Origin of the sequence: Paractinoplanes tereljensis, from assembly GCF_016862435.1 — a bacterium.
Classification (GTDB): domain Bacteria; phylum Actinomycetota; class Actinomycetes; order Mycobacteriales; family Micromonosporaceae; genus Actinoplanes; species Actinoplanes tereljensis.
This window is the reverse complement of record NZ_BOMY01000033.1, coordinates 227,033-338,725: the sequence shown is the minus strand read 5'-3', so window position 1 is coordinate 338,725 and position 111,693 is coordinate 227,033. Positions and strand designations below refer to the sequence as shown.

The window sequence follows — 111,693 nt, the reverse complement described above, 5'->3', positions numbered from 1 at the left end:
CGCTGCACACGGCCGAGGACCGCGACCGTTTCATGGGGCTGATCGCGAAACTGATCGACCTCGACCGCCGGCTGCACGTCGTGGCGACGGTGCGCTCCGAATATGTCGGCTGCTTCCAGCAAGGGCCGGGGTCGCCGCTGTTCACCGTGCCGTTCATGGTGAATGCCATGACCACGCGGCAGCTTCGGCAGGTCGTCACCGAACCTTCCGAGCAGACCGACACGACGTTCGACGACGGCCTCGTCGACGACATCCTCGCCGAGGTCGGCACCGGCGACGCGCTTCCGCTGCTGAGCTATTTCCTCAGCGACCTCTACGACCGGCGCGGCCCCGACCATCACATCAGCCGGGCCGGCTATCAGGCCGCGGGCGCGGTCAACGGCATCATCACCCGCCGGGCGAACACCGCCGTCACCAACTCCGGGCGTGCCCGGCACGAATGCCTCGACGCGCTCCTCGCGTTCGTGTCGCTCAGCGGCTCGGAACCGACCCGGCAGACCGTCCACGCCGGCGACCTGGACGACGGCAGCCTGGCCGTGGTCCACGCGTTCGTGGAGCAACGCCTCATCACCAGCGACACCCGGGACGGCACGGTGGTGTTCGCGCTCGGTCACGAGGCACTGCTTCGGCAGTGGCCCGAACTTCGCGACCACATCGACAGCCACGCCGGGCAGCTGCGGCGGATCACCGAGGTGACCACGCTGGCCGGCGCGTGGGAGGCCGCCGCGCACGACCTGGAGTATCTGGTCGAGGGACGCCGCCTCGACGATCTGCGCCAGTTGGCCGAGATCGCCGCGTTGCCGTCGCTCGCTCGCCGGTTCCTCGACGCCGCGCTCGCCCACGACGACGCCAACCGCCGGCGAAAGGCCGATCTGATCGCCCGGCAGGCCATGTTCGCGCTCAGCTCCGACCGGCCGCTCGCGCTGGCCATGGCATACGCGGCATATACCGAGCTAAGCCCGACCCCGCTGGCGGCGCATGCGCTCGGACTCGCTGTCCCGTACGTCAAGACTCCGATCTGGACGGCCCTGACCCCTATGACATCCGTGGCGGTCGCGCCCGACGGACGGATCGCCGCCGGTTTCGAGGACGCGTCGGTCCGGGTCTGGAACCCCGACGGCCGGCTGGCATACATCCTCACGGGCCACACCGACCAGGTCGCGTCGGTGGCATTCGCGCCCGACGGACGCCTCGCCACCGGCTCCGACGACAACACGGTCCGCGTCTGGGCTCCCGGTGGTCGGCTGCTGAATGTCCTCAGCGACTCCTTCGGCATGATCCGTTCGGTGGCATTCGCACCCGACGGCCGTCTCGCCGCCGGTTCGATCGACCGTCTGGTCCGGATCTGGAACCCAGACCTGCAGCTGCTGCACGTTCTACACGACATTGACGACGGTGTCACGTCGGTGGCATTCGCGCCGGACGGACGGCTCGCCGCCGGCTCCGCCAACACCGGCCCCTCCCACGCGAAGGTCATGATCTGGAGTCGCGACGGGGAACAGCTGCACGTCTTCACCGGCTTCGGGAGCACCGTGACCTCGGTCGCGTTCGCGGCCGACGGACGCCTGGCCGCAAGCGTCTGGCACGGTTCGTTCGTCATCTGGAGCCCCGACGGGCAGCTGTCGCGGACCCGCGATCACGCCTGTGCGTTCACGTCGGTGGCGTTCGCGCCCGACGGACGCCTCGCCACTGGCAGCAACACCCGGCCGGCCAGAATCTGGAGCGTCGACGGGCAACTCCTGCACATCCTCTCCAACCGCACCGGGCCGATCCAGTCGGTGGCGTTCACGGCCGACCAGCGCCTAATCACCGCTTCGGACGACCGGACGATCAGAATCTGGGACCCCGAGGCTCAGCAGGTACAGCTCCTGGCCGGACACCCACCGCTGCACGAGGAGCCCGCAGCAGCCGGGCAGATCCAGGTCATCGAGTGCGCCTTCCCGGTGACGTCGGTGGCGTTCGCGGCCGACGGGCGGCTCGCCACCGGCTCGGTGGACGAGGTGGTCCGGATCTGGGACCCCGACGGGCGACTGCTGCGCACCCTCGTCGGCCACGCCGGGCCGATCCGGTCGGTGGCGTTCGCGCCCGACGGACGCCTCGCCACCGCTTCCGACGACAAGACGGTCCGGATCTGGAACCCCGACGGCCACCTGCTGCACACCCTGGCCGGCGGGGTCGACCCGGTGGCGGCGGTGGCGTTTTCGGCCGGCGGGCTCCTCGCCGCCGGCTCCGACGACGGAACGGTCCGCATCTGGGATCGGGACGGGCAGCCACGGCACGAACTCACTGGACACACCGAGCCGATCGGGTCGGTGGCGTTCGCGCCCGACGGACGATTGGCCGCTTCCTCCGACGACGGGACGGTCCGCATCTGGGATCGGGACGGGCAACCGCAGCACACCCCGAACGGCCAATTTCTGTCGGTGGCTTTCGCCGCCGACGGGCGCCTCGCCACGGGCTCGAGCGACCGGACAGCCCAGATCTGGAGCCGCGATGGGCAACCGCTGCACGAACTTACCGACCACACCGGCCCGGTCACGTCCGTGGCGTTCGCGCCCGACGGACGCCTCGCCACCGGTTCCTGGGACAGAGAGGTGCGGATCTGGGGCCTCGACGGGCAGCTACAACAGACCCTCACCGACCACACCGGGCTGGTCCGGTCGATGGCCTTCGCGCCCGACGGACGCCTCGCCACCGGCTCTCCCGACCGACACGTGTTCATCTACCGCACACCCACCAGCGAAGATGCCCTGCTGGACCTGGCCCGGTCGAGTCTTACCGTGACGCTCACACCGCAACAGCGGGACGAGTTGGCGCTCAGTTAGCCTCTGGCCCGGGCGAAGCGCACATGGCCGAACGGGATCGACTTGTAGGCCAGGGTGATGCCGGCCGCGGCCAGAGCCGGGGCGAACAGCCACACCCAGAACGGGCCGGTCTCGCCGACCGCCGGCACGATCACCGCCTGCACCGCGACGATCAGGACCAGCACGGCCGCGACGGTATATGTGCGGGCCGGGTAACGCCGCACCACCGGCCGCCGGGAAACGGTGTAGACGCCCGGGTTGCGCTCGATCCACTGCTCGGCGACCGCCGCCGGGACACCGCGCACGAACAGGTCACCACCGCGGATCGGCGCGGGCGTCGCGCCGGCCGTCTCCGGAATGGACAGCCGGGGCACCACCTCGGCCGGAACCAGCAGGTTCACCCGTTCCGCAGTTGTCATTCCGCCGCCTCTCCGGGATCTTCGGCGAGCGGAATTTACTGCACTCGATCATGCCGAGTCCACACCGATCCCACGCCGGCTCAGCACTCCCAGGCGGTCGGCCGCGTACCCCACCATCCAGTGCGGCGCGAGCCGGTACATCCGGACGTCCTCGCCCCAGCTAAGCGGCGAACTGTCGTAGTAATTGGTCCAGTGTTCGAGGGTCTCCTTCCAGTCGTCGTCGACCGGGAAGATCTGCTCGGCCCACCCGTGCGAGAAGACGGCAAACTCCTCGCCATCGATGTGCGCGACGCTGACCGCCGGCCGCCGCTCGATGTGCCGCGCCTTGGCCGCCGACCCGGCGGTGCTGAAGGTCCAGGTGCCGTGCAGGAAGTGCCCGTCGAGCGCACTGATCCGCGGTTCCCCGGTCGCGGTCACGGTAGCGACGCTGAGCACTTTCATGCCGACCAGAACCCCGGCGAGGTCCTCCGCGGTGAGCGTCCGCCCCGCGTGCACGATGTTCCTGAGATGCCCGGTAGCGCCCGCGTGCGACCGATCAAGCAGCCCCTGCAGCGCGGCGATCTCTTCAGCGGTCTCCAGCATGGCCCCAACGTAGCCCTGCCCCCACCCCCGGTCACCGCCCCGCGTTCCACCCGATCGCCCAACGCACACCCTCACGAGCCGACCGGTCGCCGGTCACGAGGAAACCCTGGCAATGCGGTACCTGGAGGGACTGCGCCCAAGCACTCCCGTGGCATTCGGTCCCGGTCGCCGGAACTCACCTTCCGCGCGCCCGTCACGGGCGCTCCCGGCCCAAGACCCAGCCCGCCGGAGCTCGCCCCGCCGATCAGGACGAGCGCCAGCCTGCCCGGTTGCGCGAGAGGCGCGGCACGCGCCGGTGTTGCACGCTGGTCGCGTGGTGGCGGCGGTCGGGGGGAATTGCGGTTGTCGACCGCGTCGCCCGTACCGGCAAAAGGGTTTGATCTAGATCCAGCGGTTGCCCAGCCACATGCGCTGGGACCAGCCCTCGTAGGTGATCACCTGGCCTACGAAGATGGGGTGGAAGTAGAAGAAGCAGATGGCTATCGCGGCCATGTACAGGCCGGCGGCCGCGATGCCCAGGGTTCGGCGGTCGGAGCCGGGTGGGCCGCTCATGATGGCGCCCAGCACGTACGTCACGGCCAGGATCAGGAACGGCAGTGCGGGCAGGGCGTAGAACGAGAACATCGTGCGGCCGTCCTTGACCGCGTAGTAGAACCACGGGAGCAGGCCGCCCGCGACCGGGATCAGGATCGCCCAGGCCCGCCAGTCGCGCCGGGCGATGCCGAACCAGACCAGGGCCACCAGGGCCGGCAGGAACGACCACCACAGCAACGGCGTGCCCAGCAGCAGGATCTGCCGGGCGCAACTCGGCGCGCCGCAACCGGTGGCGCCGGGCCAGTAGAAGTTGACCGGGCGGCCCAGCAGCAACCACTGCCACGGCCAGGACTGGGAGCCGTGCGGGGAGGTCAGTCCGCTGTGGAACTCGTAGGCCTTCTGGTGGTAATGGGCCAGGTTGAGCAGGGCGCCCAGGATCGGCGGCTCGCTCAGGCCGCTGTCCTGGCGGTAGTGCCGGAACCAGCCGGTGTTGGTGACGAACCAGCCGGTCCAGGTGGCCAGGTAGAACACCAGGGTCAGGGCGACGCTCAGCGCACCCCAGGCCAGGTCGTCGATCTGGAAGCGAGCCGGCTGGCCGGCCGAGCGGCGGGCCTGCACCCGCCAGAGCACGGCCAGCGCGCCGAAGAACGGCAGGAAGAACAGGCCGCTCCACTTCACCCCGCAGGCCAGGCCGAACAGCGCGCCGGCGGTCAGCAGCCACCACGGGATGATCCGGGCGGTGCGGCCGTCCTCCAGGTTGCGCAACAGGCGGCGCCGGTAGTGGTCCCGGTCGAGGACCAGTGCGGCGAAGCTGAGCAGCACGAACAGGCCGAGGAAGATGTCCAGCAGGGAGGTGCGGGACAGCACCAGCTGGAAGCCGTCCAGGGTCAGCAGCAGGCCGGCCGTGCCGGCCAGCAGGACCGAGCGGAACAGCCGGTACGCGACCCGGATCAGCACCAGCACCATCAGGGTGCCGGCCACCGCGACCGGGAAACGCCAGCCCAGCTCGTTGTTGCCGAACGCCTTCTCGCCGAGCGCGATCAGCCACTTGCCGAGCGGCGGGTGCACCACGTAGGCGGGGCCGTTGGTGCGCTCGTCCCACTCGACGCCGTGCTGGAGCATGTCCCACGCGTCGGTCGGGTAGTAGACCTCGTCGAAGACATAGCCCTTGGCGCTGGTCAGGCCCTGGAAGCGGAGGATCCCGGCGATCACCGTGACCACCGCGGTGACCAGCCACGAGTACGGGTCGAGCCAGTTCTCCAAGGTCGCCAGCCGGCGCCGCACGATGCCGGGAACGCCGGGCACGCCGGGAGTGGTCGCCGGGGCGGGCGGGACGTCGACTTTGACAGCCGTCGCTGTGGTCACGCGGGAATGATAAGGGCCGCTCCCACCCAGCGGGAACGGCCCTCGTCTATCGGACACGAGATCTATCGGACACTAGGCAGGCAGGGCCCAGTCGCGGACCTCGGGCATGTCCTCCAGGTTCTCCACCACGAACTGCTCGTGGCGGGCCAGCTGGGATTCACACCAGGACTTCAGGTCGGCGGCGCCGCGCGGCAGGCGCTTGGCGTTGTTGATGGCGTCCATCACCAGGTGGTAACGCGACGTCTTGTTGCGGACCGTCATGTCGAACGGGGTGGTCGTGGTGCCCTGCTCGATGAAGCCACGCACCCGGAACCGGTCGGCGTCGGGCCGGCCGTGCACCAGCTGGTGGATGGCGCCCGGGTAGCCGTGGAAGGCGAACACCACGTCGACCGTGTCGGTGAACAGCTCGGTGAACTGGACGTCCGACATGCCGTGCGGGTGGTCCTTCGGGCGCGGCAGCGTCATCAGGTTGACGACGTTGACCACCCGGACCTTGAAGTTGGGCAGCCGCTCCTTGAGGATCTGCGCGGCTGCCACCGTCTCCATGGTGACCACGTCGCCGGCGCTGGCCAGGACGATGTCGGGGTCGGTCTCGCCGTCGTCGGTGCCGGCCCAGTCCCAGATGCCGGCGCCGCGCTCGCAGTGCGCGATCGCCTCGTCCATCGACAGGTATTGCAGCTGGGGCTGCTTGTCGATGACGATCAGGTTGACGTACGAACGCGACCGGAAGCAGTGGTCGGCCACCGACAGCAGCGTGTTGGCGTCCGGCGGCAGGTAGACCCGGGCGACGTTGCCGCGCTGGTTGAGCACGACCTGCAACAGGCCGGGACCCTGGTGGCTGAAGCCGTTGTGGTCGTTACGCCACGCGGTGCTGGTCAGCAGGATGTTGAGGCTTGGCACCTTGGCCCGCCAGGGCAGGTGCGCGGCTTCCTGCAGCCACTTGCCGTGCTGCACCGTCTGGGACGCGCTGACCATGGCGAACGCCTCGTAGGTGGCGAACAGGCCGTGCCGCCCGGTCAGGTTGTAGCCCTCGAGCCAGCCGTGACAGTTGTGCTCGCTGAGCACCTCCATCACCCGGCCGTTCGGGCCCAGCTTGACGTCGTCGGCGGTGGTGCGCTCCATGAACGCCCGGTCGGAGACCTCGAACACCGCGCCGAGGCGGTTGCTGTTGGTCTCGTCGGGGCAGAACAGCCGGAACCGGTCGGGGCTCGACGTGTAGATGTCGCGCATCAGCTCGCCGAGCTTGCGGGTCGACTCGGCCCGCTGGGTGCCGGGCTTCGTGACGTCGATGCCGTACTTACGGAAGTCGGGCATGTCGAGGTCGCGGGTGAGCACGCCGCCGTTGGCGTGCGGGGTGGCGCTCATCCGCAGGTTGCCCTCCGGCGACTGGTCCTTGACCAGGGCGGACGGCGCGCCGGTGGCGTCGAAGAGCTCCTCCGGACGGTACGACTTGAGCCACTTCTCCAGCAGCTTGAGGTGTTCCGGGTTTTCCCGGACGCCGGACAGTGGCACCTGGTGGGAGCGCCACGTGCCCTCGACCACGATCCCGTCGACCTCGTGCGGGCCGGTCCAGCCCTTCGGGGACCGCAGCACGATCACCGGCCAGGCGACCGACTTGTCGCCGGACTTCTTGGCCTTGATCGCTCCGTACGCCTCGGCCAACGCCTGGGCGAACCGGACGTGCATGCCGGGCAGGTCGTCGCCGGTGACCTCGATGACCTGGTAGCCGTGCCCCTGCAGGAGCTGGCGCACCTGCTCGGGCTCCTTACGGCCGAGCACCGTCGGTCCGGAGATCTTGCCGTCGTTGAGGTGCAGGATCGGCAGTACCGCGCCGTCCCGCTCCGGGTTGATGAACGAGATGCCCTTCCACGAGCCCTCGAGCGGCCCGGTCTCGGCCTCGCCGTCGCCGACCACGGCGATCGCGAGCAGGTCGGGGTTGTCCATGACAGCACCGAACGCGTGCACCAGGACGTAGCCGAGCTCGCCACCCTCGTGGATGGAACCGGGCGTGGTCACCGACACGTGGCTGGGAATGCCGCCGGGGCTGGAGAACTGGCGGAACAGCCGGAGGATGCCGCCCTCGTCCTGGGTGATGTTGGGGAAGTGCTCGGTGTAGGTGCCCTCGAGGTAGCCGGCCGCCACCAGCGCCGGACCGCCGTGACCGGGGCCGGCCAGGTAGATGGCCTCCTGCCCGGTGTGCTTGATCAGGCGGTTCACGTGCGCGTAGATGAACGACAGGCCGGGGCTGGTGCCCCAGTGTCCAAGCAGGCGCGGTTTGATGTGGTCCGCACTCAGCGGCTCGCGCAGCAGCGGGTTGGCCTTCAGATAGATCTGACCGATCGTCAGATAGTTGTTGGCCCGCCACCACGCGTCCAGCCGGTCCAGGTCTTCCTGGCTCGGCTCGCCCAGGGTGCGGACAAGATCGGCACTGACCGTCGTCACGGTGATTCCTTTCGCGGATCTTCGTCTACGAAAAACCTACGTGGTCTCGGAACCGCTTCCGTAGGGTCTTATGGCCCTGGAGTGACTTTCCGGCGACGCTGAACCGCAGCCGTCCTTGATCCGTTCCCCAAGACGTGCAGCCCGATGCCCCACTCCCCACACGCTCCCGGATTCGTAGCTTCTTCGCCCTGTTTTCCCGCCCGGCGGCCAACCGAACATTGACCGTACTGGCGGGTTTGTTGCTTTTTGTCGCGTTGGTGTTTCCGAACATCCTGTCCCGGCTCACCCCGATCGGTCTGCTCCGCATCCCGGTCGAGGGCGCGTTCCTGATCGCCCTGCTCCTGGTCCCGGCCAAGGCCCGCCGGGTGGTCGGCATCGTCGTCGGTGTCCTGCTCGGCTGGCTGGTCATCGAGAAGTGCCTGGACATGGGCTTCTTCTCGGAGCTGAACCGGCCGTTCGACCCGGTGCTGGACTGGGTGCTGTTCGACGACGCGTACAGCTTCGTGGTCGATTCCTACGGCCGGATCGCCGCGCTCGGCGCGGTCGCCGCCATCGTGCTGCTGGTCGCCGGGATCATGGCGCTGACCACCTGGGCGACGCTGCGGATCGGCCGGCTGATCGGCGCCTACCCGCGCCGCTCGCTGTACGCGGCCGGCGGCATGGCGGTGGCCTGGGCGGCCACCTTCGCGCTCGGCGCGTCGTTCACCGGCTCGGTGCCGATCGCCGCGCGCAGCAGCGCCACCTACGCCTGGGACCGCGCCCACCAGGCCAAGGCCGGCTTCGCCGACTCGGCCAACTTCATGAAAGAGATCAAGAGCGACGCGTACGCGAACGTGCCGGCCGACCAGATGCTCACCGCCCTCAAGGGCAAGGACGTCATCTTCACCTTCGTGGAGAGCTACGGGCGCAGCGCCGTCGAGCACCCGGCCCTGGCCCCGCTTGTCGACCCGGTGCTGGACGCCGGCACCAAGCAACTGGCCGCGGCCGGCTTCGGCGCGGAGTCCGGCTGGCTCACCTCGCCGACCTTCGGCGGCGGCAGCTGGCTGGCCCACTCGACGTTCGAGTCCGGCGTCTGGATCAACAACGAGCAGCGGTACCGCAACCTGGTCTCCAGCAACCGGCTCACCCTGACCAAGGCGTTCAAGAACGCCGGGGCCCGCACGGTGAGCATCATGCCGGGCGCCACCCGGGCCTGGCCGGAGGGCAAGTTCTACGGGTACGACACGGTCTGGGACTCGCGCAATCTCGGCTATCAGGGCCCGAAGTTCTCCTGGGCGCCGATGCCCGACCAGTACACGCTGAAGCAGTTCAACACGATCGAGTACAAGAAGGCCGGCCGGGCGCCGCTGATGGTGGAGATGCCGCTGGTGTCCAGCCACACCCCGTGGGCGCCGATCCCCAGCTACATCGACGACTGGGACTCGATCGGGGACGGCACCATCTACGCCTCGATGGTCGCCGACGGCAAGAAGCCGAAGGCGCTGTGGGCCAATCCGCGCGACGTCCGGCCGGAATACGGCAAGTCGGTGGTCTACTCGGTGACGTCCCTGGTGAACTGGGTTACCAAGTACGGGGACGACAACCTCGTGCTGGTCTTCCTCGGCGACCACCAGCCGTCGCCGATCGCCTCCGGGGCGGGAGCCAGCCACGACGTGCCGATCTCGATCGTGACCAAGGACAAGGCGGTCCTGGAGAGGATCACCGATTGGCAGTGGGTGGACGGCCTGCGACCGCAGGGGGACACGCCGGTGTGGCCGATGAGCGCGTTCCGGGACAAGTTCTTCACGGCGTTCGGGCCGAAGGCGGCGGCGTCCTGAAGGTCTACCTGGACTGCGACACCGGGGTCGACGACGCGCTGGCCCTGGCGTTCCTCCTCGGCTCGCCCGATGTCGAGCTTCTCGGCATCGGGACGGTCAACGGCAACACGTCGGCGGTACAGGCGGCGCGGAACACGCTGGGTCTCCTCGACCTGGCCGGCATTTCCGGAATTCCCGTCGCGGTCGGCGAGGGCGCCTACCGCGGCGGGGCCGTCGGCGTGCACGGCGGGAACGGGGTCGGCGGCGTGGCTCTGCCCGCCGGCGGCGAACCTGACCCGCGCACGTCGGTGGCCCTCCTCCGGGATCTGGTCCGCGACAATCCCGGCGAGATCCACGTCGTCGCCACCGGCCCCTGCACCAACCTGGCGAAAGTGCCCGATCTGGATGTCGCTTCGGTCACCGTGATGGGCGGAGCCGTGCGCACGCCCGGCAACGTCACCCCGCGCGCCGAGGCCAACTTCCGCGACGACCCGCAGTCGGCGGCGACCGTGCTGGCCGCGCCGTGGCCGGTCACCCTGGTCCCGCTGGACGTGACCATGCGGCACCGCTGGACCGTGGCCGACCAGGCGGCACTGCGGGCCGGCGGCACCCCGCTGCACGAGACCCTGGCCGACATGCTGCCGGTCTATTTCGAGTCCTACGAGCCGCGGCTCGGCGTACGGGAGATTCCGCTGCATGATCCGCTGGCCGCGGCCGTCGCGGTGGGTGCGCTGACGCCCTCGGACGCCCCGCAGCTGCCGCTGCGGGTCGATCTGGAGGGCGCGGTCCGCGAGGATCCTTCCGCTGCCTCTTCGGTACGGGTAGTGCTGGCGCTCAGCGAACCCGGAGCACCGGTCATCCTCGACCGGATCCTCGGATTCCGCAGCCGACCCCTCCCGTGACGACCTGATCATTGGTAGCGTCGCGCCATGCCGACGGATTCCGGAGTTGATCGCGCTCGCCTCGCCTCCCTCGCCGCGCGCGAGCGGGCGACCTACACCGAGCGCCACCCCCGTTCGGCGGCCGCCTACGGCCGGGCCGACCACCTGTTCGGCCGGGTCCCGATGACCTGGATGAACAAGAACGCCGCCGGTTTCCCGGTCTACGTCGACCGGGCCCGCGGCGCCCGGCTCACCGACATCGACGGCCACGAGTACATCGACTTCTGCCTGGGCGACACCGGCGCGATGGCCGGCCACTCCCCCGCGCCGGTGGTCGAGGCGGTCACCCGGCGGCTCGGCACCCTGGGCGGGGCCACCACGATGCTGCCGACCGAGGACGCGGCCATTGTCGGCGCCGAGCTGGCCGGCCGCTTCGGCCTGCCGTACTGGAGTTTCGCGCTGACCGCGACCGACGCCAACCGGTGGGCGATCCGCCTGCTGCGGGCGGTTTCCGGCCGACCGAAGATCCTGGTGAACAGCTACTGCTACCACGGCTCGGTGGACGAGTCGCTGATCGTCGTCGGCCCCGACGGCCACGGCGTCTCCCGCGAGGGCAACGTCGGCGCACCTACCGACGTGACCGGGACCAGCCGGGTCGCCGAGTTCAACGACCTGGCCGGCCTGGAACGCGAGCTGGCGCACGGTGACGTGGCCGCCGTGCTGATGGAACCGGCGCTGACCAACATCGGCATCGTCCTGCCCGAGCCCGGCTACCTGACCGGCGTCCGGGAGCTGACCCGTCGCTACGGCACCTACCTGATCAACGACGAGACCCACACGTTCTCGGCCGGGCCCGGCGGCGCCACCGCCGCGTGGGGCCTCGAACCGGACGTGCTGACCATCGGCAAGGCCATCGCGGGCGGCATCCCGATCGGGGCGTACGGCCTGTCGGCCGCGCTCGCCGACGCGCTGACCGGCCGGGCCGACCTGGACCTGGTCGACATGGGCGGGGTGGGCGGCACGCTGGCCGGCAACCCGGTCTCGATGGCCGCCGCCCGGGCCACCCTGGAGCAGGTGCTGACCCCGGCCGCCTTCGAGGGGATGCTGGCGACCGCGACGGCGTTCGCCGACGGTGTGCAGAAGCTGATCGACGGGTACGCCCTGCCGTGGTCGGTCGCCCAGCTCGGCGCCCGGGTCGAATACCGGTTCGCCAGCCCGGCCCCGCGCAACGGCACCGAGTCGGCCGCGTCGGCCGACGCCGAGCTGGAGGACTTCCTGCACGTCTACCTGGCCAACCGGGGCATCCTGCTGACCCCGTTCCACAACATGGCCCTGATGTCCCCGGAGACCACCCTCGCCGACGTGCACCGCCATCACGAAATCTTCGGCGCCGCCCTCGCGGAGCTGCATGCCTAGTATTGACACGTGCAGAAATTAGCGGCGGCCGAGAACGTGCTGCGCACGGCGTTGCACCGGTCCCCGCTGCTCGACAACCGGCCGTACGAGATCTTCGGTCAGGGCTCGCGGGTCAACAACACCTACCTCGACCCGGCCAGCGACATCGACCTCGTCCTGATGCTCGAGGCGCCGACCGCCGACTACGGCTGGGCGGAATTCCGCGACGACGTGGTGGCCACCCTGGCCGAGTCGTACACCGTGCGGATGGGCCGCCGCTGCGTCAACGTCGACGACCCCGGCTCGCAGTTCGGGGAGATGGTCGACATCCTGGTCGCCACGCAGCACCAGGAGGGCGTCTTCTTCCTCGACCAGGAGGGCCGCCCGATCGTCAACTTCCCGAAGCAGCACCGCCGCAACGGCGACGACAAGGACCGGCGCACCGGCGGCCGGTTCAAGCAGGTCGTCCGGGAGACCAAACGCCGGCGCCTCCCGGTCCTCCCCGAAGCCCCGTCCTACCTGCTCGAATGCCTCCTCTACAACGTCCCCGACGAGGTCTACCGGACGGCCACGCCCGGCGACGCGCTGGCCTGGCTGCACCGGTTCCAGCACGAAGATCCAGGCGGGTTCGCCGCGCTGCCCTGCCAGAACGGCATCAACCGGCTCTTCGGCAGCGGCCCCGATCAATGGGACGCCGGCGAGGCTGCGAGAATCGTCGACGTTCTCCGCCAGCTCTGAACCCCGGGACGGTAACCGCAGCATGACGTGGACGGCCGCGCAGACGACCGCGGTGCTCGCACCGGTCATCGCGATCCTCGGCGCCGCCCTCGTCGCGCTGCTCACCTACGGCCTGAACCGGCGCACCGCCCGCCGGGAACGCCGGGCCCGGGCCTTCGGTGAGGCGCTGAGCGTCGTCGAGGAGTACGCCGAGATGCCCTATCGCATCCGCCGGCGGCCCGGCACGGAGGACGGCCGCCACGAGCTCACCGAAGAGGTCAGCCGGATCTACTCGCGGCTCGCCTTCCACCAGGCCCTGCTGGACATCGAGGCGCCGGCCGTCGCGGCCGCCTACCGGCGGCTGACCAACGAGGCCAAGGCCGAGGTCGGCGAGCAGATGAAGGCGGCCTGGCAGAAGCCGCTGCGCACCACCGACGCGGAGATGAACCTCGAGGAGCACTACGACCGTACGCGGGTGGACCGCGCCCGGGACCGCTGCGTGGCGACCATGCGAGCAGCCCTCGACCAGGGGCGCTTCGCCGCGGCACCGTAATCCCGGCCGGCTTCGTCTTCCTCGCGCTGGCGTTCAACGTCCTCGGCGCCGGTTCCTACCTCTACCGGCTCGGCCGCCGGCAGATCCAGCCGCACCTGGTCACCTGGGCGCTGTGGGCACTGGCCCCGTTCGTCGCGTTCTTCGCCCAGCTCAGCGACGACATCGGCCCGCAGTCGCTGATCACCCTCGCCACCGGCACCAGCCCCCTCGCCATCGTGGTGGTCCTGCTGGTGCGCCGGCAGGGCGCGTGGGGCGTGTCGGCCTTCGACCTGTTCTGCGGGGCGCTGTCGGTGGCCGGCCTCGTTGCCTGGGCCGTGACCCAGCGCGCCTCCTACGCGGTGCTGCTGGCGATCGCGGCCGACGCCCTGGCCTCCGTGCCGACCTTCCGGAAGGCCTGGCGCAACCCGGCCAGCGAGTCCTGGCTCAACTTCGGCTGCCTCACGTTCAGCGCCCTGATCACCCTGGCCACCATCACCACCTGGTCGCTGTCGCGCTACGCGTTCGCCGCCTACCTGGCCGTCCTCGGCCTGAGCATGAGCGCGGTCATCCTGCTACGGAACCGCCGGGTTTCGGCAGGTCGGCAAGAGTGACGATGCGGGTGGACGGGTCCTCCACGAGCTCCTCCCAGATCCCACGGAACACGGCGACCAACTGACCGCCCGGGTCGGTGATGAGCACCTCGCCCCAGCTCCGCAGGTCGCTGGGATCGCCGCCGTACTCCTGCAACTGCAACACGATCGCCGACTGGTCGATGATGATGAACTTGAACGGAAACCGGTGTCGCGTCACGCGCAGCGACACCCTGCTTCCACGCCTCTGGCGCAGGTCGATGATGTCGTGGCAATGCTTCACCAGGCTGGGTGTGCGGGCGCGGCTCAGCGACGACGCAGGCTCGGCGACCTGAATGATCCGCTTGTAGGAGATCGGCGACTCCGACTGCTCCAGGAGTTCGCGAAAAACATCGAAGGCACTGCTCTGGTACGACTGGTCCATCGCGTCGTCGGGCCACTGCCCGTCCTCCAGAAGCAGGTCGAGGATGCGCAACTCCTCTTTCGTGCTCAACATGAGCTGAACGGTGCGGTCGCCCTCGATGGTCTTCACGGAGTTCAGCTCGCTCAGCAGCATTGTGTCGACCTTCATGCCGATGCTACCCACCATCGCGGCCATCTCGTGGCCGAGTGAGGTGATCCGGGCGTCGGTGCCGTCGGCCAGCGCTTGAGACCGGGCAATCTCGCCTCTGATCGTGTCGACGATGTCCCGATCGGCCTGCAGCCGGCTTTCGACGATCGCGGCCAGCCCGGCCAGCATGGTGACGACCAGGAGGCAAACGCCCAGTGCGGCGGCCGCCGCCATCCGGAGTTTGGAATCGACCAACTCCTGAACCGCGGCCCCGAGAACGGCCGCGATCAACGCGCCGCACACCGCGAACAGAACCCGCCGATGCCGCGCTACCCACGCCATGGGCTGGAGTGTTTCACGGTAAGCGAAGATTTCGATACAGCGCGTGGGGCTTGCTGCCAGGCTGGAGACGTGACCGAGCTGCTCGTGGTGATCGTGGCCGCGTTGGTGGTGATCGCCGGGGCCAAGGAGGCCGGGCCACGGCTGGGGGTGGCGGCGCCGCTCGTGCTGGTCGTGATCGGGGTCGCGGCGAGCTTCCTGCCGGTCTTCGGGACGGTCGACATCGAGCCCGAGTGGATCCTCGAAGGGGTCCTGCCGCCGCTGCTCTACTCGTCGGCGGTGTCGATGCCGGCGATGAACTTCCGGCGCGAGTTCGGGGCGATCAGCGGACTGTCGGTGCTGCTGGTGGTCGGCAGCGCGCTCCTGCTCGGGGTGTTCTTCATGCTCGTCGTACCGGACATCGGGTTTGCCTGGGGGGTGGCCCTCGGCGCCATCGTCAGCCCGACCGACGCGGTGGCCACCTCGATCGTCAAGCAGATGTCGGTGTCCAAGCGGGTGGTGGCGCTGCTCGACGGGGAGAGCCTGCTCAACGACGCGACCGCGCTGGTCATGCTGCGGGTGGCGACCGCGGCGGTGTTCTCGTTCTGGGGTGCGCTCGGGTCGTTCGGGTACTCGATGGCGGTGGCCCTGGTCGTCGGCGGGTTCGTCGGCTGGCTCAACCTCGCGGTCCGCCAGCGCGTCACCGACCCGACCGTCAACACCGTCATCTCGTTCGCGGTGCCGTTCCTCGCCTCGGTCCCGGCCGGTCTGCTCGGCGCGTCCGGGCTGGTCGCGGCGGTCGTCGCCGGGCTGGTCACCGGGATCCGGGCGCCCCGCGAGCTGTCCGCGCAGAACCGGCTGTCCGACTCGCAGAACTGGCGCACCGTCGAGCTGGTCCTCGAGGGCGCGGTGTTCCTGACCATGGGCGTACAGATCAAGCAGATCGTGACCAGCGTCGAGCGCGACCATTCCGGGGTGGCCACCGCCGTACTCATCGCGGCCTGCGCCTTTGCCCTTACCGTCCTGGTCCGGGCGGCCTACGTGGTGCCGTTGCTGGTGATCCTCGTCCGCCGGGCCCGACACGGCGTGACCATGCAGCAACACCTGCAGGAAATGCAGGACCGGATGAGTACGCCGGAGGGCAAACAGGAGACGTTCGCCCAGATGAACCGGCGCAAGCGGAAGGCGTCGGAACGCGAACTCAACTACTTCACCAGTCGCATCCGGCAGGGCCTCGCCAACATCGACTACTTCGTCCGCGAGCCGCTCGGCTGGCGCGAGGGCGTCGCGGTGGTGTGGGCCGGCATGCGCGGCGCGGTCACCGTGGCCGCCGCGCAGACCCTGCCCGAGGACACCCCGCAGCGTTCGATGCTGGTGCTGATCGCCTACGCGGTGGCGGTGATGTCGCTGGTCGTGCAGGGCGGCACGATCGGCCCGCTGCTGCGCCGGATCACCCCGCAGCCCGATCCGGCGTCGGCCGAGGCCGAGGCGCACGCCGAATGGAACCGGATCATGGAGCTGATGCGGACCAGCGGCGAGGGCTTCTCGCAGCCACCGCCGGTAGCGACCGCCGAGGGCTTCCGGGCCGCGAAGGAGTACCGGCTGGCGATCCTGGCCGAGCAGCGGAAGGTGCTGCTGGACGCCCGCGACCACGGCACCTTCGACGCCGACCTGCTGGCCAACGCCCTGGCCAACCTGGACGCGTCGCAGATCGCCCTGGAGATGCGCGGCAAGTTCACCGACGGGTGAGCTACTTTCTGGCCAGGACGAGCCGGCAGCGGTTGACCGCGGGCAGGTCGACGTCGGTCACGGTGAAGCCGGCCGCGGCCAGCTCGTCCCGGACGGGTTCGATCCGCATGGTGCGGTAATACATGACGAACGGCGGCCGCCAGACCGCGTTGCGCACCCGCATGGCCGTGTCGAAGCCGAGCAGCGCCCAGTGCGCGACCGAGGTGACCGGCGCCGGCTCCCCGATCGGAAACGCGAACAGCCCACCCGGCCGCAACGCCCGATAGACCCCCGCGAACAGCCCGGGCCGTTCCGCCGGCAGAAAATGCCCAAGAGCCCCGAACGAAACCGCAAGATCAAAACCTGTGACAAACGGCAGCGAGCGTACGTCGGCCCGCACCCAGGTGGCATCCGGGTGAGTGTCGCGCGCCCGGCCGATCATGCCGGCACTGAAGTCGACCCCGGTGATCAGCCCGTCGCACAGCGGCCGCAGCGCCCGCATCCCCGCCCCGGTCCCGGTGCACACGTCGAGCCCCGTTTGGAACGGCCCGTGACCTGCGAGAGCGTCGACGGTAGCGGTGAGGATGCTGTCCGGCGTACGGAATGGGGTGTGATCGAATTTCGGTGCCAGCCGGTCATAGCCGCCCTCGACCGAGGACAGCGCCTGCACAGCCAGTTCGCGAAGGGTGGGTCCGTCAGCCGAGAACACCGGCCGAGACTACCCGCCGTTCCACCGCATACACGGCAACCGGCTGCTCATGCCCCGGAACGACGGTGTCGAACTGGTGGGTGAGCCCGAGCTTCGCCATCACCCGCCCCGACCGCACGTTGTCCAGGTGCCGAATGCTGACCACGCGTTCCAGCCCGCACTCGGCAAACCCGAACTCCAGCGCGGCCGTCGCCGCCTCGGTGGCATATCCCTGCCCCCAGGCGTGCCGGGCCAGCCGCCACCCGATCTCCACGGCGGGCAGCACCTCCGGCAGGAAGGCCGGCACGGAGAGCCCGGCCCACCCGATCATCTCGCCGCTCTCCCGCACCTCCACGGCGAACAGCCCGAACCCCCGCTCCTCCCAGTCCCGGACCATCTTCCGCAGCCCGTTCGCACTGCGCTCCCGGGACGCCACCGAGCCATCCATGATGTACCGCATGACCTCCGGGTCCGCGTTCATGGCGGCGAGCGGTTCCAGGTCCTCGTCCCGCCAGCCCCGAAGCACCAGCCGTTCCGTCTCCACAGTCACCATGCCCCGATTATCGAGGCACCGCCTGCCCGGGCCAGGCGACGGGGTCGACGGCAAGCCACGGCGCGGCGGCCAGCGCGGTGGGCGTCAGGCCGGCGAACTCCTGCACCTCACGGTGCATGTGGGCCTGATCCGCATAGCCACCGAAGGCGGCGGCACCGGCCGAGGTGTGGCCCGCGGCGAGCAGGTGGGCGGCGCGATCGAACCGCACCAGTCGGGCAACACGCTTGGGGTTGACGCCCAGCTGGGCCCGGAAACGGGACCACAGCCGCTTGCGGCTCCAGCCGACCTCGGCCGCCAAGGTCTCCACCCGGAGCTGCCCGTGGCCGGCCCGGATCCGGCGCCAGACCTGGGCGACTTCCGGGTCGACCGGGCGGTGCGCGCTCAGCCGCCGGCCGAGAAGGCCGGCCACGATCGTGAACCGCTCCTCCCAGGACGGGTTGGCGCGCAGCCTCTCCTCGATCCGGTCAGCGTCCCGGCCCCAGACCTGCGCCAGGGTCGCCGAGGTGCCGCTCACCTCGGCCAGTTCCGGCGCGGCCGCCGGGTCCAGCCGAATCTGCAGGCACTCGGCCTGGTGGCAGGTGGTCCGCAGACCGCCGGGCAGCAGCCCGGCAACGAAACTGCCACGTTCGCTGCGTCCCTCGGCCGTCCACACGCCCGGGCCGCTCTCGCTGAGGTCGATGAACACGGTGATCAACGGGTACGCCACCATCGTGATCTCGGTGACCGGGGTGCCCGGACGCTGGCGGAATCCAGCCATGCTGATCCCCGGTTGCCGAGCCGCCGGCCGAGGCACCGCGACATCCACCCAGCCCATCACCACACGACGAGCTTAGGTCCGCTGCGCGACGAACCCCAGCAACAGCTTCGCCGTCTGCTCAGGCGCTTCGAAGATCGGCACGTGCCCGACATCGGGCAACAGTTCGAGGCGCGCACCCGCCACCTCCACGTAGCGGTGCGCCAGCGACGGCTCATACCGGGGATCGGCGGCGCCGAAGATCACGAGTACCGGAACGTCGAGGACGGCCAGTCGCTCGGGCGCGCTGCGCTCCGCGAGGTATTTCGTGTTCTGCCGGATGAACTCCCGCATTCTCCGGTAACTCAAGCCGCGCATCTCGTCGAGCACGTCGCCCGGGATGGTCACCGGCCGGGCGCACATCGAGTTGATTCCCCGCTGCATCATCGCGTCGGTTCGCAGTGGCCACACCAGTGGACCGAGCGGCGGCGCCATCAGCGCACGCAGCAGCAGCGGTGGCCGGCGAACCGCATCGAGACCGGGCCCGGCACTGATCAGCGTCAGCGACCCGACCAGGTCGGGCCGCTGTTCGGCGAGCGCGATGCCGGCCCAGCCACCACTGGAATGCCCGGCTATCGCGACGCCCCGGAGACCGAGTTCGTCCAGAACCGCCGCCACCCGGCTCGCCTGCGCCGGTACGCCGTAGGACGTCTTGAACGAAAGTCGTCGCCCCCGATCATCGTCAGCCGGCCGGCGGGAAGAGCCTGATCCAGTCCGTGACCATGCTGCCGGTTCCGGTCTCGCAGCGCAGGCGGCAGATCTTGTCCGGGACCGGCAGGATGATGAAGAACCCGAGCTCGTCGGCCGTGAAGATGGTCGACTCGCCGTCGACGTCGTCGAGAACGATCTGCCCCGGTCCGGGTGGGACGATCTGGCCCAGGGCCCGGTCGTCCTGGATCTCGAGCTCCACCGACAGCGGCGCGGCGGTGAACACCAGGGTCCGGGGTTCGTTGCCCTTCGTCCGGTGCGCCGCGGCCGGTGCGAGCAGCGAGTCGAAGGTGAGTGATGCCCGGTTCAGCTCGTGGTCGATGGTCCGCCAGCTGTACGCGCCGCGGCCGAACTCAGCCACCCGGTCGATGAGCGGGTCAACGCTGCGGATCGCCTCGGCCAGGTCGGCCATCAGGGCGTCGTCGTCTCGCCATGGGTGGTTCATCATCGATCACCATTCGTCGTGGACGGAACTGGGCCGCGGGAGATCCCGGGCAGGTGGCGGCGGATCGGCTCGGTCCGCCGCAGCCGCTCCAACGCGCGGGCCCGGGTGGGGCCGATGCTTCCGATCGGGATACCGGTTCGGGCGCTGATGTCGGCGTAGGTCAGCGGCGGGTCGTGCGCGAGCAGTTGCAGAAGCAACCGCTGCTTCAACGGCAGTTCGGCGAATCCCGCCAGCAGGGCGTCTCGCCGTTCGCTGCGGATCAGTTGTTCGTCGGGGTTCTCGTGGGTCGCGTCGCTCAACAGTTTCGTGTCGGCCGGATCGTGCGGAACAGTGCGTCGCCGTGCGGCCATCAGGCGAAATCCTTCCCGGCGGGCGGTGGTGGCCAGCCACGACGGCAGGCTGTCCGGCTCACGGATCTCGGCGATGTGCTCGACGAGACGCAGCCACACGGCCTGCGCGACATCCTCGGCCTCGGCGGTGGACAGCCGAAGCCGGAAGCAGACACCGGTCAGCAACGGGGAATATCGGTGTACCAGTTCATCCCAGGCATGGTGATCACCACACCGCGCCTCGCGCACCAGACTGCCGATGGACGCGTTGCCCGTGCCGAGGGCAGTTGGATCCATGAGGGTGACTCCTTCCGTCAGCACTCCTCGCACTCGTCGCCGCACCCATGGACGTGGCAGCGAGCCTGATCCGGGTACAGCACCGGCCCCACGCCGGGTATCCGCTGTGCTCGCGCGAACTCGAGCAGGGTGTGGGCCGCCTGCCGGCCGCTCTCGTCGGTGCCGCTGGCCCGGGCCGCGATCAACCCGGCGACGATCGGGGTGGAGAAGCAGGTGCCGCCCCACTCCGCCAGCCCGGTGAAGTCCGCCTGCGCCCCGGGTGGGTCAAGGTAGGTGTAGTGCCCCTGAGTCAGCGCGTTGACCAGGCCTTCCCCCTGGGCGTAGACGTCGACCCACCGCCCGTAGTTGCTGAAGTCGGCGCGCTGCTGTCCGTCGGCGGTGAGGGCACCGACGCCGATCACCCAGGAACAGGCGGCCGGGAACTCCGGCGTCTGGCTGGCGTCGTTCGCGGCCGGCGCCAGGAAGGCGAGCCCTTTGATGTGCTGAATCTGCGTCTCGTAGAGCTCGTCGAAACACAGCGGGCTGCGCTGATCGATGGTTTCGGTCGCGAAGGTCAGCACCATGACGTCGGGCCGGTGGTTCAGCGCCTGGGAGATCTGCAGGCTCAGGTCGGACGTGAACGCGGCACCGTGCGTGGCCAGGGTGGGGCCGCCGGCGATGATGGAGAGCGAGCCTTCGACGAAGACAGTGGCGTGTGGAGCGATCGCTCGCAGGGTGCCCGCGACGAAGGTGCCGTGCCCGCCGTAATGCGCGATGTTCCCGTTGCTGATCAGCTTGTCGGGATCGCCGTAAACGCCGCCCGACAACCAAGGGTGCTGCGCATAGTCTGGGGCGAGGCCGGTGTCGACGACGCTGACCACGACACCCCTGCCGCTGAAGGCATCCCCGCCCGCGGCGATCGGCGGAACCGGTTCGGCGTTGACGACGGGAAGGGGCTCGTATGCGGGACAGGGGTGACTGGCGAGCACCGCGAGGTAGTCCAGGTCGGTCATGCGATGACCCAACTGCTCGTTCAAGGCCAGGACCACGTCCGGGGCCGGTCCGTCGGCCCGGTCCAGGGTCAGCAGGGCCAGGCCGGGGAACACCCGGATCGGGGATCGCCGGTGCTCCTCGTCGGCGCCGTGGGAACTGTCGTCCACATCGCGGCGGCGGGCCCGCAGCGCCTCCAAAACCTCGTCGACGTTCTCTTCCCGAACGAGGATGCTGCGCTTGCGATACATGAACCGAGGGCTTCGTCCTGACCCCGGCACGGGCGGGGGAAAGGCCGCAGCGCCGGTCGACCGCACTATGTGGTCGACCTCCGCGGCAAGCCCTGGCATCGAGCGTCTCATCTGAACCTCCGTCAGCGTCCCCGCCGTGGCGGGGTACGGGCCGCAACGTACGCACCTAGGAATAGGAGCAGCGAATGTCCGGCGCTGATACGGCTGATTTTTTGATAGCTGACAGTGATCGACTGCTCGCCATGGCGCTGGCCCGCCCGCACGAGGCGCTGGCCCAGGCCGAGGCCTGGCTTGCCGTCCGGCCGTCCGCGCTCCGCGCGGCGGTGGCCCACCAGGCCATCGGAGTCGTCCACCGCGATTTTGGCAACCTCGACGAAGCAATCCGACACTTGCGAACCGCTCTGCGCCTGGCCCGTCGCGCGGACGACCCGGCGCGAGCCGCCGACATCCAGGCCAGCCTCGGTGTCGCCCTGGTCATGGCCGGCCGAACCCGGCATGGCTTGCGAACACTCGACACGGTTATCCGGGCCGGCCTGGCCGACGGCCTCGGCCGCGCCGCCATCGGGCGCCTGCTGATCCGCCGGGTGTGGGTGTTGTGGTCGATCGGCCGCTACCCGGAGGCGCTGATCGACGCCGACCGAGCCGTCATGCTGCTACGCGGCACCGATCCGGTCTGGGAGGCCCGGGCGTACGACCATCGCGCCACCACGCAGCTCGCCCGCGGCGCGATCGACCGGGCGGACCGCGACTACGCCCACTCCGAGGTGCTGTTCCACCGGATCGGACAACGTCTGGAGTACGCCGACACGCGCCGGGCCCGCGCGGCCATAGCGTTCGCCCGAGGCGATCTGCCGACCGCGCTCGCGATGCTGGACGATGCCCGGCAGATTGTCGACGACCTCAAGGTGTTCGAGCCGGAACTACATCTGACCAGGTGCACGGCCTTGCTGGCGGCCGGGCTGGCCCGGGAGGCGGCCGAGGAGATCGAGGCCGCCGTCGAGCGCAGCCGCCGGCAGGGCGGATCAGCGACCCGGCGGGCGGAGCTGCTGACCGCGGCATCGACCGCGGCACTGGCTGTCGGTGACTACGAGACGGCCACGAGCCGGGCGGACGAGGCGTTGCGCCTGCTGCGCCGCCAGGCCCGGCCACAGTGGGCCGGTCGCGCGGAACTGGCGCTGCTGACCGCCCGGCACTCCGCCGGCAGTCAACCCGGCGACCTGCTCCGGCGAGCCCGCCGGCTGGCCGGACGTCTGGAACGGACCCAGCTGCCCGCGGCCGAGGCCCATTTCCTGGCCGGGCAGCTCGCCCTGCACGCCGGCCAGATCGCCGAGACCCACCGGCACCTCGCCGCCCCCGCCGCCGGGCGCGGCGGCGACCTCCAGCGACAGGTCCTGCGCTGGCATGCCCGCGCCCTCCTCGCACTCTCGCACCGCGACAGCCGGACCATGCTTGTCGCCTGCCGCCGGGGGCTGGCGTTGATCGACCAGTACCTGGGGACCCTGGGCGCAACGGAACTGCGGGCCCAGGCCACCACGCACGGGGCCGAGCTCGCCAGCCTCGCGCTGCGACACGCCATTCGCCGGGCGGACCCCTGGCAGGTTCTGCGCTGGAGCGAACGGTGGCGAGCCGTCGCGCTGGCCGTGCCACCCGCTCGCCGCCGGACCGACCCGCTCCTCGCCGCCGACCTGACGGCGCTGCGGCACCTGGCCGGCCGGCTCGACTCGGCCTCCGCACCCGGACAGATCCCGGCGGCGGCGCAGGCCGAGCGGCGGCGGCTGGAGGCCGCGGTACGGCGACGGGTGCTGCACACCTCGGCCGTGGCCCAGCCCCGCCCGCTCACCGGTCGCGCGTCCACCATCGGCCGGGACCTCGACCAGGTGCAACTGATCGAGCTGATCGACCTCGACGAGCAGTTGTACTGCCTGGTCGTCCGGCACGGGCGAGCGGAACTGGTCGAGGTCGGGCCCACCGCCGCCGCCGAGCGGGCCCTGGCCCACACCCTCTTCTCGCTCCGGCGGGCCGCCAGCCTCACGGGCACCACCGATCTGGAACAGGTCGGCGCCCGCTTGGAACGGGTCCTGCTCGGCTCGAGCACCTCGGTGCTCGAGCACGACCCGGTGGTCATCGTCCCGACCGGCCGGCTGCACGCGATCCCCTGGGCGATGCTGCCCTCGCTCCGCGACCGCGACATCACCGTCGCCCCCTCCGCGAGTACCTACGTGCGGGCCCGGGCCACCGTCCCGGCGAGCGAGCGGGTCGTCCTGGTCGGCGGCCCGAACCTGTCGACCGGTGCCGACGAGGTACTCGCTCTGGCCCAGCGATACCCGGACGCCATCGTGCTGACCGACGGCGAGGCCACGGTCGAACGCGTGCTCGGCGCGGCCGACGGTGCCGGGCTCGTCCACATCGCGGCGCACGGAACCTTTCGCGCCGACAGCCCCCTGTTCTCGGCCCTGGAGCTCGACGACGGCCCGCTGACCGTCTACGACCTGGAGAGGCTCCACCGAGCCCCGTACCACGTCGTGTTGTCGAGTTGCGACTCCGCGGTGGGCGCGCCGTCCGGAGCCGACGAACTGCTCGGCATCGTCACGGCCCTGATCTCGCTCGGCTCCGCCGGAGTACTGGCCAGCGTGGTCCGGGTCGACGACCCCAGCACCGTGCCCCTCATGGTCGACCTGCACCATCACCTGCGGCAGGGAGCCGGCCTCTCCCAGGCGCACCTGCTGGCCCGCCAGGCCGCCCGCCCCGACCCCGCCCGCCGGATCACCGCCGACTCCTTCATCCCACTCGGCGCCTGAACCCCGGTGGCCTGCGGTTACGTCGCGGCGCTCGCCGGGCGGGCTATGCGTGGATTAAGCGCCGAATAGGTGCGGGCCGGTCAGCTGCTTCCGTCAGAACCGGATCCATCAGGGGGAATGCACGATGGCTACTACCACGACCGCGAACGCCGAAGACGCGGACATCAAGCTGCTCTACGTCGCCGCCCAGGGCACCGACTTCACCGTCGAGGTGCTGGACCTGGCCACGCCGTTCGACGTCATCGCCGATGTCGAGATCGGCGAGAACCTGAACGAGAACGTCAAGGAGCACTCGATCCGGGTGTCGATCGTCAACCTCAGCTCCGCCGCCCGGATCGACCTCAACAGTGTGACGGCGCCGCTCACGCCGCAGAACAACACGCCGCGGCGGGAGCGTCTACGGGTACCGTTCGGCGCGCTCGCCAACGCCGACCCCGGTGACGTCATCCAGGCGATCGGCACCTACAAGGTGACCGCGGGAGTGAACACCGACGTCTCCACCGCGTTCAGCGCGACCTTCACCGTTGGTGGCTGACCACGATGAATCACGCCGGCTGGGGCATCCGCCCCGGCCGGCGCAGCCGTTCGTAGAGGTCGGTCGTCTCGGCGGCCGGCCGTACCCGCAGGTCGGACCACAGCGTGGTGACCAGCTCCTGATAGTGCAGCAGGGCCAGATGGCGCAGGCCGGTCACCGCATAGCTCAGCATCAGCGCCCGGTGGGCGCCCTCGTTGCACGGGTCCTCGGACAGGATCCGCCGGGCCAGGGCCGCCGCGGCGCCGTGCTCGCCACGCCCGGTGTGCAGCAGAAGCAGGCGGCTCTGCGCTTCGAGGGCGACAGCACGTAAGGCCGCACGCCGGGGCGCGGCCCATTCCGCGTACGGCCGGTCGGCGAGAAACTCCCCGCGTAACAACAACCCAGCCGCCTCGTACTGGCGCAACGCCTCGGCGGCATCGCCGCCGCCGTCCGCCCGCCGGCCGGCCCGGCAGCACCGCTCGAACTCGTCGGCGTCGGTCCACACCTCGGCGGCGGGAGCGATCCGGTATCCCTCGCCCCGCCGCTCGATCACCGGCTCGGCCGACGCCTCCCGCAGCGTTTTACGCGCCCCGGCCAGCACCACGTGCAGCCGGTTACGCCCGGCGGCCGGCCGGGCCCGCGGCCAGAAGGTGTCGATGAGTACATCCCGCGGGACCGCGGCCTCCCGGTGCAGCAGCAGGTAGAGGACCAGGTCCCGGCCGTGCCGGCTGGGCGTTTCGACCAGCCGGCCGTTGACGATCACCTGGACATCACCGAGCAGGTACGCCCGTATCCGAATCCCATGCATAGTGGGAAGACCCCGTCGCGTCTCCACCTGATACAGATCGGGAGCGCGGCCAGGTGGCGCCATGCACGACGATCTCCTGCGCCATGCCCTTCAGCCGCGCGTGCAGGATCGTGGTGGAACCGTCCGCCCAGGTGTCGAGGATGCGTTCCCCGCCGCACCGGGCGGCCTGCGGTCCCACGTACACCGTGTTCGGGCCGGCCAGGTCGCACAGCCGGGACGCCACCGTCACCGCCCGTCCCCACACCCCGAATGTCGCGGATTGCCACGACGGGCTGACCAGCACCTCGCCACACTCGACACCGACGTGCGCCGGCAGGCTCAACGGCGCGTTCCCGCCGACGCGCACCACCATCAGGCCGGCTTGCACCGCGTGTTCCACCTCCTCGCCGGCCGCGGTCCGGGCCGACGCCGGGCCCAGGCCGAAGACCGCCATGAACCCGTCGCCCAAGACCTGCTGGATCATCCCCCCGTACTCGGTGACCAGCAGCGCGAGTTCGTCCAGCACCGGTGCCACCCGCTCGTAGACCGTCTCCGGCGGCGCCGATTCGACCAGAGCGGTAAAGCCGCTCAGGTCAACGAAGAGCACGGCCACGTGCCGCCGTTCCAGTCCGGTTCGGTCGCGAGTCAGCATCAACCCTTGCATTGGTCCCCCTCACCCCGAGTTACAGGCGAGGGAGTCCAAGGATCTGCCTGCTGATACACCCCGGCGGAAGGTCTGACCGAAGGACGGAGATTAGTTCACGGCCGGTGGTTCGACCGTGCTCACCGCGACGGCGGTGCCCGACGGCACCGAGGTGCCCGGGGCCACCGCCTGGCGGGTGACCAGGGACGAGTCGGGGGCGTCGTCCGGGACCAGCAGGGTCACGTTGCTCTGGCTGGCTGTTTCGCGGGCCTCGCCCAGCGTCTGGTTGCGCAGTTCCGGCACGGTCTGCTGGTTCTGGCGCTCGGCCTCCTCCAGCAGTTCCCGCACCCGGATGCTGGTCCACAGGTAGTAGAGCAGGAACCCGGCCAGCACTCCGATGATCAGCAGGGACAGGCCGACCGCGCCGGCATAGGAGGTGCCGCCCAGCGGCGCGTGCAGTGCGTGCGCCAGCGAGCGCATCGCCGGGACGGCCTTGCCCAGGTTGACCAGGCCCAGGCCGATGACGATGGTGGTCAGCCAGTCCGAGACCTTGATCAGGTTGGAGTTGGTCAGGTAGAAGGTGCTGGCCGTCGAGTTCTCGGCCAGGCGGGCCCGGGGCAGCCCGAACATGAAGCCCAGCGCCGCGCCGACCGCGGCCGCCGCCACGAACAGCAGGAACGCGGTGACCCCGGCGCCGCCGTCGCGGGTGCTCACCGACAGCAGCACCGCCACGATGATCATGCCGAGCAGCATGCTGATCGCGATGACCAGCACGCCGCGCTGGATCTTGTCGCCGGCACCGCGTTCGCGGCCGGGGGAAAAGAGATCTCGGAAGCCCACCGAGTCATTATCCTCGATGGCTCAACAGCACCGGACGCAGCCGGTCCAGCACCGCCGGGTCCTCGATGGTGGACGGCACCGGCTCGTCGGCGCCGTCGGCGATACCGCGCATGGTGCGGCGCAGGATCTTGCCGGAGCGGGTCTTCGGCAGCGCCGAGACCACGTCCACCCGGCGCAACGACGCCACCGGGCCGATCTGCGCCCGTACCATCGCGACCAGCTCTTCCTCCAGGCCGATCGGGTCGACCTGGGCGCCGGACTTCAGCACCACGAAGCCGCGTGGCAGCTGGCCCTTGAGCGGGTCGGCCACCCCGATCACCGCGCATTCGGCCACCGCCGGATGCCCGGCCAGGACCTCCTCCATGGCGCCGGTCGACAGCCGGTGCCCGGCCACGTTGATCACGTCGTCGGTGCGGCCCATCACGTACAGGTAGCCGTCGGCGTCGAACCGCCCGCCGTCACCGGTCAGGTAGTTGCCCGGATAGGCCGACAGATAGGAACTGACGTAGCGGGCGTCGTCGCCCCACAGCGTGGGCAGGCAGCCCGGCGGCAGCGGCAGTTCCAGGAGGATCGTGCCGTCCTCGCCCGGGGCCGCATCGGAACCGGACGGCGACACCACCCGGACCCGGTAACCGGGCATCGGCACCGACGGGGACCCTGGCTTGGTCGGCAGCACCTCGATGCCGCGCGGGCTGGCCGCGATCGGCCAGCCGGTCTCGGTCTGCCACCAGTTGTCGATCACCGGAACACCCAGCAGAGAGCCGGCCCATTCGTACGTCTGCGGGTCGAGTCTTTCTCCGGCCAGGAACAGCAGTCGCAGGCCGGGCAGGTCGCGCCGCAAAAGGCCGGACGGATCCTCCTTCTTGATCGCCCGGATCGCGGTGGGCGCGGTGAACATCGTGGTCACCCGATGCTGGGCGGCGACCCGCCAGAACGCTCCGGCATCCGGGGTGCCGACCGGTTTCCCCTCGTACAGGACGGTGGTGGCGCCGGTGAGCAACGGCCCGTACACGATGTAGGAATGACCCACCACCCAGCCGACGTCGGACGCCGCCCAGAAGAAATCGCCGGGCCCGGTCTTGAAGATCTTCTCCATCGACCAGCGCAACGCGACCGCGTGCCCGCCGTTGTCCCGGACCACGCCCTTCGGTTTTCCGGTCGTCCCGGAGGTGTAGAGGATGTAGAGCGGGTCGGTGGCCGCGACCGGCACGCAGTCGGCCGGTTCCGCGCCGTCGATTGCCGCACCCCAGCTGACGTCGCGCCCTTCCCGGAGACGCCCGGGATGCTGCGGGCGCTGGAAGATCACGCACTGTGCAGGCTGGTGAGACGCCAGCTCGAGGGCGGCGTCGAGCATCGGCAGGTAGGGCACCACCCGGCCGGCCTCGACCCCGCACGACGCGGCGATCACCACGGTCGGCCGGGCGTCGTCGATGCGGGCCGCGAGTTCCTTCGCGCCGAAACCGCCGAACACCACCGAATGCACCGCGCCGAGCCGGGCGCAGGCCAGCATCGCCACCACGGTCTCCGGGATCATCGCCATGTAGATCACCACCCGGTCACCCCGGGCGACTCCCAACCGGCGCAGTGCGCCGGCAAAAACAGCGACTTCGTCGCGCAGACCCCGATAGGTGTACGTCGTGAGCACTCCCGTCACCGGACTGTCGTGCACCAGGGCGGGCTGCTCGCCGCGCCCCGCGTCGACGTGCCGGTCGAGGGCGTTGTGGCAGGTGTTGAGCTCGGCACCGGGGAACCACCGGTACAGCGGGGCGGCACTGTCGTCGAGGATCCGGCCGGGTGGTGTCACCCAGTCGATCAGGCCGGAGGCATCCCGCCAGAAGCCCTCGGGATCAGTCACGCTCCGCTCGTACGCCCGCCGATAGTCGCCCATGCGCCCCAGTCAACACCCGCGTCCCGGCCGGATCTCCGACCACGCCGGAACGCGCGCCGAACGGTACGGCATCTGCGCCGAAACGGCCTGGTCAACCTGGCGATAAGCTGGCAAAACTGGGAAATCACTCCGTAGCCTGACATCATGGGTCTCTTCGGAAAACGGGCGCTGGACCAGCCGGTTGCGACACGGCACGTTCCCCGTGACATCGAGGCACTGGAAGAGTTCGTGGCGAACCTCGAGAGCGCCACCGACGAAGCCAGCACCTGGCGAATCTTCGCGTCCACCTACGTCGAGTTCTACGACATGGAGTACGGCGCGGCCTGGATTGTCGAGAACGGTGTGCCGCGCGTCGAATACGAAGTGGGCCGCATCGTCAGCTCGATGACCGGCACCGCCGGCGCGGCCGCCCTGGTCCAGCAGGCGATCCGCACCCGCGAGGCCGCCTACGCCGACAGCGCCGGCAACGACTCGCGGATGGCCGCCGCGATGCGCGGTGGCGCGATCGCCGCCATCGCCCTGCCGATCGTCCGGCGCGGCACCGTCACCGCCGTCCTGGAGCTCTACGGCCGCACCCCGAGCGCCCTGGACAGCGCCCTGATCAGCAAGTGGGGCGCGATCATGCGGGTCGCCGAGCAGGCCCGGCAGGCCGCGCTCGCCTCGTTCCTGACCCGGCAGATCGCCGACGACCGGCTCGCCGTCACCACCGTGGTCAGCGCCCTCGGCCACACCAATGACTCGTCCCGGGCGTTGAAATCCGCCCTGGACGCCGTCCGCACCGCGTTCGGCTGGGCCTACGGCTCGTACTGGGAGATCGACGACAGCGAGAACGTCCTCAAGTTCAAGGTCGAATCCGGTTCGGCCGGCGACGAGTTCCGCAAGGTGACCCTGGCCGCCACCTTCGCCGAGGGCGTCGGCCTGTCCGGCCGCGCCTGGCGGGCCAAGGACCTGGTCTTCGTCCGCAACATCGGAGACCTGACCGACTGCGTACGCGCACCGGCCGCCACCCGCGCCGGGGTCCGCTCCGGGGTGTGTTTCCCGATCGTCAGCATGGACCGGATCGTCGGCACGATGGACTTCTTCACCACCGAGTTCATCGACCTCAGCGACTCGCGGGCGGACGCGCTGCGCAACGTGCAGCAGCTGGTCTCGCAGCGCCTGGACATCGTCCGCGGCGCCGAGATCTCCGCCGTCAACGCCCGCAACCTGCTCGACACCGTGTCCCGGCTGCGCGAGGCCACCAACGACGCCACCCGGGTCGCCGACGACGCGGTCAGCCGCGCCTCCGACATGACCGGCGACGTGACCGCGCTCGGCGAGGCCTCCAACGCGATCGGCGACGTCATCAAGGTGATCACCTCGATCGCCGACCAGACCAACCTGCTGGCCCTGAACGCCACCATCGAGGCGGCCCGGGCCGGCGAGATCGGCAAGGGCTTCGCGGTCGTCGCCGGCGAGGTCAAGGAACTGGCCCGGGAGACCGCCGAGGCCACCAAGCGGGTCTCCGAGCAGATCGCCGCCCTGCAAGCCAGCGCCGAATCGGTGGCCGGCGGTATCCGCACCACCAGCGAGACCATCGGTCAGCTGGACGCGGTGCAGGCCCGGATCGGCGAAGTGCTCGAAGAGCAGGCCACCATGGCCCACGCCTTCGAGCACTGACGCTCTGCTTTACCCACTCAGTAACGGAACCGCGACACCAGGCTCTGCAGCTGACCGGCCGTGACGGCCAGCTCGTCGGCGGCCTGCCGGGTGTCACCCACGGCACCCGACGTACGGCGGGTCGCGTCCGAGACCGTACCGATCGTCTCGGCGATGTTGCCGGCACCCGCCGCCGCCTCGGAAAGCGTACGGTTCATCTCCTGCGTCGTTGCCGTTTGTTCTTCCACCGCCGAGGCGATGGCCAGCTGGATGCCGTTGATCCGCTCGATGATCGCGGAGATCTCGCCGATCGCGGCGACCGCGCCGTCGGTGTCGGTCTGGATCGTCGACACCCGCCGCGAGATGTCCTCGGTGGCCTTCGCGGTCTCCTGCGCGAGGTCCTTGACCTCACCGGCGACCACCGCGAAGCCCTTGCCGGACTCCCCGGCCCGAGCGGCCTCGATCGTCGCGTTCAACGCCAGCAGGTTGGTCTGCTCGGCGATCGCGGTGATCGTCTTGACCACGGTCGCGATCTCGGCCGACGACTCCCCGAGCCGCCCCACGATCGCGTTGGTCTGCGCGGCCACCGCGACGGCCTGCACGGCTACCTCGGACGCCTCGCTGGTGGAGACGCTGATGTCCCGGATCGCCGAGCCCATCTCCTCCGAGCCGGCCGACACCACCTGCAGGTTGTTGGAGACCACATCGGCCGCCGAGGCCACCGAGCCGGCCTGCGCCGACGCCTCGGACGCGGCCGCGTCGACCTCACCGGACACCGCGGTCAGCTGGGCGGCCGCCGAGTTGAGCGTGCCGGCGTTGCCGACCAGCTGAATGACGTCCTCGCGCAGCCGGGAGATCCCTCGGTCCAGTGCCGCGGCCATCCTGCCCAGCTCGTCGTCGCTGGTCACCCCGGAGGTGCGGGTGAGGTCGCCGTCGGCCAGCCCCTCGGCCAGATGCGACACCCCCTGCACCGCACCGCGCACCCGGCCGGCCACCCGGAACCCGACCAGGAGGCTCAGCACCACGCCGACCGCGAGCATGCCGGACACCACCCAGGTCGCCTTGTCGGCGTCCGCTTCGGCGTCCGCGATGCTCGCCTCGGAGAGCGAGGTGGCCCGTTCCTGCAGCGTGGTCTCGTCGGTGACCAGGGCGCCGTAGAGGCCGTTGTACTCCTCCAGCACGGTGGAGAGCTGGGCGGCGGTGAACTTGCTGCGGTCGGTCGCGATGAAGGTGAGGAAGGCATCCCAGTCGGTCTTGGCCTTGGCCACCGCGGTGACGCCCGCGCTGTCGTCCGACAGGCTCGACGCCAGGCTGGTCAGGGCGTCGTCGACGGCCGCCTTGTTGGCGGCCTGCGACTTCTTGATCGTGTCGGCCAGGCTGGGGTACAGCGCCAGCGCCGACTGGTTACCCGAGTACGACTCGATGTTCTTGGCGAACGAGGCCGCCGCGGCCTCGACCGCGATGGTCCGGCGCTGCGCCGCCGCGGCATTGTCGTTCTGCCGGTTCAGCGTCACGATGCCCACGACGCCGACGATCAGACCACAGATCGTCCCGATCAGAACGGCCGTACCGATCTTGGTACGCAGCGACCGGTTGTCGAACCCACTAAGCAGTCCCATTCCTGGCCCTCTCGTGATCGCACGTCGCGTAGTAAAGATCGGCACCGCCGTCCCCCACGATGAGCGCGAAGAGCGAGATTTCCTGATTCGGCCGCAGTCGACGCCTTAGATCCGACGTTCCGCTACCGCCTGCTTCGCCGCTTTCGCTTACCCGCGGTGGCCGCCCGCACCCCTCGCAAGGCGTCCTAGGAGGCTAGGTTCCATCCGGACCGGCCCGGCCACTCGCGGCGAATCGCCGCGAGGCGAGCGGAACCCCCGGTACGGTCGCGATCATGGGCGCGGCCACCGAAACCGCCACCGAACGGCTCCCCCGCCGTACCGGTGGCACCCGCAACCACCTGGCACACCACCTCACCGAGGACGAGTTGCGCGACCTCCTGCGCGACGGCACCCCCACCGACGTGGCCGACGTACTCCTGGCGCTCCCCGAGGCGAACCGCCGGGCCCTGGCCCCCGCGGTCCGCAGCGCCGACACCCTCACCGCGCTGATCGCCGGCGCCGCCTGCCTGCCCAGCGCCGACGCCATCGTGTCGTGGTTACGCTCGCGCCGCTTCGAGCAGACACCGTCCGCCGACACCCTCACCGACCTGATCCGGGTGCTGACCGCCCCCGGCCGCCCCCACCTGGCCTCGGTGGCCGCGGTGCTGGCCGACCGCATGCGCCCGCGCCCGGCCTGGCCCGGCGAATGGCCGATAGCCGCAGCCATCCTGCAAGCCACCGGCACACCCCCGCCGCCCAAGGAGGCGGTGGTCCGCGCCTGGGTCCGCGGCCACGCGGGAGACCCGGACACCCTCGCCGACCGCCTGGCCGCCGACCCGTGGCTGCCACACCTGCTCCCACACCTGTTCCACACCCCCGGCCTGGACGCCACCTGGCCACCCGCGCTGGCCAGGTTGTCCGCGACCGGCCACGTGGACCGGGCCCAGCTGATCCGCCTGACCCTGCAACGCCTGCGCACCGGCGGAAGCCCCGCGGCCCTGCGCCCCGCCATGACAACCCACGAACTGCTGACCCCAACCCCCATCGAAATCACAAAACACCGCAAGGAGTACGCGGCCCTCCTGGACGGCCCACACGCGGCGCTGGCCCAGCAGGCACTGCAGACGCGCCCCACCCGAACCCGGCCGGCCGCCAAGCAGCCCAGCCCACCCGAGCCCGAGTCCGCGCCGGTCCAGCGCCCGTCCGCCAGGACCCAGAAGCCAGCCCCAAGCCGAACCGAACCCAAGAAGCTGGTTTCTCCCCGAGCCGAAACCACGGCGGGCGCGCGCCCCGCGGCCAAAGCCCAGCGGCCATCGCGAACCAAGCCCACCTCACCCCAGGCTGAAATCGCGCCCACACCGCAGCTCTCTCCCAAAACCAGGAAGCCTGGCCCAGGCCGGGCAAAGACCGCGCCGAAGATCCGGCGGACCACGCCAGGTTCGGCCGCCCGTCCCCAGCCAGCCGAGCCGAGCCCGAAACCCGCCGCCGAGCCGCAGCTGGCCAAGCCGAGCCCAGCCAAGAACCAGGGACACGCCGGGCCTCAGGCGGCTGAACCGAGCCCGGTCAAAGGCCAGATGCCGGCCGCCGAGCCGCAGACAGCTGAGCCAAGCCCGGTCAAAGGCCAGGAGCCCGCATCCGCGCCTCAGCCAACCGGACCAAGCCCGGCCGAGAGCCAGGGGCCCGGTCCGGAGTACGTCGAGGCTAAGCAGCCGCCGACGATGGCCGCCGGTGGGCCGGAGGCCGACAAGCCGGACTCGGTCCTCGTTGAAGCCGTGCGCGAGGACGACGCCGGGGCCTCGGGGCCCGTTCGGCAGCCCGTCGCGCCGCTGTTTCCGGCGGCGCCGGTTTCGCAGCCGGCGGACGGGATGCCGCCGCCGATCGCGACGGTCGCCGAGCTGGTGGCTGAGCTCGCCATCCGGCTCCCGCAACCGCTGGAAACGGTCAGCCTGGAACGGATCCTCGCCGCGGTGATCACGCTCGCACAATCCGACCGGGAGGAACTCGCCGCCGCCCTGGTTCCGCTCGCCGATTCGGCGCCGGCACCGTTCGACGCGCTGCTCGGGTCGCTGGTCTGGCCGGGCCGGTTCGCCGACCGGCCGGTGCCCGCCGCGGCACCGCCGGCCGCCATGGTGCCGGGCCGGATCCGCGAGGTGGCCCGGCAACTGGCCACCGTCGCCCCGCCCGCGCTGCTGGCCACGCCCGCGACGACGGACGGGCTGGTCAGCCCGGTACGGGTGCTGTTCCGGCTGATCGCCGCCGAGCGCGACGGCTGGCAGCCCGGTCCCTACGACCTGGCCCAGACCCTGCTGCGCCTGCCCGCCGCCGTGGACCCCACCGTGCAGCGGGCGGCCGACCGCCTGCACTCGCCGGCCGGCCTCCAGTTCGCGACCTGGTTGCGCGCCAGCGGCCTCCCACCAATCACAGCGACGGTCACCACCACGGCGGCCAACAACGACCATTCAGCAACTGCGGCCGGCCAGCCACAAACCCTGCCAACTGCCAACGGCCGGCAAGCCGCCAAGGCCGGCCACTCACAAACAGCGCCAGCAGCCGGCGTCCCATCGGCAACCGCGGCTGGTGAGGCACCGGCCGGCGTGAGTGTCGGCAGTGGGCGGCGGCTGGCGACCTTTGTAGCGCCGCAGGCGCCGACTCTGCCGCACGACGCGCAGCCGGAACCCACGCCGACCGGCGTGCCGCCGCGCCTGCACGATCCCGCGCCCTCGGCGACCGTGGACAGCATCATTCGCGACCTGCTGGCGCCGCCCGGCCTCGGCGGCGCGCCCACGCCGGAGATGCGGTGCTGGCCGGCGGTTCTTCCCCGCCATCGCGAGGTGATCGCCGCCCACTGCGTCCCGCATCTCGCGGACGCGCACGATGGACTGGATGCCGCCGAGACGCTGCTCGGCCTGGCCAAGGCCGCCGGCCCGTTCGGCCCGGCGATGGCACTTGCACTGGCCCATGGTCTGGTTTCCCCGGACGAGCGGCTGCGCAAGACCGCCGTCGAAGCGGTCCTGCATCTGGCCGCCGGCACCGGCCTCGATTCCGGGCTGCTCGGACGCGAGCTGCGCGCTCTGCTCACGGCCACAGCCACAGCCACAGCCACGGACGGAGCTGCCGCGAGCGGCACGACCGGAATCGTCGCGAGCGGCGGCATCAACGACGGGAACACCGTTTGGCGGGCTGCGGACAGCCTTCGGCAGATCGGCGTTGGGCGCGCCTGGCATGTCGTTTGGGCGGTGGCCTATGCCCTGGTGCCGGCGCTGCTGCGAGGGCGACCGGTGTCCGGCGGCGTGCCGGAGATGCTGGCCGTGGCGGCGGAGGCGGCGGAGGCCGTCGGGGCCCGCGCCGATCTGCCCGATGTGGTGGTGGCCGCCGCTGAGCCGGGCCGGTCGGAGTTGGCCGTCGAAGCTGGGCGGCTCGCCCGGATCATCCGCTGAAGCGCCTGCTGGGGCGGTCGGCGGTGGCCAGATACATTCCGTCCCGGATATGACGAGTGCGTTGACCGGCGGGGCATTCCTTTCCATTCTTGGCGGCATGGAAAGGAGGGCGGAAATGCCTGACACAACTCAGGTCGGCGACGAGAGCCGGCTTGCCGAGATGGATACTGATCTGCCCCAGCCGCCCGATCACGAGGACGAGGTCACCGAGTCCGGTCAGCCTGAGCCGGAGGAGGTGTCCGATGCGGTTCTCGATCAGTGACTATTCGATCAGCCCGAAGGGCAAGGGCTGGAAGAACGGGTGGCCGGAGGATCGGTCGCGGGACATGGTGCGGGTCAAGGCGGATCGGTCCGGCACCAAGGTCAACGTGCACAAGCGGATCGCGGCGCTGGTGGACATGCTGCTCGACGAGACCGAGCGGCGTGGGTACCGGCTCGACCCGAAGCGGTGCGGTGGGTACGTGAATCGGCCGATCAAGAACACCCAGAAGGCCAGCAACCATTCCTGGGGATTGGCCATCGACCTCAACTGGGACAAGAACCCGGAACGGTTCGACGGGGTTCTGCGCACCAATCTTTCGCCGTGGGTCGTGCCGTTGTGGAACCGTTTCGGGTTCGCGTGGGGCGGCAATTACAGCGGCAAGCACAAGGACCCGATGCACTTCGAGTTCATGGGTTCGCCGGACGACGCCGAGGACATGCTGTCCAAGGCCCGCCGCGACCTCGGCCACACCAAGCCGGGCACGCTGGAGAAGTACACGGTCAAGGCCGGCGACACGCTGTCCACGATCGCCCGGCGGCTGAACATCCCGGGTGGCTGGCAGGCGCTATACCAGCTCAACAAGGACGCCATCGGACCGGACCCGGACCTGATCCCGGTCGGCTTGGTGCTGCGGCTTCCGTGACCGCGGGCCGCAGCCCCCGGCGGACCGCAACCCGGTGAGCGCGACGCTCCGGCGCCGCGCTCACCGGCGAGCAAACGGGCGGAACTCCCCCAGCGAACCCGCCATCCGCGCAGCCGTAACAGTGAGCAAGGGCTTCTCCAGCATCCCGAGCGCGCTCATCTTCGCGGTCATCGGGTGCTCTCCCAGCCGTACGGCATAAGCACCGCGACCCACCCGGATGCCGGACAGATTCATCGGAAGGGCGCCGCGCAGCAGGCGTCCCGCCTGCGCGCCATGCGCCAGGAAGGACCACGACGGGACCTTGAGCCTGGTCCCGAAGGGCAGGCGCAGCCGCCCGTTACCGACCGTGGCGTGCATGACCTCGGCGCCCTCGTCGCGGACCGTCACCGACGTGCCGGTGCCGCCGAACGACAGATCGGCCTCCATCAGCCATTTCGGCAGCGCCCAGAAGTCCTGCCCGGCCTCCCGGGTGAACGCCCCGGTCACCGGCAACTCGACGATGTGCAGCCCGGGCCGGCCGCCGGGCCCGCGCACGAGCAGCGCGACGCCGACCTCGTCGTAGCTCTTCAGCGCCCATTCGGGGTAGTGGATGAACATCAGCAGGGTGATCGCCCGGCCGAAGAGCGTGATCGGCTTCAGCGGCACGTCCTTGAGGACCTGGCGCGCGCCGGCCGCGGGGGCGGTGAAGACCGCCGCGGTGATCCGGGCATCGGTGATCGTCACCGGCAGGGTGACCGTTTCGCCCTGAATGGACCAGGTTCCCGCACCGATGCGCTCCGCCATCGGGTGAACGTACCGCGCGACGACTACACCGGACAACGGGCAGGGTGGCCCCTTGACGCCGAGTGGGACAGCATCGATGTTGGCGGTTGGGATCGACGACGAGGTGGTCCATGACGACGGTCGGTGTGTTGCGGGAGACGGCGGGGCGCGAGCGGCGGGTGGCGCTCACCCCGGACGGGGTCGCCCGCCTGCGAAAACAGGAGATCTCGGCGCTTGTCGAGACGGGCGCGGGCGCCCGCGCCTGGTTCGAGGACATCGGTTATCACGGCGCCGGCGCCGTGGTGGGCGACCGCGACCGGGTGTACGCCGAGAGCGACGTCCTGCTGTGCCTGCATCCGCCGGACGACGTGGCCGCGTGCCGCCCGGGTCAGCTGCTGATCGGCCTGCTCAACCCCCTCGGAAACGTGGAGTTGATGCAGCAACTGGCCACCGCCGGGGTGACCGCGATCAGCCTCGACCTGCTCCCCCGCACGCTGAGCCGGGCCCAGGCGATGGACGCGCTGACCTCGCAGGCCAACGTGGCCGGCTACAAGGCCGCGCTGCTGGCGGCGGAGGCATACTCGGGCTTCTTCCCGATGCTGATGACCGCGGCCGGCACCACCCGGCCGGCCCAGGTCCTGGTGCTGGGGGCCGGCGTCGCCGGCCTGCAGGCGATCGCCACCGCCCGGCGGCTGGGCGCGCTGGTCACCGGCTACGACGTCCGCGAGGCGGCCCGCGCCGACATCGCGTCCACCGGCGCCACGGTTCTCGGCGGCCCGGGCCCGGCCAAGGACGGCGACGGCGGGTACGCCCGGGAGCTCACCGAGGACGAGCAGATCGCCCAGCAGTCGGCGCTCGACGAGGCGATCCCCCGGTTCGACGTGATCATCACGACGGCGCAGGTTCCGGGCGGGCCGGCACCCCGGCTGGTGTCCGAAAACGCCCTCTCCAAGATGCGGCCCGGCTCGGTCGTCATCGACCTCGCGTCGACCGTGGACGGCGGCAACGTCGAGGGATCAATTCCGGACACCCGGACGGTCACCGACGCCGGCGTCACGATCATCGGGGCGGCCGGGCTCGCCTCCACCGTGCCGGGGGCGGCTTCCACGGCGTACGCCCGGAATGCCCTTGCCCTTCTCACCCACCTGATGCCCCGCGGCGAGGTCGTCCTCGACCTCGACGACGAGATCCAGGCGGCCGTCGTGGTCACCCACGGTGGTCGCGTGGTCAACGCGCGGGTGCGCGACCGGAAGGAGATCCGCTCGTGAGTCCGCTGCTGCTGGCCGACCTCACCGTGTTCACCCTGGCCCTGCTGGTCGGCTTCGAGGTGATCAGCAAGGTGCCGGCCACCCTGCACACGCCGCTGATGTCCGGCGCGAACGCGATCCACGGAGTGGTGCTGGTGGGAGTGATGCTGCTGGCCGCCACCACCACCGACGTTTCCGGATATATCCTGCTTGCCGTGGCGGCCTTCTTTGCCGCGATGAACGTGACCGGCGGTTACGTGGTCACCGATCGGATGCTCGCGATGTTCCGGAGCCGTCGATGAACACCGCCATCCACCTGGTCTATCTCGCCTGCGCGGTGTCGTTCGTGATCGGCCTGCACCTGATGAACGCGCCCGCGACGGCTCGGCGGGGCAACCAGATCTCGGCGGCCGGCATGGCCGTCGCCATCTTCACCACCGTCGTCGTGCTGGTCCGCGACCACACCGTGACCACCGGAGCGGTGATCGCCCTGGTCCTCGGCGCGGCCGCCGGCGGACTGGCCGGCCTGATCGCCGCCCGGCGGGTGCAGATGACCGCGATGCCCCAGCTGGTGAGCCTGTTCAACGCGGTCGGTGGCGGCGCGGCGGCCCTGATCGCGCTCGGCGACCGGGTTGTCTCCAACCAGGCCGCGGTGACCGGCGTCCTCGACGTGGCGATCGGTGGGGTGACCTTCACCGGTTCGCTGGTGGCCGCGGGCAAGCTGGCCGGCCGCATCCCCGGCCGCCCGATCACGGTCCCGTTCGGCCGGCCGATCTCGGCGGCGCTCACGCTCGTGGCGGCGGCGCTCGGCGTGTGGTTCGTGGCCGGCGACGCGAACTCCTGGCTGCTCGGCGGCGTCACGGTCGCCGCCCTCGCCGTCGGTGTGCTGCTCACCCTGCCGATCGGCGGCGCCGACATGCCCGTCGTGATCTCCCTGCTCAACGCGTTCACCGGCACCGCCGTCGCGATGGCCGGCTTCGTCCTGGACAGCACCCCGCTGATCATCGCGGGCGGCCTGGTCGGCGCGGCCGGCGCGATCCTCACCAAGCTGATGGCCGACGCCATGAACCGCCCGATCATCGCGATCATGGCGGGTGGTTACGGCACCGGCGACGCCGTCGCGGTCACCGGTGGTTCCGGTTCCGCGGCGGTACGGGAGATCACCGCCGATGACGCGGCCATCCAACTGGCGTACGCCGGAAAGGTGGTGATCGTCCCCGGTTACGGCCTGGCCGCCGCCCAGGCCCAGCACGAGGCGGTCGCCCTGGCCGAGGCGCTGACCGAGCGCGGCGTCGAGGTCACCTACGCCATCCACCCGGTCGCCGGCCGGATGCCCGGGCACATGAACGTGCTGCTGGCCGAGGCGAACGCCCCCTACCAGCAGCTCAAGGACCTGGAGGAGAGCAACCCCGAGTTCGCCCGCACCGACGTGGCCCTGATCATCGGCGCCAACGACGTCACCAACCCGGCCGCCCGCCGCCCCGGCAACCCGGTCTCCGGCATGCCGATCCTCGACGTCGACAAGGCGCGCAGCGTGATCGTGCTGAAGCGGTCGCTCGGGCACGGTTACGCCGGCATCGACAACGAGCTGTACGCGGATCCGCGCACAGCGATGCTGTTCGCGGACGCCAAAGCCGGCCTGGCCGCCCTGCTGAGCGGCCTGCACGCGTACGCCTCCTGACCCCCGACTCAACCCTCGACTCATCGATTTCAGTCACTTGACACCTAGTGATCAACTTGGAACGCTCGGTGCTGAGAACGCTAACGGGGCTGGAATCGTGGGAGAGCCGACACCGTGCAGAGTCCGCGCATCACGAGTCTCCTGTCCACTTTGTCCGCCGAGGCCCTGGCGGATTTCTGGGCCGGAACGACCACGCCGCTGATCGAGCCGGCCCCCGGCGGCGACGTCCTGGTCACGTTCCTGTGGCAGGGCGAGGCCACCAGCACCCGGGCGTACTGGGGTTACGAGATCCCCCTGGCCCGGGTGCCGGGCACCGACCTGTGGCACGGTTCCCGGACGATGTCCCCGCGGGTTCGCACGATCTACTGCCTGACCCACGACGGCGCCGAGACCTCACCACCGGACGAGTCCGGCACCGGCCCGTCCCACGTCGACCTGGCCAACCCGCTCCGGCTCTACTTCCCGGCCGACCCCGCCGACCCCGACGACCGGGACGGCTGGCTGTCCGTTCTCGAACTCCCCGACGCCCCGCCCGAGCCGTGGACCGCCCCGCGCGCCGGGGTTCCGGCCGGCGAGCTGACCGACGTGGTCCTGCCCGGCGCCGCACTTGGCGGCCCCCGCCCGGTCACCGTCTACCGCCCGGCCGGCACCCCCGCCGAGGGCCTGCCGGTCCTTGTCGTCTTCGACGGTTACCTGGCCCAGCACGTGCTGCGCATCCCGACGATCCTCGACAACCTGATCGCCGAGGGCCGCATCCCGCCGACGGTGGCGCTGTTCGTGGGCAGCTTCGAGAAAACCCGCTCGGACGACCTCTCACCGACCCGCCCGATCCACGAGTTCGTCGAGCACGAGCTGGTGCCGTGGGCGCGCACCCAGCTGGGCGCCGGCCACGAGCGCCGGGCCAACGTGATCGCCGGGGTGTCCCGGGGCGGCCTGGCCGCCGCCTACGTCGGGTTGTGCGCGCACGAGATGTTCGGCGCGGTGATCGCCCAGTCCGGGAGCTTCTGGTGGCCGGAACCGGCACACGGCGAACCGGGCTGGCTGACCCGCCAGATCACCCGCTATCCCCGAGCCGACGTGCGCTTCTACCTGGACGTAGGAACGTGGGAGACGACCGCCGGCCCGGGCGGCGCCCCCGACCAGGTGACCGTCGTCCGGCAGATGCGCGACGCGCTGCGCGGCCACGGTTACCCGGTGGACTACACCGAATACGAGGGCGGCCACGACTACGTGAACTGGCGGCGCACCTTCGCCGATGGACTTCTGGCGCTGCATCGCTAGAGTGCCCGACGATGATCGAGACGCTTGAGTTGACGAAGGCGTACGGCAAGACCCGCGCGGTCGACGGCCTGTCCTTCACCGCGCAGACCGGCCGGGTCACCGGCTTCCTCGGCCTCAACGGTTCCGGCAAGACCACCACGCTGCGGATGCTGCTGGGTCTGACCCGGCCGACCTCCGGCGTGGCCCTGATCGACGGCAAGCCGTACACCGAGTTGAAGCAGCCGCTACGCCAGATCGGCGCCGTACTGGAACAGGGCATCACCCACCCCGGCCAGAGCGGCCGAGCCCACCTGCTCGGCCAGGCGATGCTGGCCGGCGCGAGCCGCACCCGCGTCGGCGAACTGCTGGACCAGGTAGGCCTGACCGACGCCGGAAGCCTGCGCACCGGCGACTACTCGCTGGGCATGCGCCAGCGCCTGGCGGTAGCGACCGCCCTGCTCGGCGAACCACCGGTGCTGATCCTCGACGAGCCGGCCAACGGCCTCGACCCCGAGGGCATAGCGTGGCTGCGCGGCCTGCTGCGCGAACACGCGGCGGCCGGCGGCACCGTGCTCATCTCCAGCCACCTGCTCGCCGAACTGGCCCAGCTGATCGACGACGTAGTGATCATCGCCGGCGGAAAGTTGCGCCACGCCGGCCCGCTGCAGGACCTCTACGGCTCAGCGAGCGGCCGGCTGCGGGTGCGCGGCGCCGACCCCGTGCGCCTGTGGCGAGCCTTCGAGGAGGCCGGCGCCAAGGTGACCACCGACGAGGAGATCCTCGAGGTGGACGGCCTGTCCCCCGAGGACGCCGGCGAGATCGCCTTCGCCGAGGGCGTCCCCCTCTACGAGCTGAGCACCGACACCCCGAACCTGGAACAGATCTTCCTGACCCTGGCGGCCACCTGATGCAAACCTTGATCCGCAGCGAGCTGTACCGCATGGCCACGATCCGCTCAAGCTGGGTTTCATTGGCGCTATACGGCGCGGTAGCGGCGTCCTTCGGCATTCTGGAGCCCACGTTCTGGGCCCTGTTCGCCGGCCTGGGAGCCTTCGGCATTGCCGCCCTGACGGTGGCCCAGCATTACCAGCACCGCACGGTGGCCCTGCTCTATCTGGCCCGCCCAAACCGCCTGGCTGTGCTGTTTGCCCAGGTCCTGACCACAGTCCTGGTAGCCGAGGTATTCGCCTTCCTGACCGGCCTCCCGGTCCTGTTGAAAGGCGAACACCAGCCTTTCAACGACACCCTGACCGTCGTACCCGTAATGGCCATCTTCGGCGCGGCCATGGCCGCAATAGTCCGCCGAGCCTCCTGGCTGTTGTTCGGCTTCGCCGTCTGGTTCGTCATTGTCGAGGGCATAATCGGCAAAATGGAATGGCAGTTGCCGATTTCCGCCTATTTGGACGCAGCCTCAGGCGACGCTTTCAGCCTGGAGATTTTCGCAGTCTGGGCGGTAGCCGCCCTAGGCACAGCAGTCCTAACCCTAAACCGAGACCTGAGCGGCGATTAGCGGTTTCCTAACGCTTTCCTTCAAATACGCGCACCGAAAAGTCCCGTGCCGCTCAGTCCCGCCAGGCGACACTCACCCTCCGCGCGCCCGCCCCGGGCGGGCCCGACCCCAACGCTTTCCCCCTGCCGCGCCGCACCCTTTCTCACTCGCCGCCCGCCCGCCGCCCGCCGCCCGCCGCGGCCCGCCGCCGCTCGGCCGCCGGCCGCCGCTCGGCCGCCCGGCCGCCTCCGAGTCGCGGTCAGCGCGGTCAGCACGGTCAGCACGGTCAGCACGGTCAGCACGGTCAGCACGGTCAGCACGGTCAGCACGGTCAGCGCGGTCAGCGCGGTCAGCGCGCCTCCCTGCCGCGACTCCCGCCGAGCCTCTGCCACCGCCGGGCACTGGGAGCACCAACGATCTGCCGACGGAGACGCACATGCACGCGCCGAACGGCCTGCGCCTTTATGTCGAGATCTTGGTAACTTGCATCAATAAACGGGAGCCTAAGTCGCCAAGATCTGGCCTTCTCGGCCCGTCGGGCCATTAACAAAGCACGCATATCGCTGCTTTTCGGCACGCAATTCCACAATGTGGCGGTCAGATTCAGGTGGTGGGATCGAAACCGCGATGCGGGACGCCAGTCCATCCTCCGGGAGGCTCTGGCAGCAATACGGGAGGCCGACGCGCAGACAACGAAGCTAAGCGTCGCGGAGACGCGCTTTCTGCACCTTACCCATCGCATTACGCGGCAGCTCGGCGACCATCCGGACCGCGCGGGGCCGTTTGTGCGCAGCGAGCCGCGAGGCGACGAACGCGATCAGGTCAGCCTCGGCGACCGGGTCAGCCACCACGAACGCGGTGATGCGTTCCCCAAGGTCAGAGTCGGGCAGGCCGATCACCGCAGCCTCCCGAACGGCCGGGTGCAACAACAGGGCGTCCTCGACCTCGCCGGCGCCGACCCGATAGCCGCCGGTCTTGATCAGATCGGTCGAGGCCCGCCCGACAATCCGGTGCCAGCCATCGGCGCCGATGGTGGCCACATCCCCGGTGGTGTACCAGCCGTCAACCAGAGGCGCCGGCACGATCAATCCGCCAGGCAAAGACCCGCCAGGCAGCATGCCGTCCCTCGACGAGCCCGGCGCAACCGAACCGCCAGGCAATGAGCCGCCAGGCAGCAAGCCGCCAGGCAGCAAGCCGCCCCTCGACGAGCCCGGCGCAACCGAGCCGCCGGGCAATGAGCCGTCGCTTGACGAGGCCGGCGCAACCGAGCCGCCGGGCAATGAGCCGCCAGGCAGCAAGCCGTCGGTCGACGGCGCCGGCGCGACCGAGCCGCCGGGCCGGGAGCCGTCAGTCCGGGTGGGCGCAGGGCCGCGCAGGTAACCGTCGAACATGGTGGCGCCGCGGATCTGCAGTTGCCCGATGGTGCTGCCGTCGGCGGGAATCGGGGCACCCTTCTCGTCGACCAGCCGGGATTCGATGCCGGTCAGCGGCAGGCCCACCTGCCCGGGGCGGCGTTCGCCGGCGGCCCGGGCGCTGACGGTGATCAGGGTTTCCGTCATGCCATACCGCTCAACCGGCGCCTGCCCGGTCAGCGCGAGCAGGTCGTGGAAGACCGGGCTGGGCAGCGGCGCGCTGCCGGAGACCAGCAGCCGGGCCGGGGCCAGCGCCCGGGCCGCCGCCGGCTGCGCCGCGACCCGGGACCAGACGGTGGGCACGCCGAAATAGATGGTTCCGCTGCTTTGGGCGTACGCCTCGGGAGCAGGCCGCCCCGTGTGCGTGAGCCGGCCGCCGATCCGCAGCGGTCCGAGGGCACCGAGGACCAGCCCGTGCACGTGATAAAGCGGCAACCCGTGTACCAGGCGGTCGGCGGCCGTCCAGTCCCAGGCCTCGGCGAGCGCGTCCAGGTCGGCGGCGATCGCGGCCCGCGAGATGACCACGCCTTTCGGCTTGCCGGTGGTGCCGCTGGTGTAAAGGACCAGCCCAGCCTGAGACGGAGGCGGTGCGGCGGGAATCGTGGTCTCCCGGTCTGACCGGCTGATCGGGATCGCCCCGGCGCCCGCCGAATCGGAGAGCAGCAGCGCGGCACCTGAGTCGGTGAGGATGTGCTGCCGTTCAAGGGTGCCCGCGTCCGGCGGGATAGGAACGATCGGCACCCCGGCGAGCAGCGCCCCGGCAACGGCCGCGATCGTCGACGCGTCCGGCACGGCGTCGATCGCCACGATCGGCGCCCCAGCGATGTCCCGGGCAATGGACGCGGCCCAGCCGAGCAGGTCGTGCCGCGAGTACCGGCCGGACGGCGTGACCAGGGCGTCGCCGAGATCGGCGGAATCGAGCAAGGCGGTCAGCAGCATCCCCGCATCCTGGCACGCGCAGATCGAGGCTCAGCTCAGCCCACCCGCTCACACGCGCCGCGAAATTCAAGCCACCCCCCATCCGCTCGCACAGACCGCGCAGCTCAGGCCACCCCCATCCACTCGCACAGGCCGCGCAATTCACGCCACCCGCATCCGTTCGCACAGGCCGCGCAGTTCGGAGCCGCCTGCCTGCCGCTGCGCGCGTTCGAGCAGGGAACGTGTGGTCTCCTGGACGACTGCGGAGGTGTGCACGTGCTGGGGTGCGATGCGTTCCGCGGTGAGCAGGAAGCGAATCGCCTCCCGGTCCTTGCGCAACCGGGCCAGCGCGCGCCCGGTGTCGGCGTAGTAGAAGACCTGCCGGAAGCCGGCCGGGATGGCGGCCAGGTCGGTCCCGCGGGCGGTTTCGGCGGCCCGGCCGGGGTCGTCGCCGTCGACCTCGATGCCGATCCGCCAGATGCCGACGTTGGTGGGTCCGAAGTACAGGCCCAGAGTCGTGGTCTCGCCGGTGCGCGCGGCGAGGTCGGTGGCCTCGGCCGTCCAGGCTCGACTGTCGTCGGAGCTGCGGCTCGAATGCGCGCAGAGCAACTGCAGCGAGCCGAGGACCTCGTCACCGCCGGAGTGTCCACGCAACTCGTCGATCGCCCGAGACGCCAGGGCGACCGCGCGGTCGAAGGAACCGCAGCAGTTGGCAGCTCCGGCGCGCGCGTACTCGGCGTACCCCCGGAGGATCGGATCGTCGGCGGCGGAGGCCGCGTCCCGGCAGCGTTCGGCCCCCAGCCAGGCGTCGGCCGGATGGCCGAGGTTGCGCAGCAACGAGGACGCGATGAAGGTGGCGCTGACCAGCATCCGCAGCGCCGCCTGCCGGTCGGGGCCGGCTGCCGCCGCCGCGTGCAGGCCGCGCAGCAGGTCGGCGGACAGTCGCGCCGCGCCCGCGTAGTCGCAGGCCTGCCGCAGCTCGTCGGCCAGCGCGAGGGTGCGGGCCAGCTCGGCGATCGGTGGCGCGGCGACCGACGGCGGCTCAGCCGGGTCTATGTCGATCAGGGCCTGCCGGATGCCGTGCACCGCGGCGTGCGCGGCCAGGGCGGCCCGGTCGGCGGCCGGCACCAGGGTCCCGGCCAGTTCGGCCGGGGAGCATTCGAGGGCGGCCGCGATGTCGGCCAGCATGAACCGGTTGTCCGCCGCCTGCCGCCCGCGTTCGATCCGGCTCCAGGTGGCGTGCGAGATGCCGGCCCGGCTGGCCGCGTGCCGAATACTCCAGCCACGGAGCATCCGGCGGGTCTGGATGCGTTCACCGATCGTCGGGTCGGCAGTGGGTCGTGGGGTCATGTCCGGACCGTATCCGCGGCGCCGGGACTCAGTGGTCCTTGCCTGTACCGGCGGCGATCCCGTCCAACTCGTCGAGGGCGTCGGCGGGCAGCTTCAGATCGGCGGCGGCGATGTTGGCGCGCAGGTGGGCGATCTTCGAGGTGCCGGGGATGAGCAGGATGTTGGGCGAGGCCTGCAGCAGCCAGGCGAGCGCCACCGCGTTCGGCGTCGTGTCCAGCCGCGCGGCGACCGCGTCGAGCGTGCCGGACTGCAGCGGGTTGAAGCCACCCAGCGGCCAGAACGGAACGTACGTGATGTCCTGCTCGCGGAGCGACTCGATCAGCGTCTCGTCGCCGCGGTGCGCCACGTTGTACCAGTTCTGCACGGTGACGACCGGCGCGATCGCGCGTGCCTCGGCCACCTGTCCGGCGTCGACGACGCTGAGCCCGAGGTGCCGGATCAGGCCCTGCTCCCGCAGCTCGGCAAGGGCACCGAACTTGTCGGCGATCGACCCGGGCACCGGCGTGTGCCCGTCGCTGCCGCCACCGACCCGCAGGTTGACCACATCGAGGGTGTCGACGCCGAGATTGCGCAGGTTGTCGTGCACTTGCGCGACCAACTGCTCCGGTTCGCGGGCGTGCAGCCAGGCACCCTGCTCGTCCCGGACCGCGCCGACCTTCGTGACAATCAAGAGATCTTCGGCGTACGGATAAAGAGCCTCCCGGATCAGCTGGTTGGTGATGTGCGGCCCGTAGAAGTCGGCCGTGTCGATGTGGTTGACACCCAGCTCGACGGCCGTGCGCAGCACGGCGATCGCCTCGGCCCGGTCCTTCGGCGGCCCGAACACCCCCGGCCCTGCCAGTTGCATCGCGCCGTAGCCCATCCGGTTCACCGTGCTCATGTTCTTCTCGGTCATGCATCAAGCTTGGTGCGGCCGCCCAGATTTAGGCAGTAGAGCGTCGATCCTGGGGGCGGCAGGACCAGGATCGCCACCGGTGCCGATCCTGGGAGCGACAGGGCCAGGATCGCCGCTCGGCGCCGGGCTAGCGTGGCAGTCATGAGCGACAACCCGATCGGCGAGTTCCTCCGGGCCAGGAGGGCCCTGGTGCGACCCGAGGAGGCCGGGGTCCGGGTCACCGGGGTGCGCCGGGTCGCCGGCCTGCGCCGCGAGGAGGTGGCCATGCTCGCCGGCATCAGCGGCGACTATTACCTGCGCCTCGAGCAGGGCCGCGACCGCAACCCGTCGCTGCCGGTCCTCGAGTCGGTGGCCCGGGTGCTGCAGCTCGACGAGGCCGCCACCGACTACCTGATCGGCCTGGCCGCCCCGAAGCCCCGCCGGGCCCGCCGCCCCCGCCGGGAAAGTGTGCCCACCGGCATCCGGCAGCTCCTCGACGTGATCGGCCTGCCGGCGTTCGTCGAGGGCCGCTACTTCGACGTGCTCGCCGCCAACACCCTGGCCACCGCCCTGTCGCCCAACGTGCAGCCCGGCCGCAACCGGATGCTCGCGGTCTTCCTCGACCCGCAGGAACGCGCCCTCTACCCCGACTGGGACGCCGACACCGCCGTGCTTGTCGCCGGCTTCCGCGAGTCGGTGGGGACCGACACCGACGACCCCCGCTTCGTCCAGCTGGTCGGCGAGCTCTCGCTGGCCAGCGAGCAGTTCCGGCAGCTGTGGGCACGGCACGACGTGCAGCACCGGGTGGGCCGGCCGACCCGCCTCGATCACCCTCAGGTCGGCGAGCTCACCCTGCGCCGGGAAAAGCTGGCCGTCGGCGGCACGGCCGGTCAGACGCTGGTGGTCTACCACGCCGAACCGGGCACCAGCAGCGCCGAGAAACTCACTCTGCTGGCCGCCGCGGCGCCTCTAAAGCGGGTGTCCGCGGAGCCGATGAATACGGCGTAGTCATAGTCAGACCACCGGCTCCCCCCATCCCCGGGCCGGCGGCCGGAACGGAGAACCGTGGAGCACGTCGTCATCACCCCCGGAAACACGGCGTGACCTGGCTCTGGGCCGGCGTCGCGGTGGTGCTGGCCGTTGCCGCGTACCTCATCGGTGCCCGCCGCCAGCGCGGCCGCGACCTGCGAGCCTTCCAGGCCGAGATCGCCGCCCTTGCTCCGGTCGGCACGCTCACCCTCGACAACCTGCACGAACAGCTCAGCGGCCTGGGCGGGCTGCTGCACGAACGGCAGGCCGAGGTCGAGCAGATGCGTGCCGACCGCGAGGAGCAGATCCGCACGGCCGAGCAGGAGCAGCGCCAGGTCAACGGCCGGCTGCGCCGCCGCGCCAAGGAGGCTATCGACGACACCGGCGCCGTGATCGGCGAGCGTCTGCGTGACGTCGTCGAGCAGGTCGGCGCGGCCCGCCAGGCCGCCAACGCCACCCACGAGCGGGTGTCGGTGACCAGCGCCGCCGCGGCCACCATGGTGCGCCGGGCCCGCAGCGCCGACGAGGCCGCGACCGCCCTCAACGAGAGCCTGCACCAGGTCGCCGGCATCGCCAGCGTGATCAGCGAGATAGCCTCGCAGACCCGGATGCTCGCCCTGAACGCCACCATCGAGGCCGCCCGGGCCGGTGCGGCCGGCAAGGGCTTCGCCGTGGTCGCCGGCGAGGTGAAGAACCTGGCCAACACCACCGCCGACTCCACCGACAAGATCGCCGCGACGATCGCCACGCTGGAGTCCGACGTGGCCCAGATGGGCGGCACCCTGGCCGCGATCGTCCAGGACGTCGGCGAGATCGAGCAGGCGATGGGCCTGCTCGACGGCATCGCCGACGACCAGCACCAGATCGTCGAACGCCTGAACACCACGGTCGACGCCACCATGCACCAGATCCAGGACCTCTCCGAGGTGGCCGAACGCCTGGAACGCCGCCGCGCCGACCGCCTTTCCGCCAGCGGCGAGGTGCGCCTGCGGGTGCCGTCCCGCGCGGAGCCGGTAGTGGGCCGCCTGACCGACGTGAGCACCGGCGGCCTCGGCTGCACGGTCCCGGCCCGCACCCCCATCTCGGTGGGCGACGCGATCGGGGTAACGACGGAGCTCAACGGCGTCCCGGTGACCATGTCGGTCCGGGTGGTCCGCCGCCGCGAGGTGGGCGAGGAGATCGAGCTGGGCATGGAAGCAACAGAGGTAGGCCCCGACGTCCAGCGCCAGATCGAGATCTACATCAACCGAACCTTCGAAAACGCATAGCCAGACCCTGCGCCAAGGCACGCATGAACCCAGGTCAGCGCCGGCACGCCTGGCCGTCGGCTCACCGCCGACGCACACATAGCTCCCGGCCAAGCGCCGAGAGGCGCGGAGCCCTCGGCTCAGCATCGCCGCACGCGGAGCCGCTCGGCACAGCATCGCCGCACGCGGAGCCGCTCGGCACAGCGCTGCGGCACGCGGAGCCGCTCGGCTCAGCGCTGCGGCACGCGGAGCCGCTCGGCTCCGCGCCGCCGCATGCGGTGCTCACTAGGCGCCGAGGCAGACGAAGCCGGTGCCGGCGGCCGCGTCGGCCAGCGCCTCCGCAGGCGCGCGGCCGGCCGCCAGGGCCTGGTGAAAGCCGATCATGGCGTCGGTGGCCGCCTCGTCCGCCACCCGCCCGACGCTCGCCACGACGGTGGCGGTCCCGGCGGCGAGCAGCGCCGACGCCATCCCGCACGTCTCGTCACCCGGGCGCACCTCGGTCAGCCCGAGTTCGCAGCTGGCCAGCACGACGAGCCCCGGCGCCCGCCGCAGCCGAGCCAGGTCGTAGCCGAGCAGCGGCCCACCGGCCAGGTCGAGCGCCGAGAACAGTGGATTCTCCACCTCGTGCCGCCCATGCGCGGCAAGGTGCGCGAGCCCCGCCCCGTCCAGCGCGGCGAGCACCGCCGCCGGCGTGGCCGCGTCCCCGGCCAGCGTCTCCGCCCCCGCCCGAATCCCAGCGATCGCGGCGATCTCCTCCGCCCCACGCGAGATCTCCGGCCCCGCCACCAGAACGGTCCGCCCCGCCCGCCTTTCCGCAGCCCGCTTCTCCTCGTCGGCGGTCCGATCCCCAAGCTCCGCCACCCGCTCCGTCCTGCCTGCGATCCGATCCAGCGGCTCCGCCAACCGCTCCGTCCTGCCCGCGATCCGATCCAGCGGCTCCGCCATCCCCACCCGATAGCCAGCCGCCCGCCCCAACGCCTCCGCCATCCGACTCTCCCCGCCGGCGGCCTGGTCCCGCGCCCTGGGCGGCTGTGCCAGCTTGGCGGCCGAGCGGTCTCGGGCCGCGAGCCAGGCCGTGGCCGAGGGCGCCACCGTCACCGCTCTCCCCCGGCACGCCGGGAGCATCGCCCACGGCGCCGTCATCAGCAGCCCCGTAGGCACCACCACGAGCGCCCGGTCCCCGATCAGCCCGAGCAGCGGATCCAGCAGCGCCGCCTGCATCGCGGCGGCGTCACGCCGGGTGGCGGCGGCGACGGCCGCGGCGAGCCGCGCCGGCATCGCCCGCCCGGCCCCTGTGTCAAGGTCGGCCCGAAGCCGAACAACGGCTTCCTCGGCGGCCGCCATCGACCCCAGGCTGATCAGGGCAACAGCTGAGCGGTCAACCACCAGCGCGTGCAGGGTCGCACCCCCACCGATGTACGACACCAGCACCGTCTCGCCCAAAACACCCCGCACCGCCGCAAGCGAGGCAACGGTCGTCCCGCCCTCGGCTCCCCGCACCGACCAGGCGCTCTCCCGGATCCGCCGCTGAAGCCCGTCGGCCCGCCCGCGCAGCCCGACCACCGGTTGCCCCGCGATCTCGGCGGCCCGGATCGCCTGCCGGGTCTGCCGCAGGTCCTCCAGCGCGGACGCGACTTCCGGGTCGTCCGGCGGCCGAACCGGCGGAAGCCGCAGCGCCTGCGCCCGCACCCGCTCCGACCACCGGAAGACCACCCCCGGCCGCCCGTCCCGCACAGCCCCCGCGAGCCCGGCCCGCGCGAGGTCCCGCCCATGAACCGAGGCCCCGGTCTGCAGATCGAGCGACCCGAACCGCCCCCGATACCGGTGCAGCGTCGCCATCCCGGCCGCGAGTTCCCGCGAGGCCGCCCCCGGCCGCCCGGCCGCCGCCTCCACTTCGGCTCGGGCCAGCCGCCACAGCAGCCGGGTGTCGAGCCGGTCAAGCCGCCCCGGCACCCCGGCCCCCGCCACCATCCGCCCCGCTGCCCGCGGCCTCTCCGCCACCGTCGCCCGAGCCGCCACCAGCATCGCAACAAGCGCGTCCTCAGCCAGCCCAAGCCGCAGAAGCTTCCACGAAAGCCGCCGAGCCCGCCCCGCAACCTCCCGCGCGCCAACCCCCGACCCCGCAACGCCCATCCCGACAACCTGCCGCCCGGCCGTCTCCGACCCGACAACATCCGGCCCGACAACCTGCCGCCCGGCGGCCTCAGGCCCGGCCGTCGCCAGCCCGGCAACGTCCGGTCCGGCAACGTCCGGTCCGGCAACGTCCGGTCCGGCAACCTGCCGCCCGGCCGTCTCACGCCCGGCCGTCGCCAGCCCGACAACATCCATCCCCGCAACGTCCGGCCCCGCAACCTGCCGCCCGGCAACGCCCGGCCCGGCAACGCCCGGCCCGGCAACATCCGGCCCGGCAACATCCGGCCCGGCAATCTGCCGCCCGGCGGCCTCACGCCCGGCCGTCGCCAGCCCGGCAACGCCCGGCCCGGCAACCTGCCGGTCGGCAGATTTCGGCCCGGCGGGCTGCCGTCCATCGGCTTCGGGCGGAGTACCTCCCGGGGGCCGTGCGAACGGCCCTCGGCGGGGCTTTGGTGCCGCCGGTCCATTCACACTGGTCAGCGTAAAGTCTAAAGGTGAGGTTGACGTTGAGGCTCCGGAGACCCCTTGTTTGAGGTCGACCACCAAGCCGCCTGCAGTGGCTCTGAGCTGGGGGTTCTTGGGATTTGAGGGTCTAGCTGCGGTTGAGGTTGAGGCTGCTGGGCGGAGGGTGGCCAGGCTTGCTCGCAACGAGAGCAGGTCGGCCAAGGCTGCTCGGCGGCGGTTGCCTCGGCGGGTGAAATCGGCTCGGGCCTGGGCCGCCCAATCGGCGGCGGCGGACGGGTGGCCGGCCAGCAGGGCCGCCTCGGCTCGGGCCTGCAAGGCGTCTGCTCGGGTGTGGTCCTGGCCGTTTGCGGTGGCCTGGTCTACCGCCGTCGCCAGCTCGCGGTCGGCCTCGCCGAACAGTCCGGCCGCGATCAGCGCACGCGCCGTCTCCACCGCCAGGTTGGAGAGACGCGCCGGGAGCAGGTGCTCGTAGTCGGGGCGGACCGCGGCGAAGGTGCCCAACGCTGCCGGCAGGTCGCCTGCCACCACCTCCAGGTAGCCCAGGTTCATCCGGACCATCGCGGTTACCGCGGTGAAGTCGTGTCGCAGGGAGATCCGGGCGGCTCGGTTCAGGTCCTCCCGGGCCGCGCCCACCCGGCCGCCGTCCAGGTGCAGTAACGCTCGGTTGTTCAGGGCCTTCACCAGGTCGATCGGCTCGGCCAGGCCGGTGATCGCTAGGGTGAACTGCGGCAGGGCCAGGTCGTTGCGGCCGTTGCGGCGCAGCAGTACCGCCCGCTGGGCGTGCAGCAACGCCTGGCCGGCCGGGGGCAGTAGGCGTTCGGCCTCATCGAGAAGGCGTAGGCCCAGGTCTACCCGGCCGCGCTCGGCCTCGGCCCAGGCGAGGCTGATCAGCAGGCGGCCGCGTACCTCCGCCTCACAACCATCGGCCAGCCGGACGGCCGCACGCAGCTTGCGCACCGCCAGCGCCGGGCGCCCTTCCAGGTTGGCCGCGTGGCCGGCGGCGAACAATCGCTCGGCTCGGGCGGGCAGGCCGGGCGGCACGGTCAGAGAAGGAGCGATGGCGTCACCACCCTTGGCGTGCCGTGGATGACCAGCTGGGCCAGACCGTGCGGGACCTCGTCGAGTACGAAGCGGCCGGTCTCGTCGGCGGTTACCGTGCGCGGCGGGGCGGGGGACGGCAGGCGTAGTTCGACGGAGAGGGCGGCGCCGGGTGCCAGCCAGCCGTCCAGTCGGACCAGGCCGTCGGGGCGTTCCAGGACGGTGATCATCACGGTTCGGCTGGCCGCGTCGAAGGTGATGGTGCGGGCCTGTTCGCCGGCTCGGGCGGCGGGGGCCACCTCCTCGGCCAGCCGGGCCACCTCGTCCTCGAGGTCGGTGAGGGCCAGCGCGAACAGCACACGCTCGTCCAGGTCGGCCGGCGGCGGGTCGTAGCGCCCGATCCGGCGAAGGATGTCCCGGTCGAGGTCGTCCAGCGGATCGGTCATGGCGTCCCCCGAGCCGGAAGGACAACGCGGGCGGTCATGACGTCCCCCGAGCCGGAAGGACAACGCGGGCGGTCATGACGTCGCCCAGGCGGGGTCGGCGGTCAGGGCCGCTCGGAGTTTGGCCAGGCAGCGGGAGCGGGTGGGGCCGATGCTGCCGTGTGGCATGCCGAACGCTTCGGCTATCACCGTGTAGTCGGGGCGGTCCACCTGGGCCACTATGCGCAGCAGGTCTCGGCAGCGCTGGGACAGGTGCTCGAAGTGGCGCCACAGGACCCGGTCTCGTTCGTCGGCCATCAGGCGTTCGTCCGGTGGTGGGTCGGGGTCGGGGACGGTCTGCACGGCGGTGCCGCCGTCGGGGAGGTCGCGGCGGGAGCGCTGCTGGCGGTGCCAGGCCTCGCGGCGGGTGGTGGTGATCAGCCAGGCGGTTACGGCGCGTGGAGTGCGGATCTCGTGCAGCCGGCGCATCAGCTCGAGCCAGGACGTCTGCACCACGTCGGCGGCGTCCTCGGTGGCCAGGCCCTGGCCTCGGGCTACCCGCCACAGCACCGGATCGAGCGCCCGGACGAGCTCGCGCAGTGCCTCCCGGTCACCGTCGCGAGCCCGTTCGAGCAGGGTGCCCAGCTGGGCGTCAGACCACATGCGGCCGGGCCAGGTCGCCCGCGTACGCGGCTGCGGAGAACGACGTGCCGCTCCACCGCGCCCATCGGTCCTGCGGCATCGTGCTGAGCACCTCGACGCCGTCCCGGTAGCGGTCGACCCAGTCGCCGTAGTTGCTGAACGTGGCGTGGTAGCGGGCGAAGCCGGCGCCGACCGCGGTGACCATGGGAAACGCCGCCGGGAAGATCTTCTCGTCGGTGTGGTCGTTGCCGGCCGAGGCGACCAGCGCGACCCCGCGGTCGGCCAGCAGCTGCAGCGGCTCCGCCATGTCGATGAGCGCTTGTTCGTCGCTGTGGTCCCCCGGTTCGCGGCCGAACGCCATGCAGACCACGTCGAGCGGGTTACCGGCGTCGACATACCGGACCAGCCAGTGCAGGGCGCTGGTGACGAACGACTCGCGGACCTTGCCGTCCTCGCTCATCACCTTGACCGACAGGATGCGGGCGCTGGGCGCGGCGGCCCGGACGATCCCGGCGATGAAGGTGGCGTGCCCGGCCTCCCCGGTGTCGCCGTGCGGGATATCCCGGCCATGAGGAATGTCCCGACCGTGCGGAATGTCCACGGCGTGGGGAATGTCCCGGCCGTGCCGCTGGGCGATCGACCCGAGCTCGTCGAGCGGCGATTCCCAGTCCGCCGCAAGGAGGAACGGGTCATCTGACGAGGAAGGGAACCAGGAATGAGGCTGGACCCCGCTGTCGAGCAACGCCACCACCGGGCGCCGCAGATTGGCCGGCAGCGGCTCCCAGGGCAGCGCCTCGTGCGCGGCGGCAGCGGCCGAGGCCGGCTCGAAGCTGTGCGGGATGTCCCGGCCGGCCAGGTTGAGGAAGCGGGTGCCGGCCAGCGCCACCGGATCGCGGCGTACCTCGAGGTCGACGCCGGCCGCTTCGAGGGTGCTCACCACCAGGTCGGCGGTTACGCCGTCGTCGACCACCGGCACGATCATGCGAGGGCCGGCGGCCCGGCTCGGCGCGCCGAGCGGACGGCCCAGGCCGGCCTTCTCGAGTATGTCGTTGAGCCGCTCGACCTCAGAGGGGTCAGCCGTGCCGAGCGTCAGGGTGTCTTCACTGTAAAAATTGGTGCGCATGGTCCGCCTCCAGGCGTGGGCGTTTGCGTCGGTCACCGTTGAGGTGGCCGAGCGAGGGCGCGCAGATACCCATCGTGTCGAGACTGGAGTTAGAACACCTTCACCCGAACGGTCACGCGTCGGGGAACACCTGGTCCACCATCGTCAGCAGGGTGGCGGTGAGGAGCTTGTGGACCTGGGCCCGGGTGAGATCGCCGCGCTGCAGCCACTCCCGGGCCGTCGAGGTGGCCAGGCCGACGTAGGAGCGGGCCATCGCGTGCTGGGCGCCGCCGTGCACCGGTAGACCGACGGCAGTGAGCACCTGGTCGGCGGCGACGTCGATGGCGTCGGCGATGACCCGGTCCACGTCGGCGTCGCCGGCCATCCCGCCGGCCGTGATCGCACCCAGCCACGAGGTGGAGTGCCGGGACACCACGTCGAGGAACCAGGACACGATCGAATCGGCGCGGGTGGGCAGGTCGCCCGGCGGCACCAGGGTCAGCGCGGACGCGGGGACGGTCAGCATCACCCGGATGACGTCCAGGTACAGCTCTTTCTTCGTACCGAAATAGTGGTTGACCAGGCCGCGGGCGACGCCCGCGCCGCGGGCCACGTCGCCGGTCGAGACGTCGGCGTAGCCGCGCTCGCCGAACAGGCGGACGGCGACCAGAAGAATCTGCTCCCGCCGGGCGTCCGGCTCCAGCCGGCGGCGCTGGCCCACGTCGACACTCACGAAGTGGACCTTACGGCACGGCGCTTGTTGACACAGTGCCAACAAGCCGAGAGAGTGAGGCATGCCGACTCCCGGACTGGACGGGTACACCCCGTCGTGGCACAAGCCGGAGCACGACGACCTCGCCGAGCTCGCGCGCGACTTCTTCACCAAGGAGGTGCTGCCGCACGCCGATCGGCTCGAGCGGCAGGGTCACCCCGACCGTGAGCACTATCGACGAGCCGGCGAGCTCGGCCTGCTCGGCCTGTCGGTCCCGGAGGAGTACGGCGGTGGCGGCGGCGACTTCACCCACGAGGCGGTGCTCCTGCACGAGCAGCAGCACGTCGGCGAGGGCAGCCTCGGCCTGGCCGTGCACAGCGGCATCGTCAACGGCTATATCGCCGAGTACGGCACCGACGAGCAGAAGCGGCGCTGGCTGCCCGGCCTGACCAGCGGTGACCTGATCGGCGCGATCGCGATGACCGAGCCGGGCGGCGGCTCCGACCTGCAGGCGCTGCGCACCAAGGCGGTCCGCGACGGCGACGACTACGTGGTCACCGGGTCGAAGACGTTCATCACCAACGGCGGGCTGGCCGACCTCGTCATCCTGGCCGTGAAGACCGACACCAGTCAGGGCGCGGCCGGCATCAGCCTGCTGGTCTGCGAGGTCAGCGGCGACCCGCCGGGGTTCCGGCGCGGCCGGCTGCTGGAGAAGATCGGCCTGCACTCCAACGACACCGCCGAGCTGTTCTTCGACGACTTCCGGGTGCCGGCCGGCAACCTGCTCGGTGCCGAGGGTGGCGGCTTCTTCCAGATGATGGCCCAGCTCCCCCAGGAACGCCTGGTCATCGGGGTCGGCGCGGTCGCCGCCATGCAGCGGGCGGTCGAGCTCGCGGTGGCGTACGCGAAGGAGCGCACCGCCTTCGGCAAGACCGTCTTCGCCCACCAGAACACCCGGATGGTGCTGGCCGACTGCGCCACCCGCACCCGGGCATCGCGGATCTTCCTGGACGACTGCATCGTCCGGCACGCCCGTGGTGAGCTCGACGTGCCGACCGCCGCGATGGCGAAGCTGTGGCTCACCGAGGGGCAGTGCGAGGTGGTCGACCGCTGCCTGCAGGTCTTCGGTGGATACGGCTACACCACCGAATACCCGATCGCCAAGATGTACGCCGACGCGCGCGTCCAGAAGATCTACGGCGGCACCAATGAGATCATGAAGGAGCTGATCGCGCGTGTCCTCTGAAGCTTTCGTCTACGACGCCGTACGGACCCCGCGCGGCCGGGGCAAGGCGAACGGCTCGCTGCACGGCACCAAGCCGATCACCCTGGTCACCGGCCTGATCGACGCGCTGCGAAAGCGAAATCCAGCCCTCGACGTAAACAGCATCGACGACCTGATCCTGGGCATCGTCACCCCGGTCGGCGAGCAGGGCGGTGACCTCCCCCGCGCCGCCGCACTGCTGGCCGGCCTGCCCGAGACCACCGCCGGCGTGCAGCTCAACCGCTTCTGCGGCTCCGGCCTGGAAGCTGTCAACCAGGCCGCCGCCCGCATCCGCTCCGGCTGGGAGCACCTGATCCTGGCCGGCGGCGTCGAGTCGATGTCACGCAACCCGATGGGCTCGGACGGCGGCGCCTGGTTCCTCGATCCGGAGACCAACCTCGAAACCGGGTTCGTGCCGCAGGGCATCAGCGCCGACCTGATCGCCACCGTCGAGGGCTTCAGCCGCGACGACGTCGACGGCTACGCGCTGCGCTCGCAGGAACGGGCGGCCAAGGCCATCGCCAGCGGCCATTTCGAAAATTCCATCATCCCGGTACGGGACCCGAACGGCCTGACTGTTCTGGGTAAAGACGAGCACCCGCGCCCGGACACGACCCGTGAGGGCCTCGGCAAGCTCAAGGCATCGTTCGCGAGCATCGGCGAGGCGGCCGGGTTCGACGCGGTGGCGCTGCAGAAATACCACTGGATCGAGAAGATCAACCACGTCCACCACGCGGGTAATTCGTCCGGAATTGTGGACGGTGCGGCCTTGGTGGCGATCGGCAGTAAAGAAGCGGGCGACAAATCCGGCCTGAAACCCCGTGCCCGAATTGTCTCGGCGGCGGTGACGGGAGCGGACCCGACGATCATGCTGACTGGCCCGATCCCGGCTACCCAAAAGGCGCTTAAAGCCGCAAATCTGGAAGCAAAAGACATCGACCTCTTCGAGATCAACGAAGCCTTCGCCGCCGTCGTCCTCAAGTACGAACGGGACCTCGGCATCGACCCCGAGAAGGTCAACGTCAACGGCGGCGCGATCGCCCTCGGCCACCCGCTCGGCGCCACCGGCGCCATGCTGCTCGGCACCGTCCTGGACGAGCTGGAACGGCGTGACCAGCGCCGGGCCGTGATCACCCTGTGCATCGGCGGCGGCATGGGCGTCGCCACCGTGATCGAGAGGCTTTCATGATCCGCTACGAGCGCGCGGCGGACGGGATCGTCACCCTCACCATCGACGACCCGGACCAGACCGCGAACACCATGAACCTGGCGTACGCGGCCGCGATGACCGCCGCCGTGGACCACCTCGAGGCCGAGCGGGAGGACGTCACCGGGGTCATCGTGACCAGCGCGAAGACCACCTTCTTCGCCGGCGGCGACCTGCCGATGATGAGCCAGGTGACCTCGGACGACGTCCCTGCGCTCTTCGAGCTCCTCGGGACCATCAAGCGCGATTTCCGGCGCCTCGAGACGTACGGGCGGCCGGTCGTCGCCGCGATCAACGGCGCCGCGCTGGGCGGTGGGCTGGAAGTCGCCCTCGCCTGCCATCATCGGATCGCTCTCGATGTCTCGGGCACCCGGCTGGGCTTTCCCGAGGTAACACTGGGCCTGCTACCCGGCGCGGGCGGTGTCACGCGTACGGTCCGCATGTTGGGTCTTGGTCCGGCTCTTATGGTTTGGCTGTTGACCGGCCGGCGTTACAAGCCGGCCGACGCGCGGGACAACGGCCTGGTCGACCAGATCGCGACAAGCGAGAGCGAGCTGCTCACCCTGGCCCGCGAATGGATCATCACCCACCCGGACGCGGCCCAGCCCTGGGACCGGCCCGGCTACCGGATGCCCGGCGGCACGCCGTCGAGTCCGAAGCTGGCCGCGCAGCTGCCGGCCTTCCCGGCGACGCTGCGCAAGCAGCTCAAGGGCAACCGGATGCCGGCCCCCGAGGCGATCCTGGAGACCGCGGTCGAGGGCGCCCAGGTCGACTTCGAGACCGCCCAGCTGATCGAGACCCGGCGGCTGATCAGCCTCCTCACCGGGCAGATCGCCAAGAACATGATGGGTGCACTTTTCTTCGACCTGCGCGCGGTCAACGGCGGCCTGGCCCGGCCCCGGGTCGAGGTGCTGCCGGCCACCAAGGTCGCGGTCCTCGGCGCCGGCATGATGGGCGCCGGCATCGCGGCGACCTGCGCCCGCGCGGGCCTGCCGGTCGTGGTCAAGGACGTCACGCCTGAGCTGGCCGCGCGGGCCGCCGGTCCGGGGATCGTGACCACCGCCGACGTCAACGACCTGCGCGGCTGCGACGTCGTGATCGAGGCGGTCTTCGAGGACCCGGCGCTGAAGGCGGCGGTGTTCGCCGAGGTCGAGCCGGTCCTCGCGCCCGGCGCACTGCTCGCCTCGAACACCTCCACGCTGCCGATCACCGGGCTGGCCGGGACGGTGTCGCGGCCCGCCGACTTCATCGGCATGCACTTCTTCTCCCCGGTCGGCAAGATGCCGCTGCTGGAGATCGTGGTCGGCGACCAGACCCGGGACGAGGCGGTGGCGCGCGCGTTCGACCTCGGCCGGCGGATCGGCAAGACGCCGATCGTGGTCAACGACGGCCGCGGCTTCTTCACCAGCCGGGTCATCGGCCGGTTCATCGACGAGGCGATCGGCATGCTCGCCGAAGGCGTGCCGGCGCCGTCCATCGAGCAGGCCGCGTTGCAGGCCGGCTATCCGACCGGGCCGCTCGCGCTGGCCGACGAGGTCAGCCTCGCCCTGGTGCAGCGCATCCGGCGGCAGTTCGAGGCGGCCGCCGGCGACCAGTTCGTCCGGTTGCCCTCGCACGAACTGGTCGACGATCTGGTCGACAACCACGATCGGCCCGGCCGGGCCGCCGGTCGCGGCTTCTACGCGTACGCCGAGGGAAAGCGCACCGGCCTCTGGGACGGCCTCGCCCGGCTGGCCACCGCGTCCGGTCGCGCCGTTCCGTTCGACGACCTGCGCGACCGGTTCCTGTTCGCCGAGGCTCTCGACGCGCGGCGCTGCCTGGCCGAGGGTGTGCTGCGCACCGAGGAGGACGGCAACGTGGGTTCGATCCTCGGCATCGGCTACCCGGCCTGGACCGGCGGGGTGCTGCGGTTCGCCCACCAGCACGCCGACTTCGAGGGCCGGGCAACTGAGCTGGCCAAGCTCTACGGCGACCGGTTCATCGCATGAGCGGCCCACTCGCCGGGGTCCGGGTCGTCGAGCTCGCCGGGCTCGCCCCCGCACCCTTCGGCTGCATGATCCTCGCCGACCTGGGCGCCGACGTCGTCCTGGTCGACCGGCCCGGCGGCAACGGCATCGCGCCCCCGCCCGGCCCGCTGCAACGCGGCCGCCGCTCGGTCGTCCTCGACCTGAAAACCTCCGACGGCGCGTCCTCCCTGCGGCAACTGATCGCCCGCGCCGACGTGTTCGTCGAGGGCTTCCGCCCCGGGGTCGCCGAGAGGCTCGGCTTCGGCCCTTCGGAAACCGACAAGATCAATCCCAGGCTGGTGTACGCCCGGATGACCGGCTGGGGACAGGACGGCCCGCTCGCTCCACGGGCCGGTCACGACATCGACTACATCGCGCTGTCCGGTGCGCTCGAGCCGATCGGCCGGGCCGGGGAACGGCCGCACGCGCCGCTCAACCTGGTCGGCGACTTCGCCGGCGGCGGCATGCTGATGGCCCTCGGCATCCTCGCCGCCCTGCTCGAACGGGAACGCTCCGGACTCGGGCAGGTCGTCGACGCCGCCATGGTCGACGGGTCGGCGCTGCTCATGACGTTCATCCACGGCATGAACGCGGCCGGGATGTGGCCGTTCCCGCGCGGCGAGAACATGCTCGACGGCGGGGCGCCCTTCTACGACACGTACCGGACGTCGGATGACCGTTTTGTGGCGGTCGGCGCGCTGGAACCGGCGTTCTACGCGGCGCTGCTGGCCGGGCTGGGGCTGTCCGGGGCCCCGCTCCCCCAGCAACACGACCGTTCCGGGTGGCCGGAGCTGCGGCGGGTCTTTGCCGAGCGCTTCGCCACCCGTACCCGGGATGAATGGTCTGAAGTTTTTGCCGGCAGCGACGCCTGCGTCGCGCCGGTTTTGTCCCCCTATGAGGCGCCGGACCACCCGCACAACCGGGCCCGCGACGCGTTCGTCGAGGTCGGTGGGATCGTGCAGCCGGCCCCGGCCCCCCGGTTCGGCCGCACCCCGCCGCCGACACCCGCCCCGGTCTCCGCCTCGACCGTCGACGAGGTGCTCGCCACCTGGTAAATGCTCAGACCGGCAGCACGGCGACCGATGCTGCCGGGCATGGAACCGTCCGTCCTGCGAAAGCGGCGCACCCTGGAGGCCGCCGCCTTCGTGGCACGAGGTGTCGGCCTGGTCTGCACCCTGATCTTCGTGCTGGGTGCGCTGGGCCCGGCCAGTCAGCACGTCCCGCCGACCCTGCGCACCTCGTGCATCCTCGGCCTCTTCCTGATGGCCTGCGGAAACGTACTCGCCGCGATCAACTACCGGCGCCCGGACGGCCCCCGCTACTCCACCTACAGCGTCATCCAGGTGGGCGTCGACACCAGCACGGTGATGGGCATCGTGGTGTGGGCGCAGGGCTACAACGAGCAGACCGCCTGGCCGCTTCTGATCATCGCGATCGTGGTCGGCGCCTACCGGCACCGGCTCGCCGGGTCGCTGGTCGTGTGGGCGGTCACCTCGGCCGGCTTCGCCGCGTCGATGGGCCTGATCCCCCAGCCCAGCCTCCGGCACGGCGAACTGCCCACCGCGGTCATCATCGGGCTCATCGTGGCGGTGCTCTCCGGCATCCAGGGCGAGGCGTTCGCCCGGCAGGTCAAGGAACTCGACCTGGCCCGCCAGGCCATGCAGCACCAGGCGCACCACGACCACCTCACCGGCCTGCCCAACCGCGACCAGGTCGACCAGTACGCCGAGACGCAACGCGGCCGCTCGCTGGCCGTGCTGGTGCTCGATCTCAACGGCTTCAAAGAGGTCAACGACACCCGCGGCCACGCGGTCGGCGACCGGCTGCTGCAAGAGATCGGGCACCGGCTCTCCGGCGGGCTGCGCGAGGGTGACCTGGCCGGCCGGATCGGCGGCGACGAGTTCATCGTGCTGATGCCCGGCGCCGACGAGCACACCGCCGGCGAACTGGCCGCCCGCCTCCGCGAGGAGATCCGCCGCCCGGTGGAGATCGACGGCGCGCCGGTGGCCGTCGGCACCAGCATCGGCATCGCCTGCCGTCCGGCCGGCTCGGCCCGCTCGCTGGACGACCTCACCCGCGAGGCCGACACCGCGATGTACGAGGACAAGGCGTACGCCCGGCGCTGATCTTGATTTGTTGCTTTGCGGTTGCCGACCTAAGGTGAGCTGGCTCACCACCCGATCCTGCTGGCATCGACGACCGCGAAGAAGCGGCCTGACCAGCAGAGGAAGAGTTCACATGCGGAGACTGCACAACATCGGTGTCGCCAAGCGTCTCGGGCTCATCGTCACCATCGGCGCAGTTCTCCTGGCCGCGCTGGCCGGCATCAACCTTTACAGCCAGAACAAGGTCGCCACCCAGAGCCGTACGATCACCGGCCTCGATGCCGGCCTCGCCGCGCTGCACCACCTGGACACCCGGCAGAGCGAGCTGAAGGTCGACGCCTACCGCTCGCTGCTCGGCCAGGACGTCACCCAGGACGTGGTCGACGACGTGCAGTCGTCGGTCGAGGCGCAGGACGCGGTCGCCGCCGCCGGCCTCTCCCCTTCATTGCAGGCCGAATTCACCAAGATCCGCCCCGACTTCGTCGACTTCAGCGCCTTCATCACCGACTTCACGGCCGCGGCCAAAACCGACCGGGCCGCCGCCGTGAAGAACATCGCCGAGATCGCCGAGCGCAACCACGTCACCGACGACGAGCTGGGTGCCCTGACCGACGCCACCACCGCGGCGGCCGAGCAGGAGCAGAAGGACATGGACTCCACCGTCACCTTCTCCCGCAACCTCGCCCTGCTGGTCGCCGGCCTCGGCCTGCTGCTCATGATCGGCCTGGCCATCCCGCTGGTCCGCTCCATCCTCAAGCCGGTCCGCCGCCTCGGCGTGGTCATCGACGCCCTGGCCGCCGGTGACCTCACCGTCCGCAGCGAGATCACCAGCCGTGACGAGCTGGGCACCATGGCCGCCAATCTCGACCAGTCCCTGGACAAGCTGCGCGGCTCGATGAGCACCATCGCCGCCGACGCCGACATGCTGGCCAGCGCCTCCTCCGAACTGTCGGCCGTGGCCGGCACCATCGCCGAGAGCTCCAGCGCCACCAACACCCAGACCGCGTCGGCCGCCGCCGAGGCCGAGGAGATCTCCCGCAACGTGCAGTCGGTCGCCGCCGGCTCGGAGGAGATGGGCCTGGCCATCCGCGAGATCTCCCGCAACACCAGCGAGTCCGCCCAGATCGCCGCGACCGCGGTGAGCGAGGCCGCCCGCGCCACCGAAACCGTCCGCCAGCTGGGCGAATCCTCCGCCGAGATCGGCAACGTCATCAAGCTCATCACGTCGATCGCCGAGCAGACCAACCTGCTCGCCCTGAACGCCACCATCGAGGCCGCCCGCGCCGGTGAGGCCGGAAAGGGCTTCGCCGTGGTGGCCAGCGAGGTCAAGGACCTGGCCCAGGAGACCGCGAAGGCCACCGAGGACATCGGCGCCCGGGTAGCCGCCATCCAGCAGGACACCGGCGGCGCGGTCGAGGTCATCTCGCGCATCTCCGAGGTCATCGCCCAGATCAACGACTTCCAGACCACGATCGCCTCGGCGGTCGAGGAGCAGACGGCGACGACGGGCGAGATGAGCCGCAGCATCGGCGAGGTCTCCAGCGGTTCCAGCCGCATCGCCACCAACATCTCCGACGTCGCGACGGCCGCGGCCATGTCGGCCGAGGGCGTGGAGCAGACCCGCCAGGCGTCCACCGAGGTGGCCCGCACGGCCGAGGACCTGCGTGGCTTGGTGGCCGCTTTCAAGTACTGACTTACTCACCCCCCCCCGCGGCGGCGCCGCACCAGCCACGGACGGCCGGTGCGGCGCCGCCTTTTTGCCGCGTGCCGTACCGCTTCTCGCACGGCAACGGCTTCTTCGACTCCCCCTCGGTTGACTGCTCCCGCTGTTCAGTTCTGCTGAGAACGCATCTGTTCCCACGCACTGTTCGCGTGGTTCAGGATCTCCTGATACTGCGCTCTGTAGGCCTCGACCATTTCCTGGCTGATCTGTCCGGCGAGGCCGGCCTTGTCATAGCCGATGCGATCGCGCAGCGCGTAGAGCCTGTTCAGTGTGGCCTGATTGCCGATCCATGCCTGGCGATATCCGAACCAGCCGGTCCACGCGGCCGCCACGGTGGCCACCCCGGCAGCGGCCAAGGAGGCCATGGCGAGCCAGCGCGACGTGTAGATCTGGTTCACACCGATCAGGAACGTGGTCAGGGCGGCCAGGGACGCGGTCAGGGAGGTCTGGATCAGCGATCCCCGCCGAAAGAATCGCTTCGACTCGGAAAACTGGCCGATCAGTTGCCTGATCCGCTCTTCGACATACGACAGGGCATCAGCGCTGCTCGTCACCGACGGATCCCGTCGCGTCGATGTACGCCCGGATCAACCTTTCTAGGTGCGCAAGGTTCGGGCCTTCACGGAAGAGCCTAACTCTATTTACCCATTCCAATACAACTTCCGTGCTCGGAATTGTCGGTTCGGCTAGATCTGACTCACCACCGATGAGCGTAACCAGGAATCCGATGATAGTCAGCCGGCGATTCAGGTTACCCCGCAACAGCAGAACTCCCAGCCAACTGACGGCATCGACATATCCGTCCAAGGCGCCGAGGAAGTTCACCAACATGAACCGGTACGCGGTCGAGTCGAGTCGAGGATCGTTGGCGTCCACATCGTCCGCACCGAATTGGGTCTCGGCCTCTCCAAGGTAGTCGTAAGGTGAAATGGCGAGGAAATCGACGTACCTGGTCGTAGATCTCGCCAGTGTCAGCGACAGCGACGGGGGCTGGCCCAGATAGGCTCTCCGGCCGTCCGGTGACAACGAGCGATCGGCAAGAACAGTCTCGTCGAAGTAGACCCGGAGTATCGCATCGCGGACGTACCCGGCATAACCGATCGCTTCCGAGTCTGCGAACTTGAGCAGGTTGGCGAGGCCGTCGAATTCCGGAAGATTATCGAAGGCCCAGGCGAAGTATCCTAGCAGCGGATCCCGTCCGGACGTGTCTATTCTCATGGCTTCACCCGCACAGCCGGTTGCCCAAAAGGCGCCACCAGATCGACGCACTCCACGACGAAAGGACTCCCCAATCGGCGCGGGACACCAAACTCCTTGAGATGAGAGACGGTGTCTCCGAAAAGGCTGTAGGAATTCCGCAACTCCTCGAAGTCGAACCCGCTGGCGGGATCACCCGAGATGGTGAGGACGTATCCCGGCGTATTCCCGTACAGCGCGAAGCTCTGGGCGATCGACCACTCATGGCTACAGGACACAAACGGGCTCTCGTGCCTTGTCTGCTGCAGGTAGAGGAGCTTGTTCTCCAAGAAGCCACGTGCTCCGACTTCCCCGCTCCGAGTCCGCGAAACGAGCCCACCAAGCATCAGCAGCAACTGCTCGGTCAAAATGCCCGGATCATGACCAAAATTCGTGCGAAGCGATGGCGCCGAGACCGTCATCTGGCCGAACCAGGATTTCTGGCCCCGGTAAACCCTGAAGGAGAAACCAGTCACGTTGCCTCCGATCCCGCTACTGAGATGCAGTGTGAATCGAAACCTGTCCCGACCGTCGCATGCCGTCCTCGATCCGACTTGACGGCTGCGGCGGTCTCGCAGCCAAGCAGTGCAGGGGTTGCGGTCGGCGTCGAAGAGCACCCACTTCGACTCACCCACTTGATCAGTTGTTTGTTCATTGCCGGAACGGGTGGGTATGAGGTGGCCATGTTTGAGGGATTTGTGGATGAGCGGGTCGACGTCGGCGAGGTTGAGCTGCGGGTTCGTCACGGCGGCGACGGGCCGCCGGTGCTGCTGATCCACGGGCATCCGCGCACCGGCGCCACCTGGCACCGGGTCGCGCCGCGGCTGGTCGCCGACGGGTTCACCGTGATCTGCCCGGACATGCGGGGCTACGGCAGCTCCGGCAAGGCCACGATCCGGGCGGATCACGCGCAGCAGTCCAAGCGAGCCGTCGCCGCGGACATGCGGCGCCTGATGGAGACCCTCGGGCATCCGATCTTCGCGGCCGCCGGGCACGACCGCGGCTGCTACGTGGCGCTGCGGCTCGCCCTCGACCATCCGGACGCGGTGAATCGCCTGGTCGTGATGGACGGGGTGCCGATCAGCGAGGCCCTGGCGCGCTGCGACGCCAAGTTCGCCCACGACTGGTACCACTGGTTCTTCTTCGCCCAGCCGGACAAGCCCGAACGCGCCATCCTCGCCGACCCGGACGCCTGGTACGGCGGTGACCCGGACGCCATGGGCCGAGAGAACTACGAGGAACGCCGGGCCGCCGTCCAAGACCCGGCCACGGTCCGGGCGATGCTGGAGGACTACCGGGCCGGCCTCGGCATCGACCGCGAACACGAGGAGGACGACCGTCTCGCCGGCCGGCTCGTCGAGTGCCCGACGTTGTACCTGTGGTCACTCCGCGACGACATGGAGGACCTCTACGGCGACCCGCTAGCGGTCTGGCAGCCATGGGCGAAGGACATCCGCGGCGTACCCATCGACTCCGGCCACCACATGGCCGAGGAAAACCCGGAAGCGTTGGTGCGCGCCCTGCGTGGTTTTCTCGGGGGATGAAACTACAGGGCAGCCTGCTTGTCATCGCCGGGCCACCCGGAGCCGGGAAGTCGACCGTTGGCTCCATCGTTTCTTCGCGCCTCTCACCGAGCGTCCTGATCCGCGGAGACGCCTTCTTCCGATTCCTGGACCAGGGTGCGCAGGAGCCGTGGCGGCCGGAGGCGAAGGGTCAGAACCAGACGGTCATCCGCGCTTCGGGTGCGGCAGCTGGACAGTTCGCGCGGGGAGGATACGAGGCCGTCTTCGACGGAGTCATGGGGCCATGGTTCCTGCCGACCTTCCTCGAGGCGACCGGACTGGACGAGTTGCACTACGCCGTCCTGCTGCCCTCGGTGGAACGCTGCCGGGACCGGCCCGAACGGGACCACGGCAATGAGCGCCCCATGCCAGGATGTCCGTCATGCGCGTCGATCAGTTCGTCGAATCGCTCCGGGTGGACGGCCGTGGCCTGGCCGAGGCGGCCGACCAGGCCGGCCTCGACGCGGTCGTGCCGACCTGCCCCGACTGGCAGATCAGAGACCTCCTGCGGCACACCGGCGGCGTCCACCGGTGGGCGGCCGCGCACGTGACGCAGGAGCGCGTCAAGCCCTTCACGGCCGACGAGGAGGAGCAGTTCTTCGCCGCCCCGGACGACGACGCTCTGCTCGACTGGTTCCGGCACGGGCACCAGGCCCTGGTCGGCGTCCTGTCCGCGGCCGAACCGACGGTCGACTGCTGGACCTTCCTGCCGGGCGCCGGGTCGCCGCTGGAGTTCTGGGCCCGCCGGCAGGCCCACGAGACCGCCGTCCACCGCGCCGACGCCGAAGCCGCGCTCGGCCGGCTCCCGCAATGGGACCCACGGTTCGCGGCCGACGGCATCAACGAGCTGCTCCGCGGCTTCTTCGCCCGCCGGCCGCAGCGGCTCGCCACCGACCCGCCGGTCAGCATCGCCCTGTGCGCCACCGACGCCGAGGCCGCCTGGACGATCTACCTGGGGCCGGACGGGCTGCGCGTGGTGGACGCCGACGGCCCCGCGACGTTGCATCTCGCCGGGACCGCCTCGCGTCTTTACCTGCTGCTGTGGAATCGCACCGGAACTGAAGGCCTCGACGCTCACGGCGATGTGCCGGTCTGGGATGCCTGGTGCAGTAAAGCCGCCGTCACTTGGAACTGACCAGTCGTCGGCGATTGGTGCGGCTCTAATTGCACGTTCAACGCTATGCCTTGATCGGGTCTGGATTTGCCGGGTCGGTGGCCCTGCTCGCTGAAGGCGCCGTTCTCGTGGCGCGGCCATGCGAGAATGCCCTCGTGGGAGTGCCCAATTGGCTCGGCAGGCTGCCCTTACCGGCCGCCACAGTGGCGAGCGCCCTCACGGGCTGGGACAAGGAGCCCACCGTCTTCCAGTGGGCGATGCTTGCGACCGTGATCCTCACGATCGGCTGGTCTGCCGCAGGGCGACGGTCGGAAAGCTCGACCCACCCACGCTTTAAAAAAATCCTCCAGGGCGCGTCATTAGAGCATGTCCTCAGTGCGAGGCAAATGCCTTTGCCGGCATACCACCCGGCAAGGTGCTGAAAGGCTTCGTCCTGACCGCCGTGCCTTGAAGATCTAGAGAAATTTCATGCGGCCCGAACAGGCCTGACCGACGGGCGTCGTCCGTTCGGTGGTCGCCGCGGTTGATCCGGTGGGGCACTGTGGACGTCATGCCCGACTCGAGGATTTTCATCTCGCACACCGGCAAGGACCGGGCATGGGCGGAGTGGGCGCGCTGGCACCTGGAGACGGCCGGCTACCCGACCGTGCTCGACAGCGTCGACTGGCCGGCGGGCACCAACTTCATCCAGGCCATGGATCAGGCGCTGCACCGGGACAACCCGATGCTGGTGCTGCTGTCGACGGCCTACCTCGACCCCGACCGCTACACCACCGACGAGTGGACCACCCGGCTCGCCCAGCGCCGCAAGGACCCGGACGCGAAACTGATCCCCATGCGCATCGACGGGGTGAATCTGCATGGCGGGTTGTGGTCGCCGATCATCGTGCCGGACGTCTTCGACCTGCCCCCGGACACCGCCGCCACGGTTCTGCTCGACACCGTCCGGCAAGTGCTCGCACCGGCCCCGCCCGGCAGCCTGTCCGCGGTGCCGCCGGCCTACCCCGGCAGCATTCCGGCGGCTGCGGGTGGAGGGCCGCGTCCGCCGGGGTCATTGCCGCCGGTGTGGAACCTGGCCCGCCGCAACCTCGGCTTCACCGGCCGGGACGGCATGCTCAATCGGCTGCACGACGCCCTGACCGCCGGTGACCGGGTCGCGGTGCAGGCCCTGCACGGGATGGGCGGGGTCGGGAAAACCCAGCTCGCCCTGGAGTACGGCCACCGGTTCGCCGGCGAGTACGACCTCATCTGGTGGATCCCGGCCGAGCAACCCGACCTGATCGGGGAGTATTTCGCTGCCCTCGCCCGCAAACTGCAGCTGGTGCCGGCGGGGACGGTCACGCCAGCCGCGGTCGAGGCGTTACGGGATCATCTGCGCCGGGCCAGGCGGTGGCTGCTGGTCTTCGACAACGCCGAAGACCGCGACCAGCTCAACCTCTGGCTTGCCGACGGGCCCGGCCACACCCTGATCACCAGCCGTGACCCGAACTGGGCCGGTGTCGCGCGGCCGATGGATGTGGACGTGTTCAGCCGCCCGGAATCGATCGCGCTGCTGCACACCCACCTGCCCCAGCTCGAGCGCGCCGAGGCAGATCGCCTCGCCGATGCGCTCGGCGACCTCCCGCTGGCCGTCGGGCAGGCAGCCGACCTGCTCGCCGAAACCCGCATCCCCGTCGACACCTACCTGGCCGAACTCGCCACCCACACCGCCGACCTGATGGCCGAGGGGCGACCATCGGCCGGATACCCGACGAGACTGGCCGCCACGATCTCCTTGACCGCCGACCGTCTCTGCGCTGCGGACCCGGCCGCCGGGCAATTGCTCTACCTTTGTGCCCGGCTCGCCCCCGAACCCATTCCTGCTGATCTGTTCACCAGCCGACCCGACCTGCTCCCCGAACCTCTTCAGACGGCGGTAAGCCGCCCGGTGGCGTTCGCCCGCACCCTGGCCCTGCTCGGCCGTTACGGCCTGGCCCGGCTGTCTGACACTGGACCGATCCTGCACCGTCTCACCCAGGCTATTCTCCGCGACACCGACCCTGCCCACGAGGCCCGCCGCGAGATCGTCGAACAGCTCCTTGCTGCCGCCCGACCCGACGATGGCACAGATCCACGGTGGTGGCCACGCTGGAGCGTGCTACTCCCGCACATTCTCGCCGCCGACCCCGCCACCACCATTGACCCCAGCCTGCGTTGGATCGCCAACGACGCGGTGTGGCATCTGATGGCACGTGGCGACTATCGCACCGCCCTCCCGTTGGCAGAACAGCTCCACCACGCCTGGACCCGGTGGCACGGCCCCGATGACGACAGCACCCTCGGCATCGTTCACACCCTCGCGTCCATTCACTACCAACTCGGCCACTACCAGCAAGCTCACGACCTCGATCAGGAGAGCCTCAACCGCGAACGTCGTAACCGCGGCGACGACCATCCCAACACCCTGTCCTCGGCCAACAACCTCAGCGCCGACCTAAGCGCGCTCGGTGAGCACGAGCGGGCGCGGGTCCTGGACGAAGACACCCTCGCCCGGCGGCGCCGGGTCCTCGGCGACGACCACCCCGATACCCTCCGGTCGGCTAACAACGTCGCCTTCGACCTGCGCACGGTGGGTGAACACGAGCGGGCGCGGGTCCTGGACGAAGACACCCTCGCCCGGCGGCGCCGGGTCCTCGGCGACGACCACCCCGACACCCTCAGCTCCGCCGCTAGCCTCGCGGCCGGCCTGCGCGCGATGGGTGAATACGAACAGGCGCGGGACCTGGACGACGACACCCTCTCCCGGCGGCGCCGGATTCTCGGCGACGACCACCCCAGTACCCTGGGCTCGGCCAACAATCTCGCCTCCGACCTGCGTCGGCTGCGAGAGCACGAGCAGGCGCGGGCTCTCGCAGAGGACACCCTCACCCGGCAGCGCCGGGTCCTCGGTGACGACCACCCGGACACGCTCGATACGGCCAATGATCTCGCCGGCGACCTGGACGCCCTCGGCCTGCACGCCGAAGCGAGCAGCGTCCGACTGCAATTCCCAGAGACCTGACCCGCGGTAGGGGTTTCGACGGCCCAACAACGTACTAACTCTGCAGATGATCAAGTGGTTAGCGATTGCTGACGCTGAAGTGCATGTAGTCCTTGAGGCTTCGCCACTGGCCGCCCCAGAAATAGCCGTTCCGGGTGAAGGCCCTCGCCGCCCCCTCCGCGTGGATCATGCCGAGGTTGTAGCTGTTCCGGTTCAGGTAGCGATGACCGCCGAAAGGCGAGATCGACCCGCCCCGGATCATCGGGTTCTGCAGCGGGTTGATGTCGATCGCGGTGCCGTAGGCATGCTCCGACCACACATCCGTGCCGCCCACCGGCCGGCAGTTGTAGCCGGCGGTAACGATGCCCATGTTGGTCTCGCCGGGCATGTTCACCGACATCGGGGCCATCGCCATGATTCGGAAGCGCCACCGGAACAGCGTGAAGAAGATCTTCTGCACCCGCGGCACCACATCACGATGCACCACGATGCTGCCGTCGTGATAACTACCCTGCAGGTCGATGTAGGAGACCCAGACCTTGCGCAGCGCCGACGGCGGCACCGGGCACCGGTCCGCCGGATCCCAGCCGACCATGGCCGGCGTGACCAGCTCGACCCGGGTGCTCCAGTCGCGCAGTTGCACCCGCGGCGGGGTCAGCCGCAGCGTCTCGTCGACGTGCACGGGATACGGCGGGACCAGTTGGTTCCAGCGCCCGATGTCGGCCATCCGCAGCCCGGCGGCGCGGGCGATGCTGCGCATGGTCTCGCCCGGCGCGACCACGTGCCACACCGAGCCGGGCCGGATCACCGCCGGGGAAGCGAGAGCCGGTCGCCCCGGCAGGACGGTTACCGGGACGACCACGCTGAGCAGGGCGGCAAGCAGTCTTTTCAGCACGGTTACCGACCGTACGAACAGGTATCTCCCGTCGCAGGCGAAACGCGAAACTGATACGACTTTCTCAGGACAAAGACAGATCCAACGCTACGGGTACGGGCTGAAGAGTCACGCGCACCGGAGTTCCCGGCGTGAGCGACGGCAGCAGCGAACTGGCCACCTGGGCAACGACGAGCGTCTCTCCGACAGTCACCGTGACCCGGCTGGTCGAGCCGAGGAAACTGCTGGTCAGCACGCTGGCGCCGCCCTCGGGATCGGGTGTCACGTGCACTGCTTCCGGCCGTACCAAAGCGGTCGCGGAACCGGCGGCAGCTGGGGTGACCAACGGCAGCTCGGTGCCCAGCACCGAGATGATCGGGCCGGAAACGATTCCGGGAAGCCGGTTGCTCAGGCCCACGAAGTCGGCGACGAACGCGCTCGCCGGCTGCTGGTAGACGTCGGCCGGCGGGGCCAGCTGCTCGAGGCGGCCCGCCTTCATCACCCCGACCCGGTCGGCGACCGCGAGGGCCTCCTCCTGGTCGTGGGTGACGAACAACGTGGTCGTGCCGACCTCGGTCTGGATCCGCTTGATCTCCTCGCGCAGCTGCACCCGCACCTTGGCGTCGAGCGCGGACAGCGGCTCGTCCAGCAGCAGCACGGCTGGTTCGATGGCGAGGGCGCGGGCCAGCGCCACCCGCTGCTGCTGCCCGCCGGACATCTGATGCGGGTACCGGCTGCCGTGCGACGACAGGCCGACCAGCTCCAGCATCTCGGCGGCCCGGCCGGGAACCTTGCGGCGGCCGCGCAGCTTGAGCCCGAACTCGACGTTCTCGACCGCGGTGAGGTGCGGGAACAGGCTGTAGGCCTGGAACACCATGCCCATGTCGCGGCGGTTGGCGGGCAGCGCGGTGACGTCCTTGCCGCCGACCAGCACCCGGCCGGCGTCGGCGTCCTCCAGGCCGGCCAGCACCCGCAGGGCGGTGGTCTTGCCGCAGCCGGACGGGCCGAGCAGGGCGATCAGCTCGCCGGCCGCGATCTCCAGGTCGAGGTTGTCCAGGGCGTGCACCGAGCCGAACGTGCGGCGCAGCCCCTCCAGGTGCACGGCTACGCCGCTCATTTCTGCTCCTTCTTGGATCCGCCGGCCAGCGACAGCAGCATCAGCAGCACGAACGCCAGCAGCAGGGCCGCGAGGGAGACCGCGACCGACATGGTGGCGCTGCTCTTGCCGAGCAGTTCGATGGAGACCTGCAGGTTGGTGCGGTTGAGCAGGGACGCGATGGTGAACTCGCCGAGCACCAGGGCGACGGTGAGGAACGCGGCGGACAGCACAGCCGAGCGGATGTTGGGCAGCACCACCCGGACGATCACGGTGGTCCAGCCGGCACCGAGGCTCCGGGCCGCCTCGGCCACGGTTTTCACATCGATGGCCGACAGTCCCGCGTCGATCGCGCGATAGGCATAGGGCAGAACCAGGATGGTGTACGCGAAGACCAGCGTGAGCGAGGAACCGCCGAGGAAATAGGTGACCCAGGCGTAGACCGGTGCCAGCCCGACGACCAGCACGATCGCCGGAATGGTCAGCGGCAGCAGACACAGGAATTCCACGAACCGCCGCAGTTTCGGCAGCCGCAGCCGCACCCAGATCGTGGTCGGCACCAGCAGAACCAGCATCAGAATGGCGGTGAGCGCCGCCTGCTCCAACGAGGACACAATGCCCTCGGCCAGGTCCGGATAGGTGTCGCTGAGTTTCGGCCAGTTGACCAGCAGCGGCCACGTCTCGCTGTTGCGGGTGCTGAACTCCAGCATCGCGGCCAACGGCAACAGGAAGAAGACGCCGAGTACGACGAGGACAGCCCAGCGGAACACTCGCTGTTTCCGCCGCCGGGCAGCGATCACCCCAGCCATTTCGCGGTCCTTCTCTCCAGCAGCGAGTAGAGCCCCATCACGACCGCCACCACGATCACCATGCCGAGCGCCATCGCCTTGCCCAGATTTTGCTGGCCGAGGACGACCTCGCTGGTCAGGGCCCCGCGGATCTGCAACGGAATGATCGGGCTGCCCTGGCTGACCAGGGCGGCCGCCGTCGCGTACGCCGAAAAAGCGTTGGCGAAAAGCAGCAGCGTGGAACCCAGGAAAGCGGGAGCGAGCAGCGGCCCGGCGACCCGCGTCCAGTACTGCCAGGTGGTGGCGCCGAGGCTTTCGCAGGCTTCCCGCCACTGCGGACGAATACCGTCCAGGGCCGGCAGGAACACGATGAGCATCAGCGGGATCTGGAAGTACGTGTAGATCAGGATCAGACCCGGCAGTTCGAACAGCCACACGCCGTTCGCGTACAGATCAATGCTCAGATGGTCTTTCAACCAGACCGTGACGAAACCGCTCAGCCCGATCGTCGCCAGAAAGGCGAACGCGAGCGTGACCCCGCCGAATTGCGCGAGGACACCGGCCGCCGAGGTGACCACCCGGCGGAGAACGCCGCCGGCTTTGGAGGTCACCAGGGCGTACGCGAGAAGCGCCCCGCCGATCGCGCCGATCACGGCACTCACCGCGGACAGCACGATGCTGCGCCCGAACGCGTCGAGAATGTAGTCGTTCGTCAGCGCTTTCACGTTGGCGAAACTGACCCCGCCGTCGTCCCCGGCGAACGCCCCGATCACCACGACCAGCGTCGGGATGACCAGGAAGATCGTCACGTACGCGAAGAACGGCACTGTCCCCAGCAGTGCGGTGCCCCGCAGCTTTCGCCGCGGGGCCGCTACGGCCTGACTAGCCAATGGTCTTGGCCCAGTTCGCCGTCAGGTACTCCTTGGCCTTGGTGTTCTGCGCCTCGGTCGGGACGACCGGGGTGCCCTCGATCTTCGGCAGCGCGGCGAACGCGGTCGCGTCGATCGTGCCGGCCTTCTGCATGGCCTCGGCGCGGACCGGGCGGGCGCCGCCCTTCAGCCACAGGTTCTGGCCGTCGTCGGAGTAGAGGAACTCCTCCCACAGCCGCGCGGCGGCCGGGTGCGGGGCGTCCTTGCTGATGGCCTGCACGTAGTACGAGCCGAGCACCGCACCGGACGGCACGAAGGTCTTCCAGGTCTTGAGCTTGGCCGCCTCGGCCACGTTCAGGTAGTCCCAGTCGAACACGACCGGGGTCTGTCCGGACTCGATGGTCGCGGCGGTCGGGTCGACCGGCAGGAAGTTGCCGGCCTTCTTGAGGTTGCCGAAGAACTCGACGCCCTTGGTGATGTCGTCGACCGAGCCGCCGTTGGCCAGGGCGGCCATCTGCACGCCACCGAAGGCGGCGCCGGCCTGGGTCGGGTCACCGTTCAGCGCGACCTTGCCCTTGTACTCGGCCTTCAGCAGGTCGGCCACGCTGGTCGGGGCCGGCACCTTGGCGCTGTCGTAACCGATCGACATGTAGCCGCCGTAGTCGTTCACCCAGGTACCGGCGGCCTCCTTGAGGGCGTCCGGGATGTCAGCGAAGGTGGCCACCTTGTACGGCGCGAACATCGCGGTGTTGGCCGAGGCCACCGAGCCGCCGAGGTCGAACACGTCCGGCGCCTTGTCCTGGCCCTTGAGCTGGTTGGCGGCGTTGATCTCGTCCTGGCTGGACCCGTCGGGCTGGGCCGAGTTCACCTTGATGCCGTACTTGTCGCCGAAGGCTTTGATGATCTCGCCGTAGTTCGCCCAGGTCGGCGGCAACGCGATGACGTTGAGCTCGCCCTCCTTCTTGGCCGCGGCGATCAGAGCGTCGAGGCCACCGAGGTCGGCGGCGCTGGTCGCGGTGGCCGCGCTGCCGGCGGCGGCATCGTCGTTCTTCTTCTCCGGGGGCGAGCAGGCCGCCATGGCGACGGCCGTGGTGGCGGCAATGACAACGGCCAGGGTACGGCCGACAGGGGTGCGCACTGTGGTGTCCTCCTTCTGCGCCACCGCAACCGGTGCGCGCTGGGTGGATCATGGAAGTGCTTAGTTGCGGACAGGCGTCCGTGGTACGTACAGATGGAAACATTCCTGTCGGACGTTGCCTAGACCACAGATCATCAACCCGATAACCATTGGCGGGCGTCGCTGAGGCTAGGGCTTCTCCCGCGTGCCGAACCGGGTCATCGCGCTGACGCGGTCGCCGGCCAGGGTGAGCACGTACAGCCCGGTCAACGCGCCGGTGCCGCGCAGCTTGGCGACGAACGCCGGCTGGCCGTTCGCCCTGGTCGGCACCAGGTCGAACCGGCGGCCGGCTCGGAACAGGCCGGCGCAGAAGGCGGCCACCCGCTCCCGCCCCTGGTATTCGTAGGGCATCGGCGGCATCGACATGAACACGTCGTCGGTCAGCAGGTCCACCAACGCGTCGACGTCGGCCGATTCCCAGGCCCGGACGAACTTCGCGACCACCGCGGCCTCGGCCGGCGACCCGGCGGCGGGCGGCGGTTCCACCGCCGGCCGGTCGCGGAGGGTGGCCCGGGCTCGTTTGAGGGCGCCCTTGACCGCGTCCAGGCTGGTGTCGAGCATCCCGGCCACCTCCTCGCCACTGAACGCGAGAACATCGCGCAGGATCAGCACGGCGACCTGCCGGGGCGGCAGCGTCTGCAGGGCGGTGACGAAGGCCAGCGAGACGTTCTCGGCCTCCTCGTACCGGTCCTCCGGCAGCGGCTCCAACCAGACCACCTCGCCGAGCCGGGTCGGCTCCGGCAGTTCGACCCCCGGCACATCCCAGGCGGCGGCGGGCCGCCGCGCCGCCGACCGGCGAGCGTTCAGGCAGCGGTTGGTCGCGATCCGATAGAGCCAGGTACGCATCGACGCCCGCTCCTCGAAACCGGCGAGCCCCTGCCAGGCCGCCAGCAGCGTGTCCTGCAGGACGTCATCGGCGTCCTGCACCGACCCGAGCATCCGGTAGCAGTGCACCCACAACTCCCGGCGGTACGGCTCGGTGAGCTCCCGGAAGTCGTCCCCGTTCACATCGGCCTCTCCCACACAGGTATGGACACCGCGACACCTTCGCGGGGGTCGCGGTGTCGGTAACGGCATGGGAAACATAGTGGTAAGCCAGAACATCACCCTCGACGGCGTTGTGCAGGACCCGACCGGCGAGGAGGGCATCGGCGGCTGGTTCAACCGCATCGGCGACCGCGACCGGGCGGCCTGGGCCCAGGCCGGCCACGAGGAGGCCACCCGCAGCGCGGCGCTGCTGCTGGGCCGCCGCAGCTACGAATACCTGGCCGCACGCTGGACGACCCGCACCGGCGATTGGGCCGACCGGCTGCGAGCCCTCCCGAAGTACGTCGTGTCCTCCACCGCCGTGCCCGAGCCCACCTGGGGCCCCACGACGGTGATCAGCACCGACCTGATCCCAAAACTGAAGGAGGAGATCGACGGCGACATCGTGGTGAACGCCAGCACCCAGCTGGCCCGCACCCTACTGGCCGAAAACCTGACCGACGAGATACGCCTGATCGCGTTCCCGTTCTTGGCCGGCCGCGGCGGCCGCCTGTTCGACGAGACTCCCCGGTCGCTCCGCCTGACCAGCACCCAGCCCGTAGGAGACAACCTGATCCTGTCGACCTACGCCCTCGTCCAGGACGCCTGACCGACGATGCCGCGCCGCGCCGTCCATGGCCGGCGCGGCGCTGGTCAGGTCGACGGGAATGCGGTCGCCCGGCCGGTTCGCGAGCGACAGAATGGCCGAATCCTATGCGGGACGGGGGTACGCCAGTGGGCGGGACAGCGGTGGGCATGGCCCTGCGCCGGTGGCTCCTTGGTCTGTCGGCAGACAAGCACGACCAACCCGAACGTGATTATCTGTCCGGCCCGCCGTCGCTCGCATGGGTGCGGGCGGATGTCGGCCCCGGCGTGGCGGCCGAGGCGTTGCTGGTGGTGGCCCGCGATGGGGACTCCGGCCTGCGGCTCGCCGCGGTGGAGGCGCTGGGTTCGGCGCCGGCTCGGTGGTGGCCGGTGCTTGACTCGGCGCTGCGGCAGCGGTGGTGGTCGGCGCCGAGCTGGTCCCGGCGTCTGGCAGCGGAACTGGCCGGTGCGGAAATCGATCTGCTGAGCCTGATCGTGGCCGGCTGTCACCGGGACGGCCGGATCCGCGAGGCCGCGGTCGTCCAGCCCACCCGCTGACCGGCATCGGTCAGCGTGGCGGTGGCCGCCCAGAGTGCGGCCGCCGCGGCCGTGTCCCTACCCGCTTTGCTGGGGCGGCCGAGCGCGGGATAGCCCTTGAGCCCGCCGAATCCGCCCGGCCCGACATAGGCGTTGCCGGGCACGTCCTGGGTGGCGGCATAAAGGATCGGCCGGGCGCCCTGTTCGGCGTCGTTGGTCAGGAAGCGCAGCCGGTTGATGACGTTCGAGCGGGAGTGCGCGGCCAGCGCCGTCCGGGCGATCCCCGGGTGGGCGAGAACCGAGCGCACCGGACTGCCCGCGGCTTCGAGACGGCGCTGCAACTCCAGCGAGAACTGCACCACGGCCAGCTTGGAGGCCTCGTAGGCCCCCATCCGGCTGTAGCGCCGGGACCGCCAGTCCAGATCGTCCAGAGAGACCTTCCCAGTCCGGTGCAGCTGGCTGGTGACCGTCACGACCCGGTCGGTCAGGTGTGGCAGGAGCAGGTTGGTCAGCACGTACGGCCCGAAGTAGTTGGTCGCGGTCTGCACGTCCAGGCCCTGCGCGGTTCGGGACGCCGGGATGTCCATCACCCCGGCGTTGTTGATCAGAACATCGAGGGCGCCGCTCCAAGAGCCGGCGAAGTCTCGGACCGCGTCGAGGTCGGCCACGTCAAGGCGGCGGACGTCGAAATCCACCGACCGGGCCCCGGAGACGTCGCGCACGGCCAGCACGACCCGGGCTCCGGCCCGGCCCAGCTCCCGGGCGGTGACCAGGCCCAGCCCCCGGCCTCCCCCGGTGATCAACACCGTCTTCCCGGTCAGGTCGGGCAGTTGGCTTGCGGTCCATCCGGTCATGGCGAGACTCCCCTGCAGACGTCGGTGAAGTCAGTCCACCGCATCCGCCGCACCGGATGAAGGCCCAGCTCAACCAGGGATAACTGATCCCCCGCTACTGGCCGATCCGGCCGTCGATCCGCTCGCGGAGCAGGTCGGCGTGACCGTTGTGCCGGGCGTACTCCTCGATCATGTGGACCAGGACCTCGCGCAGCGAGATCCGCCCGACGCCGGGCACACCCTCGTAGACCACGGCCAGATCGGGTGCGGCCGCCACAAACGTGTCGGTGAAGGAGCACTCCTCCCGCCACGCCTGCCAGGCCTCCGCCACCACCGCGGCATCAGCGACCGCACCGTCGAAGTCGCCGTCGGGAGAGGCTGCGGTCTGAAAACGCAAAGCAACGTCCAGGCCGGCCAGCCGCTGCCGGAACCATTGCCGTTCCACGTCCGCGCAGTGCCGCACCAGCCCCAGCAGCGACATGGTGGACGGCGGCACCGAACGCGCGGCGAGATCCGAGGCAGTGAGGCCGCCGCACTTGACCTGCAGCGTGAGCCGCTGGTCGCGAAGGAACGCGACGAGCGTGGCCCGCTCGTCGCCCTGGTGCAGCCCGTCGGTGCGGGGATCGTCGTCGGCGGGAAACAGGTTCGCTCGCTTGGCCATGGGCCGGAACACTAATCGGCATGGCCGAGACCCACTTCGGCGAGTGGATCGCCGCGCACTACGCCATCCTGTGGCCGGAGCTGTTCGAACCGACGCTGATCGACGCCACCGTGAGCTTCCTCGCTGGGCTCGCGCCCGGCGGTGCGGCCCTGGAATTCGGCATCGGCACCGGCCGCATCGCCAAACCACTGCAAAACCAGGGGCTCGAGGTGTACGGGATAGAGCTCTCCCCCGCCATGGCCGCCCACGTGGACCACACCATCGTCGGCGACTATGCGACGACCCGCCTGGGCCGGATGTTCGACCTGGTCTACCTGCTGCGGAACACGATCACGAACCTGGTCACCCAGGACGAGCAGGTGCGCGCCTTCGAGAACGCCGCCGCCCACCTGCGCCCCGGCGGCTGCTTCGTCGTCGAGAACTACATCCCCCAGATGCGGGAGCGCGTCTTCGTCGAGACCCCGGAACACCGAGGCGTCGAGGAGTACGACCTGGCCACCCAGATCGCGATCTCGCACCACCGCTGGACCATCGACGGGGAAACCCACGCCTTCTCCTCGCCGCACCGCTACGTCTGGCCGGCCGAGCTCGACCTGATGGCCCGGATCGCCGGGCTGACCCTCCGGGAGCGCTGGTCGGACTGGCACCGCACCCCGTTCACCAGCGCCAGCACCGACCACGTAACTGCGTGGGAGAAGCCGTTAAGTCATTGAACCGCCCGACCGAACAGTTAGGTGTCGTCTGTCCTGCGGTAGGGGGTTTGGGTGCGCCGGTTCCGGTTCACGATCAGACGCCGGTGAGGTCGCCGAGCGCAACGCCACTCAGGTCCAGGAGTTGGTGCAGGGCGGCCTCGGCACCGCCCGCGACGTCGCGCAGGCCACCGACGCGCTGTCGCTGACCGACGGCAGCCGCAAGATCGCCTCGGCCGAGCTGCGGGCCGTGCTCGCGGCGCACACCGATTACCTGGGGGTCTGGACCGGCTGGGAGCCGAACGCGTTCGACGGCCAGGACAGCAGTTACCGCAACAAGACCGGCCACGACGCCACCGGCCGGTTCATCCCGTACTGGTATCGCGACGGCAGCACGATAAGCCTCGCCCCGCTGACCGACTACACCGTCGAGGGCACCGGCGACTACTACCTGGTCCCGAAGAACACCAAGGCCGAAAAGATCATCGAGCCCTACACGTACGCCGTGGGCGGTAAAGACGTGCTGATGACCGCCGCGAACAGCGGGGACGTCGCGCACACGATCACCGGGGTGGCCGACGTGGCGTCGTCGACCGCGGACATCGCCGGCACCACCCAGCAGGCCGCGACCAACCTGTCCAAGCTGGCGGCCGACCTGACCGCCCTGGTCGGCACGTTCCGCTACTGATGCTCCAGGCCGTCCCAGGACCAGCGCGGCAGGGCCAGGTCGGCGGGCACGTCGTCGGGTGAGCGGTGGTAGCGATTCATCGTCGTGGTGGTCGCCCACGCGAAGTAGTCGTGCAGGACCTGGCGCAGCGGATCGGTGGTGAATCCGGCATCGGTCAGCGCCGCGTCGAAGCAGGCGATCGCCCGCCGGTCCATCTCCTCGTGCGGGCCGTTCCCGCTGTGCATGCGCACGACCGTGGTCTCGTCGCCGTGCTGAGACGTGTAGGCGGCGGGCCCGCCGAGGGCCTCGGCCCAGTAGTCGGCCAGGCGGGCGGTGTGCTCCGGGTGGTAGCCGTGGCTGAACGCGTGGCTCACCACCTCGTCGGCCAGCACCCGGGCGTGCCAGGCCGCCGCCAGCCGGGTCAGGCCCGCGGTGCCGCCGGCCGCTTCGTACACGCTGGGCATAGCGAAACGCTACCGCGCCTGATGGACCGCCAGCCACGCCTGAGAGCTGTAGGTGAGGCGGATGTCGTCGGTCGCCAGCATGTCCCGGAGCTGGTCGCGGGTGAGGAAGTGGTGGGCCGAGTCGCGCAGCAGCCGCACGTTGATCACCCCGACAACGAGCAGCGGCAGGATGATCCGCCCGAGTGAGAGCACGCCGCGTGAACGGATGTGGTCACGCAGAATCACCCCGGTTCCGGCCCCATCACGCGGCGTGGTGACCACCAGCCGCCCGCCGGGGTTCAGCCGAGAGATGAGCAAGGCCATCGACCGGGCCGGATCGGCCAGCGAATAGAGCACGTTCCCGCACACGATCGCGTCAAAGGTGCCGGGCAGTTCGGCCAGGTCACCGTCGAGATCCACGCGCAGGTGGGTGGCCCCGGGATTCTTGCGCCGGGCCCGCTCCAGCATCACCGGCGACATGTCCACCGCGACGATCTCCCCCGGCTCGCGCGCCCGCAGCGCCCGGGTCAGATTCCCGGTCCCGCACCCGGCATCCAGCACCCGCCCGGCCCCTTCGGGAACTTCGGAGATCAAGGTCAAGACCATCCGCTCGTACGGCGTCAGACGCGCGATCACGTCGTAGCACCGGGCGTACAGGTCCCACAGCGCCGTGTTCACCGAGCCTCCATGAAGTCCGCGATCTCGGGCACCCCCGCGGCCCGGATGCTGGCCGTGAAGGTCCCGACCACGCCCCAGGCCGGGTAGGCGAGCACGTCCGCCCGCACGCCCGGATAGACGCCGCTCATCCGCACCGGGTCCGGTCCGATGGTGATACCGCCCGGCGCGATCCGTTCGAGGGTCGCCCGCAGCGACGGAACCACGCTCATCACCCAGAGCCGGTCCCCACAGCGCAGGCTCTCCCGGTAGAGCGCCCGGAACAGGTGCAGCGTCGCGACGCCCGGCGCGTCCGCCGCCTTGGCCACCCCGGAGAGCTCGACCACCCCGTCGCCCGCCGGTGGCGCGGCCATCAGCCGGGCGGCCGGAAGCGACAGCGAGCCGGTCGAATCGGTAACCATCCGCCGGCCGACCGCGACCAGCATGCCGGCCGCGTCGAAACTGCCGAACCAGTGCACCCGCTCGGCCGGGATCTCATCGTGCCAGGGCAGCCAGCCCTCCGAAGTCAGCTCCGAGGCCGGCAGGTGACCGTGCCGGACGTACGCCTCGCCCTGCAGTCTTTTGGCCGCGGCCGGGTCGCTGAGCGGCCGGCACTCGTAGGTGTCCTCGCGTACCGGCACCGGGTCATGACATCACACCCGGTCAATACGTAGGCCGGCCACGACGAGCGCGACCATCCGGCGGGCGTCGTAGCCGGGGCTGTCCGCGCCGACGCAGAGGTTGCCGACCCCGCGCATCAGGGTGAGCGGGTCCATGTCCGACACGATCTCGCCGGCCTCGGCCGCCGCGGCCAGCAGCTGCCCGCAGACCGGGACGAGCCGATCCAGGAAGTACGCGTGCAGGCTCGCGAAGGTGGCGTCGCCCTGCAGCGCCTCGGCCAGCCCGTGCTTGGTGACCAGGAAGTCGACGAACATGTCGATCCAGCGGGCCAGCGCCGCGTGCGGGCTCAGGCCGGTGGCGAGCAGCGTGGGCCCGGCCTCGGCGCACGCCTCCACCTGGTGCCGGTAAACCGCCACGATCAGGTCGGCCCGGGTGGGAAAGTGCCGGTAGATCGTGCCCACCCCGACCCCGGCCCGGGCCGCGACCTCGCGCACCGGGACGTGCACGCCGGAGGTCACGAACGCCTCGGCCGCCGCGTCCAGCAGCGTGCGTTCGTTGCGCCGGGCATCGGCCCGTTTTCGCTCGGCCACGCCATCCCCTTGGTAAACGGAACACGGTTCCGTATGGTTGGTTGCGGAACACGGTTCCGCTTAACCTCGAGTTTAGGGAGGACCGATGCCGAGCACCAGTTTCGGGATCATGACCGCGCCCATGCAGGTCGGCTACGAGGACATCGTGCGGGTCTGGCGCGAGGCCGACGAGATCGCCGAGATCGAGCACGCCTGGCTGTTCGACCACCTGATGCCGATCGGCGGCGACCCGGACGGGCCGATCCTGGAGGGCTGGACCCTGCTGTCCGCGCTGGCCGCGCAGACCCGGCGGCTCGATCTGGGCCTGCTGGTGACCAGCAACCGGTTCCGGCCACCCGCGATGCTCGCCAAGATCGCCGCGACCGTCGACGTGGTCGCCGGCGGCCGGATGGTCTTCGGCATCGGGGTCGGCTCCCGGCCGGGCCACCCCCTGGCCAAGCGCGAGTACGACGCGCACGGCCTGCCCTTCCACGACACCCCGCACGCGGTGGGCAGCTTCGCCGAGGCGTGCACGGTGATCCGGCGGCTGTGGAGCGAGGACAAGCCGTTCGACTTCCACGGGTCGTACGTCGACCTGACCGGCGCGTTCTGCAACCCGAAGCCGGTGCGGCGGCCGCCGTTCCTGATCGCCGGGCGCTCGTCGGCGGTGCTGCGGCTGGCCGCCGAGCACGCCGACATCTGGAACATCCCCGGCTTTGCCGACCTGGCCGACCTGAAGAGCCGGAGTGACCTGCTAGATCGGTATTGCGCCGAGATCGGCCGCGACCCGGCCGAGATCACCCGGTCGATCCCGGTGCCAGTCTCCTACGACAATCCGGGCGAGACCCGGGACGCGATCGCGGCGGCCCGCGAGATCGGCATCGGGCACTTCGTGCTCAGCCTGCCCGCGCCGTACCCGGCCGGGGTCGCCCGCTGGGTCGCCGACGAGCTGATCAGGACAGCGAGGTGAGTGGCTTGGCCGGACCGTACGTGGTGCCGGCCCGGTCGCGCTCCAGCCAGCCGGTCTCGACAAGCATCCGGCGTGCCCCGGCGACGTCGTCGGTGACCACCGACAGCCGGCGGTTGATCTCGTCTTCCGAATAGAGGCCGTCCAGCGCCAGGAAGCGCGCGAACAGCTCGCCGACCTGCTGGTAGCGCTCGCTCATGGTGGGCGGCAGGCTGGTCAGCCGGCCGTGCGCGAAGTTGCCGCGCAGCTGCGGATAGTCGGCGAGCAGCCCGGCCAGGGGCTGGGACCGGTCGACCGCGTTGGCCGCCTCGCGCAGCGCCCCGGGCGAGGCCCGGTAGACGCCGTTGCCGGTGCCGGTCGCCAGCCCGATGCCGGTCAGCCGGGCCAGCAGCTCCCCCGCTTCCTGGATCGGCACGTCCAGCGCGTAGGCCAGCTCGGCCAGGGTGGCCCCGTCCTTACCGCGTTTCACCAGCTCGGCGAAGGCCGCCAGGCGGGCGGGCACGGCGAGCTGGGACAGGAATTCGGCGGCGCGCGCGGCATCGGCGGACATCGGCCCACCGTATTGAAGGAGGCACGCTCCGCGCATCCGGATTAATCCGGGCCGGAAAGGTGCGCCCACCCCGTACGATCGTCGATACATCGACCAGCACGGGGAGCGCGACCATGATGACCCTTTTCCTGGTTCTGCTTGCGGTCGGCCTGATCACCGCGCTGACCGTCCGGGTCAAGCGGATGGAAGCCAAGGCGCTCAAGCCGTTCCTGGCGGCGGCGCTGCTGATCCCGGGCGGCCTGATCGCGCTGGAGGGCGTCCAGATCACGCCGTTCCACGTCGTGCCGCAGTCGCCGGTCGACCTCGCGTCGCTGCAGCAGCCGCTGCTGGTGCTGCCGGCCGTCCGGCCCGGCCACGCGCCGGCCGACGGGTTCCCGGCCGTCGACGAAGACCTGCGCAGCGCGGTCAAGACGTTCCCCGACGAGGCGAGCATCGCGTTCTTCAAGAGCCGGGGCATCCGCACGGTGGTGGCCCCCGCCGGGGTGTACACCGCGCCGGACACCTCGATGAGAGAGGTCCCCGGCGCGGTGATCTTCACCCTTTAGCTGACATCCGCCACGAAGGCCGAGATCCAGGCCAGGGCGGCGTTCCAGTTGATCGCTTCCTCGTTCGTCGACCACGACTGGATGTCGTCGATGTAGCAGAACTGCCCGACGCAGCCGGTGAGCTTGCTCTGCGCGTACGGGTCCTGGATCGACGAGTTCGCGCCACCGGCCAGGGTGCCGGCCGGCGGGTTCGGCAGGGCCGGGTCGAGCTGGTGGGCGTACCACCGGCTGTGCTCGTTCTGCGAGCTGACCTCGCCGTACCCGGTCACGTAGGACTGGTTCAGTGCGTTACGCCCGAACACGTAGTCGAGGCCGGTGAGCACCGCGTTGCGGTACACCGGCTTCCCGGTCAGCTGGTACGCCGACGCGAGCACGACCATGTTGTTCAGGACGATGCTGTTCGAGCCCCAGTCGTAGGAGTTGTTGTTCGGGGCGTACGGAACGCCGTACGCCTGGGCCTTCTGAACGGCCAGATATTTCTCCGCTCCGGTGACCACCGACGCCTTTACGGCCTTCAGGCCGGGCAGTTTGTTCGGGATCGCGGCCAGGTCGAGGCGGCCGGCCGCGGCCGTCGAGGCCCAGTCGAACGCACCCGCGCCGAACACGTCGGCGGTGTGCTCGGGCGAGGCCAGCACGTCGTTGGCGTAGCTCTTCTCCCCCGTGGTCAGGTACAGCTCGGCGGCGGCCCAGTAGAACTCGTCGCTGACCTTGCTGTCGTTGTAGGCGCCGCCGCCGACCCCGTCCGACTCCGGCGCGAGCAGCGCCGGGTTGGCCTTGGCCGCGGTGTACGCGGTGCGGGCCGCTGCGAGGGCGCGCTTGGCGAACGCCGGGTCGTAGGGCCGGTAGACCCGGGCGGCCTGGGCGGCCACCGCGGCCAGGTTCAGCGTCGCGGCGGTGGAGACCGGGTGCAGCTCACGCGGCTGCGGGTCCTGGTCGGGCAGCAGCGGCAGCCCGGTCCAGGACTGGTCGTGGATCTTGTGGTGGACCATCCCGGCGAGGGGCTTGCCGGTCGGCACCTGCATGCTGAGCAGGAAGTTCAGCTCCCAGCGGGCCTCGTCGAGGATGTCCGGGACGCGGTTGCCACTCTCCGGGATGGCGAGCGACACCTTCCGGACGGCGTGCGACCGCTCGTACTCGCTGAGGATCTCCCAGGTGGTGATGCCGCCGTTGACGACGTATTTGCCGTGGTCGCCCGCGTCGTACCAGCCGCCGCGCACGTCCAGGGTGTAGTCGCAGACGCCGGCCTGGCAGGGCACGTTGCCGTCGCCCTGGTTGGGGGCCACGTCGACGTGCCCGGCGGCGCGGCCGTAGCCCGGGCGCAGGGCGTTGTCGATCGCGATGCCGCTGCGCTGGGTGTAGTAGAACTTCAGCGCGTCGGCCCGCAGCTTGTCGTACGCCGCCGTGCCGATGTCGAACGGCCGGCTCGTCTCCCCGTCGGCGACCACGGTGTAGCCCGTGCCCGGCCGGGAGTACCGGCCGAAGTCGATGGTCTGCACGTTCTCGCCGGACGAGATGTCGACACCGCGCGGAGTGGAGTTTCCGCGCGCCACTACTGCGCCGGCGGCATTCTTCAGCTGCCACGGCAGCGGGGTCGTCGCGGTGGTCACCACGGTCGCGGTCTTCGGCCCGGACGGGACGTACGCGACCTGGTTGACCCGCACCCGCGGGCCGGTGTCCGGCACGTACACCTCGGGCGGGACGCCGCCGACCAGAGAGACGTTGTCGACGCAGAAGTGCCACGGGTCGGCGCTGCCGCCGAGCTGGAACCCGACCTGCCCCTGGGCGGTGTCGGCCGACTGGGTGAACGTGTACGAGTAGTGGGTCAGCCCGCCGAGCACGGGCGACTGCTCGAAGTAGGTGTCGTAGGGCGAGACGGCCAGGCCGACGATGGCCCGCACGACGTGCCCGGCGTCGCCGGCCGCGTCGAAGCTGAACCGGTAACTCTCGCCGGCGACCAGGGGCAGATCGTTCTGCCCGATCGCCACGTCCCAGCGGTTGGTCGTGCCGCCGGGCACGTCCACGCAGGCTTGCCCGTCGACCAGGGTGATCGGCAGGCCCGCGGTGGACCAGAAGGGATCGGTGGTGCCGTCGAATCCGCCGTTGCGGACCTGCTCGACCTCATCGGCCAGAGCTGGCGCGGCGGCGCCGCCAACAAGGAGGGCGGTGAGGACGGCCACCGTTCGGGAGCGCTCCCATAGAGACATGGAAAAGATTGAATCGACCTCGTGACGCGCTGTCAACGCTGGCGAAACAGCGCGTTCACGGCCGGAGCCCCCCGGCATGAGGGCTCCGACCGCTACCTTCAGTTCACAAAGACCGCCGGCGAGCCCGACACCGTGGTGTCCAGGACCGGGGCGTACGTGGCGGTGAAGAAGCCCGCACTCGGGCAGGTGATCGGCCCGGACGACTTCGAGAACGCCTGGTTGCTGAACGCGATCGAGTTGCCGGTGTTCGACGAGACGCCGGTGATCGCACCGCCGTCGGCCTGGTAGACGCAGGTCACCGAGCCGAGCAGGGTGCCCAGCACCAGGGTGGTCTGCACCGGGGCGCCGGCCGCGCCGCTGACCGTGACCGCACCGGTCGCGCTGTCGATCGTGGTACCGAACGGCAGGTTGTTGACGGTCACGCTGGTCACCTTGGTCACGCCGAGAATGTTGGCGGTACACGTGGCGAACGTGTGTGCGGTGGCCGACTCGGTTGCCAGGCCCGGCGCGGCCGGGTTGTCGGTCACCGTGGCGGTGAAGGCCGACGCGGCGCACTTGATGCCGGTCGTACCGCCGGACGTGGTGTTGAAGTCGGCGGTCGTGCCGGCCGCGACCGCGGCGTTCAGCACGTCGCCGACGACCACGTTGGCTCCGGCCGGACTGCCGGTGGTCAGCACGGCCACCGCGTCGTCGGCGGCCCGGGCCGGACCGGCTACCAGCGCCACCGAGAGTGCCGCGAGCGCGGCGATCGGAAGGCTTCTGGACGCACGCATGGGTGTTCCTCCTTGCGTTGGGAACGAGACACCCGGGCGGCCACCTGCGGGGGGATGCGGGAAACCGGTCCGGGCTCTTGCACGCTCTTCCGGAAATACAATTAACCGAAAGTGATACTTAGCGCCGTCGATGTATAGACCTGTCGGATATGACCCGTCAAGCCACTTGACCCGCCGGATACCCAGCGGTAACTTCGGAACGCTACATAGACGGCGGACTTTACATAATGCCGTTGTTGGTGAGCGACAATTCGATTCTGCTCAATTGTTTACGGCACACAAAAGGGAGTAGTTTGATGAGTGCACCGGACACTGTTTCCGCCGGTGGTGTCCGCTGGCGGCGGTTCGCCGTGATGTTCGGCCTCACCGGGGTGGCGACCGCCGGCCTGATGGCCCTGACCGCCCAGGGCGTGCTGGCCGCCAACTTCTCGATCTCCGGCATGCCGTTCGTGGTCGCCGCCGACGAGTTGAACGGGCAGGGCTTCGAGCAGTTCGCGACGCTGGACACCACCCGCGAGGGCAACCCCAACCTGGCCGACGAGGGTGGGCAGAAGGTGCTGATCGTGTCGGCGATCAACACGGCCACGCTGACCAAGCTGTGCCAGAGCGTGTCGCTCGGCGGCGCCTACCTGAAGATCACCGCGGGCGACGCCGGCACCCCGGTGTCGGCCAAGGCGCTGGTCGTCGACTCCGACCAGATCAACGGCAACGCCGACTTCACCAACATCGAGGTCGGTGGTGACGCCGGTCTATTCAACAAGGTGAAGAACCCGAACACCGGTGAGGACGTCGTCGGCCCCGATTACGTCTTCGGGCAGCAGGCCGACGCGGTGCAGATCAAGAATCTGTGGCAGAACAACTACGCGACCACGGCGGCCAAATTCACGCTGCCGCACCTGCGGATGTCGTTCTCGTCGACCGGCTGCTGACAATGCCCCGCGGATCCAGTTTCTGGAACTGGCGACACGCCCGCCCCTTCTGGGGCGGGCTGCTCGTCCTCGTCGGCGGCACCGAGATGTTCCTGACCGTGATGGCGCCGCTGCCGGTCGTCGTGCACGTCGGCATGCAAGGCTTCATCGGCTACCTGCTGCCGATCCTGATCGCGGTCCTGGGCGCTCTGCTGATCTTCAACCCGCAGCAGCACGTCTTCTACTCGATCGTCGCGGCCGTACTCGCGGCCGCCTCGTGGCTGACGTCCAACCTGGGCGGCTTCGTCATCGGCCTGCTGCTCGGCCTGGTCGGCAGCGCCCTGGCGTTCGCGTGGTCACCGGAAAAGCACAAAGTGGCGACTCAGGCGTCGACCGACAACCCCGGCGTCCAGCCGGAGACGTCGGAGAGCCTGCCGCGCCACAGGCGTACCTCATCGGGCTTGCTGTCCGGCGAATAGATCCGCGTGTTGCGCAGGTGGATGTACTTCGTCGGGGCCAGCAGGGCGGACATCTGGCGGTGGGTCACCTCGCCGCCGATGTCCCGCTGGCGGATCGCGTGGTGGGCGAGGTCGGACTGTTCCTTCATGTGCTCGGCCATGCCGACGAAGAAGGCGTCCTCGTAGTCGTTCATCTCGCTGACCTCGGCGAACCACTGCCACTGCGGGATCAGGTCACCGCTGACCAGCAGGCCGTGCACGGTCAGGCTGAGCGGAACGCCTGGCTCCACCAGATTGATGAGCCGGTCCATCTGAGCCACGTACGTGCCGAGCACGCTGTCCGGCTCGCTCCAGTCGGATCGGCTCATGATCGAGTCGAGCATCGGATCGGACAACACTTCGCACACCCCCGTGTCAGGCTCCCCGTGCCGACTCTAGGTCAGCCGGACGGGGCGCCGGACGCGAACGGGAGAAGTCAGCGGTGCAGGTGGTGGCGCCAGTCGCCGGGCACAGCCCCGGCCGGCCCGGGGGCGGGCTGGTCCTCGGGCCGGCTGGTCGCCGGGGCCAGCTCCGGGCCGTTGCCGGCCTCGTCGGTCGAGTAGTCCCAGAACCAGTCCTCGCCCGGCTCGAAGGACTGGATGACCGGGTGGCCGGTGGCCTTCCAGTGCGCGGTGGCGTGCTGCGCCGGAGAACTGTCGCAGCAGCCGATGTGCCCGCACTGCGCACAGCGGCGCAGGTGGAACCACCAGCCGCTGTCGCCCAGGCACTCCACGCAGCCGGTGCCGGAGGGGGGAACGTCGGGCTGAATCGGGTCGTCGCTAGTCACGCCGGAAACCTACCCCAGGGTCGCGTCGGTGACATCGGCGAACGTACCCCCAAGGGCCGCGACCGCCTCCCCGGCCGCCACCTGAAGTCCGACGCCGCGCACCCCCGCGCCGAGGTTGATCGTCCGCCCCTCGGTGCTGGCATCGGCCACAACGGGCCACGGCTTGGCCGACCCGAACGGCGTGATCGTCCCGCGTTCGTAGCCGGTCGCCTCCTTGGCGGTGGCCGCGTCAGGCAGCGACAGCCGGTTGACCCCGAGCAGCGCCCGAAGCTTGGGCCAGGAGATCTGCCGATCCCCCGGAACCAGCACGAACACGTAGTCGCCCTCGCCCCGCCGCACGACGATCGTCTTGACGAGATCGCGCACCTCGACCCCTTGCGCGGCAGCGGCCTCGGCGACGCTGGAGACGGGCCCGTGCTCCAGCACCCGGTGTGTGATCCCGAGCGCGATCGCGGCCTCTTCGGCTGGTCCTGGCATGTGATCAACTGTAGGGCCTGTCCTGCCGGTCACGGGGGAGCGAGGCGAGGTCCAGGTGTCGTCTGGGTGCGCGGCGCGGGCGCCCGGATACCGGTGTTGTATCTGGGTGTTCGCGCCGTGCGGCCAGGCGGCGGCTGGGCCACGCCGCAGCCCCGCGTGACCGGCAGGACAGGCCCTATGGGAGTACGTTTCAGGTATGTCTGACAAGCCGGTGCTTCAACCCGGACCGAGCCACCCGATCACGATCACCCCCACCGCCGGCCGGGTCGTGGTGACCGCCGGCGGCAAGGTGGTCGCCGACAGCCGCAACTCGCTGACGCTGCAGGAGTCGACCTATCCGGCGGTGCAGTACGTCCCGCTGGCCGACGTAGACCAGTCCCTGCTGGAGCGCACCACCACCGAGAGCTATTGCCCCTTCAAGGGCGACGCGAACTACTACTCCATCAACACCGGCGACAACAAGGCCGTAGACGCGATCTGGGAGTACACCCAGCCGCACGACGCGGTAGCCCAGATCAAGGACCACGTGGCGTTCTACCCCGACCGCGTGGACGCGATCGAAATCCAGCCCAGCTGACTCCCGCGCCCGAACCGCCCCGCCACTCACGCCGGGGCGGTTCGGGCGCACCGCCCCTACGGGAACGACACAAGATCGGCGCAGGCCAGGGGCAGCAGCCGTGCGGAAAGTGCTCCAGTTCCCGCCGCACCGGGCCGCACCGCGCCCGATCTTGCGGAGTCGCTGAGAGGTCCGTGCGGGAACTCGGCAAGATCCGCGGTGGAACCGCCGGCCGCGCCCGCTAACCGCGCCGTGCCGGGGCGGGCTGTGCCGGGGCGGGGCGGGCTGTGCCGGTCGCTCCCGATCTTGCGGAGTTGTCGAGAGGTCCGCGCGGGAACCTCGCAAGATCCGGGGTGAATCCGGCGGGCCGCACCCGCTACCCGCGTCGCCCCGCCGGGCCGGGCCGCGCTCGATCTTGCGGAGTCGCTGAGAGATCCGCTCGGGAAGTCTCGCTCAGCGGGACTGGGCGGCACGGGACTGGGCGGTGCGCGTACCGGAAGAATTAGCGTTTGAAGACGACGGTGGTCTGGGGAAACGGGGGCTAGGACGCGGTTAGCGTCGTTGCGGTGATGGCGCCGTCGGTGGCTGTTGTTCCCTGGACTGAGAGGGACTGGCCCGCCTTCAGCTTGGCCAGCGTTGTGGTCTGCTGGATCTTGGTGGAATCGGCGATCTTTACCGTCACAGTCTTGCCGGCCGCGGTGGTCATGGTCAGGGCGGTTGTGGTGATCGACTTGATGGTGCCGGTGGTGGCATTGCCGGCGGACGCGTTGCCGCCGGTGTTGCCGCCGAAGCCACCGCCGGGGAAGCCGGAGGCGCCGGCTCCGCCTGGCATCTGGCCTGACATGCCGCCGCCGGTTCGGGTCGTGGATGACGTCGCGGTTGCGGCTGAGGATGCCTTGCCCCAGTGTTTTTGCACTGCTACGCCGCCCAGGAAGCCGCCGGCCAGTAAGAACGCGCACAGCAAGGTCGGGGTGGCTCGGTTGAACCACTTGCGGGGGGCCGCCTTTGACAGCCGATCAGGTAGGTCCTCGTCCTCCGGGGGTTCCTCGGTTACCCCTTCTCGGACCTCGGTGTCGCTGTCGGTCATGGCGGAATCCCCTACTCGTACCTGAGGGCGTCGATGGGACGCAGGCGGGCGGCGCGGGCGGCGGGCAGGCCGCCGAAGAACAGGCCGATTACCACGGAGACGCTCAGGGCCAGGACCACCGAGCTGGGTACGACGACCGGCGTCACGCCGACGATTTTGAAGTTGGCGCCGATCAGGGCGGCCGCTACGCCCAGGCCGCCGCCGATGAAGCTGAGCAGCGTGGCCTCGATCAGGAACTGGGTGAGGATTACCCGTCTGGGGGCGCCCAGGGCCTTGCGGATGCCGATCTCGCGGGTTCGCTCCGTCACCGTGACCAGCATGATGTTGGTGATGCCGATGCCGCCTACCAGCAGGCTGATCGCGGCTACCGCTCCTAGGAGCGTGGTGAACGTGTCGGCGGTCTCGGTCTGGGTTTCCAGCAGCTGGGAGGCGCTGCGGATGGTGTAGCCGGCTGAGCCGCTGGAGCTGGTCGGCACCCGCTGGTTGAGGATCACCGTGATCTCGCTGGTGACCGTGCTGACCATTTTCGAGTCGGCGGCCTCGACCAGGATCGAGTTGAGCGCGCCGTAGCCGGTTAGCACCTGGCGGACCGCGGTGATCGGGGCGATCGCGACGTCGTTGGCGTCCTGGAAGCCGCCGCTCGAGCTCTTCTCGTCGAGCACGCCGACGACCGTGAACAGGGCGCCGCTGACGGTGACCTGCTCGCCGACCGGGTCTACGCCGGGGAACAGCTCCTCGGCGACGGTCTGGCCGATCACCACGACCCGGCGGCCCTGGGCGTCGTCGTCCGTGCTGAACGCCGAGCCGGACGCGAGCGGGTAGTTGGCGGCGGTGAAGTAGCTGGCGGTGGATCCGACGAACGAGTTCACGTCGTACGACGTGCTGCCGTAGGCGATCGTCGCCGAGGTGCTGACCACCGGCGACACCGACTTCACATCGGGGGCGAGCACCGGGTCGTCGAGCGCGTCGGCGACCTTCAGCGTCAGGCCGCTGCTGCTGGTGGAGGCGCCGCCGCCGCGGCCGCCGCCGGTCGAGACGGTCAGCGTGTTGGTGCCGAGCGCGCTGATCCGGTCGCTGACCGCCTTGGCCGAGCCGTTGCCGACCGCGACCAGCAGAATCACCGAGGCGACACCGATCAGGATGCCGAGCATGGTCAGCCCAGACCGCAGCTTGTTGGCCGCGAGTCCGCGTAGTGCGAATCGAATGATCTCGGCAAAGCTCATCCCGCTGCCCCCACCGCGTGCTGGCGCACGTCCGATTGGATCTCACCGTCAAAGAGTTTGATCAGCCGATCGGCCCGGGCTCCGACCTCGGGCTCGTGGGTGATCAGGACGATGGTACGACCGGCAGCTCGGAGTTCGTCGAAGACGGTCAGTACGTCCTCGGTGGAGTGGCTGTCCAGGTTTCCGGTGGGTTCGTCGGCCAGCAGCAGGGCGGGCTCGGTGACCAGGGCGCGGGCGACCGCGACGCGCTGTTGCTGGCCGCCGGAGAGCTGGTTGGGTTCGTGGTCGTGCCGGTCGGCGAGGCCGACCGTGTCGAGCGCGTGCATGGCCCGGCGGCGGCGTTCGCGGGCGTGCATGCCGGCGTAGGCGAGCGGGAGCTCCACATTGCCCAGTGCGGAAGTGCGCGGGATCAGGTTGAACGACTGGAAGACGAAACCGATGAGCCGGTTCCGCACCAGGGCGAGCTGCCGGTCGGACAGCCGGGAGACGTCGACGCTGTCCAGCAGGTATCGGCCGGCGGTGGGGACGTCCAGGCAGCCGAGGATGTTCATCAGGGTGGACTTGCCGGAGCCGGAGGAGCCCATGATCGCGACGTACTCGCCGCGCGCGATGGCCAGGGTCACCCCGCGCAGCGCGTGCACGGTGGCCTCGCCCTCGCCGTACACCTTGGTGAGTGACCGGACGTCGAGGACCGGATGCATCAGGGCGGTCCCCCGCCGCCGCTGAACCCGCCGCCGGGGCCCTGTTGGTTGGAGGTTGTCGACGTGCTGGAACTCGATGTTTCCGGCACCACGACCTTTTCCCCCACGGTCAAACCATCAGTGATCTGGTACGAGTCGTCGCCCTTGACGCCGACCTTGACCGTACGGGTCTCGGTGGTGCCGTCGTCGGCCACCACGGTCACCGTGTAGCGGGTGCCGGAGACGGTGACCGCGGCCGAGTTGACGTAGACCGCGTCGGTGGCCGTGCCGGTGGTGACGGTGACGCTTACCGACTGGCCGGGTTTGGCGCCGTCCGGCAGCGAGTCGACGCTGATCGTGACCCCGTACGTGCTGACGCTGTTGCTGGTGGTGGCGGACGGGTCGATGGCGGTGACCTTGCCGGTGGCGGTCGCGTCGGTGAGCGCGGACCAGGTCAGCGCGGCGGTCTGCCCGGTCTTCAGCTTGGTCGCGTCGGACTCGCCGAAGGAGGCGCTGACCTGCAGCTTGTTGAGGTCGGCGAGCTCGACAAAACCCGAGGATTCTTGTGAGCCGCCGCCACCGGAGGAGGAAGCCGACGACCCGACCGTCCCGTTTACCGAGATCACCGTGCCGGCCATCGGGGCGGTGAGCTTCGTACCGTCCACGTCCGCTTGCGCGTCCTCGACGGAGAGGGTCGTGGTGGTCACGTTGTTCGTGGCGGTGGTGGTGTCCGAGCCGGCCTTCACGGCCCGGGCCAGGGCATCCTGCGCGGCGTCCAGGTTCGCTTGGGCGAGGTCGAGGGCGCGCTGCGCGGCGGCCGGGTCGACCTTGGCGAGGAGTTGACCGTTCTTCACGGTCTGGCCGACCTTCGCGTAGACGGCGGTGACCGTGCCGGACGTCTCGAAGCTGGCGCTGGCCGTGGTGGCGGTGGCCAGGGTGCCGTCGGCGGCGACGGTGGCGGTGACCGTGCCCTGGGCGACGGTGACCGTGCGGGATCCGGCCGACGCCTTGGTGGTGGCCGTGCCGGTGTCCCGGACCAGCAGGACGGACCACCCGACCGCGCCGAGAGCGAGCCCGGCAAGGGCGAGGTTGACCAGAAGGCTGGGTACCCGGCGCACAACTCATGATTACCGGCGTTCGCGGTCGATCGCGGCGAAACCGGAGAAAAGCTCGCCTACCAGGACCGAACCACCACTTCGCCGGCGGCCAGCCCGGACACGATCTCGGTGTACTGGTCACCGCGCAGCCCGACCTCGACCTGCCGTTTCGCGGTCGAGCCACCGGACGCGACCAGGACCGTGGTGTCGTGCACGGCGGTGGTCGGCACCCGCAGCGCGGACGTGACCGAGCCGGTGGTGATCTCCACCGAGGCGCTCTGCCCGACCAGCATGTCGGCCGGCTGCTTGGTGAAGGCGAGCAACACGCCGTAGGTCACCAGGGTGCCGTCGTCGGTGCCGACCGGGTCGACCTGGGCGACCTTGGCCGCGAACTGTTCGCCGACCCGGTCGGCCAGGGTGACCACGCCGGCCTGGCCGGTGGCGAGATCCCCGGCGTCGGCCTCCGGGAAGGACGCGGAGACCTGCATGGCGTACGTGTCGGCCAGGGTGATGAAGGTGGAGCCGGAGCTGACCTGACTGCCGACGGTCCCGGCCACCGCCATCACGGTGCCGGCGATGGGCGCGGTGATGGTGGTCCCGGAGAGAGCTTCCTTGGCCTCGGCCAGAGCCGACTTGGCGGAGTTGACCCGCTCCTGGGCAGTGAAGATGGCATCCACGCTCACCGACTGGTTGCCGGGCACCGCCCGGGCCCCGATCGAGGCCGACGGCGACGGAGAGGCGGAGGCCTCGGTGAGCTGGTCCTCGGCGTTGTCCAGGGTGTCCTCGGCGTCGGCTACCGCGTCGGTCGCGTCGTCGTTGTCGACCGCGGCCAGCGCGGCGCCGGCCTTGACCTTGCTGCCGGCCCGCACGTTGACCGCCTCGACGGTCCCGTCCACCGTGAACGACAGGGTGCGGGTGAGGCTGGCCTGCACGGTCCCGGTGGCGGCGACGCTCATCGTCACCGCGCCGGTGTCCACCGCGACGGTCGACACCGCGGTCTTCGTACCGCTGTCGTCGTCCCGGTTGAGGAGGGCCGCCGTGACGCCCCCACCGATGGCCACGATCGCGAGCCCGAAAGCGACCAGTTTTGTCAGCATAAGTCACGATTGTTCTGGCAAACTGCGTGCCTGTCCGGCAAAACGGCTGGGTCCGGCGGGGTGCACTCCCGCCGGACCGGGCCGAGATCAGCTCGTGGGTGCGGACGCGTTCGCGGTCGGCTTCAGGGTGGCGCAAGCCGTGGTTGCCTTGGTCCAGGTGGCGTCGTCCACACCGTCAGGCTGGGTGATCTCGCGACCGCCGCCACCACCACCCGGGTTACCCGAGGGCCGGGCGCCACCCGAAGGCGGGGTGCCGCCGTTCGGCGCGCCCGACGGCGGGGTGCCGCCGTTACCGCCACCGGGGCCGCCGGACGGCATCGTGATGGTCACGCCGTTCTCCGACAGGCAGTTGATGTAGGCGGTCATCGCACTGTTGTTACGGCCGCCACCACCCGGGCCGGCGCTGGCGTTGCCGCCGGCCGGGGTGGTGCTGGTGTCGCCGCTGGAGTCGTCGTCGGAGCCGCAAGCGGCCAGGGATGCCACGGCCACGGCCGTGAGCAGGCCGGCAGCCAGGCGCCGATTACGGGACAGCACGGCGGTTACGGACACAGGTACTCCTTCGGACCGGCCACGGCGTCGCGCCGCGGCCGAGGGGGGTAGGCGGCTCAGCGAAGGCGCTGGCCGCTGGTCAGCCGAGCGGCGACGGCGGGTTCGCGGTGCCGGGTGCGCACCACCGCCCGCGCGTCGTTCGCCATGCCCCGCACGGGGGCGAGCCGGTCGCGAACCGCGAGCCGGACCCGGTCCACCCGGTCGGTAGGGGTGGGCGTGGCGAAGGTGGAGGGCTCGTATCCGAAGCGGTGCAGCCGGGAGCCGAACACCGCTTCGCAGCGTTCGATCTCGCCGGCCGAAAGCCGCTGCTGCCAGCTGCGTACCCGTTCGGTGGTCACGCTCTGGTGGGTGCGGGTGTGCCAGGTCTTGTACTCGGGGACGGCCATCCGGGCCATCTCGTCCGGGCGGGCCATGGCCGGGTGGTACTCCTCGTCGAGGAACGCGCACAGCCGGCGCAGGTGCGGTTCGGGGTCGGTGACCAGGTCCTCGTACCGGACCAGGTGGTAGGTGCCGGGTCCGTAGCGGCGTTCGGCGCGCAGCGACGCGTCGGCCGCCCGGGCCCAGTTGTCGATGTGATCGCAGAGGTTGGCCGAGCTCCACGGCGCCTCCTTGAGCGACGCCACGCAGTCCCGGCCGTCGCGCATGATGTTGACGATCTGCGCGTCCGGGAACATCCGCAGCAGCGCGGGCAGGCTGCGCAGGTAGGACGGGCGCTTGTCGCCCCAGCGGGGCTTGCCGAACCGCTCGGCGTACAGCCGGAACACGGTGCCGATGGCCGAGCCGAGGCTGGGCGGGGCCCCGACCACGGCGTCGACGACCCGCTCGGCGTCCAGCCCGAGGTCCTCGAATTGCGGCGTCTCGACGATCCACCGGGCCAGGTCCCGGCGGTGGCCCGGATCGCGCAGGTCGCCGAACTCGTGCCGCCGCTCGTAGGCGGGCATCACGAAGCGGTTCTCCGGCGGGAGGGCGATCCTCGGGTGGGCGTGCAGCATGAGCTGCAGCATCGTGGTCCCCGATCGGGGGCATCCGACGACGAAGATCGGGCGATCAGTGGGCATGACGCTGACCTTAGGCTAGTATTTACGACTTTTCGGATATGTGCGTAAAGCCAGTCAACGCCCGGCCGGCTGCCGGACGAGTGAAGCTTCGGCGGCGAGGCTGTGGCCCATCGAGCCGGCGGCTGTCGGGACGCTATGAACCACCGGTTGCCGGGTGATTCGCCAGAGGTGGTGCACGAGGCGTAGTTCGAAGATCACCAGGAGCGCCGCAGCGGCCAGGGCGACCCCGCCGACGAAGCCGGTCACCGGGCCGATCACAAAGACCGTCATCTCGAACTCGATGCCACTGAACAGGTGCACCCGGATGCGGCGGGCGGCCAGGGCGGCCTTCACCAGGCCCCGGCGGGACCGCGTGGGCGCGGCGCGGTTTTTTCGATACAGGTCCCGCACCTGCGAGACCTGCCCGGCATTGAGATAGCGCAGCAGATCGAGACTGATCACCAGTGCGACCAGCCACAGGTAGCGGACCTGCCCACTACGCAGGTACTCCCCGCCCATCAGAGCCGCCGCGCAGAGGATGGCCCGCAGCCGGTCGAGCATGAAGTCGCACCACCCACCGAACGGCGATCCGCCGCCGCGCAGCCGGGCCAGCTTGCCGTCCATGCAGTCGGCCACGAAGCCGAGGTGGAACAGCAGCGCGCCGAGCACCGGCCACCATCGGCCGGGCCCGGCAAAACAGGCCGCGGCCCCGAGACCCAAGACCGCCGACAGCGCGGTGAGCCGGTTCGGGGTCACCCATCGCCACGGCGAAACCAGACGAACAAGCCGGACCGCGTACGGGTCGACAAGCGTGACCGTCCACCACGAATCGAGCGGCTTGCATGTCCGAGCACGTACTTCGACGAGCGAGACCCTGTGCATCCCGCCATCAAAGCAACCGTATGGTGCGAATTAGGACTTAGTTGGTCAAGAACCTGCTCACAGCTTGATAACGGCCTCGCGCACCCCGGCCAGCAGCTCGTCGGCCACCGGATAGGGCGTATAGAAGGAGAGCCGGTCGATGGTCCCGCCGAACCGGTCGTGCAGCCCGGCCGGCACGTCCCCGCCGACCGCGAACGTGTCCAGCACGTCGTCGGTGATCAGGGCGGTCATCTCGGCCCAGGCCTGCCGCCGGGAGAGTTGATTGAGCCGGTCGGCGAGGTCACCCCAGCCGTGCAGCTCGAGAACGGGCCGGTAGGCAGGCGTCGACCCGTAGAACGCGATCTGCCCCTTGACCGCCTGCTCGGCCTCGGACCGGGCCTTCTCATCCGCGCCGAGCACCACGAACGCCGACAGCCCGAGCTGGAAGCCGTCGAGCGAGCCGCCGCGCGCCTCGCGCAGGATCGGCAGGGTGCGCTCGCGCAGGTAGGCCGGGCTGGTCAGCGGGTGCACGAGCAGCCCATCGGCGGCCCGGCCGGCCACCGCGGTCATCCGCTCCCCCACCGCCGCGAGGAGGATCGGCGGATTCCCGTACGGATTGGGGCCGGGGTTGAAAAATGGGGTCATCAGGGTGTGCCGGTAGAACTCGCCGCGGAACGACAGCCGTTCGCCGGTGGCCCAGCACTCCCAGATCGCCCGCACCGCCGCCACGAACTCGGCCATCCGCGCGGCCGGTTTGCTCCACGGCATCGCGAACCGCCGCTCGATGTGCGGCTGTACCTGCGAGCCGAGCCCGAGCTGGAACCGCCCGGCCGAGATCAGTTGCAGGTCGTTGGCGAGGATGGCCAGGTTCATCGGGTTGCGGGCGAAGGCCACCGCGATCGACGACTGCAGCGTGATCGCGGTAGTGGCCCGGGCCGCGAGGGTCAGCGAGGTGAAGACGTCGTGCTTGGTCTCGGCCGCGCCGAAACCGTCGTACCCGTCCCGCTCGGCCCGCGCCGCGCCCTCTTCCACCTCTGAAGGTGAGGCGGCCACCCCGGCCGCGAAGTCAACCAGCATGGCCAAGGTCTATCACTTGAGGGCGTCCGCCCCGGAGCGGGGGCGCTCCGGGACGGACGCTTCTTCACCGGCCCGACCGCGTGGAGTTCGGCGTTCCGCTGGGGTGGTCCGCCGGACGGGGGCCGGGCTTTCCGGATCCGCTAGGGCGGACAGATCCGGACGGGCGTACTTCGGGCTTGCCGCTGCTCTGCGGCTTCTGCAGGTCGGTGCAGAAGCGGTCGACGCGGTCGCGGTCCTTGCGGCCGGCCTCCTTGATCAGGTTGCCGAACTCGGGCTCCTCGAGGGCGCCCTTGCGCTGGTCGCCGGGGCGGGCGGTCCAGCGTGCGCAGAGCTTGGCCAGGTCGCCCGGGGCGAACGAGTGACTGGGCCGGGCGGACGGGGTGGTGGACGGGTGCGGCCGGGCCGAGTGCGACGCCGACGCGGACGAATGGGGCTTGGGTGCGATGTGCAACGGGCCGGGCAGCGTGCCGGTGCCGGCCGCCAGCGCGACGCCGCCGGCGCCGAGCGCCGCGACCGCTGCGGCCACCTTCACGGTCAGCAACTTCGCCAGGGTGGTCTTGAGCATCTGAATCCTCCGGAAGCGTGGGGATAGCAGATGAGCAGCCACGAAGGCCGCTGCCGCGGCGTCCTCACCGGCCAGGTGGCGGCCGGAAGCCGGTGCGGACGCAGCCGCCAGCACGGCACCTACGGGGTGCGTGCGGCGGGCCGCCGGGTCGCGCAGCAGAAGCTCCGCGGTGTCCCGGTCGAGCGGGTGGTGGTCCTCGTGGATGCTCATCTCACTCCCCTCAGCGCCGGTGCCGGTTCAGGTGTCACAGGGCCGGGAAATCGCTGCGCGAGCGTGCGCAACCCCCGGTAGGCGGCGGTGCGCACGGCCCCGGCCCGCTTGCCGAGCACCTTGCCGGCCGATGTCGCGTCCAGGCCGAGCACGGCCCGCAGCATCACCGCCTCGGCCTGATCGCGGGGCAGCGAGGCGATCAGCGCGACCGCCGCGTCGGTGCCGAGCGATTCGAGGACCTGCTCGGCGGTGTCCTGGGCGGCCACCAGGTCGGCCGCGACCATGTCGATCGGCACGGCCGGTATCGGGCGGCGGCGGGCCCGGCGCAGATGGTCCATGGCCCGGTGCCGGGCGATCGTCGCCGACCAGCCCCGGAAGCCGTCCCAGTCGCCGCGGAAGGTGCGCAGGTCGCGGGCTATCTGCAGCCAGGCCTCGGAGGCGACGTCCTCGGCGTCCGCACCGACCAGCACCGTGAGGTAGCGCAGCAGCGCCGGATGCTGGGCCCGGTAGACGATCCGGAACGCCGTCTCGTCGCCCGCGCAAGCGGCCGGCAGCATCGCCGCCAGCTCGTCGTCCTCGCCCGACATGACCACCCCCAAACCACTCAGCGCACCGGCGCCCGGATGTGTCACACCTGGATCTTGAAGCTGGTCAGAAGGTCGGCGGCCCAGAGCGCGTCGAGGATCATGGCACAGCGCGCGCCGAACAGGATGTCGGCGGCGGCCTCCGGTTCGGCGGCGGCGAACGACCCGCACAGGTCGTGCGCGGCGATCTGCTCGTGCACGGCGTCGGCCAGGACGTGCTCGTCGTAGAAGCGGGTGGCGGCCGGGGTGCCGCCGAGCCGGCGCAGCCCGTTGCCATAGGCCCGGTTGGGCAGCGACGAGGTCATCTCGAACGCGGCGAGATGCCCTAGCAGCGCGCCGCGCAGCCGCCGGTGCAGGCCGAACAGCGACATCAGGTTGTTGGTGGCCAGGGTCAGCGTGGTCGCGGTGCCGAGGTGTGCGCCGTAGGCCGGGTCGAGGCCGAACCAGCGCATGGTGTCCTGGAACAGTTCCTGGTGCATCCGGCCGGGCACCCCGTTGCCGTACTCGTCCTGCTGGATCTCGACAAGCGCGGCCTTCGGCCGCCCGGCCAGCCGGGGAATGGCGAAGGTGTGCGGGTCGGCCTCGCGCAGGTGATAGACCGAGCGCTGGGCGACGAACTCACGGAACTGCCCATGCGAGGCCCGACTGCTGAGGTACGCGGCCAGGGGTGGACCATCCTGCTGGGCAATTTCGGTCAGCAGCCGCGGAATGTCACCCGGCGCCGGGGTCGGCACCGGGCCGGCCAGCGCCCGCAGCCGTTCCTCCAGGACCGCTTCCATCCCGGCCCGCACCGCCAGCAGTGCCGGGTTCCACTCCCACCGGTCGTCGACGCCGTCCCAGCCGCGGTAGTGCAGCTCGTAGCAGACGAACAGGGCAAGCTGGAGATCGTCGTCGGTGAGCGGGTCGCGCCTTTCTAAAACAACATCGCCGAGCGCGTGACGGCCGCTCAGAGTGCCGATCACCGCGGCCGACACCGGGCCGCGCGGAGCCGGAAGTTTCATGCACCCCCGCTAACGCCGCAAGTCCTGCAAAATCGCTAGGGTAGGGCATGTTTCGCAGGCAGCGTGGGACGCCCGCCACGATCGTCCCGTACCCGGACGGCCCGCTGATCATCCGGGGCGATTTCGAACTGCGCACGCCCGACGGCGAGCCGATCGATCCCGGTCGCGAGACGATCGCGCTGTGCCGCTGCGGCCGCTCCGCGGTCAAGCCGTTCTGTGACGGCACACACAAGAAGATCAACTTCCGGGCCTGAACTATCGTTAAGCACGGACCACCCGATAAGCTGTGGGACGGCTCCTCGATCAGGCAGCCTTTCACGCGCCCCGCGCGTCGCCGGCCAACCGCCGTGCCCCAGGGCGCTGTTCACCAGCCTGACCGGGAGACCCATCATGACCCACCCTGCCGTCCGCCCCGCGCTGCCCGCCCAGCGTCTGGCCGGCGTCGCCAGCTCACCCGTCCGCGACCTGCTCGCCCTCATCGACCGCCCGTCGGTCATCTCGTTCGCCGGTGGCCTGCCCGCCCCCGAGCTTTTCGACCTGGACGGGCTGCGCGGCGCCTTCGACCGGGTGCTGTCCGCCCCCGGCGGCCGCCGCCACCTGCAGTACGCACCGACCGAGGGCAACCCGGACCTCCGCACCCGGGTGGCCGCCCGGATAACCGCCCGCGGCCTGCCCACCGAGGCCGGCGACCTGCTCGTCACCACCGGCTCGCAGCAGGCGCTGACCCTGATCGCGGCCGCCCTGCTCGACCCCGGCGACGTGGTCGCCGTCGAGGAGCCCACCTACCTGGCCGCCATCCAGTGCTTCCAGCTGGCCGGCTGCCGGATCGTCACCGTCCCGGCCGACCACCACGGCGTCGACCCGGACGCGTTGCGCGAGGTCATCGCAGAGTCCCGGCCCAAGCTGCTCTACCTGGTGCCGACGTTCGCCAACCCGACCGGCCGCACCCTGCCGGTCGAGCGCCGGGCCGCGGTCGCCTCGCTGGCCGCCGAGCACGGCATGTGGGTGGTCGAGGACGACCCGTACGGCGAACTGCGCTACCGCGGCGAACCGGTCGCCGCCCTGGCCGCCCAGCCCGGCGCCGAGGAGCACGTGCTGCACCTGGGCAGCTTCTCCAAGATCGCCGCGCCCGGCCTGCGGCTCGGCTGGGTGCGCACCCCCGCCGCGCTGCGCCCCGCACTGACCGTCGCCAAGCAGGCCGCCGACCTGCACACGTCCACCATCGACCAGGCCGCCGCAGCCGAGTGGCTGGCCACCACCGACCTGGACGCGCACCTGGCCGGCCTGCGCGACGCCTACCGCGCGAGGCGGGACGCGATGATGGCGGCCATGCCCGGCACCGCGCCGGCCGGCAGCACCTGGTCCGACCCGGACGGCGGCATGTTCACCTGGCTGCGCCTGCCCGGCGAGGTCGACACCGGCACGCTGCTGCCGGCCGCGCTGGCCCGGGACGTGGCGTTCGTGCCCGGCGCCCCGTTCCACGCCGGCCGCCCGGACACCGCGACCATGCGGCTGTCCTTCACCACGCACACCCCCGAGGAGGTCGGCGAGGGCATGCGCCGGCTGGCCGGGGTGCTCAGGACGCCTGCTTCCTGATCCACGACACGCAGGCCTTGTCCACGGTCGCGAACGGCACCCCGTACGCATCGTGGCTGGCCTGGTCGTAGCTGTTGTCCTGGGTAAGCACCAGCCGCACGAAGGTGAACAGTTTCGGCTCGCCGTACTTGGTGGCCATGCAGTCGGCGGCCCAGTGGCTGAGCCCGTAGAACGCGTCGCCGGCCCGCGCCGGGGCCTTGGGTCCCGGCCGGGGCGGCACCATCGAGTCCGGTGCGTCCCGGTCGAGTTGCCACCGCACGCTGGACCGGCGGAAACTCCCGGAAGCGCCCTTGGGCTGCCATCCGATGTATTCCGCGATGCCCTCGCTGAGCCAGGTGTCCTCGGCCCCGTCCACCTGATAGGCCCCGGTCAGCGTGACCACGTGGCCGAGCTCGTGCTGCACGGTGGTGCGCAGGGTCAGCGCGCTGTCCATCTCGGACATCCGGACGAGCACGTCGATACCGCTCCGATTGAGCGGCAGGGCCAGCCCGATCGCCCACTCGTCCTGGTCCCCGCCGTACCAGGCCTTCCACTGCTTCTCCCCGGCCAGGAAGATCCGGTAGTTCCGCTGCGGCGTCCCGTTGAGCGCCGCGTAGTGATCGGCGGTCACCGCCGCCTTCTCGGCCACCGGAAGCACCCGCTTCAGATCGGCCTCCTGCCCCTTGGCCGCCGCCACGACGACCCGCTTCCCCGAGGCGAAGGCAAGTTCGCTGTCCTCCCACGGCAGCGGCTGCCGCGAGTCCGGCGCGGTCGACTTACCGAGCGCGCTGATCACGTAATGCCCGCCGACCAGCCGCAACGTCAGCTCCTGCGAGATGTGCGGCGGCCGGGCCCAGTCGGTGCCCGGATTGGCCGGGCACATGTCGTCGCCGAAGCAGTAGTCGGCGTCCACCCGCACAGCCACCGCCGCCGCGTCGCCCTTCACGGGTTTCCCCAGGCCCGGCTGGTAGGCGAACCGCGTGATCCCCAGCCCGCGCAGGTTCCGGAAGAGAACCCGGTACTCAGCCCGCAGCTCGGCCTTCCCCGGATCGACCGCCGCCAGCCACGCACCCTCGTCACCGCCGGTAAGCGCCGCCTCCTGCGCCTTGAGCGCGGCCACCGCCAGGTCATAGGGGGTGGTCGCGGCGGACGCCGGCGCCGCGCTGGCCGCAGCCACTGCCGCGCCTTCCGGCGCCGACCCGGGCTGAAAGACCAGGACCCCCACCAGGAGTACGGCGAGAGCCGCCACCACCGCAAGCACCACCCGAACGCCCCACCGGCGCGCCCCCACCGTCCCCACCGGCGGCGCCACGGGGACGACCGGGACGACTGGCGCGACCGGCAACGTGTCGTGCTCGGGGACGCGCTGGGCGGGAATCGCGGCGACGTCGGGGTCGTCGGACATCGCGGCTCCTTGTGAGGTTGGTCAATAGATCCAACCAGATGGCTAGCCGTAACACGACCGGCATGTGGATCAATAGGATGCCGCGCATGCCTAAATCGCTGGGGGCACTGGTGCCCGGGTCCGAACTGGACGCGACGATCAATGCCTACCGCACCTGTGAGCTGGTAACCATCGGCAAGGACGGAACCCCGACGGCCTGGCCGACGTCCGGGATCTCGCTGTCCGACGGCCGTTTCCTGCTGACCACGTCGCTCGGATTCCCGCAGAAGGCCTACAACATCCGCCGCGACGACCGGGTGGCGCTGCTGTTCTCCGAGCCGCACGCGAGCGGCCTGGACGCACCCGAGCAGATCCTGCTCCAGGGCACGGCCACCTGCCCCGACGAGGTGCACACCGCACCCGACGGCGACCTGGCCGACTTCTGGCGGCGGCTGTTCGACCGCCAGCCGAGCTGCCGCAAATACCTGGACTGGCCGGCCACTGCCCTGACCGACTTCTACTTCATGCGCCTGCTGATCACGGTCACCCCCACCAAGATCACCGCCCGAGACCTGCCGCCCGGGACAACCCCCCAGCGGGTGGCCGGAAGCGGCCTGATCGGCGATGAGGTGCTGGCCGAGTACCCCTCAGTAGTCCTTGCCGCCCGAGACGCCACCGGCACCCCAACCTTGCTCCGAACCACGGTCTCCGCCGACGGCGGCGCTTACCGCGTAGCCGTCCCCGACGGCCACCCCCTGACCGAGGGCCGAGCAAGCCTGCTGGTCCACCGACACGACGCCCAACTGTCGAACCTGCACAGCGCGGTAGTAACCGGCTCCTTGAAAACGGACGCCGACGGCGCCTGGCTGCTGACCCCAGACCGCCTGATCGAGCCGGCCGGCCGCAGCAAGGCAAGCCTCACCGACCCGATCCGCACGGTCCGAGACTGCCGATCCACCACCAAGAATTACCTGGCCAAGCGAGCCCTGCCCCGCCCGTCAATCCCATGGAACGCCTACCGCAAACTACGAAAAGCAATCTAAAACCTTCGCCAGTACGCCCCGCAACCCCCACAACCGCAACCACCCCCGACCGCCCACACAGCGCGACCACCGTCCAACACCAGCGCGCGAAGCGACTCTCGCGCAACCAAAACCCCACCCCAGCCCCGCCCGACCCCCCCGCCCCCGCCGGGCGGGCGGCCGCCAGCGGGGGGCCGGCCAGCGGGCGGCCGGCCAGCGGGCGGCCGGCCAGCGGGCGGCCGGCCAGCGGGCGGCCGGTAACGGCTGGCGAGCGGCGGCCGCCCGGCGACAGCCGGACGGCCACGGACGAGGGGCCGGCGACCGAGGGGTCGGGCCCGCCCGTAGCGGGCGCGGGGAGGGTGAGTCGCACCTGGCGGGACCGAGTGCCACGGGAGTGTGCCAGCGCGTACCGAAAAGGGATTTCTCCTCCGGATCGCTTGCGGTCCAGTGCGGGTAGACCCCCTCTGGGTCTAGACACCTGGTCGCGGCCGGGCCTTCGCCCGGCCGTCCGGCTCCACACGAACCTGCATCGGGCGTGCATCGCGCGGTTCCGGCGCGCCGACCGGATCGAATGGTGGTCGCCGCGCTCCCGGATTTGTGCCCGGGAGCACGGAACAGGGGGTCCGGTCCGCATTCCGGAAATCACTCCCACCTGACGGACTCCACCCACCCGGAAAAACCGATATGCCGTTCATGTCAGCGCCGGGACGACTCAGCCCACGGCGAACTTGTCGAATTGACTACCCGTCCATTGCCGTAGCTTTCCAAGATCGCAGGTCAGGCGCGGGACCGAGCCGACGCTCCCGGCTGACGCCATGAACGACGGCATCGGCCCGCGCGGGACGCCGCCACCAGCGACAGGGCGCTGATAGGTGCGCAGAACAGCACGTATAGGTGCGCAGAGCAAAGCCGCCGGAACACCACCGGTCGCCTGACGCGGGAGCCGCCGGCCCGCCGCTGGTCCCGGCCCGCCGCTGGTCCCGGCCCGCCGCTGGTCCCGGTCGGGCCTGGCTGCGACGGGGTGGCTAGGCGGGGACTGTGGCGGCTAGGAACTCCTGGACTCCGCGGAGGCGGGTGTGCAGTAGGGCCTCGGCTCGGGTGGTGCTCAGCCGGATGTCGGCTGGTAGGGGCAGGCCGGCCTCGGCGGTGGTGGCTGCTGGGATCAGTGCCGGGTCTAGGCCGTCTCGCCGTGCTACCAGGACGCCCAGGTCGTAATAACTGATCGGGTCGGCGCCGGCCACGTTGAGGATGCCGTGGTGGTCGTTGAGCGCCAGCTCGAGCAGGGCGTCGGACAGGTCGTCCACGTGGATCGGCTTGCGGACCTGGTCGGTCAGCAGGACGCCGGTTCGGCGGCCGGCGATCAGGTCGTGGGTGAGGATCTCGTGGTCGCCTCGGCCGTCGCCCAGAATCAGCGAGGTGCGCACCACGGCTGCCGACGGGTCGATTGCCCGGACCGCCGTTTCGGCCGCCGCCTTGGCTGCGCCGTAGAGGTGGGTCGGGTCGGGCATCGCGGTCTCGTCGTATTCCACGTCTCGGCCGGAGAAGACCGCCTCGCTGGACACGTGCACCAAGCGGGCGCCGACCGCGTAGGCGGCCGCCGCCACGTGGGCGGCGCCGTCGGCGATCACCCGCCAGTCCTCGCGGCCGGCCGCGGTGTGGATCACCACGCTCGGGAAGACCCGGCGGACCAGGTCGCGAACCGCGGTGGCGTCGCGGATGTCCAGCGGCACCTCGCCCAACTCGCCGGCCGAGCTGAACCTGGTGCCGACGACCATCCAGCCGGCCGCCATCGCCCGCGAAGCGACCTTGCGGCCCAGGTGCCCGCTCGCACCGACGACGAGCATCCTCTCGGTCATGGGAGCGCACCTTACCGACTCACCACACTGGACCGGCACCCCCTGGACCGGCCTAATCCAATGCCGGTCCGACCATCAGCTTGGCGGTCCAGCGCCGGGAGGCCTCGTCGTCGCAGCGGTACTGCACCGCGATGCCGTTCTCAACGACGCTTCCACCGGCGATGGTCAGGCATTTGTGGCTGTGCGCGTTCTCCAGCCGGATGTAGGCCAGGTCCAGCCCGGTGCGGCCGCCGACCTGCCATTCGCTGGTGGCGCCGCCGCAGCGGTTCTGGATCGCGAAGCCGTTGTCCTCGACGCTGTCCCCGGCGATGGTGAGGCACTTGCCGCTCTTCGCGTTGACGATCCGGTAACCGGCGGCGGAGCGCTGGAACCGCCAGCGGTAGGACGAATCGCGCGCGCAGTCCTTCTGGATCAGGATCGCGTTGTCGGCGAGACCGCCGGCGGTGACCGTGAGGCACCGGTGGCTGTTGGCGTTGACGAGCTGATAGCCGAGGCCGAGCAGCCCGCGGTCCTGCCCGGCGGCCGGCCCCGCGATTACTCCGGGAACCGCGACACCGACAAGGACCGCGACACCGCAGCGGCTCCAGAAGGACTTCATCACCGAACACCCCCGTACCCCGAAGATCAGCACCGCCACGCTAGCGGCTATGTCATGGTTTACCCGTTTTTTCAGTCTTTAAAGCGACGGCGCGTCGCAGTACGGTGAGGCGGTGGGGATCACGTTCGGGGTGCTGGGTCCGGTCGCGGCCTGGGACTCGGCCGGCGATCCGATCCCGCTCAAAGGCCCGCGCCATCGCGCGGTCCTGGCCCGGCTGATCGCCGCGCGCGGCCGGGTGGTTCCGGTGGGCGACCTGGTCACGGACCTGTGGGTGGCGCCGCCGGAAGGAGCAATTCCCGCGGTACGGACGTTTGTCGCGGCCCTGCGCCGAGCGCTCGAACCGGACCGTACGCCGCGGGTCGCGGCCCGCCTGCTGGTTACCGAGGGCCCCGGGTACGCCCTGCGCGCCGCCCCGGCCGCAGTCGACGCCTGGCGTTTCGAGGACACCGTGCGGTCCGCCCCGGGCGACGACCCGGTGAAACGCCTGGTCGAGGCGCTGTCCTGGTGGCGCGGACCGGCCTACGCGGACTTCGCCGACGAGCCGTGGACCGGCGCGGAACGCTCCCGGCTGGCCGAGCTGCGGCTGCGCGCGGTCGAGCAGCTGGCCGAGGCCCGGCTGGCCGCCGGCGACCCGGCCGGCGCGATTCCCGACCTGGACGCGCACGCCACCGAGCACCCGTGGCGCGAGCAGGCCTGGCGGCTGCTGGCGCTGGCCCTCTATCGCACCGGCCGGCAGCCCGACGCCCTCGCCGTGCTGCGCCGGGCCCGCACCCTGCTGTCCGATCAGCTCGGCCTCGACCCCACCCCGGAGCTGCGGAAACTGGAGTCCGACATCCTCCGGCAGGCACCCCAGCTCGACCTCGGGCGGGCCGGCGAGGTGTGGGCCGACGCGGCCGCCGACTACGACCGGATCGTCGCGGCCGGCGCCCGGGCCCGCCTCGACTCGACCGTCACCCTGCTGCGCAGCCTGGCCGTGACCAGCGGCGGCGGCCTGGAAGCGGCCCGCCGGCACCGCACCGCCGCGATCGCCGCCGCCGAGGAACTGGGCGACCCGGCGCTGACCGCCCGGGTGATCGGCGCCTACGACGTCCCGGCGATCTGGCCCCGCCCCGACGACCCGGCCCAGGCCGCTGCCATCGTCGCCGCCGCCCACCGCGCCTTACGCCAGGTCGAGGCACCGGCGACTCGGGCGCGGCTGCTGGCCACGATCGCGGTGGAGTCGCGGGGCGCGGCGGCGACGGCGGAGAGTCGGGCGGGTGCGGTGGAAGCCGTTGGCATCGCGCGTGAGCAGGACGATCCGGCGTTGCTGGCGTTCGCGTTGAACGGGCTGTTCATGCAGAGCACCTACCGGATCGGGCTGGCCGCCGAGCGGGACCGGATCGGTGCCGAACTGGTCGAGGTGACCCGCCGGGCCGGGCTGGTCACCTCCGAGGTGCTCGGGCATCTGATCCGGATACAGGCCCGCAGCGCCCTCGCCGACTTCGCGGCGGCCGACCGGCACGCCGCGGCCGCTGACGAGCTGTCGGCGCGGCACGAGCTTCCGCTGGTCACGGTCTTCACGACCTGGTACCGGGCGATGCGGCTGTCGGTTGACGACCCGGAGGCGGCCGGCCCGGCCTATGCGGCGGCCGCTCTCCTTCTGGACGAATCCGGAATGCCGGGCCTGGCGGTCGGGCTGCCGGCCCTGGCTCGGCTTGCGCTAAGTGTGCGGTGCGGCGAGCCCTCGCTTCCGCCGGCCACGGGCGGTGACTTCGGGCCGTTTGAAAAGTGGGCGCTCCCGCACGTACACCTCGCCGAAGGCCGGGAACGGGAAGCGTTGGCGGCCCTCGGAGATCTCCCCGCGCCTGCGCCCGATCTTCTGAGCGAAGCGCTGTGGGGCCTGACCGCCCAGGCTGCGCACCGGCTGGGTGATCAGGCCACGCTGGACCGAGCGCGGTCCGCTTCGGAACCCGCGCGCGACGAGATCGCGGCCGGCAGCGGCCTGATCTTCGTGCCTCAGCCGCCGGTGTAGGCCGCGTAACCGCGGTCGGCGCGGGCCGCCGCCACCGCCGCGTCCTCGCCGTCGGCGACCGAGGCCTCGGCCC

The 111,693-nt window shown here is 70.5% G+C and carries 108 protein-coding genes and 3 pseudogenes (2 of these 111 only partly in view); 44 read left to right on the top strand and 67 right to left on the bottom strand.

Annotation, left to right across the window (positions count from 1 at the left end):
* Window positions 1–2,825, top strand: partial view of an nSTAND1 domain-containing NTPase gene (locus Ate02nite_RS24340; RefSeq protein WP_203809359.1) — the 3' portion only. It extends 598 nt beyond the left edge of the window; the window shows 2,825 of its 3,423 coding nt (coding positions 599–3,423); the start codon falls outside the window, past its left edge; the stop codon is at window positions 2,823–2,825.
* On the opposite strand, the gene Ate02nite_RS24335 is transcribed toward Ate02nite_RS24340, so the two are convergent.
* The 4 genes from Ate02nite_RS24335 to Ate02nite_RS24320 form a co-directional block, all read right to left on the bottom strand.
* Window positions 2,822–3,223 carry a hypothetical protein gene (locus tag Ate02nite_RS24335; RefSeq protein ID WP_203809357.1) on the bottom strand — a complete coding sequence of 134 codons (402 nt, stop codon included), beginning with the start codon at window positions 3,221–3,223 and terminating at the stop codon, window positions 2,822–2,824. The genes Ate02nite_RS24340 and Ate02nite_RS24335 overlap by 4 nt on opposite strands.
* A gap of 48 nt (window positions 3,224–3,271) precedes the next feature.
* Window positions 3,272–3,805 carry a pyridoxamine 5'-phosphate oxidase family protein gene (locus Ate02nite_RS24330; RefSeq protein ID WP_203809355.1) on the bottom strand — a complete coding sequence of 178 codons (534 nt, stop codon included), beginning with the start codon at window positions 3,803–3,805 and terminating at the stop codon, window positions 3,272–3,274.
* Window positions 3,806–4,186: 381 nt separating this feature from the next.
* On the bottom strand, window positions 4,187–5,704 hold the full coding sequence (locus Ate02nite_RS24325; protein ID WP_203809353.1) for a dolichyl-phosphate-mannose--protein mannosyltransferase: 1,518 nt from the start codon (window positions 5,702–5,704) through the stop codon (window positions 4,187–4,189).
* 72 nt (window positions 5,705–5,776) lie between these two features.
* Window positions 5,777–8,146 carry a phosphoketolase family protein gene (locus Ate02nite_RS24320; RefSeq protein ID WP_203809352.1) on the bottom strand — a complete coding sequence of 790 codons (2,370 nt, stop codon included), beginning with the start codon at window positions 8,144–8,146 and terminating at the stop codon, window positions 5,777–5,779.
* A 257-nt stretch (window positions 8,147–8,403) separates the two neighbouring features.
* Between Ate02nite_RS24320 and Ate02nite_RS24315 the strand changes: the two genes are divergently transcribed.
* From Ate02nite_RS24315 to Ate02nite_RS24295, 5 genes are read left to right on the top strand one after another with little or no spacing between them, the layout of a single operon-like run.
* Window positions 8,404–9,963: an alkaline phosphatase family protein gene (locus Ate02nite_RS24315; RefSeq protein WP_239147644.1), complete on the top strand. Its 1,560-nt coding sequence runs from the start codon at window positions 8,404–8,406 to the stop codon at window positions 9,961–9,963.
* On the top strand, window positions 9,897–10,844 hold the full coding sequence (locus Ate02nite_RS24310) for a nucleoside hydrolase (RefSeq protein ID WP_203809350.1): 948 nt from the start codon (window positions 9,897–9,899) through the stop codon (window positions 10,842–10,844). The genes Ate02nite_RS24315 and Ate02nite_RS24310 overlap by 67 nt, the downstream gene beginning before the upstream one ends.
* 27 nt (window positions 10,845–10,871) lie before the next feature.
* On the top strand, window positions 10,872–12,239 hold the full coding sequence (locus Ate02nite_RS24305) for a transaminase (RefSeq protein WP_203809348.1): 1,368 nt from the start codon (window positions 10,872–10,874) through the stop codon (window positions 12,237–12,239).
* A gap of 9 nt (window positions 12,240–12,248) precedes the next feature.
* On the top strand, window positions 12,249–12,956 hold the full coding sequence (locus Ate02nite_RS24300) for a nucleotidyltransferase-like protein (RefSeq protein WP_203809346.1): 708 nt from the start codon (window positions 12,249–12,251) through the stop codon (window positions 12,954–12,956).
* 22 nt (window positions 12,957–12,978) lie between these two features.
* A complete protein-coding gene (locus Ate02nite_RS24295; RefSeq protein ID WP_203809344.1) occupies window positions 12,979–13,488 on the top strand; it encodes a hypothetical protein in 510 nt (169 codons plus the stop codon).
* Window positions 13,489–13,549: 61 nt separating this feature from the next.
* On the opposite strand, the gene Ate02nite_RS24290 is transcribed toward Ate02nite_RS24295, so the two are convergent.
* Window positions 13,550–13,702: a hypothetical protein gene (locus Ate02nite_RS24290; RefSeq protein WP_203809342.1), complete on the bottom strand. Its 153-nt coding sequence runs from the start codon at window positions 13,700–13,702 to the stop codon at window positions 13,550–13,552.
* Between the two features lies 1 nt (window position 13,703).
* Here Ate02nite_RS24290 and Ate02nite_RS24285 point away from each other — a divergent pair, with 1 nt between their 5' ends.
* The gene (locus Ate02nite_RS24285; RefSeq protein ID WP_203809340.1) at window positions 13,704–14,078 is read left to right on the top strand and encodes a hypothetical protein; all 375 of its coding nucleotides are present in this window, start codon (window positions 13,704–13,706) and stop codon (window positions 14,076–14,078) included.
* Here Ate02nite_RS24285 and Ate02nite_RS24280 read toward each other — a convergent pair.
* Window positions 14,032–14,898 (bottom strand): hypothetical protein, encoded by an 867-nt coding sequence (locus Ate02nite_RS24280; protein WP_203809339.1) that lies wholly within the window; start codon window positions 14,896–14,898, stop codon window positions 14,032–14,034. The genes Ate02nite_RS24285 and Ate02nite_RS24280 overlap by 47 nt on opposite strands.
* Before the next feature lie 120 nt (window positions 14,899–15,018).
* On the opposite strand from Ate02nite_RS24280, the gene Ate02nite_RS24275 reads away from it, so the two are divergent.
* On the top strand, window positions 15,019–16,674 hold the full coding sequence (locus Ate02nite_RS24275; RefSeq protein ID WP_203809337.1) for a cation:proton antiporter: 1,656 nt from the start codon (window positions 15,019–15,021) through the stop codon (window positions 16,672–16,674).
* A gap of 1 nt (window position 16,675) precedes the next feature.
* On the opposite strand, the gene Ate02nite_RS24270 is transcribed toward Ate02nite_RS24275, so the two are convergent.
* The 7 genes and pseudogenes from Ate02nite_RS24270 to Ate02nite_RS24240 all read right to left on the bottom strand — a co-directional run bounded on the left by Ate02nite_RS24270 (window position 16,676) and on the right by Ate02nite_RS24240 (window position 21,686).
* On the bottom strand, window positions 16,676–17,362 hold the full coding sequence (locus tag Ate02nite_RS24270; protein WP_203809335.1) for a class I SAM-dependent methyltransferase: 687 nt from the start codon (window positions 17,360–17,362) through the stop codon (window positions 16,676–16,678).
* Complete coding sequence (locus tag Ate02nite_RS24265) at window positions 17,349–17,894, bottom strand: GNAT family N-acetyltransferase (protein ID WP_203809333.1); 546 nt, start codon at window positions 17,892–17,894, stop codon at window positions 17,349–17,351. The genes Ate02nite_RS24270 and Ate02nite_RS24265 overlap by 14 nt, the downstream gene beginning before the upstream one ends.
* A gap of 7 nt (window positions 17,895–17,901) precedes the next feature.
* Entirely contained in the window at window positions 17,902–18,651 is a 750-nt protein-coding gene (locus Ate02nite_RS24260; protein ID WP_203809331.1) for a helix-turn-helix domain-containing protein, read from the bottom strand.
* 72 nt (window positions 18,652–18,723) lie between these two features.
* Window positions 18,724–19,374 (bottom strand): annotated as a pseudogene (locus tag Ate02nite_RS24255) (alpha/beta fold hydrolase); the annotation flags it as partial.
* Window positions 19,370–19,843 (bottom strand): hypothetical protein, encoded by a 474-nt coding sequence (locus Ate02nite_RS24250; RefSeq protein WP_203809329.1) that lies wholly within the window; start codon window positions 19,841–19,843, stop codon window positions 19,370–19,372. The pseudogene Ate02nite_RS24255 and the gene Ate02nite_RS24250, both read right to left, overlap by 5 nt.
* Window positions 19,840–20,499 carry an RNA polymerase sigma factor gene (locus Ate02nite_RS24245; RefSeq protein ID WP_239147643.1) on the bottom strand — a complete coding sequence of 220 codons (660 nt, stop codon included), beginning with the start codon at window positions 20,497–20,499 and terminating at the stop codon, window positions 19,840–19,842. The genes Ate02nite_RS24250 and Ate02nite_RS24245 overlap by 4 nt, the downstream gene beginning before the upstream one ends.
* Window positions 20,484–21,686, bottom strand: coding sequence for a S8 family peptidase (locus Ate02nite_RS24240; protein WP_203809327.1), 1,203 nt, complete (start codon window positions 21,684–21,686; stop codon window positions 20,484–20,486). The genes Ate02nite_RS24245 and Ate02nite_RS24240 overlap by 16 nt, the downstream gene beginning before the upstream one ends.
* Window positions 21,687–21,871: 185 nt before the next feature.
* On the opposite strand from Ate02nite_RS24240, the gene Ate02nite_RS24235 reads away from it, so the two are divergent.
* Together Ate02nite_RS24235 and Ate02nite_RS24230 are read left to right on the top strand one after the other, a co-directional pair.
* A complete protein-coding gene (locus Ate02nite_RS24235; protein ID WP_203809325.1) occupies window positions 21,872–24,484 on the top strand; it encodes a CHAT domain-containing protein in 2,613 nt (870 codons plus the stop codon).
* Between the two features lie 124 nt (window positions 24,485–24,608).
* Window positions 24,609–25,019 (top strand): hypothetical protein, encoded by a 411-nt coding sequence (locus tag Ate02nite_RS24230; protein ID WP_203809323.1) that lies wholly within the window; start codon window positions 24,609–24,611, stop codon window positions 25,017–25,019.
* 10 nt (window positions 25,020–25,029) lie between these two features.
* Here Ate02nite_RS24230 and Ate02nite_RS24225 read toward each other — a convergent pair whose 3' ends face one another.
* From Ate02nite_RS24225 to Ate02nite_RS24210, 4 genes are all read right to left on the bottom strand, one after another.
* Window positions 25,030–25,806, bottom strand: coding sequence for an AfsR/SARP family transcriptional regulator (locus Ate02nite_RS24225; protein ID WP_203809321.1), 777 nt, complete (start codon window positions 25,804–25,806; stop codon window positions 25,030–25,032).
* A complete protein-coding gene (locus tag Ate02nite_RS24220) occupies window positions 25,769–26,437 on the bottom strand; it encodes an adenylate/guanylate cyclase domain-containing protein (protein ID WP_203809319.1) in 669 nt (222 codons plus the stop codon). Before Ate02nite_RS24220 ends, Ate02nite_RS24225 begins: the two co-directional genes overlap by 38 nt.
* 102 nt (window positions 26,438–26,539) lie before the next feature.
* Window positions 26,540–27,268 carry a PASTA domain-containing protein gene (locus Ate02nite_RS24215; RefSeq protein WP_203809317.1) on the bottom strand — a complete coding sequence of 243 codons (729 nt, stop codon included), beginning with the start codon at window positions 27,266–27,268 and terminating at the stop codon, window positions 26,540–26,542.
* Window positions 27,269–27,275: 7 nt separating this feature from the next.
* The gene (locus tag Ate02nite_RS24210) at window positions 27,276–29,156 is read right to left on the bottom strand and encodes a propionyl-CoA synthetase (protein ID WP_203809315.1); all 1,881 of its coding nucleotides are present in this window, start codon (window positions 29,154–29,156) and stop codon (window positions 27,276–27,278) included.
* Between the two features lie 144 nt (window positions 29,157–29,300).
* Between Ate02nite_RS24210 and Ate02nite_RS24205 the strand changes: the two genes are divergently transcribed.
* The gene (locus Ate02nite_RS24205; RefSeq protein ID WP_203809313.1) at window positions 29,301–30,815 is read left to right on the top strand and encodes a methyl-accepting chemotaxis protein; all 1,515 of its coding nucleotides are present in this window, start codon (window positions 29,301–29,303) and stop codon (window positions 30,813–30,815) included.
* 17 nt (window positions 30,816–30,832) lie between these two features.
* On the opposite strand, the gene Ate02nite_RS24200 is transcribed toward Ate02nite_RS24205, so the two are convergent.
* Entirely contained in the window at window positions 30,833–32,413 is a 1,581-nt protein-coding gene (locus Ate02nite_RS24200) for a methyl-accepting chemotaxis protein (RefSeq protein WP_203809311.1), read from the bottom strand.
* A 272-nt stretch (window positions 32,414–32,685) separates the two neighbouring features.
* Between Ate02nite_RS24200 and Ate02nite_RS24195 the strand changes: the two genes are divergently transcribed.
* The 3 genes from Ate02nite_RS24195 to Ate02nite_RS49505 all read left to right on the top strand — a co-directional run bounded on the left by Ate02nite_RS24195 (window position 32,686) and on the right by Ate02nite_RS49505 (window position 36,734).
* Window positions 32,686–35,829 (top strand): hypothetical protein, encoded by a 3,144-nt coding sequence (locus tag Ate02nite_RS24195; protein ID WP_203809309.1) that lies wholly within the window; start codon window positions 32,686–32,688, stop codon window positions 35,827–35,829.
* 115 nt (window positions 35,830–35,944) lie between these two features.
* Entirely contained in the window at window positions 35,945–36,091 is a 147-nt protein-coding gene (locus Ate02nite_RS24190; RefSeq protein ID WP_203809307.1) for a hypothetical protein, read from the top strand.
* Window positions 36,072–36,734: a M15 family metallopeptidase gene (locus tag Ate02nite_RS49505; protein ID WP_203809305.1), complete on the top strand. Its 663-nt coding sequence runs from the start codon at window positions 36,072–36,074 to the stop codon at window positions 36,732–36,734. The genes Ate02nite_RS24190 and Ate02nite_RS49505 overlap by 20 nt, the downstream gene beginning before the upstream one ends.
* A gap of 60 nt (window positions 36,735–36,794) precedes the next feature.
* On the opposite strand, the gene Ate02nite_RS24180 is transcribed toward Ate02nite_RS49505, so the two are convergent.
* Window positions 36,795–37,517 (bottom strand): acetoacetate decarboxylase family protein, encoded by a 723-nt coding sequence (locus Ate02nite_RS24180; RefSeq protein ID WP_203809304.1) that lies wholly within the window; start codon window positions 37,515–37,517, stop codon window positions 36,795–36,797.
* A 110-nt stretch (window positions 37,518–37,627) separates the two neighbouring features.
* Here Ate02nite_RS24180 and Ate02nite_RS24175 point away from each other — a divergent pair, with 110 nt between their 5' ends.
* The 6 genes from Ate02nite_RS24175 (at window position 37,628) to Ate02nite_RS24150 (ending at window position 43,194) form a co-directional block, all read left to right on the top strand.
* Window positions 37,628–38,764: an NAD(P) transhydrogenase subunit alpha gene (locus Ate02nite_RS24175; protein WP_203809303.1), complete on the top strand. Its 1,137-nt coding sequence runs from the start codon at window positions 37,628–37,630 to the stop codon at window positions 38,762–38,764.
* The gene (locus tag Ate02nite_RS24170; protein WP_203809302.1) at window positions 38,761–39,045 is read left to right on the top strand and encodes an NAD(P) transhydrogenase subunit alpha part 2; all 285 of its coding nucleotides are present in this window, start codon (window positions 38,761–38,763) and stop codon (window positions 39,043–39,045) included. The genes Ate02nite_RS24175 and Ate02nite_RS24170 overlap by 4 nt, the downstream gene beginning before the upstream one ends.
* The gene (locus Ate02nite_RS24165; RefSeq protein ID WP_203809301.1) at window positions 39,042–40,424 is read left to right on the top strand and encodes an NAD(P)(+) transhydrogenase (Re/Si-specific) subunit beta; all 1,383 of its coding nucleotides are present in this window, start codon (window positions 39,042–39,044) and stop codon (window positions 40,422–40,424) included. Before Ate02nite_RS24170 ends, Ate02nite_RS24165 begins: the two co-directional genes overlap by 4 nt.
* Before the next feature lie 114 nt (window positions 40,425–40,538).
* Window positions 40,539–41,705: an alpha/beta hydrolase gene (locus Ate02nite_RS24160; protein ID WP_239147642.1), complete on the top strand. Its 1,167-nt coding sequence runs from the start codon at window positions 40,539–40,541 to the stop codon at window positions 41,703–41,705.
* An 11-nt stretch (window positions 41,706–41,716) separates the two neighbouring features.
* A complete protein-coding gene (locus Ate02nite_RS24155) occupies window positions 41,717–42,592 on the top strand; it encodes an ATP-binding cassette domain-containing protein (RefSeq protein ID WP_203809300.1) in 876 nt (291 codons plus the stop codon).
* Window positions 42,593–42,624: 32 nt separating this feature from the next.
* On the top strand, window positions 42,625–43,194 hold the full coding sequence (locus Ate02nite_RS24150; RefSeq protein WP_203809299.1) for a hypothetical protein: 570 nt from the start codon (window positions 42,625–42,627) through the stop codon (window positions 43,192–43,194).
* 20 nt (window positions 43,195–43,214) lie between these two features.
* Here the strand turns inward: Ate02nite_RS24150 and Ate02nite_RS24145 are convergent, their stop codons facing one another.
* From Ate02nite_RS24145 to Ate02nite_RS24120, 6 genes and pseudogenes are all read right to left on the bottom strand, one after another.
* Window positions 43,215–43,565: a hypothetical protein gene (locus tag Ate02nite_RS24145; RefSeq protein ID WP_203809298.1), complete on the bottom strand. Its 351-nt coding sequence runs from the start codon at window positions 43,563–43,565 to the stop codon at window positions 43,215–43,217.
* Window positions 43,566–43,871: 306 nt separating this feature from the next.
* Window positions 43,872–44,237: pseudogene (locus Ate02nite_RS50020) on the bottom strand (AMP-binding enzyme); the annotation flags it as partial.
* 255 nt (window positions 44,238–44,492) lie between these two features.
* Window positions 44,493–45,524 (bottom strand): annotated as a pseudogene (locus tag Ate02nite_RS50015) (AMP-binding protein); the annotation flags it as partial.
* A 141-nt stretch (window positions 45,525–45,665) separates the two neighbouring features.
* Complete coding sequence (locus Ate02nite_RS24130; protein ID WP_203809296.1) at window positions 45,666–46,853, bottom strand: helix-turn-helix domain-containing protein; 1,188 nt, start codon at window positions 46,851–46,853, stop codon at window positions 45,666–45,668.
* 28 nt (window positions 46,854–46,881) lie between these two features.
* Complete coding sequence (locus tag Ate02nite_RS24125) at window positions 46,882–47,748, bottom strand: oxidoreductase (RefSeq protein ID WP_203809294.1); 867 nt, start codon at window positions 47,746–47,748, stop codon at window positions 46,882–46,884.
* Window positions 47,745–47,891 (bottom strand): hypothetical protein, encoded by a 147-nt coding sequence (locus Ate02nite_RS24120; RefSeq protein ID WP_203809293.1) that lies wholly within the window; start codon window positions 47,889–47,891, stop codon window positions 47,745–47,747. Before Ate02nite_RS24120 ends, Ate02nite_RS24125 begins: the two co-directional genes overlap by 4 nt.
* On the opposite strand from Ate02nite_RS24120, the gene Ate02nite_RS24115 reads away from it, so the two are divergent.
* Together Ate02nite_RS24115 and Ate02nite_RS24110 are read left to right on the top strand one after the other, a co-directional pair.
* Window positions 47,890–48,735 carry a helix-turn-helix domain-containing protein gene (locus Ate02nite_RS24115; protein WP_203809291.1) on the top strand — a complete coding sequence of 282 codons (846 nt, stop codon included), beginning with the start codon at window positions 47,890–47,892 and terminating at the stop codon, window positions 48,733–48,735. The genes Ate02nite_RS24120 and Ate02nite_RS24115 overlap by 2 nt on opposite strands.
* 92 nt (window positions 48,736–48,827) lie before the next feature.
* The gene (locus tag Ate02nite_RS24110) at window positions 48,828–50,024 is read left to right on the top strand and encodes a methyl-accepting chemotaxis protein (protein ID WP_203809289.1); all 1,197 of its coding nucleotides are present in this window, start codon (window positions 48,828–48,830) and stop codon (window positions 50,022–50,024) included.
* 264 nt (window positions 50,025–50,288) lie between these two features.
* Here the strand turns inward: Ate02nite_RS24110 and Ate02nite_RS24105 are convergent, their stop codons facing one another.
* The 5 genes from Ate02nite_RS24105 to Ate02nite_RS24085 form a co-directional block, all read right to left on the bottom strand.
* Window positions 50,289–53,642 carry a CHAT domain-containing protein gene (locus tag Ate02nite_RS24105; protein ID WP_203809286.1) on the bottom strand — a complete coding sequence of 1,118 codons (3,354 nt, stop codon included), beginning with the start codon at window positions 53,640–53,642 and terminating at the stop codon, window positions 50,289–50,291.
* Between the two features lie 2 nt (window positions 53,643–53,644).
* Window positions 53,645–54,085, bottom strand: coding sequence for a carboxypeptidase regulatory-like domain-containing protein (locus tag Ate02nite_RS24100; RefSeq protein ID WP_203809284.1), 441 nt, complete (start codon window positions 54,083–54,085; stop codon window positions 53,645–53,647).
* Window positions 54,086–54,157: 72 nt separating this feature from the next.
* The gene (locus Ate02nite_RS24095; RefSeq protein ID WP_203809282.1) at window positions 54,158–54,724 is read right to left on the bottom strand and encodes an RNA polymerase sigma factor; all 567 of its coding nucleotides are present in this window, start codon (window positions 54,722–54,724) and stop codon (window positions 54,158–54,160) included.
* Window positions 54,714–55,826 (bottom strand): S8 family serine peptidase, encoded by a 1,113-nt coding sequence (locus Ate02nite_RS24090; RefSeq protein WP_203809280.1) that lies wholly within the window; start codon window positions 55,824–55,826, stop codon window positions 54,714–54,716. Before Ate02nite_RS24090 ends, Ate02nite_RS24095 begins: the two co-directional genes overlap by 11 nt.
* A gap of 112 nt (window positions 55,827–55,938) precedes the next feature.
* Entirely contained in the window at window positions 55,939–56,538 is a 600-nt protein-coding gene (locus Ate02nite_RS24085; RefSeq protein WP_203809278.1) for a TetR/AcrR family transcriptional regulator, read from the bottom strand.
* Window positions 56,539–56,599: 61 nt separating this feature from the next.
* Between Ate02nite_RS24085 and Ate02nite_RS24080 the strand changes: the two genes are divergently transcribed.
* The 6 genes from Ate02nite_RS24080 (at window position 56,600) to Ate02nite_RS24055 (ending at window position 64,792) form a co-directional block, all read left to right on the top strand.
* Window positions 56,600–57,763, top strand: a complete 1,164-nt coding sequence (locus Ate02nite_RS24080) for an acyl-CoA dehydrogenase family protein (protein ID WP_203809276.1) — start codon at window positions 56,600–56,602, stop codon at window positions 57,761–57,763.
* Window positions 57,753–58,970, top strand: coding sequence for an acetyl-CoA C-acetyltransferase (locus Ate02nite_RS24075; RefSeq protein ID WP_203809274.1), 1,218 nt, complete (start codon window positions 57,753–57,755; stop codon window positions 58,968–58,970). Before Ate02nite_RS24080 ends, Ate02nite_RS24075 begins: the two co-directional genes overlap by 11 nt.
* On the top strand, window positions 58,967–60,976 hold the full coding sequence (locus Ate02nite_RS24070) for a 3-hydroxyacyl-CoA dehydrogenase NAD-binding domain-containing protein (RefSeq protein ID WP_203809272.1): 2,010 nt from the start codon (window positions 58,967–58,969) through the stop codon (window positions 60,974–60,976). The genes Ate02nite_RS24075 and Ate02nite_RS24070 overlap by 4 nt, the downstream gene beginning before the upstream one ends.
* Window positions 60,973–62,049, top strand: coding sequence for a CaiB/BaiF CoA transferase family protein (locus tag Ate02nite_RS24065; RefSeq protein WP_203809270.1), 1,077 nt, complete (start codon window positions 60,973–60,975; stop codon window positions 62,047–62,049). Before Ate02nite_RS24070 ends, Ate02nite_RS24065 begins: the two co-directional genes overlap by 4 nt.
* Before the next feature lie 39 nt (window positions 62,050–62,088).
* The gene (locus Ate02nite_RS24060) at window positions 62,089–63,120 is read left to right on the top strand and encodes a GGDEF domain-containing protein (RefSeq protein ID WP_203809268.1); all 1,032 of its coding nucleotides are present in this window, start codon (window positions 62,089–62,091) and stop codon (window positions 63,118–63,120) included.
* 112 nt (window positions 63,121–63,232) lie between these two features.
* Window positions 63,233–64,792: a methyl-accepting chemotaxis protein gene (locus Ate02nite_RS24055; RefSeq protein WP_203809266.1), complete on the top strand. Its 1,560-nt coding sequence runs from the start codon at window positions 63,233–63,235 to the stop codon at window positions 64,790–64,792.
* A 137-nt stretch (window positions 64,793–64,929) separates the two neighbouring features.
* Here Ate02nite_RS24055 and Ate02nite_RS24050 read toward each other — a convergent pair whose 3' ends face one another.
* Genes Ate02nite_RS24050 through Ate02nite_RS24040 form a run of 3 tightly spaced genes read right to left on the bottom strand, consistent with a single transcriptional unit; the run spans window position 64,930 to window position 66,534 of the window.
* Window positions 64,930–65,376: an SLATT domain-containing protein gene (locus Ate02nite_RS24050; protein WP_203809264.1), complete on the bottom strand. Its 447-nt coding sequence runs from the start codon at window positions 65,374–65,376 to the stop codon at window positions 64,930–64,932.
* Complete coding sequence (locus tag Ate02nite_RS24045; protein ID WP_203809262.1) at window positions 65,360–66,040, bottom strand: hypothetical protein; 681 nt, start codon at window positions 66,038–66,040, stop codon at window positions 65,360–65,362. The genes Ate02nite_RS24050 and Ate02nite_RS24045 overlap by 17 nt, the downstream gene beginning before the upstream one ends.
* Window positions 66,037–66,534 (bottom strand): hypothetical protein, encoded by a 498-nt coding sequence (locus Ate02nite_RS24040; RefSeq protein WP_203809261.1) that lies wholly within the window; start codon window positions 66,532–66,534, stop codon window positions 66,037–66,039. Before Ate02nite_RS24040 ends, Ate02nite_RS24045 begins: the two co-directional genes overlap by 4 nt.
* Window positions 66,535–66,741: 207 nt before the next feature.
* On the opposite strand from Ate02nite_RS24040, the gene Ate02nite_RS24035 reads away from it, so the two are divergent.
* The 3 genes from Ate02nite_RS24035 to fxsT all read left to right on the top strand — a co-directional run bounded on the left by Ate02nite_RS24035 (window position 66,742) and on the right by fxsT (window position 71,774).
* Window positions 66,742–67,602, top strand: a complete 861-nt coding sequence (locus Ate02nite_RS24035) for an alpha/beta fold hydrolase (RefSeq protein WP_203809259.1) — start codon at window positions 66,742–66,744, stop codon at window positions 67,600–67,602.
* 400 nt (window positions 67,603–68,002) lie between these two features.
* Entirely contained in the window at window positions 68,003–68,755 is a 753-nt protein-coding gene (locus tag Ate02nite_RS24030; RefSeq protein WP_203809257.1) for a maleylpyruvate isomerase family mycothiol-dependent enzyme, read from the top strand.
* Between the two features lie 529 nt (window positions 68,756–69,284).
* Window positions 69,285–71,774, top strand: coding sequence for an FxSxx-COOH system tetratricopeptide repeat protein (gene fxsT / locus Ate02nite_RS24025; RefSeq protein WP_203809255.1), 2,490 nt, complete (start codon window positions 69,285–69,287; stop codon window positions 71,772–71,774).
* 58 nt (window positions 71,775–71,832) lie between these two features.
* Here the strand turns inward: fxsT and Ate02nite_RS24020 are convergent, their stop codons facing one another.
* From Ate02nite_RS24020 to Ate02nite_RS23995, 6 genes are all read right to left on the bottom strand, one after another.
* Window positions 71,833–72,648 carry a M15 family metallopeptidase gene (locus Ate02nite_RS24020; protein WP_239147640.1) on the bottom strand — a complete coding sequence of 272 codons (816 nt, stop codon included), beginning with the start codon at window positions 72,646–72,648 and terminating at the stop codon, window positions 71,833–71,835.
* Between the two features lie 64 nt (window positions 72,649–72,712).
* Entirely contained in the window at window positions 72,713–73,744 is a 1,032-nt protein-coding gene (locus Ate02nite_RS24015; protein WP_203809253.1) for an ABC transporter ATP-binding protein, read from the bottom strand.
* Window positions 73,741–74,532 (bottom strand): ABC transporter permease, encoded by a 792-nt coding sequence (locus Ate02nite_RS24010; protein WP_203809251.1) that lies wholly within the window; start codon window positions 74,530–74,532, stop codon window positions 73,741–73,743. Before Ate02nite_RS24010 ends, Ate02nite_RS24015 begins: the two co-directional genes overlap by 4 nt.
* Complete coding sequence (locus tag Ate02nite_RS24005) at window positions 74,520–75,338, bottom strand: ABC transporter permease (protein ID WP_239147639.1); 819 nt, start codon at window positions 75,336–75,338, stop codon at window positions 74,520–74,522. The genes Ate02nite_RS24010 and Ate02nite_RS24005 overlap by 13 nt, the downstream gene beginning before the upstream one ends.
* A 55-nt stretch (window positions 75,339–75,393) precedes the next feature.
* Complete coding sequence (locus Ate02nite_RS24000; RefSeq protein ID WP_239147638.1) at window positions 75,394–76,518, bottom strand: ABC transporter substrate-binding protein; 1,125 nt, start codon at window positions 76,516–76,518, stop codon at window positions 75,394–75,396.
* A 168-nt stretch (window positions 76,519–76,686) separates the two neighbouring features.
* A complete protein-coding gene (locus tag Ate02nite_RS23995; protein WP_239147637.1) occupies window positions 76,687–77,565 on the bottom strand; it encodes an RNA polymerase subunit sigma-70 in 879 nt (292 codons plus the stop codon).
* A 67-nt stretch (window positions 77,566–77,632) separates the two neighbouring features.
* On the opposite strand from Ate02nite_RS23995, the gene Ate02nite_RS23990 reads away from it, so the two are divergent.
* Both Ate02nite_RS23990 and Ate02nite_RS23985 read left to right on the top strand, forming a co-directional pair.
* Entirely contained in the window at window positions 77,633–78,193 is a 561-nt protein-coding gene (locus tag Ate02nite_RS23990; protein ID WP_203809247.1) for a dihydrofolate reductase family protein, read from the top strand.
* A 125-nt stretch (window positions 78,194–78,318) separates the two neighbouring features.
* Window positions 78,319–78,726 carry a hypothetical protein gene (locus Ate02nite_RS23985; protein WP_203809245.1) on the top strand — a complete coding sequence of 136 codons (408 nt, stop codon included), beginning with the start codon at window positions 78,319–78,321 and terminating at the stop codon, window positions 78,724–78,726.
* Here Ate02nite_RS23985 and Ate02nite_RS23980 read toward each other — a convergent pair.
* Window positions 78,675–79,559: an SDR family NAD(P)-dependent oxidoreductase gene (locus Ate02nite_RS23980; protein ID WP_203809242.1), complete on the bottom strand. Its 885-nt coding sequence runs from the start codon at window positions 79,557–79,559 to the stop codon at window positions 78,675–78,677. The genes Ate02nite_RS23985 and Ate02nite_RS23980 overlap by 52 nt on opposite strands.
* A 94-nt stretch (window positions 79,560–79,653) precedes the next feature.
* On the bottom strand, window positions 79,654–80,199 hold the full coding sequence (locus Ate02nite_RS23975; RefSeq protein ID WP_203809240.1) for a DinB family protein: 546 nt from the start codon (window positions 80,197–80,199) through the stop codon (window positions 79,654–79,656).
* A gap of 20 nt (window positions 80,200–80,219) precedes the next feature.
* Here Ate02nite_RS23975 and Ate02nite_RS23970 point away from each other — a divergent pair, with 20 nt between their 5' ends.
* Window positions 80,220–80,912, top strand: coding sequence for a class I SAM-dependent methyltransferase (locus tag Ate02nite_RS23970; protein ID WP_203809238.1), 693 nt, complete (start codon window positions 80,220–80,222; stop codon window positions 80,910–80,912).
* 124 nt (window positions 80,913–81,036) lie between these two features.
* Window positions 81,037–81,576, top strand: a complete 540-nt coding sequence (locus Ate02nite_RS23965; protein WP_203809236.1) for a cache domain-containing protein — start codon at window positions 81,037–81,039, stop codon at window positions 81,574–81,576.
* On the opposite strand, the gene Ate02nite_RS23960 is transcribed toward Ate02nite_RS23965, so the two are convergent.
* The 4 genes from Ate02nite_RS23960 to Ate02nite_RS23945 are packed head-to-tail and all read right to left on the bottom strand — an operon-like array spanning window position 81,570 to window position 83,863.
* Window positions 81,570–82,019, bottom strand: coding sequence for a group II truncated hemoglobin (locus Ate02nite_RS23960; protein ID WP_203809234.1), 450 nt, complete (start codon window positions 82,017–82,019; stop codon window positions 81,570–81,572). The two genes, Ate02nite_RS23965 and Ate02nite_RS23960, sit on opposite strands and share 7 nt — an antisense overlap.
* 9 nt (window positions 82,020–82,028) lie before the next feature.
* Entirely contained in the window at window positions 82,029–82,676 is a 648-nt protein-coding gene (locus tag Ate02nite_RS23955; RefSeq protein ID WP_203809232.1) for a class I SAM-dependent methyltransferase, read from the bottom strand.
* On the bottom strand, window positions 82,673–83,293 hold the full coding sequence (locus tag Ate02nite_RS23950) for a hypothetical protein (protein ID WP_203809230.1): 621 nt from the start codon (window positions 83,291–83,293) through the stop codon (window positions 82,673–82,675). Before Ate02nite_RS23950 ends, Ate02nite_RS23955 begins: the two co-directional genes overlap by 4 nt.
* 12 nt (window positions 83,294–83,305) lie before the next feature.
* Window positions 83,306–83,863, bottom strand: coding sequence for a TetR/AcrR family transcriptional regulator (locus Ate02nite_RS23945; protein ID WP_203809228.1), 558 nt, complete (start codon window positions 83,861–83,863; stop codon window positions 83,306–83,308).
* 85 nt (window positions 83,864–83,948) lie between these two features.
* Between Ate02nite_RS23945 and Ate02nite_RS23940 the strand changes: the two genes are divergently transcribed.
* Complete coding sequence (locus Ate02nite_RS23940; protein WP_203809226.1) at window positions 83,949–84,812, top strand: LLM class flavin-dependent oxidoreductase; 864 nt, start codon at window positions 83,949–83,951, stop codon at window positions 84,810–84,812.
* Here Ate02nite_RS23940 and Ate02nite_RS23935 read toward each other — a convergent pair.
* The gene (locus tag Ate02nite_RS23935) at window positions 84,796–85,359 is read right to left on the bottom strand and encodes a DUF2087 domain-containing protein (protein WP_203809224.1); all 564 of its coding nucleotides are present in this window, start codon (window positions 85,357–85,359) and stop codon (window positions 84,796–84,798) included. The two genes, Ate02nite_RS23940 and Ate02nite_RS23935, sit on opposite strands and share 17 nt — an antisense overlap.
* A gap of 113 nt (window positions 85,360–85,472) precedes the next feature.
* Between Ate02nite_RS23935 and Ate02nite_RS23930 the strand changes: the two genes are divergently transcribed.
* The gene (locus Ate02nite_RS23930) at window positions 85,473–85,904 is read left to right on the top strand and encodes a hypothetical protein (protein WP_203809222.1); all 432 of its coding nucleotides are present in this window, start codon (window positions 85,473–85,475) and stop codon (window positions 85,902–85,904) included.
* Here Ate02nite_RS23930 and Ate02nite_RS23925 read toward each other — a convergent pair.
* Complete coding sequence (locus tag Ate02nite_RS23925) at window positions 85,901–88,108, bottom strand: glycoside hydrolase family 9 protein (protein ID WP_203809220.1); 2,208 nt, start codon at window positions 88,106–88,108, stop codon at window positions 85,901–85,903. The two genes, Ate02nite_RS23930 and Ate02nite_RS23925, sit on opposite strands and share 4 nt — an antisense overlap.
* Before the next feature lie 98 nt (window positions 88,109–88,206).
* The gene (locus Ate02nite_RS23920; protein WP_203809218.1) at window positions 88,207–88,881 is read right to left on the bottom strand and encodes a Tat pathway signal sequence domain protein; all 675 of its coding nucleotides are present in this window, start codon (window positions 88,879–88,881) and stop codon (window positions 88,207–88,209) included.
* 296 nt (window positions 88,882–89,177) lie between these two features.
* Here Ate02nite_RS23920 and Ate02nite_RS23915 point away from each other — a divergent pair, with 296 nt between their 5' ends.
* Together Ate02nite_RS23915 and Ate02nite_RS23910 are read left to right on the top strand one after the other, a co-directional pair.
* Window positions 89,178–89,810 (top strand): DUF6230 family protein, encoded by a 633-nt coding sequence (locus Ate02nite_RS23915; RefSeq protein ID WP_203809216.1) that lies wholly within the window; start codon window positions 89,178–89,180, stop codon window positions 89,808–89,810.
* 2 nt (window positions 89,811–89,812) lie between these two features.
* On the top strand, window positions 89,813–90,268 hold the full coding sequence (locus tag Ate02nite_RS23910) for a DUF6114 domain-containing protein (protein WP_239147636.1): 456 nt from the start codon (window positions 89,813–89,815) through the stop codon (window positions 90,266–90,268).
* Here the strand turns inward: Ate02nite_RS23910 and Ate02nite_RS23905 are convergent.
* From Ate02nite_RS23905 to Ate02nite_RS23895, 3 genes are all read right to left on the bottom strand, one after another.
* Window positions 90,172–90,645, bottom strand: coding sequence for a GvpU-like protein (locus tag Ate02nite_RS23905; protein ID WP_239147635.1), 474 nt, complete (start codon window positions 90,643–90,645; stop codon window positions 90,172–90,174). The genes Ate02nite_RS23910 and Ate02nite_RS23905 overlap by 97 nt on opposite strands.
* Before the next feature lie 77 nt (window positions 90,646–90,722).
* Window positions 90,723–91,073 (bottom strand): UBP-type zinc finger domain-containing protein, encoded by a 351-nt coding sequence (locus Ate02nite_RS23900; RefSeq protein ID WP_203809214.1) that lies wholly within the window; start codon window positions 91,071–91,073, stop codon window positions 90,723–90,725.
* A gap of 9 nt (window positions 91,074–91,082) precedes the next feature.
* The gene (locus tag Ate02nite_RS23895) at window positions 91,083–91,550 is read right to left on the bottom strand and encodes an aminoacyl-tRNA deacylase (protein WP_203809212.1); all 468 of its coding nucleotides are present in this window, start codon (window positions 91,548–91,550) and stop codon (window positions 91,083–91,085) included.
* A gap of 196 nt (window positions 91,551–91,746) precedes the next feature.
* Between Ate02nite_RS23895 and Ate02nite_RS23890 the strand changes: the two genes are divergently transcribed.
* A complete protein-coding gene (locus tag Ate02nite_RS23890) occupies window positions 91,747–92,127 on the top strand; it encodes a DUF427 domain-containing protein (RefSeq protein ID WP_203809210.1) in 381 nt (126 codons plus the stop codon).
* Between the two features lie 520 nt (window positions 92,128–92,647).
* On the opposite strand, the gene Ate02nite_RS23885 is transcribed toward Ate02nite_RS23890, so the two are convergent.
* The 12 genes from Ate02nite_RS23885 to Ate02nite_RS23830 form a co-directional block, all read right to left on the bottom strand.
* Complete coding sequence (locus tag Ate02nite_RS23885; RefSeq protein WP_203809208.1) at window positions 92,648–93,193, bottom strand: hypothetical protein; 546 nt, start codon at window positions 93,191–93,193, stop codon at window positions 92,648–92,650.
* A gap of 11 nt (window positions 93,194–93,204) precedes the next feature.
* Entirely contained in the window at window positions 93,205–94,416 is a 1,212-nt protein-coding gene (locus Ate02nite_RS23880) for an ABC transporter permease (RefSeq protein WP_203809206.1), read from the bottom strand.
* Window positions 94,413–95,117, bottom strand: coding sequence for an ABC transporter ATP-binding protein (locus Ate02nite_RS23875; RefSeq protein WP_203809204.1), 705 nt, complete (start codon window positions 95,115–95,117; stop codon window positions 94,413–94,415). Before Ate02nite_RS23875 ends, Ate02nite_RS23880 begins: the two co-directional genes overlap by 4 nt.
* Entirely contained in the window at window positions 95,117–96,214 is a 1,098-nt protein-coding gene (locus Ate02nite_RS23870; RefSeq protein WP_203809202.1) for an efflux RND transporter periplasmic adaptor subunit, read from the bottom strand. Before Ate02nite_RS23870 ends, Ate02nite_RS23875 begins: the two co-directional genes overlap by 1 nt.
* A gap of 56 nt (window positions 96,215–96,270) precedes the next feature.
* Window positions 96,271–97,290, bottom strand: a complete 1,020-nt coding sequence (locus Ate02nite_RS23865) for an efflux RND transporter periplasmic adaptor subunit (RefSeq protein ID WP_203809200.1) — start codon at window positions 97,288–97,290, stop codon at window positions 96,271–96,273.
* A gap of 87 nt (window positions 97,291–97,377) precedes the next feature.
* On the bottom strand, window positions 97,378–97,839 hold the full coding sequence (locus tag Ate02nite_RS23860; RefSeq protein WP_203809198.1) for a hypothetical protein: 462 nt from the start codon (window positions 97,837–97,839) through the stop codon (window positions 97,378–97,380).
* Window positions 97,840–97,895: 56 nt separating this feature from the next.
* A complete protein-coding gene (locus Ate02nite_RS23855) occupies window positions 97,896–98,897 on the bottom strand; it encodes a sulfotransferase family protein (RefSeq protein WP_203809196.1) in 1,002 nt (333 codons plus the stop codon).
* 54 nt (window positions 98,898–98,951) lie between these two features.
* On the bottom strand, window positions 98,952–99,758 hold the full coding sequence (locus Ate02nite_RS23850) for a CDP-alcohol phosphatidyltransferase family protein (protein ID WP_203809194.1): 807 nt from the start codon (window positions 99,756–99,758) through the stop codon (window positions 98,952–98,954).
* Window positions 99,759–99,815: 57 nt separating this feature from the next.
* Window positions 99,816–100,814 (bottom strand): TIGR03617 family F420-dependent LLM class oxidoreductase, encoded by a 999-nt coding sequence (locus tag Ate02nite_RS23845; RefSeq protein WP_203809192.1) that lies wholly within the window; start codon window positions 100,812–100,814, stop codon window positions 99,816–99,818.
* 64 nt (window positions 100,815–100,878) lie between these two features.
* Window positions 100,879–101,589 (bottom strand): hypothetical protein, encoded by a 711-nt coding sequence (locus Ate02nite_RS23840; RefSeq protein ID WP_203809190.1) that lies wholly within the window; start codon window positions 101,587–101,589, stop codon window positions 100,879–100,881.
* Entirely contained in the window at window positions 101,586–102,221 is a 636-nt protein-coding gene (locus Ate02nite_RS23835; protein ID WP_307873288.1) for an RNA polymerase sigma factor, read from the bottom strand. The genes Ate02nite_RS23840 and Ate02nite_RS23835 overlap by 4 nt, the downstream gene beginning before the upstream one ends.
* The gene (locus Ate02nite_RS23830; RefSeq protein ID WP_203809188.1) at window positions 102,218–103,174 is read right to left on the bottom strand and encodes an iron-containing redox enzyme family protein; all 957 of its coding nucleotides are present in this window, start codon (window positions 103,172–103,174) and stop codon (window positions 102,218–102,220) included. Before Ate02nite_RS23830 ends, Ate02nite_RS23835 begins: the two co-directional genes overlap by 4 nt.
* Before the next feature lie 47 nt (window positions 103,175–103,221).
* On the opposite strand from Ate02nite_RS23830, the gene Ate02nite_RS23825 reads away from it, so the two are divergent.
* Together Ate02nite_RS23825 and Ate02nite_RS23820 are read left to right on the top strand one after the other, a co-directional pair.
* Window positions 103,222–103,428, top strand: coding sequence for a CDGSH iron-sulfur domain-containing protein (locus tag Ate02nite_RS23825; RefSeq protein WP_203809186.1), 207 nt, complete (start codon window positions 103,222–103,224; stop codon window positions 103,426–103,428).
* Between the two features lie 136 nt (window positions 103,429–103,564).
* Complete coding sequence (locus Ate02nite_RS23820; RefSeq protein WP_203809184.1) at window positions 103,565–104,770, top strand: aminotransferase-like domain-containing protein; 1,206 nt, start codon at window positions 103,565–103,567, stop codon at window positions 104,768–104,770.
* Here the strand turns inward: Ate02nite_RS23820 and Ate02nite_RS23815 are convergent.
* Window positions 104,751–106,154: a hypothetical protein gene (locus Ate02nite_RS23815; RefSeq protein WP_203809182.1), complete on the bottom strand. Its 1,404-nt coding sequence runs from the start codon at window positions 106,152–106,154 to the stop codon at window positions 104,751–104,753. The two genes, Ate02nite_RS23820 and Ate02nite_RS23815, sit on opposite strands and share 20 nt — an antisense overlap.
* Before the next feature lie 86 nt (window positions 106,155–106,240).
* On the opposite strand from Ate02nite_RS23815, the gene Ate02nite_RS23810 reads away from it, so the two are divergent.
* On the top strand, window positions 106,241–107,176 hold the full coding sequence (locus Ate02nite_RS23810; RefSeq protein ID WP_203809180.1) for a pyridoxamine 5'-phosphate oxidase family protein: 936 nt from the start codon (window positions 106,241–106,243) through the stop codon (window positions 107,174–107,176).
* A 1,004-nt stretch (window positions 107,177–108,180) separates the two neighbouring features.
* Here Ate02nite_RS23810 and Ate02nite_RS23805 read toward each other — a convergent pair.
* Together Ate02nite_RS23805 and Ate02nite_RS23800 are read right to left on the bottom strand one after the other, a co-directional pair.
* Entirely contained in the window at window positions 108,181–109,011 is an 831-nt protein-coding gene (locus tag Ate02nite_RS23805) for an SDR family oxidoreductase (RefSeq protein ID WP_203809178.1), read from the bottom strand.
* A gap of 52 nt (window positions 109,012–109,063) precedes the next feature.
* Window positions 109,064–109,609, bottom strand: a complete 546-nt coding sequence (locus Ate02nite_RS23800; RefSeq protein WP_203809176.1) for an RICIN domain-containing protein — start codon at window positions 109,607–109,609, stop codon at window positions 109,064–109,066.
* Between the two features lie 112 nt (window positions 109,610–109,721).
* Between Ate02nite_RS23800 and Ate02nite_RS23795 the strand changes: the two genes are divergently transcribed.
* A complete protein-coding gene (locus Ate02nite_RS23795; RefSeq protein WP_203809174.1) occupies window positions 109,722–111,620 on the top strand; it encodes an AfsR/SARP family transcriptional regulator in 1,899 nt (632 codons plus the stop codon).
* Here the strand turns inward: Ate02nite_RS23795 and Ate02nite_RS23790 are convergent.
* Window positions 111,605–111,693 carry the 3' end of an SRPBCC family protein gene (locus tag Ate02nite_RS23790; RefSeq protein WP_239147634.1) on the bottom strand. The gene runs 550 nt beyond the window's last position, so only the last 89 of its 639 coding nucleotides appear in the window; the start codon falls outside the window, past its right edge — the gene reads right to left on this strand; the stop codon is at window positions 111,605–111,607. The genes Ate02nite_RS23795 and Ate02nite_RS23790 overlap by 16 nt on opposite strands.

Coding starts and splice junctions, on each gene's coding strand:
- Ate02nite_RS24120 (WP_203809293.1), bottom strand. CDS start 47,891: ATGACTGCCACGCTAGCCCGGCGCCGAGCGGCGATCCTGGCCCTGTCG.
- Ate02nite_RS23990 (WP_203809247.1), top strand. CDS start 77,633: ATGGGAAACATAGTGGTAAGCCAGAACATCACCCTCGACGGCGTTGTG.
- Ate02nite_RS24205 (WP_203809313.1), top strand. CDS start 29,301: ATGGGTCTCTTCGGAAAACGGGCGCTGGACCAGCCGGTTGCGACACGG.
- Ate02nite_RS24165 (WP_203809301.1), top strand. CDS start 39,042: ATGAACACCGCCATCCACCTGGTCTATCTCGCCTGCGCGGTGTCGTTC.
- Ate02nite_RS23800 (WP_203809176.1), bottom strand. CDS start 109,609: ATGAAGTCCTTCTGGAGCCGCTGCGGTGTCGCGGTCCTTGTCGGTGTC.
- Ate02nite_RS24125 (WP_203809294.1), bottom strand. CDS start 47,748: ATGACCGAGAAGAACATGAGCACGGTGAACCGGATGGGCTACGGCGCG.
- Ate02nite_RS24230 (WP_203809323.1), top strand. CDS start 24,609: ATGGCTACTACCACGACCGCGAACGCCGAAGACGCGGACATCAAGCTG.
- Ate02nite_RS24095 (WP_203809282.1), bottom strand. CDS start 54,724: ATGTGGTCTGACGCCCAGCTGGGCACCCTGCTCGAACGGGCTCGCGAC.
- Ate02nite_RS23920 (WP_203809218.1), bottom strand. CDS start 88,881: ATGCGTGCGTCCAGAAGCCTTCCGATCGCCGCGCTCGCGGCACTCTCG.
- Ate02nite_RS23935 (WP_203809224.1), bottom strand. CDS start 85,359: ATGTCCGCCGATGCCGCGCGCGCCGCCGAATTCCTGTCCCAGCTCGCC.
- Ate02nite_RS23810 (WP_203809180.1), top strand. CDS start 106,241: ATGCCTAAATCGCTGGGGGCACTGGTGCCCGGGTCCGAACTGGACGCG.
- Ate02nite_RS23890 (WP_203809210.1), top strand. CDS start 91,747: ATGTCTGACAAGCCGGTGCTTCAACCCGGACCGAGCCACCCGATCACG.
- Ate02nite_RS24060 (WP_203809268.1), top strand. CDS start 62,089: ATGGAACCGTCCGTCCTGCGAAAGCGGCGCACCCTGGAGGCCGCCGCC.
- Ate02nite_RS24295 (WP_203809344.1), top strand. CDS start 12,979: ATGACGTGGACGGCCGCGCAGACGACCGCGGTGCTCGCACCGGTCATC.
- Ate02nite_RS23830 (WP_203809188.1), bottom strand. CDS start 103,174: ATGAAACTTCCGGCTCCGCGCGGCCCGGTGTCGGCCGCGGTGATCGGC.
- Ate02nite_RS24100 (WP_203809284.1), bottom strand. CDS start 54,085: ATGACCGATCCGCTGGACGACCTCGACCGGGACATCCTTCGCCGGATC.
- Ate02nite_RS23895 (WP_203809212.1), bottom strand. CDS start 91,550: ATGCCAGGACCAGCCGAAGAGGCCGCGATCGCGCTCGGGATCACACAC.
- Ate02nite_RS49505 (WP_203809305.1), top strand. CDS start 36,072: ATGCGGTTCTCGATCAGTGACTATTCGATCAGCCCGAAGGGCAAGGGC.
- Ate02nite_RS24175 (WP_203809303.1), top strand. CDS start 37,628: ATGACGACGGTCGGTGTGTTGCGGGAGACGGCGGGGCGCGAGCGGCGG.
- Ate02nite_RS24265 (WP_203809333.1), bottom strand. CDS start 17,894: ATGGTGACTGTGGAGACGGAACGGCTGGTGCTTCGGGGCTGGCGGGAC.
- Ate02nite_RS24225 (WP_203809321.1), bottom strand. CDS start 25,806: ATGCATGGGATTCGGATACGGGCGTACCTGCTCGGTGATGTCCAGGTG.
- Ate02nite_RS23880 (WP_203809206.1), bottom strand. CDS start 94,416: ATGAGCTTTGCCGAGATCATTCGATTCGCACTACGCGGACTCGCGGCC.
- Ate02nite_RS23915 (WP_203809216.1), top strand. CDS start 89,178: ATGAGTGCACCGGACACTGTTTCCGCCGGTGGTGTCCGCTGGCGGCGG.
- Ate02nite_RS23855 (WP_203809196.1), bottom strand. CDS start 98,897: ATGCCCACTGATCGCCCGATCTTCGTCGTCGGATGCCCCCGATCGGGG.
- Ate02nite_RS24065 (WP_203809270.1), top strand. CDS start 60,973: ATGAGCGGCCCACTCGCCGGGGTCCGGGTCGTCGAGCTCGCCGGGCTC.
- Ate02nite_RS23940 (WP_203809226.1), top strand. CDS start 83,949: ATGCCGAGCACCAGTTTCGGGATCATGACCGCGCCCATGCAGGTCGGC.
- Ate02nite_RS23805 (WP_203809178.1), bottom strand. CDS start 109,011: ATGACCGAGAGGATGCTCGTCGTCGGTGCGAGCGGGCACCTGGGCCGC.
- Ate02nite_RS24030 (WP_203809257.1), top strand. CDS start 68,003: ATGCGCGTCGATCAGTTCGTCGAATCGCTCCGGGTGGACGGCCGTGGC.
- fxsT (WP_203809255.1), top strand. CDS start 69,285: ATGCCCGACTCGAGGATTTTCATCTCGCACACCGGCAAGGACCGGGCA.
- Ate02nite_RS24045 (WP_203809262.1), bottom strand. CDS start 66,040: ATGAGAATAGACACGTCCGGACGGGATCCGCTGCTAGGATACTTCGCC.
- Ate02nite_RS23970 (WP_203809238.1), top strand. CDS start 80,220: ATGGCCGAGACCCACTTCGGCGAGTGGATCGCCGCGCACTACGCCATC.
- Ate02nite_RS24015 (WP_203809253.1), bottom strand. CDS start 73,744: ATGAGCGGCGTAGCCGTGCACCTGGAGGGGCTGCGCCGCACGTTCGGC.
- Ate02nite_RS24150 (WP_203809299.1), top strand. CDS start 42,625: ATGGCCACGATCCGCTCAAGCTGGGTTTCATTGGCGCTATACGGCGCG.
- Ate02nite_RS24035 (WP_203809259.1), top strand. CDS start 66,742: ATGTTTGAGGGATTTGTGGATGAGCGGGTCGACGTCGGCGAGGTTGAG.
- Ate02nite_RS24090 (WP_203809280.1), bottom strand. CDS start 55,826: ATGCGCACCAATTTTTACAGTGAAGACACCCTGACGCTCGGCACGGCT.
- Ate02nite_RS23850 (WP_203809194.1), bottom strand. CDS start 99,758: ATGCACAGGGTCTCGCTCGTCGAAGTACGTGCTCGGACATGCAAGCCG.
- Ate02nite_RS23925 (WP_203809220.1), bottom strand. CDS start 88,108: ATGTCTCTATGGGAGCGCTCCCGAACGGTGGCCGTCCTCACCGCCCTC.
- Ate02nite_RS24010 (WP_203809251.1), bottom strand. CDS start 74,532: ATGGCTGGGGTGATCGCTGCCCGGCGGCGGAAACAGCGAGTGTTCCGC.
- Ate02nite_RS24290 (WP_203809342.1), bottom strand. CDS start 13,702: ATGGCGAGGGGGCTGGTGCCGGTGGCGAGGGTGATCAGCGACTGCGGG.
- Ate02nite_RS23930 (WP_203809222.1), top strand. CDS start 85,473: ATGATGACCCTTTTCCTGGTTCTGCTTGCGGTCGGCCTGATCACCGCG.
- Ate02nite_RS23975 (WP_203809240.1), bottom strand. CDS start 80,199: ATGGCCAAGCGAGCGAACCTGTTTCCCGCCGACGACGATCCCCGCACC.
- Ate02nite_RS23845 (WP_203809192.1), bottom strand. CDS start 100,814: ATGCTGGTTGACTTCGCGGCCGGGGTGGCCGCCTCACCTTCAGAGGTG.
- Ate02nite_RS24335 (WP_203809357.1), bottom strand. CDS start 3,223: ATGACAACTGCGGAACGGGTGAACCTGCTGGTTCCGGCCGAGGTGGTG.
- Ate02nite_RS24180 (WP_203809304.1), bottom strand. CDS start 37,517: ATGGCGGAGCGCATCGGTGCGGGAACCTGGTCCATTCAGGGCGAAACG.
- Ate02nite_RS24210 (WP_203809315.1), bottom strand. CDS start 29,156: ATGGGCGACTATCGGCGGGCGTACGAGCGGAGCGTGACTGATCCCGAG.
- Ate02nite_RS23910 (WP_239147636.1), top strand. CDS start 89,813: ATGCCCCGCGGATCCAGTTTCTGGAACTGGCGACACGCCCGCCCCTTC.
- Ate02nite_RS24070 (WP_203809272.1), top strand. CDS start 58,967: ATGATCCGCTACGAGCGCGCGGCGGACGGGATCGTCACCCTCACCATC.
- Ate02nite_RS24240 (WP_203809327.1), bottom strand. CDS start 21,686: ATGTATCGCAAGCGCAGCATCCTCGTTCGGGAAGAGAACGTCGACGAG.
- Ate02nite_RS24190 (WP_203809307.1), top strand. CDS start 35,945: ATGCCTGACACAACTCAGGTCGGCGACGAGAGCCGGCTTGCCGAGATG.
- Ate02nite_RS23825 (WP_203809186.1), top strand. CDS start 103,222: ATGTTTCGCAGGCAGCGTGGGACGCCCGCCACGATCGTCCCGTACCCG.
- Ate02nite_RS23980 (WP_203809242.1), bottom strand. CDS start 79,559: ATGACCGGATGGACCGCAAGCCAACTGCCCGACCTGACCGGGAAGACG.
- Ate02nite_RS24055 (WP_203809266.1), top strand. CDS start 63,233: ATGCGGAGACTGCACAACATCGGTGTCGCCAAGCGTCTCGGGCTCATC.
- Ate02nite_RS24235 (WP_203809325.1), top strand. CDS start 21,872: ATGTCCGGCGCTGATACGGCTGATTTTTTGATAGCTGACAGTGATCGA.
- Ate02nite_RS23840 (WP_203809190.1), bottom strand. CDS start 101,589: ATGAGCATCCACGAGGACCACCACCCGCTCGACCGGGACACCGCGGAG.
- Ate02nite_RS24130 (WP_203809296.1), bottom strand. CDS start 46,853: ATGACCCCACGACCCACTGCCGACCCGACGATCGGTGAACGCATCCAG.
- Ate02nite_RS24080 (WP_203809276.1), top strand. CDS start 56,600: ATGCCGACTCCCGGACTGGACGGGTACACCCCGTCGTGGCACAAGCCG.
- Ate02nite_RS23865 (WP_203809200.1), bottom strand. CDS start 97,290: ATGCTGACAAAACTGGTCGCTTTCGGGCTCGCGATCGTGGCCATCGGT.
- Ate02nite_RS24250 (WP_203809329.1), bottom strand. CDS start 19,843: ATGATGAACCACCCATGGCGAGACGACGACGCCCTGATGGCCGACCTG.
- Ate02nite_RS24200 (WP_203809311.1), bottom strand. CDS start 32,413: ATGGGACTGCTTAGTGGGTTCGACAACCGGTCGCTGCGTACCAAGATC.
- Ate02nite_RS24260 (WP_203809331.1), bottom strand. CDS start 18,651: ATGGCTGGATTCCGCCAGCGTCCGGGCACCCCGGTCACCGAGATCACG.
- Ate02nite_RS23820 (WP_203809184.1), top strand. CDS start 103,565: ATGACCCACCCTGCCGTCCGCCCCGCGCTGCCCGCCCAGCGTCTGGCC.
- Ate02nite_RS23875 (WP_203809204.1), bottom strand. CDS start 95,117: ATGCATCCGGTCCTCGACGTCCGGTCACTCACCAAGGTGTACGGCGAG.
- Ate02nite_RS23815 (WP_203809182.1), bottom strand. CDS start 106,154: ATGTCCGACGACCCCGACGTCGCCGCGATTCCCGCCCAGCGCGTCCCC.
- Ate02nite_RS24220 (WP_203809319.1), bottom strand. CDS start 26,437: ATGCTGACTCGCGACCGAACCGGACTGGAACGGCGGCACGTGGCCGTG.
- Ate02nite_RS24330 (WP_203809355.1), bottom strand. CDS start 3,805: ATGCTGGAGACCGCTGAAGAGATCGCCGCGCTGCAGGGGCTGCTTGAT.
- Ate02nite_RS24195 (WP_203809309.1), top strand. CDS start 32,686: ATGGGCGCGGCCACCGAAACCGCCACCGAACGGCTCCCCCGCCGTACC.
- Ate02nite_RS24305 (WP_203809348.1), top strand. CDS start 10,872: ATGCCGACGGATTCCGGAGTTGATCGCGCTCGCCTCGCCTCCCTCGCC.
- Ate02nite_RS24155 (WP_203809300.1), top strand. CDS start 41,717: ATGATCGAGACGCTTGAGTTGACGAAGGCGTACGGCAAGACCCGCGCG.
- Ate02nite_RS24115 (WP_203809291.1), top strand. CDS start 47,890: ATGAGCGACAACCCGATCGGCGAGTTCCTCCGGGCCAGGAGGGCCCTG.
- Ate02nite_RS23885 (WP_203809208.1), bottom strand. CDS start 93,193: ATGACCGACAGCGACACCGAGGTCCGAGAAGGGGTAACCGAGGAACCC.
- Ate02nite_RS23960 (WP_203809234.1), bottom strand. CDS start 82,019: ATGCCCAGCGTGTACGAAGCGGCCGGCGGCACCGCGGGCCTGACCCGG.